This is a genomic window from Microbacterium sp. TWP3-1-2b2, assembly GCF_049896145.1.
Taxonomy (GTDB): domain Bacteria; phylum Actinomycetota; class Actinomycetes; order Actinomycetales; family Microbacteriaceae; genus Microbacterium.
Window position 1 is genome coordinate 2170144 of record NZ_JAFCTS010000001.1, and the last position, 115343, is coordinate 2285486.

General features: G+C 66.9%; 97 protein-coding genes. 34 read left to right on the forward strand and 63 right to left on the reverse strand.

Annotated elements, in window-relative coordinates; translation table 11 throughout:
* Positions 1-80: 80 nt before the first annotated feature.
* The 16 genes from ACP7AR_RS10765 to ACP7AR_RS10840 all read right to left on the reverse strand — a co-directional run bounded on the left by ACP7AR_RS10765 (position 81) and on the right by ACP7AR_RS10840 (position 27708).
* Positions 81-359 (reverse strand): WXG100 family type VII secretion target, encoded by a 279-nt coding sequence (locus ACP7AR_RS10765; RefSeq protein WP_426185538.1) that lies wholly within the window; start codon positions 357-359, stop codon positions 81-83.
* 76 nt (positions 360-435) lie between these two features.
* Positions 436-4998 carry an FtsK/SpoIIIE domain-containing protein gene (locus ACP7AR_RS10770; RefSeq protein WP_426185540.1) on the reverse strand — a complete coding sequence of 1521 codons (4563 nt, stop codon included), beginning with the start codon at positions 4996-4998 and terminating at the stop codon, positions 436-438.
* Positions 4999-5011: 13 nt separating this feature from the next.
* Positions 5012-6394, reverse strand: coding sequence for an RDD family protein (locus ACP7AR_RS10775; RefSeq protein ID WP_426185542.1), 1383 nt, complete (start codon positions 6392-6394; stop codon positions 5012-5014).
* Positions 6391-8043 carry a protein kinase domain-containing protein gene (locus ACP7AR_RS10780; RefSeq protein WP_426185544.1) on the reverse strand — a complete coding sequence of 551 codons (1653 nt, stop codon included), beginning with the start codon at positions 8041-8043 and terminating at the stop codon, positions 6391-6393. Before ACP7AR_RS10780 ends, ACP7AR_RS10775 begins: the two co-directional genes overlap by 4 nt.
* A complete protein-coding gene (locus ACP7AR_RS10785) occupies positions 8040-9437 on the reverse strand; it encodes an FHA domain-containing protein (RefSeq protein WP_426185546.1) in 1398 nt (465 codons plus the stop codon). The genes ACP7AR_RS10780 and ACP7AR_RS10785 overlap by 4 nt, the downstream gene beginning before the upstream one ends.
* Positions 9437-10252: a PP2C family protein-serine/threonine phosphatase gene (locus ACP7AR_RS10790; RefSeq protein ID WP_426185548.1), complete on the reverse strand. Its 816-nt coding sequence runs from the start codon at positions 10250-10252 to the stop codon at positions 9437-9439. The genes ACP7AR_RS10785 and ACP7AR_RS10790 overlap by 1 nt, the downstream gene beginning before the upstream one ends.
* Positions 10249-11553, reverse strand: coding sequence for an RDD family protein (locus ACP7AR_RS10795; RefSeq protein ID WP_426185550.1), 1305 nt, complete (start codon positions 11551-11553; stop codon positions 10249-10251). Before ACP7AR_RS10795 ends, ACP7AR_RS10790 begins: the two co-directional genes overlap by 4 nt.
* The gene (locus ACP7AR_RS10800) at positions 11550-13952 is read right to left on the reverse strand and encodes a transglutaminaseTgpA domain-containing protein (RefSeq protein ID WP_426185552.1); all 2403 of its coding nucleotides are present in this window, start codon (positions 13950-13952) and stop codon (positions 11550-11552) included. Before ACP7AR_RS10800 ends, ACP7AR_RS10795 begins: the two co-directional genes overlap by 4 nt.
* Positions 13949-15208, reverse strand: a complete 1260-nt coding sequence (locus ACP7AR_RS10805) for a DUF58 domain-containing protein (RefSeq protein ID WP_426185554.1) — start codon at positions 15206-15208, stop codon at positions 13949-13951. Before ACP7AR_RS10805 ends, ACP7AR_RS10800 begins: the two co-directional genes overlap by 4 nt.
* Positions 15208-16179, reverse strand: a complete 972-nt coding sequence (locus ACP7AR_RS10810) for an AAA family ATPase (protein WP_426185556.1) — start codon at positions 16177-16179, stop codon at positions 15208-15210. Before ACP7AR_RS10810 ends, ACP7AR_RS10805 begins: the two co-directional genes overlap by 1 nt.
* A gap of 41 nt (positions 16180-16220) precedes the next feature.
* Positions 16221-22328: an Ig-like domain-containing protein gene (locus ACP7AR_RS10815; protein WP_426185558.1), complete on the reverse strand. Its 6108-nt coding sequence runs from the start codon at positions 22326-22328 to the stop codon at positions 16221-16223.
* A gap of 118 nt (positions 22329-22446) precedes the next feature.
* Positions 22447-23016 (reverse strand): DNA-3-methyladenine glycosylase I, encoded by a 570-nt coding sequence (locus ACP7AR_RS10820; protein WP_426185560.1) that lies wholly within the window; start codon positions 23014-23016, stop codon positions 22447-22449.
* A gap of 46 nt (positions 23017-23062) precedes the next feature.
* Entirely contained in the window at positions 23063-25123 is a 2061-nt protein-coding gene (locus ACP7AR_RS10825; RefSeq protein ID WP_426185562.1) for an acyl-CoA dehydrogenase, read from the reverse strand.
* A 271-nt stretch (positions 25124-25394) separates the two neighbouring features.
* On the reverse strand, positions 25395-26216 hold the full coding sequence (locus ACP7AR_RS10830) for a MetQ/NlpA family ABC transporter substrate-binding protein (protein ID WP_426185564.1): 822 nt from the start codon (positions 26214-26216) through the stop codon (positions 25395-25397).
* Positions 26217-26263: 47 nt separating this feature from the next.
* Positions 26264-26935, reverse strand: a complete 672-nt coding sequence (locus ACP7AR_RS10835; RefSeq protein WP_426185567.1) for a methionine ABC transporter permease — start codon at positions 26933-26935, stop codon at positions 26264-26266.
* Positions 26935-27708, reverse strand: a complete 774-nt coding sequence (locus ACP7AR_RS10840) for a methionine ABC transporter ATP-binding protein (protein WP_426185569.1) — start codon at positions 27706-27708, stop codon at positions 26935-26937. The genes ACP7AR_RS10835 and ACP7AR_RS10840 overlap by 1 nt, the downstream gene beginning before the upstream one ends.
* Positions 27709-27782: 74 nt before the next feature.
* Between ACP7AR_RS10840 and ACP7AR_RS10845 the strand changes: the two genes are divergently transcribed.
* The gene (locus ACP7AR_RS10845) at positions 27783-28214 is read left to right on the forward strand and encodes an OsmC family protein (RefSeq protein WP_426185571.1); all 432 of its coding nucleotides are present in this window, start codon (positions 27783-27785) and stop codon (positions 28212-28214) included.
* 46 nt (positions 28215-28260) lie between these two features.
* Here ACP7AR_RS10845 and recQ read toward each other — a convergent pair whose 3' ends face one another.
* Complete coding sequence (gene recQ / locus ACP7AR_RS10850; RefSeq protein ID WP_426185573.1) at positions 28261-30312, reverse strand: DNA helicase RecQ; 2052 nt, start codon at positions 30310-30312, stop codon at positions 28261-28263.
* Positions 30313-30480: 168 nt separating this feature from the next.
* Between recQ and ACP7AR_RS10855 the strand changes: the two genes are divergently transcribed.
* Together ACP7AR_RS10855 and ACP7AR_RS10860 are read left to right on the forward strand one after the other, a co-directional pair.
* Positions 30481-30807, forward strand: a complete 327-nt coding sequence (locus ACP7AR_RS10855; protein ID WP_426185575.1) for a GNAT family N-acetyltransferase — start codon at positions 30481-30483, stop codon at positions 30805-30807.
* Entirely contained in the window at positions 30804-31733 is a 930-nt protein-coding gene (locus ACP7AR_RS10860; RefSeq protein WP_426185577.1) for a pirin family protein, read from the forward strand. Before ACP7AR_RS10855 ends, ACP7AR_RS10860 begins: the two co-directional genes overlap by 4 nt.
* Positions 31734-31877: 144 nt before the next feature.
* Here the strand turns inward: ACP7AR_RS10860 and ACP7AR_RS10865 are convergent, their stop codons facing one another.
* The 7 genes from ACP7AR_RS10865 to ACP7AR_RS10895 form a co-directional block, all read right to left on the reverse strand.
* Positions 31878-34817 (reverse strand): S8 family serine peptidase, encoded by a 2940-nt coding sequence (locus ACP7AR_RS10865; protein WP_426185579.1) that lies wholly within the window; start codon positions 34815-34817, stop codon positions 31878-31880.
* Between the two features lie 250 nt (positions 34818-35067).
* Positions 35068-36525, reverse strand: coding sequence for a cation acetate symporter (locus tag ACP7AR_RS10870; RefSeq protein WP_426185581.1), 1458 nt, complete (start codon positions 36523-36525; stop codon positions 35068-35070).
* Entirely contained in the window at positions 36522-36902 is a 381-nt protein-coding gene (locus ACP7AR_RS10875; protein WP_426185583.1) for a heavy metal transporter, read from the reverse strand. Before ACP7AR_RS10875 ends, ACP7AR_RS10870 begins: the two co-directional genes overlap by 4 nt.
* Complete coding sequence (locus ACP7AR_RS10880) at positions 36899-37615, reverse strand: LytR/AlgR family response regulator transcription factor (RefSeq protein WP_426185586.1); 717 nt, start codon at positions 37613-37615, stop codon at positions 36899-36901. The genes ACP7AR_RS10875 and ACP7AR_RS10880 overlap by 4 nt, the downstream gene beginning before the upstream one ends.
* A 14-nt stretch (positions 37616-37629) precedes the next feature.
* Positions 37630-38811 (reverse strand): sensor histidine kinase, encoded by a 1182-nt coding sequence (locus ACP7AR_RS10885; protein WP_426185588.1) that lies wholly within the window; start codon positions 38809-38811, stop codon positions 37630-37632.
* A 32-nt stretch (positions 38812-38843) separates the two neighbouring features.
* Positions 38844-39080, reverse strand: a complete 237-nt coding sequence (locus ACP7AR_RS10890; RefSeq protein ID WP_426185590.1) for a YbdD/YjiX family protein — start codon at positions 39078-39080, stop codon at positions 38844-38846.
* A gap of 13 nt (positions 39081-39093) precedes the next feature.
* Positions 39094-41394 carry a carbon starvation CstA family protein gene (locus ACP7AR_RS10895; protein WP_426185592.1) on the reverse strand — a complete coding sequence of 767 codons (2301 nt, stop codon included), beginning with the start codon at positions 41392-41394 and terminating at the stop codon, positions 39094-39096.
* A gap of 169 nt (positions 41395-41563) precedes the next feature.
* Here ACP7AR_RS10895 and ACP7AR_RS10900 point away from each other — a divergent pair, with 169 nt between their 5' ends.
* From ACP7AR_RS10900 to ACP7AR_RS10915, 4 genes are all read left to right on the forward strand, one after another.
* Positions 41564-42106, forward strand: coding sequence for an ECF transporter S component (locus tag ACP7AR_RS10900; protein ID WP_426185594.1), 543 nt, complete (start codon positions 41564-41566; stop codon positions 42104-42106).
* A 93-nt stretch (positions 42107-42199) separates the two neighbouring features.
* Entirely contained in the window at positions 42200-43921 is a 1722-nt protein-coding gene (locus ACP7AR_RS10905) for an ABC transporter ATP-binding protein (protein ID WP_426185596.1), read from the forward strand.
* On the forward strand, positions 43918-44736 hold the full coding sequence (locus ACP7AR_RS10910) for an energy-coupling factor transporter transmembrane component T family protein (protein WP_426185598.1): 819 nt from the start codon (positions 43918-43920) through the stop codon (positions 44734-44736). The genes ACP7AR_RS10905 and ACP7AR_RS10910 overlap by 4 nt, the downstream gene beginning before the upstream one ends.
* A gap of 10 nt (positions 44737-44746) precedes the next feature.
* Positions 44747-45622, forward strand: a complete 876-nt coding sequence (locus ACP7AR_RS10915; RefSeq protein WP_426185600.1) for a siderophore-interacting protein — start codon at positions 44747-44749, stop codon at positions 45620-45622.
* A 94-nt stretch (positions 45623-45716) separates the two neighbouring features.
* Here ACP7AR_RS10915 and ACP7AR_RS10920 read toward each other — a convergent pair whose 3' ends face one another.
* A complete protein-coding gene (locus tag ACP7AR_RS10920) occupies positions 45717-46880 on the reverse strand; it encodes an acyl-CoA dehydrogenase family protein (RefSeq protein WP_426185602.1) in 1164 nt (387 codons plus the stop codon).
* Positions 46881-47021: 141 nt separating this feature from the next.
* The gene (locus ACP7AR_RS10925) at positions 47022-47948 is read right to left on the reverse strand and encodes a M15 family metallopeptidase (protein ID WP_426185604.1); all 927 of its coding nucleotides are present in this window, start codon (positions 47946-47948) and stop codon (positions 47022-47024) included.
* A 108-nt stretch (positions 47949-48056) separates the two neighbouring features.
* Between ACP7AR_RS10925 and ACP7AR_RS10930 the strand changes: the two genes are divergently transcribed.
* The 3 genes from ACP7AR_RS10930 to ACP7AR_RS10940 all read left to right on the forward strand — a co-directional run bounded on the left by ACP7AR_RS10930 (position 48057) and on the right by ACP7AR_RS10940 (position 50784).
* Positions 48057-49076: a hydroxyacid dehydrogenase gene (locus tag ACP7AR_RS10930; RefSeq protein WP_426185606.1), complete on the forward strand. Its 1020-nt coding sequence runs from the start codon at positions 48057-48059 to the stop codon at positions 49074-49076.
* Between the two features lie 75 nt (positions 49077-49151).
* Entirely contained in the window at positions 49152-50192 is a 1041-nt protein-coding gene (locus tag ACP7AR_RS10935) for an Rv2578c family radical SAM protein (protein ID WP_426185608.1), read from the forward strand.
* 52 nt (positions 50193-50244) lie between these two features.
* Positions 50245-50784 carry a YaeQ family protein gene (locus tag ACP7AR_RS10940; RefSeq protein WP_426187720.1) on the forward strand — a complete coding sequence of 180 codons (540 nt, stop codon included), beginning with the start codon at positions 50245-50247 and terminating at the stop codon, positions 50782-50784.
* Between the two features lie 174 nt (positions 50785-50958).
* Here the strand turns inward: ACP7AR_RS10940 and ACP7AR_RS10945 are convergent, their stop codons facing one another.
* Positions 50959-53361 carry a DEAD/DEAH box helicase gene (locus ACP7AR_RS10945; RefSeq protein WP_426185610.1) on the reverse strand — a complete coding sequence of 801 codons (2403 nt, stop codon included), beginning with the start codon at positions 53359-53361 and terminating at the stop codon, positions 50959-50961.
* Positions 53362-53604: 243 nt separating this feature from the next.
* Here ACP7AR_RS10945 and ACP7AR_RS10950 point away from each other — a divergent pair, with 243 nt between their 5' ends.
* Positions 53605-54510: an aldose 1-epimerase family protein gene (locus ACP7AR_RS10950; protein ID WP_426185612.1), complete on the forward strand. Its 906-nt coding sequence runs from the start codon at positions 53605-53607 to the stop codon at positions 54508-54510.
* Here ACP7AR_RS10950 and ACP7AR_RS10955 read toward each other — a convergent pair.
* From ACP7AR_RS10955 to ACP7AR_RS10975, 5 genes are all read right to left on the reverse strand, one after another.
* Positions 54503-56647 (reverse strand): HelD family protein, encoded by a 2145-nt coding sequence (locus tag ACP7AR_RS10955; RefSeq protein ID WP_426185614.1) that lies wholly within the window; start codon positions 56645-56647, stop codon positions 54503-54505. The genes ACP7AR_RS10950 and ACP7AR_RS10955 overlap by 8 nt on opposite strands.
* Positions 56648-56727: 80 nt before the next feature.
* Entirely contained in the window at positions 56728-59907 is a 3180-nt protein-coding gene (locus ACP7AR_RS10960; protein WP_426185616.1) for an efflux RND transporter permease subunit, read from the reverse strand.
* 19 nt (positions 59908-59926) lie between these two features.
* Positions 59927-60517 (reverse strand): TetR/AcrR family transcriptional regulator, encoded by a 591-nt coding sequence (locus ACP7AR_RS10965; RefSeq protein WP_426185618.1) that lies wholly within the window; start codon positions 60515-60517, stop codon positions 59927-59929.
* A 114-nt stretch (positions 60518-60631) separates the two neighbouring features.
* A complete protein-coding gene (locus ACP7AR_RS10970; protein ID WP_426185620.1) occupies positions 60632-60991 on the reverse strand; it encodes a fluoride efflux transporter FluC in 360 nt (119 codons plus the stop codon).
* Entirely contained in the window at positions 60988-61356 is a 369-nt protein-coding gene (locus tag ACP7AR_RS10975; RefSeq protein ID WP_426185622.1) for a fluoride efflux transporter FluC, read from the reverse strand. The genes ACP7AR_RS10970 and ACP7AR_RS10975 overlap by 4 nt, the downstream gene beginning before the upstream one ends.
* Positions 61357-61447: 91 nt before the next feature.
* On the opposite strand from ACP7AR_RS10975, the gene ACP7AR_RS10980 reads away from it, so the two are divergent.
* On the forward strand, positions 61448-62989 hold the full coding sequence (locus tag ACP7AR_RS10980) for an FAD-dependent oxidoreductase (protein ID WP_426185624.1): 1542 nt from the start codon (positions 61448-61450) through the stop codon (positions 62987-62989).
* On the opposite strand, the gene ACP7AR_RS10985 is transcribed toward ACP7AR_RS10980, so the two are convergent.
* The 3 genes from ACP7AR_RS10985 to ACP7AR_RS10995 all read right to left on the reverse strand — a co-directional run bounded on the left by ACP7AR_RS10985 (position 62980) and on the right by ACP7AR_RS10995 (position 65166).
* On the reverse strand, positions 62980-63786 hold the full coding sequence (locus tag ACP7AR_RS10985) for a nitroreductase family protein (protein WP_426185626.1): 807 nt from the start codon (positions 63784-63786) through the stop codon (positions 62980-62982). The two genes, ACP7AR_RS10980 and ACP7AR_RS10985, sit on opposite strands and share 10 nt — an antisense overlap.
* A 4-nt stretch (positions 63787-63790) precedes the next feature.
* On the reverse strand, positions 63791-64177 hold the full coding sequence (locus ACP7AR_RS10990) for a hypothetical protein (protein ID WP_426185628.1): 387 nt from the start codon (positions 64175-64177) through the stop codon (positions 63791-63793).
* 167 nt (positions 64178-64344) lie between these two features.
* Complete coding sequence (locus ACP7AR_RS10995) at positions 64345-65166, reverse strand: MerR family transcriptional regulator (protein WP_426185630.1); 822 nt, start codon at positions 65164-65166, stop codon at positions 64345-64347.
* A 110-nt stretch (positions 65167-65276) separates the two neighbouring features.
* Between ACP7AR_RS10995 and ACP7AR_RS11000 the strand changes: the two genes are divergently transcribed.
* Positions 65277-66116, forward strand: a complete 840-nt coding sequence (locus ACP7AR_RS11000) for a DUF4097 family beta strand repeat-containing protein (protein WP_426185632.1) — start codon at positions 65277-65279, stop codon at positions 66114-66116.
* Positions 66113-66748, forward strand: a complete 636-nt coding sequence (locus ACP7AR_RS11005; RefSeq protein ID WP_426185634.1) for a PadR family transcriptional regulator — start codon at positions 66113-66115, stop codon at positions 66746-66748. Before ACP7AR_RS11000 ends, ACP7AR_RS11005 begins: the two co-directional genes overlap by 4 nt.
* Before the next feature lie 125 nt (positions 66749-66873).
* On the opposite strand, the gene ACP7AR_RS11010 is transcribed toward ACP7AR_RS11005, so the two are convergent.
* Complete coding sequence (locus ACP7AR_RS11010) at positions 66874-67416, reverse strand: universal stress protein (protein ID WP_426185636.1); 543 nt, start codon at positions 67414-67416, stop codon at positions 66874-66876.
* Positions 67417-67565: 149 nt separating this feature from the next.
* On the opposite strand from ACP7AR_RS11010, the gene ACP7AR_RS11015 reads away from it, so the two are divergent.
* A complete protein-coding gene (locus ACP7AR_RS11015) occupies positions 67566-67751 on the forward strand; it encodes a DUF3073 domain-containing protein (protein WP_188438153.1) in 186 nt (61 codons plus the stop codon).
* A gap of 79 nt (positions 67752-67830) precedes the next feature.
* On the opposite strand, the gene ACP7AR_RS11020 is transcribed toward ACP7AR_RS11015, so the two are convergent.
* The 3 genes from ACP7AR_RS11020 to purM are packed head-to-tail and all read right to left on the reverse strand — an operon-like array spanning position 67831 to position 71726.
* Positions 67831-69147: an MFS transporter gene (locus tag ACP7AR_RS11020; RefSeq protein WP_426185638.1), complete on the reverse strand. Its 1317-nt coding sequence runs from the start codon at positions 69145-69147 to the stop codon at positions 67831-67833.
* The gene (gene purF / locus ACP7AR_RS11025; protein ID WP_426185640.1) at positions 69144-70601 is read right to left on the reverse strand and encodes an amidophosphoribosyltransferase; all 1458 of its coding nucleotides are present in this window, start codon (positions 70599-70601) and stop codon (positions 69144-69146) included. The genes ACP7AR_RS11020 and purF overlap by 4 nt, the downstream gene beginning before the upstream one ends.
* 6 nt (positions 70602-70607) lie before the next feature.
* Positions 70608-71726: a phosphoribosylformylglycinamidine cyclo-ligase gene (gene purM / locus ACP7AR_RS11030; protein ID WP_426185642.1), complete on the reverse strand. Its 1119-nt coding sequence runs from the start codon at positions 71724-71726 to the stop codon at positions 70608-70610.
* Positions 71727-71863: 137 nt separating this feature from the next.
* Here purM and ACP7AR_RS11035 point away from each other — a divergent pair, with 137 nt between their 5' ends.
* From ACP7AR_RS11035 to dctP, 5 genes are all read left to right on the forward strand, one after another.
* Positions 71864-74536: a PQQ-binding-like beta-propeller repeat protein gene (locus tag ACP7AR_RS11035; protein ID WP_426185644.1), complete on the forward strand. Its 2673-nt coding sequence runs from the start codon at positions 71864-71866 to the stop codon at positions 74534-74536.
* Between the two features lie 158 nt (positions 74537-74694).
* Positions 74695-75285, forward strand: coding sequence for a TRAP transporter small permease (locus ACP7AR_RS11040; protein WP_426185646.1), 591 nt, complete (start codon positions 74695-74697; stop codon positions 75283-75285).
* A 3-nt stretch (positions 75286-75288) separates the two neighbouring features.
* Positions 75289-76566 (forward strand): TRAP transporter large permease, encoded by a 1278-nt coding sequence (locus ACP7AR_RS11045; RefSeq protein ID WP_426185648.1) that lies wholly within the window; start codon positions 75289-75291, stop codon positions 76564-76566.
* Between the two features lie 25 nt (positions 76567-76591).
* The gene (locus ACP7AR_RS11050; protein ID WP_426185650.1) at positions 76592-77044 is read left to right on the forward strand and encodes a type II 3-dehydroquinate dehydratase; all 453 of its coding nucleotides are present in this window, start codon (positions 76592-76594) and stop codon (positions 77042-77044) included.
* Positions 77045-77152: 108 nt separating this feature from the next.
* Complete coding sequence (gene dctP, locus ACP7AR_RS11055; protein WP_426185652.1) at positions 77153-78190, forward strand: TRAP transporter substrate-binding protein DctP; 1038 nt, start codon at positions 77153-77155, stop codon at positions 78188-78190.
* A 109-nt stretch (positions 78191-78299) separates the two neighbouring features.
* Here the strand turns inward: dctP and ACP7AR_RS11060 are convergent, their stop codons facing one another.
* The 3 genes from ACP7AR_RS11060 to ACP7AR_RS11070 all read right to left on the reverse strand — a co-directional run bounded on the left by ACP7AR_RS11060 (position 78300) and on the right by ACP7AR_RS11070 (position 80829).
* Positions 78300-78980 (reverse strand): IclR family transcriptional regulator, encoded by a 681-nt coding sequence (locus ACP7AR_RS11060; RefSeq protein WP_426185654.1) that lies wholly within the window; start codon positions 78978-78980, stop codon positions 78300-78302.
* Positions 78981-78986: 6 nt separating this feature from the next.
* Complete coding sequence (locus ACP7AR_RS11065; RefSeq protein WP_426185656.1) at positions 78987-79733, reverse strand: IclR family transcriptional regulator; 747 nt, start codon at positions 79731-79733, stop codon at positions 78987-78989.
* Between the two features lie 115 nt (positions 79734-79848).
* Positions 79849-80829 carry a ThuA domain-containing protein gene (locus ACP7AR_RS11070; protein ID WP_426185658.1) on the reverse strand — a complete coding sequence of 327 codons (981 nt, stop codon included), beginning with the start codon at positions 80827-80829 and terminating at the stop codon, positions 79849-79851.
* Between the two features lie 135 nt (positions 80830-80964).
* Between ACP7AR_RS11070 and ACP7AR_RS11075 the strand changes: the two genes are divergently transcribed.
* Positions 80965-81570, forward strand: a complete 606-nt coding sequence (locus tag ACP7AR_RS11075; protein ID WP_426185660.1) for a zinc-binding alcohol dehydrogenase — start codon at positions 80965-80967, stop codon at positions 81568-81570.
* 3 nt (positions 81571-81573) lie between these two features.
* Here the strand turns inward: ACP7AR_RS11075 and ACP7AR_RS11080 are convergent, their stop codons facing one another.
* The 3 genes from ACP7AR_RS11080 to ACP7AR_RS11090 are packed head-to-tail and all read right to left on the reverse strand — an operon-like array spanning position 81574 to position 83162.
* Positions 81574-81888: a potassium transporter Trk gene (locus ACP7AR_RS11080; protein ID WP_426185662.1), complete on the reverse strand. Its 315-nt coding sequence runs from the start codon at positions 81886-81888 to the stop codon at positions 81574-81576.
* Between the two features lie 47 nt (positions 81889-81935).
* Positions 81936-82766 (reverse strand): siderophore-interacting protein, encoded by an 831-nt coding sequence (locus tag ACP7AR_RS11085; protein WP_426185664.1) that lies wholly within the window; start codon positions 82764-82766, stop codon positions 81936-81938.
* A 27-nt stretch (positions 82767-82793) separates the two neighbouring features.
* Positions 82794-83162 (reverse strand): sterol carrier family protein, encoded by a 369-nt coding sequence (locus ACP7AR_RS11090; RefSeq protein ID WP_426185666.1) that lies wholly within the window; start codon positions 83160-83162, stop codon positions 82794-82796.
* Between the two features lie 170 nt (positions 83163-83332).
* Between ACP7AR_RS11090 and ACP7AR_RS11095 the strand changes: the two genes are divergently transcribed.
* Together ACP7AR_RS11095 and purD are read left to right on the forward strand one after the other, a co-directional pair.
* Positions 83333-84010, forward strand: a complete 678-nt coding sequence (locus tag ACP7AR_RS11095; protein WP_426185668.1) for an NUDIX hydrolase — start codon at positions 83333-83335, stop codon at positions 84008-84010.
* Between the two features lie 31 nt (positions 84011-84041).
* Positions 84042-85319, forward strand: a complete 1278-nt coding sequence (purD, locus tag ACP7AR_RS11100) for a phosphoribosylamine--glycine ligase (protein WP_426185670.1) — start codon at positions 84042-84044, stop codon at positions 85317-85319.
* A gap of 7 nt (positions 85320-85326) precedes the next feature.
* Here the strand turns inward: purD and ACP7AR_RS11105 are convergent, their stop codons facing one another.
* From ACP7AR_RS11105 to ACP7AR_RS11115, 3 genes are all read right to left on the reverse strand, one after another.
* Positions 85327-86505 carry an ROK family transcriptional regulator gene (locus ACP7AR_RS11105; protein WP_426185672.1) on the reverse strand — a complete coding sequence of 393 codons (1179 nt, stop codon included), beginning with the start codon at positions 86503-86505 and terminating at the stop codon, positions 85327-85329.
* 101 nt (positions 86506-86606) lie between these two features.
* Entirely contained in the window at positions 86607-87668 is a 1062-nt protein-coding gene (locus ACP7AR_RS11110) for an ABC transporter permease (protein WP_426185674.1), read from the reverse strand.
* Positions 87665-89149 carry a sugar ABC transporter ATP-binding protein gene (locus ACP7AR_RS11115; RefSeq protein ID WP_426187722.1) on the reverse strand — a complete coding sequence of 495 codons (1485 nt, stop codon included), beginning with the start codon at positions 89147-89149 and terminating at the stop codon, positions 87665-87667. Before ACP7AR_RS11115 ends, ACP7AR_RS11110 begins: the two co-directional genes overlap by 4 nt.
* A gap of 304 nt (positions 89150-89453) precedes the next feature.
* On the opposite strand from ACP7AR_RS11115, the gene ACP7AR_RS11120 reads away from it, so the two are divergent.
* The 3 genes from ACP7AR_RS11120 to ACP7AR_RS11130 are packed head-to-tail and all read left to right on the forward strand — an operon-like array spanning position 89454 to position 92773.
* Positions 89454-90506, forward strand: coding sequence for a substrate-binding domain-containing protein (locus ACP7AR_RS11120; RefSeq protein WP_426185676.1), 1053 nt, complete (start codon positions 89454-89456; stop codon positions 90504-90506).
* A 59-nt stretch (positions 90507-90565) separates the two neighbouring features.
* Positions 90566-91729 carry a Gfo/Idh/MocA family protein gene (locus ACP7AR_RS11125; RefSeq protein ID WP_426185678.1) on the forward strand — a complete coding sequence of 388 codons (1164 nt, stop codon included), beginning with the start codon at positions 90566-90568 and terminating at the stop codon, positions 91727-91729.
* A gap of 39 nt (positions 91730-91768) precedes the next feature.
* The gene (locus ACP7AR_RS11130; RefSeq protein WP_426187724.1) at positions 91769-92773 is read left to right on the forward strand and encodes a sugar phosphate isomerase/epimerase family protein; all 1005 of its coding nucleotides are present in this window, start codon (positions 91769-91771) and stop codon (positions 92771-92773) included.
* 43 nt (positions 92774-92816) lie between these two features.
* On the opposite strand, the gene ACP7AR_RS11135 is transcribed toward ACP7AR_RS11130, so the two are convergent.
* Together ACP7AR_RS11135 and ACP7AR_RS11140 are read right to left on the reverse strand one after the other, a co-directional pair.
* Positions 92817-93347: a GNAT family N-acetyltransferase gene (locus tag ACP7AR_RS11135; RefSeq protein WP_426185680.1), complete on the reverse strand. Its 531-nt coding sequence runs from the start codon at positions 93345-93347 to the stop codon at positions 92817-92819.
* 53 nt (positions 93348-93400) lie between these two features.
* A complete protein-coding gene (locus tag ACP7AR_RS11140) occupies positions 93401-94828 on the reverse strand; it encodes a DHA2 family efflux MFS transporter permease subunit (RefSeq protein ID WP_426187726.1) in 1428 nt (475 codons plus the stop codon).
* A gap of 132 nt (positions 94829-94960) precedes the next feature.
* Between ACP7AR_RS11140 and ACP7AR_RS11145 the strand changes: the two genes are divergently transcribed.
* Both ACP7AR_RS11145 and ACP7AR_RS11150 read left to right on the forward strand, forming a co-directional pair.
* Positions 94961-95821, forward strand: a complete 861-nt coding sequence (locus ACP7AR_RS11145; RefSeq protein ID WP_426185682.1) for a phosphoribosylaminoimidazolesuccinocarboxamide synthase — start codon at positions 94961-94963, stop codon at positions 95819-95821.
* A gap of 144 nt (positions 95822-95965) precedes the next feature.
* Positions 95966-97306 (forward strand): uracil-xanthine permease family protein, encoded by a 1341-nt coding sequence (locus tag ACP7AR_RS11150; RefSeq protein WP_426185684.1) that lies wholly within the window; start codon positions 95966-95968, stop codon positions 97304-97306.
* A gap of 156 nt (positions 97307-97462) precedes the next feature.
* Here the strand turns inward: ACP7AR_RS11150 and ACP7AR_RS11155 are convergent, their stop codons facing one another.
* Genes ACP7AR_RS11155 through ACP7AR_RS11175 form a run of 5 tightly spaced genes read right to left on the reverse strand, consistent with a single transcriptional unit; the run spans position 97463 to position 103643 of the window.
* Positions 97463-99175: an acetyl/propionyl/methylcrotonyl-CoA carboxylase subunit alpha gene (locus tag ACP7AR_RS11155; RefSeq protein ID WP_426185686.1), complete on the reverse strand. Its 1713-nt coding sequence runs from the start codon at positions 99173-99175 to the stop codon at positions 97463-97465.
* Positions 99172-100791 (reverse strand): carboxyltransferase domain-containing protein, encoded by a 1620-nt coding sequence (locus ACP7AR_RS11160; RefSeq protein WP_426185688.1) that lies wholly within the window; start codon positions 100789-100791, stop codon positions 99172-99174. The genes ACP7AR_RS11155 and ACP7AR_RS11160 overlap by 4 nt, the downstream gene beginning before the upstream one ends.
* Positions 100791-101591: a putative hydro-lyase gene (locus ACP7AR_RS11165; RefSeq protein ID WP_426185690.1), complete on the reverse strand. Its 801-nt coding sequence runs from the start codon at positions 101589-101591 to the stop codon at positions 100791-100793. Before ACP7AR_RS11165 ends, ACP7AR_RS11160 begins: the two co-directional genes overlap by 1 nt.
* A gap of 1 nt (position 101592) precedes the next feature.
* Positions 101593-102357, reverse strand: a complete 765-nt coding sequence (locus tag ACP7AR_RS11170; protein ID WP_426187728.1) for a LamB/YcsF family protein — start codon at positions 102355-102357, stop codon at positions 101593-101595.
* 2 nt (positions 102358-102359) lie between these two features.
* Entirely contained in the window at positions 102360-103643 is a 1284-nt protein-coding gene (locus tag ACP7AR_RS11175; RefSeq protein WP_426185692.1) for an NRAMP family divalent metal transporter, read from the reverse strand.
* Between the two features lie 128 nt (positions 103644-103771).
* On the opposite strand from ACP7AR_RS11175, the gene ACP7AR_RS11180 reads away from it, so the two are divergent.
* Both ACP7AR_RS11180 and ACP7AR_RS11185 read left to right on the forward strand, forming a co-directional pair.
* On the forward strand, positions 103772-104410 hold the full coding sequence (locus tag ACP7AR_RS11180; protein ID WP_426185694.1) for a GntR family transcriptional regulator: 639 nt from the start codon (positions 103772-103774) through the stop codon (positions 104408-104410).
* Between the two features lie 38 nt (positions 104411-104448).
* Positions 104449-105300, forward strand: a complete 852-nt coding sequence (locus ACP7AR_RS11185) for a VOC family protein (protein WP_426185696.1) — start codon at positions 104449-104451, stop codon at positions 105298-105300.
* Positions 105301-105315: 15 nt separating this feature from the next.
* On the opposite strand, the gene ACP7AR_RS11190 is transcribed toward ACP7AR_RS11185, so the two are convergent.
* Entirely contained in the window at positions 105316-105795 is a 480-nt protein-coding gene (locus tag ACP7AR_RS11190; RefSeq protein ID WP_426185698.1) for a hypothetical protein, read from the reverse strand.
* A 180-nt stretch (positions 105796-105975) separates the two neighbouring features.
* Here ACP7AR_RS11190 and ACP7AR_RS11195 point away from each other — a divergent pair, with 180 nt between their 5' ends.
* From ACP7AR_RS11195 to ACP7AR_RS11205, 3 genes are read left to right on the forward strand one after another with little or no spacing between them, the layout of a single operon-like run.
* Complete coding sequence (locus tag ACP7AR_RS11195; protein ID WP_426185700.1) at positions 105976-106644, forward strand: Pr6Pr family membrane protein; 669 nt, start codon at positions 105976-105978, stop codon at positions 106642-106644.
* Positions 106641-106775 (forward strand): hypothetical protein, encoded by a 135-nt coding sequence (locus tag ACP7AR_RS11200; RefSeq protein ID WP_426185701.1) that lies wholly within the window; start codon positions 106641-106643, stop codon positions 106773-106775. Before ACP7AR_RS11195 ends, ACP7AR_RS11200 begins: the two co-directional genes overlap by 4 nt.
* A complete protein-coding gene (locus ACP7AR_RS11205; RefSeq protein WP_426187730.1) occupies positions 106772-106978 on the forward strand; it encodes a DUF805 domain-containing protein in 207 nt (68 codons plus the stop codon). The genes ACP7AR_RS11200 and ACP7AR_RS11205 overlap by 4 nt, the downstream gene beginning before the upstream one ends.
* A gap of 48 nt (positions 106979-107026) precedes the next feature.
* Here the strand turns inward: ACP7AR_RS11205 and ACP7AR_RS11210 are convergent, their stop codons facing one another.
* The 6 genes from ACP7AR_RS11210 to ACP7AR_RS11235 form a co-directional block, all read right to left on the reverse strand.
* Positions 107027-108049: an alpha/beta fold hydrolase gene (locus ACP7AR_RS11210; protein WP_426185703.1), complete on the reverse strand. Its 1023-nt coding sequence runs from the start codon at positions 108047-108049 to the stop codon at positions 107027-107029.
* A gap of 38 nt (positions 108050-108087) precedes the next feature.
* Positions 108088-109083, reverse strand: a complete 996-nt coding sequence (locus tag ACP7AR_RS11215) for a LacI family DNA-binding transcriptional regulator (RefSeq protein WP_426185705.1) — start codon at positions 109081-109083, stop codon at positions 108088-108090.
* A 23-nt stretch (positions 109084-109106) separates the two neighbouring features.
* Positions 109107-110537 carry a GH1 family beta-glucosidase gene (locus ACP7AR_RS11220; RefSeq protein WP_426185707.1) on the reverse strand — a complete coding sequence of 477 codons (1431 nt, stop codon included), beginning with the start codon at positions 110535-110537 and terminating at the stop codon, positions 109107-109109.
* Positions 110538-110542: 5 nt separating this feature from the next.
* A complete protein-coding gene (locus ACP7AR_RS11225) occupies positions 110543-111430 on the reverse strand; it encodes a carbohydrate ABC transporter permease (protein WP_426185709.1) in 888 nt (295 codons plus the stop codon).
* Positions 111427-112470, reverse strand: a complete 1044-nt coding sequence (locus tag ACP7AR_RS11230) for a carbohydrate ABC transporter permease (protein WP_426185711.1) — start codon at positions 112468-112470, stop codon at positions 111427-111429. The genes ACP7AR_RS11225 and ACP7AR_RS11230 overlap by 4 nt, the downstream gene beginning before the upstream one ends.
* 97 nt (positions 112471-112567) lie before the next feature.
* Positions 112568-113878 (reverse strand): ABC transporter substrate-binding protein, encoded by a 1311-nt coding sequence (locus tag ACP7AR_RS11235; RefSeq protein WP_426185713.1) that lies wholly within the window; start codon positions 113876-113878, stop codon positions 112568-112570.
* Between the two features lie 171 nt (positions 113879-114049).
* Here ACP7AR_RS11235 and ACP7AR_RS11240 point away from each other — a divergent pair, with 171 nt between their 5' ends.
* A complete protein-coding gene (locus ACP7AR_RS11240; RefSeq protein ID WP_426185715.1) occupies positions 114050-114583 on the forward strand; it encodes an adenine phosphoribosyltransferase in 534 nt (177 codons plus the stop codon).
* Positions 114584-114590: 7 nt separating this feature from the next.
* On the opposite strand, the gene ACP7AR_RS11245 is transcribed toward ACP7AR_RS11240, so the two are convergent.
* Positions 114591-115277: a MerR family transcriptional regulator gene (locus tag ACP7AR_RS11245; RefSeq protein ID WP_426185717.1), complete on the reverse strand. Its 687-nt coding sequence runs from the start codon at positions 115275-115277 to the stop codon at positions 114591-114593.
* Between the last annotated feature and the right edge of the window lie 66 nt (positions 115278-115343).

Consider the following 115343-nt stretch of genomic DNA (forward strand, 5'->3'; position numbering starts at 1 on the left):
GTCCCCCCCCTCCCCCACACCGCGCGTGGGGGGGGGGTCTCGGTGGGGCCCCCCCCCCCCCGGCCCTTCGCTGCGGACACTCAGAGCTGGTCGGTGTCGCGGATCTTGTCAGCCATCTGGTCGAGCGCGGTGGCCATGTCGTTCACGGCCTCGGCAGCGTCGTCCAGCGAGCTCGTGAGGTCGGTGTACGCCGAAGAGTACTGCTCCGAGGCGTTCTCGGTCTTGAATCCGTCCTGAACCAGGTCATCGATGATGCCCTGGAGCTCCTTCAGCGTGTCAGTGACGGTCTGGCGTCCGTCGCGAAGACGCTGAGCAGCGCCCTCCATCTCGCTGTATGTTGCACCAAAGTCATGTGCCATGAGAACTGCCTCCCGCGTTCGTCTTCCGGCCCGTATGGCCTTCTTCAGGCCCCTGCGGCCTCGTGAACGAGACTAGTCAACGATTCCTCTCCCGCAAACGGGGAGCGGTACCCATGGCACCGCTGCCCATCGCCGGATTTTCCGGAACGAGCGGCATCTGCATCGTGGTCATCCGACCCGCCTGCACGAAGATGCCGCGCCCGACGGGGAAGTCCGAGCGCTTGACGCGACCGAACGCCGTCTTGAAGATCGACTCTCCGTCGTAGGTGTCCGGTTTGAGGACGATGCCCTGACGACCGGTCTTCCACTCACCGAGCACGCCGATGCTCCCGCTGGCGCGACTGATCTCGGCCTCACCTATCAGCATGTGGTCGCTGTTGTTCATCGCCTGCAGCAGCGTGCGCATCGGCCGGTCAGCCGGCCCGTCCGCGAGGTGCGGCATGTCTTCGATGACGATCAGGATGCGACCGTCGGACGTGTCGCCGGCGGTCAGTTCCACCAGCTCCGTGGCAAGCTCCTTCTCATCCTCGGGCTTGATCGCGCTGCGCACCCACGGTCGGAAGTCCTTGAGCTGCGAGCGCCGACTGCCGAAGTGGTACATGCGCACGTCGGGATCGAATCGTTCCATCGCCACCACCAGCGCCTTGAGCGCATTGGTCCGGCCCGACGCCGGAGGACCGGAGATCACGAACGAGCCGATCGGTTCGAAACCTCGCGGAGCGAGCGTGTCATCGGCCACACCGAACACGGGCAGACCGTCGACGGTCGCGGGCATGTCGGTGACAGGAACAGTGGTGGGAAGCGCCCCGATCTCGGGAAGGTCGCGCACACCCTCGGACCTCAGTTGAGCGGCCAGCGCACTGAGCGCCCTGGTCTGCTCCACGACGTTCGTCGTGCCGCCCAGCACCGCGATCTGCGTCTCGTGACCGTCGATGATCGCGCGTCCTGGCGCGGACTGCTCATCGAGGATGTCTCTCGGCGCGTTCAGCAGCATGTACTGGCTCGGGTCGCCGAGGCGCAGCACGACTCGACGCGAGATGTTCGACGCGACAGCACTGGGAACCGCGTTTCCGCGATCCGCCGTGATCACCGTATGCACGCCGAGCGTTCGGCCCTCGCCGAGAATGCGCATGAAGGTGCGATAGAACGGGGCGCGCCCCGGCGCGTACTCCCAGTCCTTCTTGAACTCGGGGAAGTTGTCCAACAGCAGCAGGATTCGCGGCATGTTCGGATCCGCGATCTCCCGATACTCCTGGACGGTCGCAGCGCTGGCCGCGGAGAATGCGGCCGAGCGACGATCCATCTCACGATCGAGCGTGCGGAACAGCCGCTGGATGCGCTCCGCGTCAGCCCCATCAACGACAGAGCCCACGTGCGGCAGATCAGCCAGGGGCCCGAGTGCGCCGGAGGCGAAATCGAGGCAGTACACCTGAACGCGCCCGCGATCGGGCTGCATGCCCGCCGAGGTCGCGATGGTCTTCAGCACTGTCGACTTGCCCGAGCCCGACGTGCCGTACACGACCAGAGAGCCGTCGCGATCAGGGACGAACACCGCCGGCTCCTGCTGTTGCTTCTCCGGCACGTCCATCAACGCGATCGGGATGCGGGTGTCACCGTCGTTCGGCAGATCCTTCAGATCGACGACCGCCGCCAGGTCGTCCAGCCAGGGGCGACGAGGTTGGGGCAGAGATGCCGCGACACTGGCTCTGATGAGTGTCGACACGATGCGCTTCTGGTCGTTCGGGCCGAGGTCTTCGTCGTGGGTCTCCGCCTCGGCCGGCCGCTCCGGCTCCCATTCAGCCGTCGACCCGAATCGCAGCTCACTCACGCGCACGTCAGCCGCCGCACCGTCGTCTTCGCTCGTCCAGCCTCCCGCATAGGCGGACTGGAACGGCACCAGCCGGCCCGGCCCGGTCTTCGCGATCGCGCGGCCGGGGATCGCAGCGGAGAACGTCGCGGCGATCGGGTCGTCGACCACGTCGCGCGAATCGGCTTCGTCGGCCATGCGGAGAGCGATCCGCAGGTTGGTGTTCGCGCGCAGATTGTCCTTGATGACACCGGCGGGGCGCTGAGTCGCCATGATGAGGTGGATGCCGAGGGAGCGACCACGCTGTGCGATGTCGACGACCCCGTCGACGAACTCTGGCATCTCCGATGCCAGCGCAGCGAACTCATCGATCACGAGCACGAGCGCCGGAGGGCACTCCGGATCCTGGCGCTTCTCGAGCTCGAGAAGGTCCTTCGCCTTCTTGCGGTTCAGCAGATGCTCACGGTGCTGCAGCTCAGCACGAAGGCTGGTCAGCGCACGACGCACGAGATGCGGACTGAGGTCGGTGACGAGTCCGACGCAGTGCGGAAGTTCGACGCAGTCCGCGAAGGCGGAACCGCCCTTGTAGTCGACGAACAGGAAAGTGACGCGGTCGGGGCTGTGCGCCGCGGCCATGCCGAGCACCCACGCCTGGAGGAACTCGGACTTTCCTGCACCGGTGGTTCCACCGACGAGGGCGTGAGGGCCGTGCGTGCGCAGGTCGAGCGCCATCGCATCACTCGCACCCTGCCCGATGATGGCGCGCAGAGTGCCGGATTTCTTGAGCCTGGGCCTCGGCGTCGGCGACCTGTCGACGATGGTGTTGTTCTGGCGCCACCGCTCGATCACGACCTGTGGGTCCTCCGCGATCGCCGGGTCCACCAGCTGCAGGAACATCACAGCGCCCGGGATGTCGGAGGCATCATGCACTGCAGTGCTGGCATCCAGCACCGGCGACATGCGCCGCGCCAGCATGTGCATGTACGCGTTCGACACACCTTCGATCTGCACGTGCTCGAAGTTGTCGCCGGTGCGCACCAGCCCGACCTTGGCGTCCTCGAGACCGGCCGTGACGTCGATGTAGCTGCGGCAGACCGCGGGGAGCGATTCGACCGTCGGGGAGACGAACACCGCGTGGACACCGTGATCGGCGCCGCGGTCGAGCACGTCGGTGAGGCGTCCTCGATCGACAGGGGCATCGCTGCTGACGAACACGATGACCGAGACCGGAGACGTGTTCTTGTGATCGGTCGCCGCTCGCGCGACATCGGTGCCGTAGAGCAGAGGATTCCAGTCGTCCTTGAACGGGCCGCGGGGCTCGCCGCCGCCCGCGACGCCCGTCGCCGCGCGCTGCACGTATTCCTCGAGGGTGCTCAGCAGCGCGGCGCCGGTCGGTGCGGAGTCGGCGAGTGCGACATCCCGGAACGGGCTCTTCTCGCTCGACGTGTGCGGCATCCATTTGAGCCAATCGAGCTCGGCGGTCCACGCCGAATCCGAGAACGCGACGGCGACGACGTCGTTCGGCGCGTGCAACCCGAACAGCTGAACGGCGATGCCACGCATCGCGTCGGCAGCGGTGGCCTGGGGGCCAGCGATGCCGACGGAACCCGCATCCGCGAGCAGCTCGAACACCGGAACGTCATCGACGAAGGAGTACCGCTCCTGAAGCCGCTCCACCCGCTCGATGAACTCGGGCAGGCCTTCCGGTGTGTCCATCTCGGCGATGGTGTTGCGCGCCGGCAATCGGCAGGTGCCGAGACGCAACCCGAGGAAGTTCCAATGCTCTGGCCGTCTGGTCCACAGCATCGGCCCCAGTCTCATGGCATGGTCGAAGACCTCGGCGACCGGTGGCGCCTCGGAATTGCGCGCCTGCTCCTCTTCCGGCTTGCCTCGGAAGAATTCCTCTTCGAGCTCCTCGTACTGCCGTTCGAAGAGCATGAATTCGTGGTTCGTGCTCTTCTTGGCCTGCACCGACTGGTTGATGATGTTGCCGAGCGCCATCAGCGGCGTCATCACGATCATGAGGAGTGAACGCGGGTTGCCGTTCATCGTGTAGAGCGCAGCGCCCATCAGGATCGGTGTGATCAGGATCGGCCACGGGAACATCTTCCCGATCTTCTCGGTCGGCAGTCGCGGGGGCTTGAACCCCGTTCCCGGGTAGCGCACCTCGACGCGGGGGCTGCGGTTGAACAGCAGACCTCCACCGCGCTCGATGATCGGCTCCTCGGATGCCGTGCCGTCGTACGATCGGGCCAGGCGCAGCACGAGCGTCGTCGCGCCGATGATGAACGGCTCGCCCTCTTCGAGGCGGACGCGCTGCACGGCGACGCCGTCGACGAGCACGCCGTTGGCAGAGTTGAGGTCGACGACCTCGATGTGCTGGCCGGCCTCGATCCGCGCGTGGCGCTTGGAGACCATCGGGTCGGCGAGGACGACGTCACTGCCGCTGTCGCGTCCGAGGACCACCTGGCCGGAGGAGATCGGGAACTCCTGACCGGCGAGCGGTCCTGCGACCGCGCGCAGCACACCCACGACCTCTCGCTGGCCGGTGGAGACGTAGTCCGGACCGTAGTTGAGGATGGAGGCCGCGAAGCCGGAACCGATCGCCGCCTCTCCGATCGGGATGTCAGGCTGCAGCGGGACGAGACGCTCGGCCGTCGGCGGAGCGACAGCCAGGGTGAGCACATCTCCGTCGGCGACAGGTACCGACCGGGTGGGGTCGGCTTCGGCGACGTGACGTGCCACGTCACCCGCAGTCGCCGTCGAATCCGTGGTGATCACGATGTCGACCGGATCCCCCGCCTGACGATGCAGGGTCAGCTTGAGTCTCATTCGTCTCCCTCAATCACGTTCGGATCACGACCGCGCTGCGGTCCCCGAGACGAATCGTGTCTGCTTCGACCGTCACAACAGGCACACCCGCTTCGACGACGTACTCGATTCCCGCCCGCGCCAGCCCAGATCCGTTGGTCGAACCGCAGTCCGTGATCTCCAGTCCGCCGTCGACCGGGCGCACGAGCAGGTGGGTCTTCGAAAGCGACTTGCTCTCGTCGTCGAGCGGCACAGCGCGGGCGCCCGGATGCAGGGTCGCATCCGGGTTGCGTCCGAACACGAGCGGCTCGGTCACCGGGATGCTCTCACCCGTGTCCAGGCGCAGGGCGAAGCCCACGACCGGGGCCGGCTGCGACGGAGCAGGCTGCGGTGAGGCGAGCTGCGGCGGGGCAGGCTGGGGCAGGACAGGCCGCGGCAGGGGGGCGGGTTCCGGTTCGGTCGTCAGCGCTCCTGATCCGACGCGAGCGTCGCCGCGCGACGGTTCGACGGGCCGTTCGTCGTCGGGTTGGCGATAACCCCCGAACACGGGCTTGCCGAGTTCCGTCGGTACGGGCAGTGACGGCGGCGTCATCCGTGGAAGGCCGATCTCGGGGCGCTCGTCCGAGGTGTGGGGCCGAGCGATGCCGATGACGCCCGCGCTGACCCGGCTCCCAGGACGGTACACGGGCTGCTGTGCAGGGTCGGTCGGCGTGGCCAGCGAGGGCAGCACCGACCGCTCCCGCGCCGGCTCGGCCTTCACGAGTTTGCGCGCCACCCGCAGGCGCTTCTGGTCATAGGGGTTCAGCCCGTGCTTCACGTCGATGAGCCAGACATGCGTGGCTTTGTCATGCAGTCCGCGCCCCCGGCGTTCGGGGTCGAACGTCGGCGACGACAGGAGGAGTACCGGTCCGAACAGCGGGATGATGTTCGACGCGCACAGCAGCAGGTAGCGCAGCAGCACCCAACCGATACCCGGGCGCTCCAGCGTGCGCACATTCACGGTGCGGATGCCGACGAACGACTTTCCGAGCGTGCGCCCGCCGCGCCCGTGCAGCACCAGCTGCAGCACGCTGATCACCAATGTCAGGAACACTGTGACGGCGGCCATGACCACCGCGAGCACGAAACCCGGATGGTTCATGAATCCGTACGGCGATATCGAACCGCCGGCGAGTTTGAGCATCAAGGGCACGGCGCCGAGCCCCAACGGAAGCTGGACGAGCACCCAAATCGCGACATCGCAGATCAGCGCGAGGGACCGGCGCCCGAAGGGGGCAGGAATCAGCCCGAGTGCCGCGGCGTACGCGGGATCCGGACGGCCGTTCTCATCGAGCCCCTCGATCGTCTCCTTCTCTTCGTCGATCTCCCAGATCGTGGCGTCGGGAGTCTCGCGCCGTCCGTCTATGCGGGCACTCACTCGACGCACCCCCGCACCGGTTCCGAGGCGCGCCCGTCACCACGGCGCAGCATCACGTCGATGCAGACCTGCCCGGATGCCGCGCCCTGGAACGTCACGGTCGTCTTCTGCGTGGTCTCGGTCGCACCCGGTCCTGAGAGATCGACCGTGTTCCACAGGTACAGATCGCCTTCCTCCTGCGACGGGCTGGTCCACGTGAAGGTGATGGCGGTGCCGTTGCGAGTGCCGGTGAGCTCTTCCACTGGCGGCACAGCGTCGGAGATCGGATCCTGCGGGTCGATCTCATCCTGAGTCGCGACCGGTTCGGGACCACCATCCCCGGCGGAGACCAGGTTGATGCCGATGATCGTGCCCGTGACGGCCATCGCGACGATCACGGCGAGCGAGACCCACAAGGCGATCCGGGAATTGCGCTTCGTCGAACCTGGAGCCGGGGGCTCGACGACCGGTTCGTCCTGCGCCTGAGGCGCGCCGGGCGCAGTCGGTGCTTCAGGGGAGACCGTGCGCGGCGGGCGCAGCAGGGTCCGATCGTCATCGACGGGAGCGGGTGCGGCCGCCGCCGAAGAGGCCGGACGCAGGACCGTCTCCTCCACAGAGCTGGGCTCGGCGGGCGCGCCCGGAACGAATCGTGGACCGGCTTGGGCTTCGGCGGCGGGTGCGGCAGTACCGAACGGGCGGGTCGTCGCGGAGGGTCGAGTGGCGCCGGCATCGGGATCGATGCTGACGATGTCGCGCACGCGCGTGAGGCCATCCGCCTCGTCCTCGAGGTCTTCGGCGATGGGATGGTCGTCGATGATGTCGATCGGTGTGACCGAGTGCGTCAGTTCGATCTGCACCTTCTGCAGTGCCCGCGCGAATGCGACCGCGCTCGGATAGCGCGCATCGGGATTCTTCGACATCGCGCGCTCGATCACGCGCAGCAGACTCGCGGGAGAGTCCGGTCGCGTCAGCGGCTGCAGCGGCGCACGCTCGATGCGCTCGATCAGATCGGCTCCGGAATTGCGCTCACCCGGGCGCTCGAACGGCGACCTCCCGGCGAGCAGGGTGTACAGCGTGGCGCCGAGCGCGAAGACGTCTGAGCGGGGACCGCTCTGAGGGGGATCGGCGAAGAACTCCGGTGGCGACCACGGGATCGACATACCTGCCGCTTCTGTCACGGCGCCCGTCGTCGATGCGATGCCGAAGTCGGTGAGGGCTGGTCGGTTGTATTCGGTGACCAGGATGTTCGCCGGCTTGATGTCACGGTGCAGCACACCGGCGCGGTGCGCGGTCTCGACCGCTCCTGCGACCTGGATCCCGACGCGCAATGCCTCGGCGACCGAGAACGGCTCCTTCCGTGCGCGGGCCTGCAGGTTGGGCCGCGGGCAGTACTCCATCACGAGGTAGGGACGCCCGTCGACCGCGACGCCGGCGTGATAGATCGTGACGATCGCCGGATGCGTCGACAGCATGGCCATCACGTTGGCCTCGTCGGTGAACTCCTGTGCTGCGCCGCTCGAGCTCCGCTCAGCGAGAAGCACCTTCACGGCGACCTTGCGCTTGGGCATCTGCTGCTCGTAGAGGAAGACGTCGGCGAAGCCGCCAGTACCCAACGGCTCGACGTACGTGAAGCCGGGAAGCTCCGGAGGTGGTGAAGGGGGCCTGCTCACGGAAGATCCTCGAACGTGACGGTCACTCCGTCACCGAGATCGACGACGTCGGCGGAGAGGACGAGCGTCTGCTCGCCCGGGTGCAGACGCATCGGGTCCGCGCCAGGGCGCAGCAGTGTCGATCCGTTCGTGGTGTGCAGGTCGACCACGACGACGGTGTCGCCCTCCGGACGGATCTCGAGGTGGCTGCGAGAGATGTCCTGCTGCGGGCTCTCGACCGCGACGAGGTGCGGCAGGTCGGCACCGCTGGCACGCGTCGACCGCGGCCGGCGGCCGATGATGACCGTGCGGTCGAGGGTGATGACCTGGCCCGTCGACACGCGCACGCGCCCTGCCGTTCCCGCAACCACCGGAAGCACCGCGGTCGGCGCGTCGGGTTCGGCGGTCGGGACCTTCTGACGAAGAGCACGAGCCTCGGCCGCCGAGATGGTGGCGCCATCGTGATCGCCGTCAGCGGCGCCGGGCGATGGTACGGCGCCGAATGGGGACGTGGGCGCCGGCGGAGCAGGCGAAGGCTGCACGATCGCGTTCGGCGACGCGACCGTCGCGCCGAAAAGCTGCTCGAATTCGTCGGCATCTGTCGCGTCCGTGATGTCCGATGGCACGAGCGTCGCCCCTTCGACCGCGTCGTCGACCGGATGGGGAATCTCGGCGATTTGCTCTGTCGCGGTCTCTGACGAATCCTGCGCAGTGGACTCCTGCGCGATCGAGTCCTCAGCCGGCACATCGGCAACGGCGACACCCGCGTCGGGGATCTCAGCGGGGGGCGACTCAGCGGAGATCGCCTCAGCGTCGGGCGACTCACGGACAGACTCGTCGCCGGACTCGTCGTCGGAATCCACGGTAGGCGTCACCACGGGGATCGCGACCGGGGAGGCCGCGGGCTCGTCGACAGACCCATCGGTGAGATCTTCGATCGGCGAAGCATCCGCCGCGGCGGGCGCCGTCACGTCAGAGGGCTCGACCTCGGCGCTGACGTTCGAGGCGCGCACGACGCCGCCGGTGATCGGAAGAGGCGCGACATCTTCGGCGTCGCCCGCGCTCACGACGATCCGGCTCGTGCTCTGGGCGAATCGCTCGCTCCACGTGGTGACGTTCGTGCCGGTGAAGCTCTCGCTCCCTTCGGGGCCCGTGAGTTGCACGGTGACGTCGCCGCGGACGGCGATCCTGGCATCCGGTCCCTCCAGGAACACTGCGGCGAAGGGCAGCATCGCGGCGAACGACCCTGAGGCATGTTCGGTGAGCGCATCGATCACCGCGGCGAGGTCGCTGCCCTCCCGCTGACGATCCCACAGGGACGCGATGAGTTCCTCAGGCGTGTCCGGCGAGAGCGCGACGAGCGCTCCCGGCGCCACCAGCACGTACCACTTTCCGGGTCGGTAGGTCGTCTGCATCAGCGAATCCCTCCTGCCGTGGCCTCGCGGGGCCGAGTGTTCTCATCGAAGTCGTCATCTGCCTGCATCTGCACGCCTGGTCGAGAAGCGACGAAGACCGCGTCGACGACCACGACCGTGATGTTGTCCCTGCCCCCGGCGCTGACCGCCTCGCCGACCAAGGTCGCAGCAGCCGTCTGCGGGTCGGACTCGACCGTCAGTATCTCCCGGATCTGCTCATCGGACACCTCTGAGGAGAGCCCGTCCGAGCAGATCAGGATGCGATCGCCGAGCTCTGCCGGGAACATCCAGAAGTCGGCATCGCCGGTGCTGCCTGCACCGATCGCACGGGTGATGATGTTGCGACGGTGATCGGACACCGCGTCGGCGACGCTGAGCTCGCCGGATTCGACGAGCTCCTGCACGACCGAATGATCGACGCTGATCTGCTCGAGCTCACCACGTGACAGACGATACGTGCGCGAATCGCCGATGTTGAAGCTCAGCCAGTAGCCGGTGCCGTCGACGTCGGCGAGGACGACGCCGCTGAGCGTCGTACCTGCACGGCCCGTGGCCATGACCGAGAGCGCGTCGACAGCCAGCCGGGAGCGGCTGAGCGCGTCGAGCACATCATCGAGCTCCAGACTCTGCCTCCCCGCGAAGCGGGCGAACTCCTCGACGACTGCGGCGCTCGCCCGCTCTCCGGCCTCGTGCCCGCCCATCCCGTCGGCGACGATGAAGATCGGGGAGGTGGCGAGCATCGCGTCCTCGTTCAACGTTCGACGCATCCCGGTATGCGTCGACGATCCTGCCGACACGATCAGCGGCGCTGTCATGCGTAACCTCCGATCGTGACGATGCGGTCACCGATCTCGATCGCGTCGCCGAGGCGGATGCGCATGACCTCGCCCGGTGTGCACGGGATGCGCTCACCGTCTCTGACGATCACGGTGCCGTTCGTGGAATGCCTGTCCTTGACCCAGCCGCCGGACGCTTCCGCCGCCGCCTCGAAGTGCGTCTTCGAAAGCGAGAGAGTCTCATCGCGTACGATCACCGCCACGGCGCCCTCCTCGGGTGCGGGGTTGCGCCCGAACAGGGTGCGCTGCGAGACGGTCACTCTGGTCCCGTCGTCCCAGGTGAACACGAGGCGGTGACCGGGGATGCTGATGCGCGTGTCCTCGGCATCGCCGAGGTCGTCGTCGATCACTTCGGACGGCGCCTGATCGGGCGCCTCCTGCACCGGTGCTGGCACGGAAGGCGCGGTGGGTGCTGCCGTGTTCCGCGCCGGCGGACCGTCCTGCGTGATGCCGGGTACGAAGGCGATCAACGATTCTTCGCCGGGGTTCGGTGCCGGCGGCTGCGCGATCGAGGGCTGCGCTGGCTGCTGAGGGACGGCCTGCGGGGCGAGCGGCGAGGGCTGCGGTGGCCGTGGTGCGGGAATCGTCTCGTCGACGGGCTGGCCGACCAGTGCGGCGTACGCGATCGACTCCGGTGTGGAGTAGCCAGGGGTGGGACTGATCGGCGTGAGCCCCGGTACCGGCGGCACTCCGGCCGGCGTCGCGTCCGGGATCTGGAGGGAACTCGGGGCTGGTGCCCCTCGTCCTGGCAGCGGCGGCACCGCATGCGGCGCGACGGGCCGCGGCGGGATGCTCATCGCCTGGGTGGCGGGCGCCGCGACCGAAGCGGCGCCGGTGCGAGCATCCAGCATCACTGAGCGCGCGACCTTGTCGTGCCAGCCCTGAAAGCGTCCTGAGCCATCGAACAGTGGGGTGAAGTATCCGACGACGATGGATGCTGCGAGTCCGAAGATGATATTGCGCAGCAGCGCCCGCCCGAATCCGAGCGAGGTCCCGTCGGCCTCCTGAACCAACCGCAGTCCCTGCGCGCGCATGCCGATGGAGCCCTTGCCCGTCTGCATGTATGTGTAGAAGACGAGCCAGCCGATCAGCACGAGCCAGATCACCGGAGCGCCGACGGCGAACACGCCCAGCATTCCGTCCGGACCGGCGAGTACCGCGAAGATGACGAGCAGAGTGGTGAGGACGATGCCGATCCCGGCCGCTATGGCGGCGTCGATGATGTATGCCACGGCACGCCGCGACGTCGGGGCGACCGTGCCGAACGCCAGTTGTGTCATGGGGTCTCACTCTCGGGTACGTCTGAAGTGCTGTTCTTGATGGTGCCAGGTTCTCGACGAACGCGCGCGGCCGCCGCGGTCTTGAGCCCCTGGAACCCCGTCGAAAGGGCGGAGCCGACCAGAAGCGAACGCAGGCTCAAGCGCGCCTTGGTGCGCTTCCAGAATCCGGCCTCGCTACCGAGGCCGACCACGATCTCATCGACTTCCTTCCAGAAGGCTTCGACATCTTCGGCGCTCGGATCGCGTGGGCCGAAGACCCCGGCATCCGCTCGATCGGCGAGCACGGTCACGGTCGGCACCGAGAGCGCATCGGCGACGAGTACTGCCTCTTCGCCGCGAGTCGCCCCTGTCGCGAGCGGTGCACCGTAGTCGACCGCGCGGTCGGTGAGCTCGTCCCACCCGCCGGCGATCCGATCGGCGGTCCGCTCCGCAGTGCGGCGTGACCGGCGCCTTGATGCCTTCCACGCACCGATGATGATGAACGGCGAGGCGAGCAGGGCGATGATGCCGAGCGATATGCCACCGATGGCGAGGATCGCGAGGATGATGCCGCCGATGTTGAGCGACTCATCCTCGGCCTCGCGGTCATCAGGCAGCGTCGGCGGAAGATCGACCGGCTCCTGCGGCGGAGGGGGCGGCTGCAGCACCTGCGGCTTGGGGTCGGCTCGCGGTTTGGTGTTCTGGTCGTTCGGAACCTGATCCTCGGGGGGAGTCGGGTCGAACGGAACCCAGCCGAAACCGTCGAAGTTGACCTCGACCCAGGCGTGGATGTTGTCGCCGTTCGCAGCGAAGGTCGCTTCGCCCGCCTGCTCCTCGTCGGGGTAGAAGCCCATCACCACGCGTGCCGGAATACCGAGTTCGCCGGCGAGCAGCGCCATGGTGACGGCGTACTGCTCGTCATCGCCGATCATCTGATCCCCGCCGATGAGGGTGGAGACGCGCTCCGAGGTGTGGCCGGATCGCGAGATGACCTCGCCCTCCAGGCCATGGCTGAAGAAGCCGTCCTCCGACAGGAACGACTCCAGCGCCTGCACCTGCTCGATGGGCGTCTCCGCGTCGGAGACGACCTCGCCGGCGAGGGCGGTGAACTCCTCCGGCACGTTGTCGTGCTTGGGCAGCCGTACGATTCCGAACTCCGCCTCGGCGAGCTGTTCGTCGCTGTACTCGGCGGGAAGCGTCGTCTGCACGGTGTAGCTGTCGCCCTTGCTGAGGCCGGGAGTGGCCACGGCGGTCGCTGAGCCGGTGCTGTAGAAGGTGCCGCGACGCAGCGCTTCGGCGTCATCACCTGAGAACTGGAACTCTGAGACGAATCCCGCCTGAGGCACCCACACGCCGGAGTATGCGTCGATGTCGACCTGCAGCGTCACCGGCACGCCCTCGACCTCGGGGGACATGTTCGAGCGGATAGGAGTGAACGCACTGGATGACCCTGGTCCGCCGTCGACGACGTTGATGACCTGTCCGTCGAACTCATCCATGGCGGCGAGACGGACTCGTGCCCCCTCGGGAAGTCCGCGCACGGTGAACAGCGTGCTGTCCACGTCGTCGCGCACGTGGCCGCGGAAGGACTGCAGAGCGCTGGGATAGTCGCGCACGTTGAAGGGCGGGATGATCGTGTCGCGCAGCACGTGCCGCACCTCGGTGGGGGCGGTGAACGCGCTGGTGGAGACTCCGACTCCTGCTGCGACGGCGAGCACGACCACACCGGAGAGCATCCGCCGCATCCGCATGTGGTTGGCGCGAGCGGGGTCGATCTCGCCCACCGACACGGCAGCGTTCTGCGGAGCCCAGATCTGGCGCACCGCCAGCCAGGAGATGCTCGCGAGGGCGAACACAGTGCCCTGGATGACGGGAGCTGCCGGCTCTGGCGTGCCGAGCGCGATGACGACCACGAGCAGCATTCCTGCGGGGATCAACGCCCAGGCAGGCTGCGCGAGACGCAGGGCGAGGGATCCCGTTATGACTGCAACGACCAGCATGAGCAGGAAAGGGACGAGGAAGAACCCGTCGGCGCCGGAGACCGGTGCGACGGTGGTCAGCAGCTGCTTCCATGATGTGACGACCCCGACCGCGAGCTGCCGCAGCGTGTCGAGTGAGGGGATGACACCGATGATCGCGGTGTGCGGCAGGGCGAAGGCACCGCCGAAGAGGAAGTACGCCACCACCGTGAGTCCGGCGATGATGAGGATCCCCCAGCGTCGCCACGCCGCGACCGCGGCGATCGCGAGGCCGAGGAGCGCGCCGCCGATGGCCGCACCGAGATAGCTGGGACCGGCGAAGGTCGGCCAGAAGCTCGCAGCCGAGACGCCGAGCAGTACGACGACGGCAGCGATGTCGAGGATCCAGCGGCGCATGGGAATGGTCGACGACGTGGCGAACGCCGATGCGGACGCGCTCATGCGAGGACCTTCTGGAGTGCGAGTGGAATCTGCTTCAGCGAACCGACGCTGACGACGTCGGCCTCACCGATGCGGCGGAGGGCGGGCGCCTCGGCCGTGCTGTCGGCGACGATGGCGATCACACGTGCGCCGAAGGGGAGGCGCGCGCAGGCCAGTCGAAGGTCTTCGTTGGGCACTTTGGTGCCGCACACGAGCACGACCACGCTCGCCAGCGGCATGGTCGCGGCGATCACACCGCTGAGTTCGGAGATGCCGCCGTCGCGCGGCTTGCTCGCTTCGACGGCGGCGAGCGAGTCGAGCAGCTGCTTGCCGGTGCCGGCCCGCAGTTCGCGGCCCTGCACGCGCACGTCGACGCGCTGCGAGTCGCGGATCGCCCGCAGACCGACGGAACCGGCCACCGAGATCCCGAGTTCGAAGTCCTCAGAGTTCGCGTAGTCGCCGGACGAACGAGACAGGCCGATCACGAAGTGCGAGCGCCGGGTCTCCTCGTACTGCCGCACCATCATCACGCCGGTGCGGGCCGTGGAGCGCCAGTGCACGTGACGCAGGTCGTCTCCGGGCTGGTACTCGTTGAGCGCATGGAAGGAGACGTCGTCCCGCGACAGATCGGCGGCAGGAAGCCCCTCGAGGTCGCGAAGGAACCCGAGCGACTGGCCGTCGAACAGCACCGTCTGCGGGTGGACGAAGAGATCGACTGGGTCGTCTCGCCGGTGTGCACGCTCGAACAGCCCGAACGGGTCGCCGCGGACCACGCTGACCGGCCCCACCTTGACGACACCGCGGCGCTGGGTGGGGATGGCGAACAGTTCCTCCGCCTTGTCGCCGGGTGCGAGACGCTGGATGCCGAATTCGCCGCGCCCGCCGCCGACGGGCAGCACGACACGGGAGGGCAGGATGGCGCGGCCGCCAGGGTTGGACAGCGTCAGCGCGCCGACTGCCCGTTCACCGACGACGACCCGCGTGCGCGCGAGGTCGAGGGTGACGTCGTACTCGGTGCGTCCGATGAGGAACAGCGCGCACAGCGCCAGAGTGAGCGCGACGATGACTGCGGTGAGGGTCAGCTCGCTCCATCCGAGGCTCGCACCGACGATCCAGAACACGATCGCCATGGCCATGAGCACCCAGGCCATCGGCCGGATGACGCTCGCGATCTTCTGCAGACGCGCTCCGATGCGCGCACCGATGACCGCCGCGATGTCGCGCCATCCGGCGTCACCGTCGGTCGCGGGTGGCGCGGTCAGCGTCTCTGCGGTCATCAAGCCGCCGTTCGCGCCTGCGGTGCAGCGACCGTCTCGAGAACTCGATTGAGGACGACATCCGCGGTGGTGCCGGCGAATTCGGCCTCGGCGTCGAGGAGCAGACGGTGCTGCCATGCCGGAGCGACGAGTGCCTTGATGTCATCGGGCAGAACATAATGACGGCCGTGGACCGCGGCCCACACCTTCGCCAGACGAATGATCGCGATCGCGCCACGGACCGACACACCGAGCCTGACGCCGGGGTCGTTGCGGCTGGCTTCGGCGAGTTCGGCGACGTAGCGCAGCACGGCCGGTTCGACGTGGGCGGTGGCTGCGAGATCGGCCATGTCGGCGACCGCACCGGTGGTGATCATCGCGGACAGGCTCGACGAAGGGTTGCGATCCGATGCCCCGGCGAGGATGCTCTCGGTCACCGCGAGATCGGGGTACCCGATGGACGTCTTGATGAGGAAGCGGTCGAGCTGCGCCTCAGGCAGCTTGTACGTTCCGGCCTGCTCGATGGGGTTCTGGGTCGCGATCACGAGGAAGGGGCGCCCAGCTTCGTGCGTGACGCCGTCGACCGTGACCTTCGACTCCTCCATGACCTCGAGCAACGCCGACTGTGTCTTCGGTGAGGCGCGGTTGATCTCGTCCGCGAGCACGATCGAGGAGAAGATCGGGCCCTTGTGGAACTCGAACTTGTGCGCCTGCTGGTCGTAGATCGTGACACCGGTGACGTCGGAGGGCAGCAGGTCAGGCGTGAACTGGATGCGTGAGCTCGTGCCCTGCACTGTCGCGGCCAGCGCTTTTGCGAGGCTCGTCTTTCCCGTGCCCGGTGCGTCTTCCAGGAGCACATGGCCCTCGGCCAGCATGGATGCCAGCACCAGGCTGACGATCTCACGCTTGCCCTGCACCGCCTTGTCGATGTTCTCGACCAGGCGGGCGAAGGTGCCCTGGAACCAGGCGGCCTGTTCGGGGGTCATGGTCATTTCAGTTCCTCTGTGTCTGCAATAAATTCGTCAAAGCCGGGCTACGGTCTAGCCCAGAAGTGCTTTTCGGTGTCAACCGCGCCGCCCCAGTTCACGATGTCGACCCAGACGTTCAGACCATCCTGCCCCTGGAAGCAGCCGATCTCCTTCGACCCCGAACCATCGAAGTTCACTGTGTATGTGTGGTCTCCGATGTGGCTGTAGTCATCCGAGTTGCACCACACCTGGGCCGAGCCGATGTCCATGTTCTGCCAGTTGACGACAAACTTCAGGCACGGCCCGTTGTTGCAATTCGCACCGAAACTTCCCTTGGTGACCCACACCTTCGGATCGGGCTTCTTGTCTGTCGTCGCAGAAGCGGACGCGACACTCGACCAACCTGCCTTGTTGTGCACCCGCACCTCGATCACCCACGTCTGCGAGTACTGGCCACCGACCGTCCTGTTGCCGTTGTTGCCGACGCTGTCCCAGCCGCTCCAGTTGCCGTTGTGGTCGCGGATGCGGATCTGCGTGGTGTCCAGCGCTGCGCCGTTGTTGCCGTTGTTGCTCCAGCTGAGCGTGATGTTGCCGCCGTTGTTCTGAGCGCCCGCGTTCGGCTGTGGGGGGATGCCGTACGGCGTCGCCGCGTTGGATGCCGCCGAGGCGACCCCTGTATAGCTGCCCGTACCGGTGTTGGACAGCGCGCGGATCTCGACCCGGTAGGCGGTGCCATTGTTGAGCCCGCCGATCGTGTTGTTGGTGAGCGCCTGCCAGCCGCTGCCGGTCAGCCGGTACTGGTAGCTGATCTCTGACTCTCTGGCACCGTTTCGCTGCTCCGAGGACAACCTGTACGTGTCCGCGATCGTGATCGATCTGTCATTGGCAGAGATCGACGGGGTGGATGGGGCATCCGGCCGGATCGCGCCGCGGCGCTCCGCCGAAGGTGGGCTCCACTGTCCCCACCCCGCCTTGTTCTCGGCGCGGACGATATAGGTGTAGCCGTTTTCTGACGTGTTGACGACCACTGCCTGGCTCGTCTGCCCCGCAGCGACCGGGATCGTCTGCACCGTCGATCCGCCCCTGAGCACCTGCAGCTGATAGCCGTCGATCGCATCGCCGTTGTTGTTCGGCGCGGCCCAGGTCACCTGCATCTGCGCCTGGTCCCCGACCGGCGCCAGCTCCGCCGTCGTCGGCGCTGCGGGCTGCAGCGGGGGGCCGGCCGGAACCTTCGCCAGCGACCAACCGCTCCACGATGAAGGGTCAGGGGCGCGGTTATGCGCCTGCACACGCACCTGGTACGAGGTGCCGTTCTCCAGCCCTTCCCAGGTCAGCGAGTTGCCGGTCACTCCAGCCTTCTCGGTGATGCCCGATGGCGGTGCCGGCGAGATCTGCAGCGTGTACGTCTCGACCGGCGATCCCGGCGTGGTCGGCGTGGTCCACGCGACCTCCAGCGCCTTGTCTCCGAAGACGAGAGACGGCGCGACCGGGGTGTCCGGGCGCGCGTCAGGGCGCGCGACCGCTGACGCGCCAGACGGCTCGGAATCGCCGACACGGTTGGTCGCGACGACCTGGAACGTGTATTCGACGTTGTTCGTCAGACCGTCCAACGTGCAGGTTGTCGAGGCGCACTGCTTGCTGTAGGCACTGCCAGACGTGCTCGAGACCGTGTAGTGCGTGATCTCGGCACCGTTGTTCGATGGAGCAGAGAACGACACCACGACCGTGCGGTCCTGCACGCTCGTCACCTGCGGGCTTCCCGGTGCCTCCGGTACTCCCTGCACGGTCACCACGATGCGGCCGTCGACGTGGCGATCGGCATCCTCCGTCGCATCCTCGATCGTGTAACGCACCACGAGCGTGCCGACGAACTCCTTGTCCGGTGTCACGCGCACCTCATTGCCGTCGACCGTGGCGCTCCCGCTGCCGGATTCCGGCGACGCGGAGACGACCTTCAGCGGGGTGTCGGGGAACGGGTTGAAGTCGTTCGCCAGAACAGGCACTGAGATGGTCTCGCCCTGGTTCGCCTCGTCGATCGTGTCGGTGTTGGCCGTGGCAGGAGAACGCGTCGATGCCGTGACGTTCACGACCACGGTTCCTTCGATCGGTTCGGTCTCACCGTCTGTGATCCTGACGGTCAGAGTCTGACTGGTGCCCTTCTTCACATTCGACGCCGCCTCGACGCTGAGCGTCGTACCGTTCTCGATGCGCGCAGTGAGGCCGTTCCCGGCATCGCCCTCGAGCGAGAAGTCGTGCTCGCCGACATCTTCCGGATCGGGATCGTCGGTCAAAGCCGCCAGATCGAGCGTCGTCGCTGCCTCGCCTGGCGCGACATTGAGTTCGGCCCGCGTGAACGTCGGCGGCTGGTTCTCCGGTGGCAGCACGGTGATCGGGATCGTCAGCGTCGCCTTGCGCCCCTCAGGATCATCGGGACCTGTGCCATCGGTGACTTCGAACGAGATGCCGTCCTCACCGTGGTAACCCGCCTTCGAGGTGTACACCAACGTGCTGGCGTCCTTGACGAGGTCGGCGCCATCGGCGTTCGATGCACTCACCTTCGCGTGTTCGGTCAGGATCACGGATCCGCCGCCGGCGACCATCACGTACTCGTCCAGGGGCAGCTCTTTGGTCTCGCCGCTGACGACCTCGACGGGCTTCGTCGAGGTGAGCGACGGCCGCAGATCCTTCACGGCAGGGACGAAGATGAACGCCGATGTCGACAGTTCGTCGCGGTCGGTGAGCGTGTAGCGGATCAGCTGCATCTCGTCGCCGACGCTCACACGCACCGAGCCGTCATCGAGCAGCGTGCCGCCAGCACCGACCTCGACATCCAGCGCCTCGGTCGTGCCGTCAGGGTCCTCGTCATTGGCGAGGATGTCCACATCACTGGTGAGCTCGCCGTCGATGAGGTCCGAAGGCAGCACGCGGTCATCGCGGGCGATCGGCGCGAGCAGTGGCACGTCTTCATCCACGGTGATCTGCAGGACCGCCTGAGAGGTCGCACCCCGCGCATCGCTGATCGTGTACTGAAGCGACGTCTCGACCGCGCGATCGGGTGCCTGCACGAGCACGCGATCCCCTGAGACGCGGGCTTCCAGCCCTGAGTCCTCGGGCATCACGAGGCCGTCCTTGACGAGCGCGATCTTGTCGCCCTCTGGATCGGAGTCGTTCAGCGTCACGGGTACGGCGATCTCGCGCCCTGGACGCACGACGACGGCATCCTTCACTGCATAGGGAGCCTGATTCATGGCCTCCGCAGGTGCGACGCCGACGCGGATGGTCGCTGTTCCCTCCTTGCCGAGACGGTCGCGCACCCGATACGAGAACGTGTCGACACCCGCCGATTCGGCGTAGGCCTCGTAGACGAAGTAGTTCTGCGCGACTTCGGTGATCCGGCCCTTGGTCGGATTGGAGGCGAGGCCGATCAGCTCGACGGAGTCGCCGTCGGCGTCGATGCCGTCCAGCGGCACGGCGATGTTCGCGACATTGCCGCTGAGCACACGTGTCGTGATGTCCTGCGGACGCGGAGCGGCGTTCTCGTCCTGCACGGGCACGATCTGGATCGTGATGTACCCGCCGACCTTGTTCCCCCGGGTGTCAGACACCTCGTAGGTGGCGTAGACGGTCTTCGCTTCGTCACCCGCCTTGAAGCGCACAGCATCCTGCGAGACGAAGATCTCGCCGTCCTCCGGGTCGACGAAAGGCTCGACCAGCTCCGGCTCGAGCGTCAGGGCATCGCCGATCGGACTGGTGTCGTTGTCGAGAACGGGGATGGTCACGACGTCGCCCACTCGCACCACTGCCTGATCTGGTGTGGTGACCGGCGGGAGGATCTTGTCCGGCGCAGGGATCGGGATGACGACCACCTCACCCTCGGCGGTCTTGGACCCGTTGGAGATGCGGTAGCTGATGGTCACCTGGTCATCGAGCGCACCCTGATCACCGATGCGCAACGACTCGTGATTCAGCACCGAGACCGAGATGCCGCTGCCTGGCTCCACTGTCACGGACTGGATCACGAGGATGCCGCCGGACGGATCGGTGTCGTTGTTCAGCACGCCGAGCAGCACCTCGCCACCGGTCGGCAGCAGGGCGACATCACGCACGGCGACCGGCGGCAGATCCTGTTCGCTCGCATCGGCCACGTCGATGCGGACGATGCCTGGTACGCCGTTCGGCCCCGCTGCCACCTCGTAGAGGACGTAGTAGACGCCGGGCGCCGGCGCGCTGAACGTGAAGGTCTTGTTCGGGTAGTCGGGCAGGATGGTCGCACCGGGCGTCTCGTCGCCGTTCACCCTGGTCAGTCGAAGCTGCTCCTGGCCTGAGCTCGAGTCGTTCGCGAGCGGTGAGACCGTCACCTGCTCGCCGACACGCGTCATCACGTGATCGGCGTTGGTCTTCGGCAGCGTCGAACCGGCAGGACGCACATCGAGCACGAGCGTGCCCGTCGCGATCTCGCCGAGGGCATCGGCGACCGAGATCTCCACTTCCTTGCGACCCTGCAGGCTCGCCGTTGCGCGATAGGTGATCTGGCCGTCAGTCGTGAACTCGACCTCGTCACCGGGCGCGGCGACGACCCCGCGCAGGTAGATGTCGTCGCCCTCAGGGTCGATCCAGTCCGGCAGGACGTTGTACGAGATCGTTCCGCCGGTCTCGATGGCCAGCGTCGTCGAGCGCTTGGGCTTGGGCGCAGTGTTCGTGTCCCAGTCCTTGACGGCGAGGTTCACGGTGGCAGTGTCCGTACCGCCGCGACCGTCGTCGACCTCGTACGTGAAGGATGCCGCGCCGGAGGCTTCTTCATCCACGGCGATCTGGAGCGACCCGCCGTCGTAGATCGGTTGCACCGTTCCGATCGAGGGCTGATTCTCGGCGATCGCGGCGACCAGCACGTCGCCGTCGGGGTCGTTGTCGTTGTCGAGCACGGGGAGCGCCGTGGTCTGACCTGGGCGCACGCCGAACTCGTCGTCCTCGGCGACCGGGGGCGTGTTCACGTTCGTCCGCACAGGAAGGGTGGTCTCCACCGTCTCCTGCGTGGTGTCCTCTTCGTTCTCGGTCTCACCCTCAGGCGGCGTCAGGTCGTCCCAGTTGTCGACCTGCTGGAGGCTCTCATCGGTGAGCCACGCCGCACCGCCGACCGTGTCGTTGAGGATGATGACGTCGCGGTTCACCCGGAAGGTCAGCGACGCCGACGACTCGGCACCCGGAACCTCCTCATTGATGTCGTCGCCTTCGCCGGGGCACTCACGGACGAATGTGCCCGTACCGGACCACGCGCCGTAGCGGCAGCCGAGCAGCGATACCGGAGCCGCCGGGGTGCCGTTGCCGCCCGCCTTCGTCACGACCGGCTCTCCGCCGTCGAGCGGTACGTCGATCAGTTGGGATGCCGTCGCCACAGCCACGGCATCCGTCGCCGTGGACGAGTACTGCAGAACGGCGCTGTCGGCCTCGGAGATCTCGGTGCGGAATCCGCCAGGGGTCATCACGGCGCTGTCGGCGGGCGACAGGACGACGGGTGTCACACCGACGGCCGTGATGGATGGAGCGATCGAAGAGTCCAGCTCGCCAAGGTCGGCGGACTGCGGGTCGAGGGCTTCACCCTCGTTGTCGACGGGGATGGTGATCACTTCGGCGCTCTCGCCGGAGACGGCGTACACCGTACCGTTCTGACCCACGGTGACATCGGAGTTCTTGCCCAGCTCGATGAGCGGGTCTGTCCCCTGCAGCTCGAAGCCCGCGATGCCCTTGACCGGCACGACCCAGAGGTCACCGGAGTCGGTGTCGAGGATCGCCGCGGTCTGCGCGCCGAGCGCCACCTTCGCCGAACCGGGGATGGTGGTGCTGTCGCCGAGCGAGACGCGGGCCGAGTCGACGGCGGTGAGCGTCGCATTGGTGCGATCGGTGACGAGCACGGTCGAGGCATCCTGCAGGATGTCGAAGCCCTCACCGGTCGTACGAAGACCCCCGTCGAGCAGAGTGGACTCGTTGTTGAAATGACCGACCATCAGCGCCGACGACTTCGTGATCCAGACGCCGCCGTCGTTCAGGTCGACCTTCGTGGTCGGATTGCCCTCATACGCGAAGGCGAGCGTTCCGATCGCGACGACCGCTGCCGTGACACCCGCAACCGATGCGGCTGTCTTCGGCTTCGCGCGCAACCATGACAGCGCCTTCATCGTCAGTACTCCCCCGGTTCACATCTGTGGTGGTCGTCTCGGCCGTACACGGCGAGACGCACCGGTACATACTAACCGCCGGACGTGGCACTCCCCACGGGCAGAAATGCCCATCTGATCAGGCGACCCGCCAACACCCCTCGACGTGATCGTCGACCATCCCGGTCGACTGCATCAGTGCGTACATGGTCGTCGCACCGACGAACCGGAACCCGCGCGCGCGGAGAGCCTTGCTCATCGCTGTCGATTCGGACGTCACCGCCGGCACATCATCAAAGGAACGAGGTCGGTTTCCGGAAGGCGGGGCGAACGACCACATCAGCTCGTCGAGCTCTCCCTCCGTCATCTCTGTCACGAGGCGTGCGTTGCCGATCGTGGCGAGGATCTTGGCACGGTTGCGGATGATCCCGGCATCCGCCATCAGGCGCTCGACGTCTTCTTCCTCGAAGGCGGCGACCTTCTCAGGATCGAACCCGGCGAAGACCTCCCGGAACCTGGGACGCTTGCGCAGGATGGTTATCCAGCTCAGTCCGGCCTGGAAACCCTCGAGCGCCATCTTCTCGAAGAGCGCGCGGTCGCCGTGCAGCGGCACTCCCCACTCCTCATCGTGGTACCTGGTGTACTCAGCATCCGTCCCTGTCCATGCGCAGCGAGCGCGTCCGTCGGCACCGGTGAGGAGGGATGTCATGCCCCCACGCTATCCGGCGGCTCGGACACTGCTCGCCGGGCTGAAGTCAGACCTTCTTGGCGGCCTTCTTGAGCGTCTTCTCGGAGATCGGTGCCTTGCCCGATGCCGCGAGGTCGGCGTAGTACGCGCGCGCCTCATCCTGACGCTGCTTCTCGGCGCCGCTGGCCAGGGGCGCGCGCACGTGCTCCGGCTCGTAGCCGAAGGCGTCGACCAGGTCGAGCGCGTGCGGGCGCAGCCGCCGGCAGAGCCGGTCGATGTAGCTCGACACGGCTGCCGCGCGCTGCGTCGAAAGGCGACCGTTGATGATGTGCCAGGCGAGGTGCTTCTCCACGAGCTGCAGGCCGAACAGGTCGCGCAGCCAGGTGAGCACCTGCTTCGTGCTCTCGTCGGGGATGCTGTTTACGGCATCCGTGAACGCCTCCCACTGCAGCAGCTCACCGTGTGCGCGTGCGGCCTCGATGAGGTCGGCCTGGTTCTCGTTGAAGAGCTTCTCGCCGAGCGCCTTGTCCTTGCCTGCAGGTCGCAGGCGTCCGGCGATGTCGGCGACCATCTGCTGCACCCGGTCGGCGAGCAGCTCGTGCTGCTGCTCGGCACGAAGGCCGTTCTCGACCGACCGCGCGGTCGAGCCGAAGTCGGCGATGTTCTGACCGAACCGCCGAAGGCCCGCGCCATGGAACACCTTGCCCGCGGTCTGTCCGACGGCGTACTTGGCGAGCGCCGCTGCATCCTTGTCCTTGAACTGCCCAGCGAAATCGGTCAGCAGTCGTTTGCCCACCAGCTGCAGCAGAACGTTGTTGTCGCCCTCGAATGTGACGTAGATGTCGAGGTCCTGGCGAAGCCCCACCAGGCGGTTCTCGAACATGTACCCGGCGCCGCCGCAGGCCTCGCGGGCCTCCTGCAGGGTGTCGAGGGCGTGCCACGTCGACAACGGCTTGAGCGCCGCAGCGAGGGTCTCGAGGTCTTCGCGGTCGTCCGGGGTGTCGGTGCGGCCGGAGAACACGCTGTCGAACTTCTGCAGGAACTCGTCGTGCGCGAAGATCTGCGCGTACGTGGTCGCCAGGCGCGGCAGCAGGCGGCGTTGGTGCTTGCCGTAGTCGAGCAGCACGACCTCCTGCCCGTCCGCTCCGTCGAACTGACGTCGCTGGGTGGCATACGTGATCGCGATGTACAGACCCAGGGCCGAGCCCCAGGATGCCGCGCCGTCGAGTGACACGCGACCCTGAACCAGGGTGCCGAGCATCGTGAAGAAGCGGCGGCCGGGGCTGTCGATCGGGCTCGTGTACGTGCCGTCAGCGGCGACGTCGCCGTACTTGTTCAGCAGGTTCGTGCGAGGGACGCGCACATGGTCGAAGGAGAGTCGACCGTTGTCGATGCCGTTCAGCCCACCCTTGAGCCCGTCGTCCTCGCGGCCGATCCCGGGCAGGTCGTTGCCGTCGTCACCGCGGAGGGGCACATAGAAGCAGTGCACGCCGTGGCTGACGCCGTTCGTGATCAGCTGCGCGAACACCGTCGCCGCTACGCCGTGCAGCGCCGCGTTGCCGAGGTACTCCTTCGTCGCGCCACGGAACGGCGTGTGGATCACGAACTCCTCGGTCTCCGGGTCGTACGTCGCTGTCGTGCCTGCGGCTGCCACGTCGGAGCCGTGCCCGATCTCGGTCATCGCGAACGCGCCGGGGATCGAGAGGTCCATGACACCAGGCAGCCACTTCCTGTGGTGCTCTTCGGTGCCGAGCTGCAGGATCGCCGAGCCGAACAGCCCCCATTGCACGCCCGCTTTGATCTGCAGGCTCGGATCGGCCACGACGAGTTCTTCGAACCCGGAGATGTTCGCGCCGTTGTTGTCCTCGCCACCGAACTCCTTCGGGAAGGCCCGGTGCACCGCCTTGTTCTCCACCAGCAGGTGCAGCTGGCTGAGCACGCGCTCGCGGTGCTCGTCCTTACCGAGTTCGTCCATACGCCAGAACGCGGGATCCTTGATCATCGCGCGCGCAGTGCGGCGAGTGTCGGCCCAGGTACCAAGCAGAAGGTCGTTCACCCGATCGACATCGATGCGAGGCCCATCGTCGTCTCGGGGTGTCGTTGCGGTGCGGACGGCGGCGTCGACCATGAGGGTTCCTCTCGGAGAGAAGTAGGGATGATTCAACCGTAGGAGTCCTCCAACTCGTCACCAAGCGATGTGTACGCAACCTCCAATGCACTCACGTCACGCGGTTCGGTCGAGTTGTCGCGAGGCCACAGCCGAGCCGTGGCGCGCACGATGGCGAAGCGGTCGCGGCGGCCGGCTTGCCCGGCAGCGCTTCAGACCATTCAAAGGAGGAAAGTGCCGGCTTCGATCGAACTTGGCCGACACTTTTCTCCTTTCATCTCGAGCGCTCAGGTCAGAACGCGACGTCGATCGTGCCGTTCGACTCGATCACCTCGCGCACCTCATCGCTGGAGAACGCGGCCTTGAGCGCCTCGGTCGCCTCGCTGTCGGCATCCTCTTCCCGCACCGCGACGTGCAGCGCGAACCGATCGTCCAACTCGGTGATGAGACCGTCGTCCTCGGGGTTGAGGCCGAGGGCTGCGATGTGCGACGGCCACTGGAAGACGAGGTCGGCCTCCTCGTACGCCGAGTTCAGAGACGCGATCGGCACCTCGAGGAACTCGACGTCCTTCGGATTCTCGACGATGTCGTCGAGAGTGGAGACGTAGGGGTCGACATCAGGGTCGAGCGAGATGACGTCTTCTGCATCGAGGAGCTTGAGCGCACGGGCGAGGTTCGACGAGTCATTCGGGACTGCGACCGTGGCGCCGTCCGGGAGGTCGGCGATGTCGTCGAGCGTCTTCGAGTAGAACGCGATCACGAAGTTGTACACCGGCTGCACCGCCACCAGGGCAGCGTCGTTCGCGGCGTTGAACTCCTGCATGTACGGCTCGTGCTGCGAGAAGTTCGCGTACGCGTCACCGTCGTTCACGATCGTGTTGGCCGTGATGTAGTCCGACACCTCGACGAGTTCGATCTCATAGCCGTCGTCGATCGCCTCACCGGCCGCCTCCACGACGTCCGTCATGGGCGCCGTGACGGCGGCGACCTTCAGGACGACGGGTTCGGATGCCGCGGCATCCGAACCTCCGGACGATTCACCCGACGCGCATCCGGCCAGCACCAGGGTGATTCCGATGCCGGCGGCGAGGATGCCGATACGTGCGGTTCTCATTGGGTCCTTCTTTCTTGGGGTGGGACGTTCAGACGCGGGTTCAGCGCTCAGCGATGATCGAGTCGCTCCGAGGCGCGGTGACCGACCGCTTGGATCACCAGCACACAGACGACGATGATCGCGATCGTGATGTACATGAGTGCGTCGTTGTACTCCTGGTAGCCGTAACGCATCGCGAAGTCGCCGATGCCGCCGCCGCCCACGACGCCGAGCACGGTCGAGTACGAGAGCAGGCTGATCGCAGCGGAGGTGAGGGCGTAGACGAGTCCCGAGCGCGCCTCAGGCAGCAGTGCACGGAACACGGACTGCGGAAGCGTGGCACCCATGGCCACGGCGACACGGGAGATGCCAGGCGGGATCTCGCGGAGGATCTGTTCGACCAGTCGGGCGTAGATGGCCACGGCGACGAAGCACAGCGGCAGCGTCGACGCCTGCGTGCCGAAGCTCGTCCCCACCACGGCGCGGGTGAACGGGATGAGGAAGACCACGAGCAGCAGGAACGGGAATGAGCGGACGATGTTGATATAGAGGTTCGCGACAGACCAGACCGGTCGATTCTCGGCGATGCCGCCACGCTGAGTGAGGAACACGATCATCCCCAGCGGGAGACCGATCAGCACGGCCGCCGCAAGGGAGACGAGCATCATGTATCCGGTCTCGGCGAGCGCCTCCGCGATGTCTTCGCCGTACTCGGCGAGCAGATCGGTGAGCCAGTTCATCACATCAGCTCCCGCTTGACCTGCTCGTGGTAGCTGGGCATCGCGCGCAGGTCGGTCTTCTTCACGGCGAAGAGCTCGCGCATGCGCCCCTTCTCGAGCAGCAGCGCCCGATCGCAGATCGCCTTCACGACGTCGAGGTCGTGCGAGATCACGACGATCGTGGTGCCGAACTTGTCACGGGCGTCCAGCAGCACACGGAGCACCTCGGCGGTGGTGCTCGCATCCAATGACGATGTCGGCTCGTCACAGAGAAGCAGGGGCGGGCGGGTGACCAGAGCCCGTGCGAGTCCGACGCGCTGCTTCTCTCCGCCGCTGAGTTCGGCCGGGTGATGGTCGGCCCGATGCGCGAGCCCGACGAAGTCGAGCATCTCGTCGACTGCCGCGCGCTCTTCGGCGCGTGTTCGCCTCATACCGCCACGACGGCTGATCTGCAGTCCGAGCGCGACGTTCTGACGCACGGTCCGGCCGCTGAGCAGGTGGATGCCCTGGAACACCACACCGATGTTCCGTCGCAGCATCCGCATTTCTCGGCGACTGCGCCCCGCCACCGTCATGCTGTCGACGCGCACCTCCCCCTCGTCCGCCGTGGTGAGTCCGTTGACGAGCTCGAGGAGGGTCGTCTTGCCCGCACCGCTCTCGCCGATGACGCCGAAGATCTCGCCGCGTTCGATGCCGAGGTCGATCCCGTCGAGCGCCGGCGGCTGATCAGAGCGGTCGCCGTAGCGCTTGCTGACGTCGCTGAACTCGACGATCGTCGTGCCCGTGTTTTCCATCGATGCGTGCCGCTCTCTTCGCTCGCGGCTTCATCGCCCGGAGTTGGTGTACTGAGTCCAACTATAGTTGAGGTATGAGCATGAGGTACCGGACACAGGCGATCAATCGCGACGGCGGGGACGGCTCCGCCGGGGTTCCCGACGGCTTGAGCGTGCGGGTCTCGTCGCCGCTGAATCCTGAGCGCGATCCTTCAGGGACGAATCCCGAGCAGTTGCTCGCCCTCGCCTGGGCGACATGTCTGAATGCGACGGCGCAGGCAGTCGTGGCGCGCCGCAGCCGCACCGCTGTGCGTGTCGAGGTGGAGTTGCACGATGCGTCGACCGGCGGTGGGTACGTGTTCCACGTCGACGCATATCTGTCAGTCGAGGAGGCATCAGCCGAGGAGACTCGACGGGTGCTCGACGCCGCGCACGCCCGCTGCCCTGTCTCGAAGCTCATCGGCGCCAGCGCGACGGTCGCCGTGCACACCGAGGCGTTCGCAGCAGAGCCAGCTGCGACTCGCTGACTGTCGCCCAGCCCGTCTCGTCTCGCTCCGCGCGTTCCCTCGGGCGTCAGTTGGCAGCGACCACCGCGAGGACGGCGTCGCCGTACGCCTCGCGCTTCTTCTCGCCGATGCCGGTGATGCCGTCGAGGTCGCCCACGGATGCCGGGCGGATCTCGGCAAGCGCACGCAGCGTCGCATCGCCGAACACGATGTACGCCGGCTTGCCGATCTCTCGCGCCGTCTCGGTGCGCCACACCCGCAGGGCCTCGAAGAGCGAGCGGTCGCCCTCGGCCACAGCATCCGACGCCGCAGACGCCTTGCGCGTGCGACTCGCACTGACCCTGCCCATGGTGTCCTTGCGCAGCGGCACCGGCGTCTCGCCGGTCAGTACGCCGGCCGCCACCTCGCCTGGGGCGAGCGTGCCGTAGTCGCCCTGGGCGACGAGGATGCCGCGTGCGAGCAGCTGCCGCACCACGCTGCGCCAGTCCTGATCGGACAGGTCGGCGCCGATGCCGTAGGTCGCGATGCCGTCGTGCTTCTGCTGGCGGATGCGGTCGTTCGAGGATCCCCGCAGGATGTCGATGAGGTGGCCGGCACCGAACGCCTGGTTGCGCTCGCGCTTGAGCCGCACGATCGTCGACAGCAGCTTCTGCGCCGGCACGAGTCCGTCGAACGTCTCCGGCTTCTCGAGGCACGTGTCGCAGTTGCCGCACGGCCCTGAATCCTGGCCGAAGTAGTTCAGCAGATTCTGCCGGCGGCACTCGACGGTCTCGCACAGGGCGAGCATCGCATCGAGATGCTGGCCCATCCGCATCTTGAAGGTGCGATCGCCTGGGCTCTGGTCGATCATGCGCCGCTGCTGCACGACGTCGCCGAGGCCGTACGCCATCCACGCCACCGCCTGCTCGCCGTCACGACCGGCGCGACCGGTCTCCTGGTAGTAGCCCTCGACGGACTTCGGCAGGTCGATGTGCGCGACGAAACGCACATCGGGCTTATCGATGCCCATGCCGAAGGCGATGGTTGCAACCATCACGACGCCGTCCTCGCGGAGGAACCGCGACTGGTTCGCGGCCCGGACCTCAGCAGGAAGACCCGCGTGATACGGCAGCGCGTCGAGTCCCTGGGCGGACAGATACGTCGCAGTCTGCTCGACCGACTTGCGGCTCAGGGCATAGACGATGCCGGCCGGCTGCCCTTCGCCCGCTGAGCCTATCGATGCGTCTGCGGACGACTGCATGGACCGGATGAACTGCACCAGCTGCTTGCGCGGGTCGACCTTCGGCACGATCCGGTATTGGATGTTCGGGCGATCGAAGCTCGCGACGAAGTGCTTCGCATCGTCGAGCCGCAGTCGCTCGGTGAGCTCCTTGTGCGTCGCGCGGGTCGCGGTGGCGGTGAGCGCCATGCGCGGCACCCCGGGGAACCTCTCGCCGAGGTCGCCGAGCGCGAGGTAGTCGGGGCGGAAGTCGTGACCCCACTGCGACACGCAGTGCGCCTCGTCGATCGCGATGACGCTGAGCACCCCGCGCTGCAGCAGCGCCGTCGTCTGCCTGTTCGACAGCCGCTCCGGTGCCACGTAGATGAGGTCGAGTTCACCGGCGACGTAGGCACGCTCCACTTCGGAGCGCTCGGATGAGGACTGCGTCGAGTTCAGGTATGCCGCGTTCACGCCGTTCGCACGGAGCGCGTCGACCTGATCATGCATGAGTGCGATCAGGGGGCTGATCACGAGTCCCGTGCCTTCTCGTACGAGCGCCGGCACCTGGTAGGTGACGCTCTTGCCCGCACCGGTGGGCATCAGGACGACCGCGTCTGCGCCGGTGATCACCTGGTCGACGATCGCTTCCTGGTCACCGCGGAACTCGTCATAGCCGAAGACGGTGTGCAGCGCCTCGCGCGCGGTCGCGTATCGCGCGGGTGTCGCCCGCTTCCGGGCCCCTGAGCCTGCCGAAGTGGCAGTCGCCACCGGAGTCGTCGGACCCTGACCCCAGTCGAGCGGCGGCTCGTAGCCGGCGCCCTTGGGCTCCCAGTCCATCTCCTCGGGCGGCGGGGAGTCTTCCCACGGCTCGTCAGGGTACGGCACATCCGCGTACGGATCGACGGGATACTGGGCCATCCCTCCAGCGTAACGAGGACCCGCGACGTCTGCGGCCGTACCCACGGACGATGGGAGTTTTTCGCACGTTCGCCGCAGGTCTCAGATGCGAAGATCCCCCGCCGACCCGATGCCGCGCCGGGCACCGCCCGACAGCGTAGGTTGGGAGGCGACGCGAAGGAGCAGCCAATGACCGACGACACCACTGTCACCCGCAACGACGACGCCTCTCGCTACGAGATCCGCGTCGGCGACACTCTCGCCGGATTCGCGAAGTTCAATCGGCGCCCGGGAGAGATCCTCTTCGTCCACACCGAGGTCGATCCGGCGTTCCAGGGCAAGGGCCTGGCGAGCATCCTCGCTGCAGAGGCGCTGGCGGATGCCACGGCATCCGGCGACACGATCGTGCCGTACTGCCCGTACATCGCCAAGTACCTGAAGACCCACGACGTCGACGGCGCGGAGATCCGCTGGCCGCAGCTTCCGACCGACCCGGCGGACGCCACAGGCGCATGATCGGTCAGCGCACGATCTCGCTCGAACCGCGAGAGGTGCCGCTCGGCGGAGTGCGCGGCATGAACGTGCTGCGCACATTGCCGAACCGCGACCTGCCGACGGTCGGAGCCTGGTGCTTCCTCGACCGCTTCGGACCAGGACCGGTCAGGATGCGCGTCGAGCCGCACCCCCACATCGGGCTGCAGACGGTCACCTGGCCGCTCGTCGGGGATATGCGCCACCGTGACTCGCTCGACAGCGACGTGACGCTGAAGCGCGGACAGCTGAACCTCATGACAGCCGGAAACGGCATCTCGCACTCCGAGTACTCGCTCGGCGAAGAGCCGATCCCGCTCGACGCGCTTCAGCTCTGGGTCGTGCTGCCGGAGTCCGCCAGGCATGGCGCGGGTGGGTTCGAGCAGCACACATCGCTTCCCACGGTGGCCCTGCCTGCAGCCTCGGGTTCCGATGCCGCGGCGACCGTCGTGCTCGGCGATTTCGCCGGCATCCGCTCGCCTGCGACAGTGCACACGCCGATCGTCGGGGCGGAGATCGCGCTGCAGCCAGGGAGCCGCGTCGCGCTGCCGCTCGATGAGGCATGGGAGTACGCGATCATCCTGGTCGAGGGCGACGTGGCGATCGACGATCGTCGGCTGGTTCGCGACGAGATGCTCTATCTCGGCGACTCACGCTCGCAGGTTTCCGTGTCGAGCACCGATGGCGCGCTGCTCTTCGTCCTCGGCGGAGAGCCGTTCGAGGAGGACCTGGTGATGTGGTGGAACTTCGCCGGCCGCACGCACGACGAGATCGCGAAGGCGCGCGCCGACTGGGAGACGCCGGATGCTGCCGCCGCACGCTTCGGTCATGTCGTGACCCACGGCGCAGAGCGGATCCCCGCTCCGGAGCTCCCGAACGTGACGTTGAAGCCGCGGCGACGGCAGATCTGACCGGACGCCCGGCACAGATGCAGGGCGATATCACGGATGCAGGGCGACACACCGTGGTTTCGCCCTGCATCCGTGCATCGGCCCTGCATCCGTGCGCAGGATGAGGCGCCCCGCACCTGAGCGCGCGGCGCCTCTCCAGTGGTGCTACTTCGTGTCGACCGAGACGATCGTCCGCACGTCCGAGTCGCCGTACTGCACGACACCGAGGTACTTCGTGTCGGCCGCGAGGCCACTCCAGCTGAGCTCGTAGCTCGTCGCCTGGCCCTGCGTCACCGGGAGCGGGTTCGGCGTCGCGGTGAGCGCGCCCTCTCCGCCCGGTGCCGCGTTGGCGTAGGTCATGTCCCACGTCATCGGCCCGGTCGTCGAGTACACGTTCGCGACGATCAGGTATGTGCCGGCCGTCGGGGTCGGGAGCGTCACCTGCTCGTCAGCCGACGCCGTCGCCGACTGCCACACCTGGTAGTAACGCAGATCATCAGGTGCGACCACGCGGTACACCGTCAGATCGAGGTCACTTCCCTCATCATCCGACGAGTCGAGATCGAACCTCGACAGCGTGGTGCCCTCCGGAACGTCGACGACCCACGAGACGTCCTTGTTCGCGTCTCCCGAGCTCTCGTCGCCCGAGTGCCCCTCGACGGGATGGGCGGGATCGGTGAGCAGCTGGAAAGGTGTGAGTCCGGCGAGGTTGAGCGACAGATCGCCGTCCAGCCCCGGTGTGATCTCGACGGAGGTGCTACCGTCCACACCGGTTCCGGTCACCTCGGCCGGAGCATCCGCCGTCACGGGGAAGATCGCGATCGGCGTGCGCACCGTGTTCTTCTCACTCGACCAGGTGAGCGATCCCGTCGCCCACTGCTCGACCGGAGCACTCTCGTTGTCGAAGGTGACGGTGTACGTCGCCGTCTCGCCTGCCGCGCCGAAGCTCAGCGTCGACGGTTCGACGGTCGCGCTCACCCCCGGCACATCGACGCTCGCGGTGAACGTGCCGGCCTCCGTCGAGGTCACCGTACGGGTGATCGTCTGCGCGCTGGCGAGGGTTCCGATCGAGATCGATGCGAGGTTGAGGTCGCTGCCGTCGATCGGCTCGACGCCGTCGAACTGCGCCAGCCCCTTGCCTTCGATGAAAGCCGCCCAATCCGCGACGTCGTTCAGATACAGCATCCCTGGTTCGAAGAAGCGCGTCGGATCGACCTGTCCCGCGCCCTGCGCGAACGGGTCGGTGCTCGGTGTTCCATCGGCGTTCACGGTGTCGTAGGCGGTGGTCATCATCGCCGACTTCACCTCGGCCGGCGTCGCGTTCGGACGCTCGCCGAGGTACAGCGCACCGAGACCGGCGATGTGCGGTGACGCCATCGAGGTGCCCGAGAGGATGCCGAAGGTCGGCGCGTCCTTGCTGCCGCTGTTCGTCGCGGCGAGGATCGCCACACCGGGAGCCGCGACATCCGGCTTCATCACGTCGCTGCCGTCGGCGTGCACCGGCCCGCGGCTGGAGAATCCGGCGATCTGAGGCACGGGAGTGACCTCGTCCGTCGTGTTCTCGCCGATCAGCGAGATCGACCGGTCGACGCCGCCCTGGACATAAGCCAGAACCGCTTCGCGATGCGCGGATGCGAGGTGCACCGTCGGGATCACGTGGAAGTCGTTGTCGAGCGAGTCGGCCTCGCCAGGAACGTTCACGAGCACCATTCCCGTGCCGCCCGCGTCCTTCACGACCTGCGACTTCTCCGCGCGCGCGTTGCTGCCGCGGTCGCAGACGACGATGTGCCCTGAGACCTTCGCGGGGTCGAGCGTGCCAGGTAGGCACAGACGAGGGTCGACCGCACCCGCGAGCGCCGCATCGGCGGCGTAGATCGACGGGCCCGTGACGGTCTCCCCGAATGGGACCGAGACGGATGCGCCGGCCCGGGCGAACCCATCGAAGACGACCGTGCCCTCCCAGGTCGGGATCGTGGATGCTGCGACCGAGGTGTACCAGGGAGATGCGTGGTCGGTGGTGACGGCATCGGGTCCGTCGTTGCCCGCACTGACAGCGACGAACACGCCCGCGGCAGCGGCGTTCAGGAACGCGACGTCGTCCGGCGCGAGCACTGTTGTGGCGGCACCACCGCCGATCGAGTAGTTGATCACGTCGACGCCATCGGCGACTGCCTGATCGATCGCGGAGATGAGGTCGCTGAGCGCGCAGATGTCATCGTCTGTGACCAGAGGGTCAGGGCCGACGTAGCAGGCCTTGTAGGCCGCGACCTTCGCCGCCGGTGCCACACCGGAGATCGTGCCGAGGCCGACACCCTCCACCGCGGCTTCGACCCCGAAGTCGCCTGCCGCCGTACTGGCGGTGTGCGAGCCATGGCCGTCTCCGTCACGCGGGGACAGGTAGTCGTACTGGAAGTCGAACCCGGCCGCAGTGGCGCCGGCGGCGAAATACTGTCCGCCGATCAGCTTGGTGGAGTAGTCGTGCTTGTCCCAGTCCTGGCCCTTCACGATCGCACCGCGGAACTGGCCGCCGTCGGACTTGTCGAAGTACACGTACGACCCGTCGCTGTACGCATCGGAGCCGCTCTGCTTCTGCTTCTTGAGCTTGCTGCCCGCGAACGACGGGTGCTCCGGCGCGATGCCGGTGTCGATCACACCGACGACGACACCTTCGCCCGCGTGCTCGACGCCGCCGGTCTCCTCCCAGACGCCTCCCGTGCCTTCGGCATCATCGCCCAGGCCGAGGAAGTCGGTGGAGGACTGCGCATCCGGGTGCCGGATCTCATCGGGGAACACCCCGAGCACGTCCTTCGAGGCGCGCAGTGCGTCGACCTGGTCACCCGTGAGGTCGGCGCTGAAGCCGTTGACCGTCACCTGATACGTGGCATCCGGGGTGATCCCACCCGCCTGCGCGAGCTTGCGCTGCTCGTTCTCCAGGTGCGCGATGTACTTCTGCGAGTCCGACGAGTGGGCGTCGAGCTGGTTGCCCGGCTTCGGCTTGGTGCCGCGCAGCCCCTTCGTGTCTCCTTCATACGTGGCGAGCGGATCGGCCTTCATCATGACGATGTAATGCCCTGGAGTGCCCTCCACTGGTGCGGGATGTGTCACCCCCTCGACGCTTGCGAAACTGGCGGTTGCCGAGGATCCGATGACGACTGCGGCCACTGTGACGGCCATCGCCAATCGGAAGGGTGATCGACCCATTTGTTCTCTCCGATGGTTGGTGAGCTGCGGCTGCACTGCCGCACAGTCGATCAACCTAGCGCGGCGTCGCGCACGGCACCAGACGTCGATGTGGTGAGCGATCTACGACCAATGGAGAGGTCGGGACAACGAGATGGAGACGTTTGGCGAACGCTCACGCACGCTCAGGCGTGTGCAGTCGGCCGAGATACCGCTCGGCCCGCAGCGGCGCTCCGCGGGTGTCCATGAATGAGACTCCGACCGTGACGGCGGTGGCGAGCGGGACCGTCCACGCTGCCGGATGCGCGAGGAACGGTGCTGCGGCGCCGATCCCCCCGACCGCCGTGTGCACCAGCAGCGACAGCGCGCAGGACGCCCCGCCCGTGATCATTCCGGCGACCGCGCCTCGGGCCGTGAGGCCCCGCCACCACACGCCGAGCAGGACGACCGGAGACAGCATGGATGCCGCGAAGACGAACACCATTCCGACGCTGGAGCCGAGACCCTCCGGCGCCGTCAGCAGCGCCACAACGAGAGGTACCGCGGTGCACAGCACTGCGGAAAGTCGGAACGATCGCACTGATCCCGAGAAGACGTCCTGGCTCACGACACCCGCCAACGACACCACGAGACCGGCGGAGGTCGCCAGGAACGCCGCGAATGCACCGGCGACGATCAGCGCGGTCAGCAGTTCGCCGAACAGCCCGGGAAACACCCTCGACGGCAGCACGAGAGCCACGGTGTCCGCCACCCCCGGTGCCGCGAGATCAGGAGCGACGATACGGGCGAGCAGCCCCATCCCGCTGGAGACGGCGTAGAACGCGCTCACCATCACGATCACCAGCACCGTCGTGTGTCTGGCGGAGACGCCGGTCGGACTCGTGTAGAACCTCACCAGCACGTGCGGCAGCCCCATCGTGCCCAGCAGCAGCGCCACCATGAGCGAAGCCGTCTCGTAGGCATCGAATCCCGCCGGCCCTGCGGATGCCGGGAAGATCGCGACCGGGTCGATCTCGTGCGGCCCGCCCGTCAGCGCGAACGCGATGCAGAACAGCGGTACCAGCAGCGCGAACAGCTTCAGCCAGTACTGGAACGCCTGTACGTAGGTGATCGCCCGCATGCCTCCGGCCGCGACGGACGCGGCGACCAGCACCGCGATGGCCGCCTCTCCTATCCACTGCGGCAGGCCCGCAACGACCGTCAGCGTGATGCCGGCGCCGTGCAGCTGGGGCACGATGTACAGCCAGCCGATCACCAGCACCGCGACGCTCGTCACCCGTCGTGCCTTGACCGATTCCAGTCGCGCCTCGATGAAATCGGGGATCGTGTACGCGCCGCTTCGCCGCAGCGGCGCCGCCACGAAGACGAGCACCAGCAGATAGCCCGCGGCGTAGCCGATCGGGAACCAGAAGCCGCGTGCGCCTTCCAGCAGAACGAGCCCGGACAGTCCGAGGAACGTCCCGGCCGAGAGGTACTCTCCGCTGATCGCGGAGGCGTTCCACACCGGGCGCACGGTGCGCGACGCCACGAAGAAGTCGCCTGTCGTGCGGGACACCCTCAACCCGTAGACGCCGATGAGCAGCGTCGCCACCACGACGAGCGCGATGCCGAGGAGGTCGAACACAGGATTCATCCGCGCTCCCTCAGCGCGCGATACGCCCGCTCGTTCCGTGCGGCACCGCGTGCGTACAGCAGAGCGAAGACGATGATGATCGGGTAGAACGCGAAAGCGTGCAGGATCCACGACAGCGGCAGCCCCGCGATCATGAGCCGATCGATCTCGGGGACGAGCGAGATCAGCAGCGTCAGCGCGGCCGCGACCACGACGAAACCGGCGACCGTACCGAGCGCGAGCCGCAGCTGACTTCTCCGCAGGGCGCGAGCGTACACGGCATCCGCCTCATCCGACGGGGCACCGGGCAGCGCGATCCCGCGGGTGTGTTCGGAGTCAGGTACGCGGCGGTCATCCGCGGTGACACGAACTCGACGGGGTGGGGGCTGCTCGGTCACCGCGACGCTCCGCGCACGAGTGCCTCGCGCACAGCGGGCAGCAGCCGCCTGCTCACCGGAAGCACCACTGATCCCACCGCCACCGAGGGATCTCCGCCGGACAGCCGCGCCTCCTCGATCGCCGCCACGGCCGCCAGATACGAGCGATGGACGCGGACGAATCCGGCATCCGCCCATCGTTGTTCCAATTCCGATATCGGGATGCGAACGAGTTGCCCCATGCCGTCCGCGGTGTGCAGTCGCGAGTAGTCGCCCTGCGCCTGCACCCATCGCACGTCGCTGCGGTGCACGAAGCGCACGCTGGAGCCGACTGTCACCGAGAGAACCTCGTCGTCCGAGGGCGCTGTCGTTCCGCCCAGTTCGAGAACACGATCCACGGCACGGCGCAGTCGGTCGACGCGGACCGGCTTGAGCAGGTAGTCCGCGGCGCGCACCTCGAATGCATCGACCGCGCGCGTGTCGTCGGCCGTCACGAACACGACGGCTGGCGGTTCGGCCAGCGAACCGAGCGAGCGCGCCAGGTCCATGCCAGACAGCCCCGGCATGTGGATGTCGAGGAACGCGATCGTCACGGCTCGCGCCGACAGCATCCGCAGAGCCTGTGCGCCGGAGCTCGCCGTGTGAATCTCGCCGATGCGGTCGTCTCGGCGCAGCAGATGCGCCAGCTCGTCCAGAGCGGGGTGCTCGTCGTCGGCGACGAGAACATCGATCATGGAATCCCTCCCGCTCAGTCCCGCCCCGGATCGTGCAGAGGCTGCGACTTCGGGATGCGCATCCGCACCAGCGTACCTTCGCCGGGATTCGTCTCCACGACCAGTCCGCCCTCGCGTCCGTACATCTGCCGGAGTCGCGTGTCGACGTTGCGCAGTCCGACGTGGGCACCGTCGTCCGCAGCCGTCAGCAGCGTGCGCAGCGTGTCAGGGTCCATCCCGACCCCGTCGTCCTCGACGGTGATCTCGGTGTGCGTGCCGTCATCGAGCGCTTCGATCCGGATCGTGCCACCGCCCTCGCCGGGCTCGAGTCCGTGTCGCACCGCGTTCTCGACGAGCGGCTGCACCGACAGGAACGGGATGACGGTCGCCAGAGCCTCAGGCGCGATCCTCAGCGTCACGTCCAGCCGGTCGCCGAAGCGCGCTCGCTCCAGCGTGAGGTAGGAGTGGATGCTTCGCAGCTCTTCCGCGAGCGTCGTGAACTCGCCCTGACGACGGAACGAGTACCGCGTGAAATCGGCGAACTCGAGCACGAGTTCTCTGGCGCGCTCCGGGTCGGCGTGGATGAATGATGCCACCGCCGTCAGCGCGTTGTAGATGAAGTGCGGTGAGATCTGGGCGCGGAGCGAACGCAGTTCGGCTTCGGCGAGCGCCGTGCGCGACGCATCCAATCCCCCCAACTCCACCTGGGCCGCGCACCAGTCCGCGACCTCACCGGTGGCACGCACGAGCGCGGCGCGCACGGGGGCCGCGAACGCCACGACCACGCCGGCCACCTGACCGTCGACGACAATCGGCGCGCCGACTGCCTCGAGCTCCTCGCCTTCCGGATGCGGGAACACCTGCCTGCGTCCGGAATCCTGCACCCGCTGGGCTATACGCAGCGCCGAGCCCTCCAGCGCATCAGCTGAACCGTCGATCGCGACCGCGCCGTCGGCGCCGACGATCGCGACGGCGGTGCCGCCGAGAAGCGTGCGGAAGTGCCTGGCAGCGCGGACGACGTCCGGCGAGCTCAGTCCAGCGCGCAAGTGCCGCGCCGCAAGGCTCGCCTGGTGCATCGCACCGTACGAGGCCTGCTCGGCCGCGCTGCCGAGATCGGCGTTGCCGCGTGCGAGGCGTCGCGCGAGCAGCAGCAGCAGCGTGAGCACGACGCCCGCGATCACGCCGAACGCGGCGGCGAGCACCACGGATCCGGTCATGGCATCAGCCTAGGACTGCCCGCAACTCACGCTCAGCAGCAGCGGGCACCGGGGTTGCGGTCCTGCTCGTCCATGCGATCACGCCAGAACTCGCGCTCGGTCATGGGCGTCACATCCGGATGCCGGCGCCCGTGATGCGCGAGATACGTCTCGTACGCGCTGTCGCCCATCAGGTTCCTCATGTACCAGCGGATGCCGCGGCCGGAGCGCGCGACGAACGCGGCGAGCGTGCGCAGCGGACCGGCTGCGGCATCCATCTGGTGTGTCATGACGTCAGCTCTTTCAACGGTGGGCCCGTGCGCGGAGCTCTTCGTTCACGATCGGCTCCCACTGCTTCTCGAGCTCGCGCTCGTCGGCTGTCGGCAGGAACCCGGCCGGGGCATACCGGCGCGAGACGACGGCCGCGTCCTCTGTGTTCTCCCCGCCGCCGTTGCGCAGCGCCTTGATCGCCACGATGACCGCCATGACCATCACGACGATCGCGAGGACGACGAAGATGATCGACAGCGTGCCCTGCACTGCGGTGTTGCGGATGACCGCGTCGACCGTCGCCGCGTCGCCGAGGCTCGCATCGCCCGATTCCTGCGCTGCACGGTACTTGAAGTGATTCGCCCAGTACCCGATCCCCGGCACTGGAGAGAAGATCTTGTACAACGAAGCACTGATGGTGATCACCGCGGTGAACGCCAGTGGCAATGCCACGATCCACAGCCACTTCACGTAGCTCTTGCCCCGCTTGGCGACGATCGCCAGCACCACGGCGAGCGCGATCGCGGCGAGCAGCTGGTTGGCGATGCCGAACAGCGGGAAGAACGTGTTGATGCCGCCGAGCGGATCGGTCACTCCGAGGATGAGGATGTACCCCCAGCCCGCGACCATGATGGCGGTCGTGATCCACACGCCAGGACGCCAGGACACGTCCCGGAATTTGGGCAGCCATGCGCCGATCGTGTCCTGGAGCATGAAGCGGGCGACGCGAGTGCCTGCGTCGACCGCGGTGAGGATGAACAGCGCCTCGAACATGATCGCGAAGTGGTACCAGAACGCCATGAGAGCCTGGCCGCCGAGCGCCTGCTGCATGATGTGCGCGAGACCGAGCGCGAGCGTCGGCGCGCCGCCTGTGCGCGAGACGATCGATTCCTCACCGACGTCCGCAGCAGTCTGGGTGAGCATCTCCGGTGTGAGGTTGACCCCCGTCAGGCCGAGGGAGTTCACGAAGGCGACAGCCCCCTCGACCGTGCCCTGCGTGAGGGCCGCCGGCGAGTTCATCGCGAAGTAGATGCCCTGATCGATCGAGATCGCTGCGACCAGCGCCATGATCGCGACGAACGACTCCATGAGCATGCCGCCGTAACCGATGAAGCGGGTCTGCCGCTCCTTCTCGATGAGCTTGGGCGTCGTGCCGGAGGCGATCAGCGCGTGGAACCCCGACAGCGCTCCGCAGGCGATCGTCACGAACAGGAACGGGAACAGTGCGCCGGAGAACACCGGCCCGAGGCCGTTCTCGCCGAAGACCGTGAGGGCAGGGACTGTGATCTCGGGGCGCACCAGAACGATGGCACCGGCGAGCATGACGATCACACCGATCTTCATGAAGGTCGACAGGTAGTCGCGCGGAGCGAGCAGCAGCCAGACCGGAAGGATCGCGGCGATGAAGCCGTAGATGATGATGCCCCACGCGATGGTCGTCGTGTCGAGGTGGAAGATCGCCTGACCCCACTCGGTGCCGGAGACCCAGCCGCCGCCGATGATCGCCGCCATCAGCAGCACGAAGCCGATGATCGAGACCTCGGTGACCTTGCCGGGGCGGAGGAACCGGAGGTAGACGCCCATGAAGAGCGCGATCGGGATGGTCATGCCGACCGAGAAGACGCCCCACGGGCTCTCGCCGAGCGCGTTCACCACGACGAGCGCGAGGATCGCGACGATGATGATCATGATGAGCAGAGCGGCGATGATCGCCGCCGTGCCGCCGATCTTTCCGAGCTCCTGACGCGCCATCTGGCCGATCGTGCGACCGCCGCGGCGCATCGAGAAGAAGAGCACGAGGTAGTCCTGGACTGCGCCCGCGAGCACGACCCCGACGATGATCCAGATCGTCCCTGGCAGGTAGCCCATCTGGGCTGCCAGCACCGGACCCACCAGCGGGCCGGCACCGGCGATCGCTGCGAAGTGGTGTCCGTACAGCACGCGACGGTCGGTGGGGACGTAGTCCTTGCCGTCCTGCTTGACCTCGGCGGGCGTCGCACGCCGGTCGTCAGGGCGCGTGATGTAGCGCTCGATGACCTTGGAGTAGAAGCGGTAGCCGATCAGGTAGGTGCAGACCGCGGCGAACACGAACCAGATCGCATTGACCGTCTCGCCCCTGACGATCGCGAGCATGGTCCAGGCGATGCCGCCGAGCAGCGCGATGGCCACCCAGAGGACGATCTTGGGCCACGACCAACGGCCGGCCTTGGCGTGCTGCTCGTCCGAGAGCGCCACCGGTGGAAGGTCGGGGTCCTGGATGAGCTCTGGCTCATCGGAGGCGAGGGCGCTGCTGCCTGCGGTGTTCGCAGGGCGGCGCGACGAAGGTGATGACATGGCTGCTCCTTGTGTGCGCGTCATTGCGTTTCCCCACGCTATGGGTGCAGCATCCGCCGTTCGGATCGTTTCCAGGCCGGATGCGACGAGCGGCGCAGTCGAGGCGACGAGCGGTGCCTGGTGCGGAGCCGCACGGCCGATGGCGCTTCGGCGCAAGTAGGCTGAGGACGTGGCGCGAACCCCTCTCCTGTCGACCAGAGTGCTGCTGGTGTGCGCGGCCATCGGCGTCGCGACCGGGATCGTCGGCGGGATCGCAGGGGTGCTGACGCCGTTCGTGCTGTTCACCGCGCCGTACGCGTACGGCCTGCTGCTCGGTGCCCATGTCCTCCCGGGGATCATCGCGCAGGAGGTTCTGCGACAGCCGCTCGTCGCCCTCATCACCCACGTGATCGCCGCGCTCGTCTCCAGCGCCTTCAACCCGGCCTGGGCACTGCGCTTCATCGGCACCGCCCTGCTGTTCGGCGCGATCCAGGAGGGCGTCGCCGCGCTCACCCGCTACCGGGCCTGGGGCGCGTGGCGCTTCTTCATCTCGGCGGCGGTGATCGGAGCGATCGTCGCGGTCGTCGTGTTCTTCGTCGCGCATCTGGGATCACTGCCGCCGTGGGCCCAGATCGCTTATCTCGCCCTGTCGCTGCTCGGCCCGATCGCCTGGACCGCGCTCGGTCTCGCGATCGGATCGGCCCTCAGCCGGGCGGGCGTCGCGCGTCGTTGAACCAGACGCATCTGGCACTGATCCGCCGATGGCGGATCAGGTAAGGCTCAGCTAAGTTGGTGGGGTACGTTCCACCGATCCCGGGGTTCCGCCGTGCGCTCATCCGCGCCCCTTCTCCGCGTGCGTGAGCTCACTCTCACCCACGCCGATGCCGTGCGCCCATCGCCGCGCGACGTGACCTTCGACATCGCACCGGGTGAGGTCGTCCTGCTGCTCGGCCCCTCCGGTTCAGGAAAGTCGACGCTCACGCTCGCGCTGAACGGACTGATCCCGCATGCCCTGCCCGCGACCATGACGGGCACCGTCGAAGCGGGCGGGATCGACACCGCGCATTCCGACACGGCCACGCTCAGCACCCACGTCGCCATGGTCTTCCAGGACCCCGACGCCCAGATCGTCACCGGCACCGTTTACGACGAGGTGGCCTTCGGCCCGGAGAACCTGCTGCTGCCGCTGGATGAGGTGCGCGAGCGCACGGAGGATGCGCTGCACCGCGTCGGCCTCTGGCAGCGTCGCGATGAGAACCCGGATCGCCTCTCCGGCGGCGGACGCCAGCGCCTGGCGATCGCGTGCGCCCTCGCCATGGGCTCGCCTCTGCTGGTGCTCGATGAGCCCACAGCCAACCTCGACCCGCAGGGCATCGACGACGTCTACGCCGCCCTCGGCGATGTCGTGGCCGCCGGTGACCGTTCGATCCTGCTCGTCGAGCACAACCTCGACGCCGCCATGCGTTTCGTGACGCGCACGATCGTGCTCGATCAGGCAGGTACTGTGGCGTTCGACGGCCCGGTCGACGAGATCCTTCGCGGACACACGGAAGAGCTCGTCGCCATGGGCGTGTGGCTGCCCGCCGCGACCCTGGCGGCGCGGATGCTGCGCGAACGCGGCATCCTGCAGAAAGAGGTGCCGCTCCCGCTGACGCCCGAGGAATTGGGCGCCGCACTGCCCGCCGGTGGCGCACACATGCAGGGAGAGATCACACCTGCAGGGCGAAACGCCGAGAAATCGCCCGACATCCGTGCATCGGCCCTGCATCCGTACGGGCAGGCAGACGCCCAGTCCCTCATCCGCGCCCGCGGCCTCACCGTCACGCGCGGGCGGCAGGAACTGCTGCACGGCATCGACCTCGACATCGAAGCCGGCAGTCTGACCGCCGTCATCGGAGCGAACGGGGCAGGGAAAACCACACTCATCCAGGCGCTGGCCGGTGTGTTCCCTCCGCCGAAGCGACAGGTCGACGTCGACGGGCTGGATCCCGCAACGGCGTCACCGCGCGACCTCACCGCCCGCATCGGCTTCGTGTTCCAGAACCCGGAGCACCAGTTCATCGCGCCGACGGTCTTCGATGAACTGGCGCACGGGCTGCGCCTGCGCCACGTGGGAGCAGCCGAGATCGAGCAGCGTGTGCGCGCGATGCTCGTCCGGTTCGGTTTGGAGCACAAGGCACAGGTGCACCCCTTCCTCCTCTCCGGCGGCGAGAAGCGACGGCTCTCGGTCGGCACCGCGCTCATCACCGGCCCTCGTGTACTCGCCCTCGACGAGCCGACCTTCGGCCAGGATCGCGCACGCGCCGCAGAGCTCCTCGCACTGCTCGAGACGCTGCGCCGGGACGGCACGACCATCGTGATCGTCACACATGACCTGCAGCTGGTCGCTGAGCGCGCGACGCACACCGTGGTGCTCGCAGACGGACGCGTGCACGCCGCAGGGCGCACCGAGGAGCTCTTCCGCGACGAACAGCTCTTCACCACCGCCGGGTTGCGGCTGCCCGCACTGCAGCGCGTGCTCGCACACGCCGGAGCGGTGTCGTCATGAGCACCGCTGTCGTCGACCCGTACGCAGCGATGGCGACGGCTTCACGCCGCGAGTTCCTGTACGCGCTGAACCCGCTGGCAAAGGTCGCCGCGGTCGCTCCTGCGATGATCATGCTGGTCTTCGTGCGCGATCTCGCAACACCCGCAGCCTTCCTCGCGCTCGCTTATGCCCTGATCCTGGTCGGCGCGCGACTGACATGGCGGCTCCTGCTGCTTCTGCTCGTCATCGTGCCGATCGCCGTGATCGTGATCGGCATCGGCTTCTCGCTGTGGGTGGATGCCTCACTCGTCGACGACACCGCCCATCTGCTTCAGATCGGCGGCTGGACACTCTTCAGCGGAGCGCTGGAGATCGGGTTCGCCACCTCGCTGCGACTGGGGGCGATCACCGCGCTGGCCCTTGTCGGCGGACTCACCACGACCGGACCCGACCTTGTCCGTGCGAGCATTCAGCAGCTGCGAGTGCCGTACCGCGTCGGCTACACGGCATTGGCCGCCTTCCGGTTCGTTCCGCGGTTCGGTCACGAGCTCAGCGTGATCCGCGCAGCGCATCGGGTGCGCGGACATCATGGCGGTCGCGGTCCGTTCGCACGCGTCGCCCGAGGGTGGGGCTACATCGTCCCGTTGCTGGCGGGAGCCATCCGGCACGCCGAACGCGTCGCCCTGGCGATGGATGCCCGCGCCTTCGGCGCACACCCCACCCGTACCGAGCGTCACCTCGTGCCGTTCCGCACGCGCGACGTCGTGTTCATCGTTCTGCTGCTCGCAGCATCCGCCGCGGTCTTCATCGCTCTCTCCCCCTGGCAACCTGCCTGAAAGGCATCCGATGGCATTCAGCAAGATGGTCAAGCCCGAGACGACCGAGCTCGTACACCTGGAGGTGCTGCGCACAGAGCGCCTCGCGCCGCACTGGATCCGCGTCACGCTCGGAGGCCGCGAGATCTCGAAATTCCGACCGATGGGCTACGACCAGTGGTTCCGTCTCTTCATCCCGGTGGGCGGCGAGGCCGGCCTGGAGCGCGTGCCGGCGAAGGCGCACAAGATGTTCGGGTATCTGAAGTTCCTGCGCATCCCCGACGGAGAGCGCCCCGTCATGCGCAATTACACGGTGCGTGCATATCGGCCGGCGGCCGGCGACCAGGGCGCCGAGATCGACGTGGACTTCGTGCTGCACGGCTCGGCCGCCGAGGGGACGGCAGGACCGGCGTCCCGCTGGGCGGAGACCTGCCGGCCGGGTGAGCACGTGCTGATCATCGACGAGGGACTCACGTTCAATCCGGAGCGCGGCACGGATCGCGTCGTGCTCGTGGGGGATGAGACGGCGCTGCCCGCCATGGCCTCGATCTGCGCATCACTGCCTTCCACCGCGACAGGCCGGGCGATCATCGAGGTGCCGTCTGCGGACGATGCGCTCGAGTTCGAGCATCCGTCCGGCATCTCGATCGAGTGGATCACCCGTACGCCCTCCTCGGCGCCAGGCACCCTCGCGCTGGCCGCGCTGCGCGACTCCGCTCTGCCATCCGAGCCCTTCCACGCCTATGCGGCCGGCGAACAGGCGCTCGCATCCGGTGTACGCAAGCGGCTGGTCGGCGAGCGCGGAATCGACAAGAACAGCGTGAGCTTCTGCGGCTATTGGAAGATCGGGGCGTCATCGCCTGCTTCGAAGACCGCGCGCGAAGCCGCAGCGGAGCCGGCGGTGTGAGCGCGGCGTGTCGCCGACGGCGTCTGAAGTCATCCGCGGCGAGACGACGAAACCGCCCGGCCCACTGCGGGGACGGACGGTTTCAGGTGTCGTGTCAGCGCTTACCGGCGATCTGACGCGACACGATGTCGCGCATGATCTCGTTCGTGCCGCCGTAGATGCGGTGCACGCGGGCGTCGAGGAACGCGCGCGCGATGGGGTACTCGGTGATGTAGCCGTAGCCGCCGTGCAACTGCACGCAGGTGTCGAGGATCTCCCACTCGCGCTCAGTCGTCCAGAACTTGACCTTGGCGGCCTCCTCCCCCGTGAGCTTCTTGTCCTTGTAGGCGAGAAGGGCCCGGTCGAGGTACGCCCACATCACGTCGACGGTGGTCGCGACATCCGCCAGCTTGAAGCGGGTGTTCTGGAAGTCGATGATCCGCTCGCCGAACGCCTCGCGGTCCTTCGTGTACGCGACGGTCCACTTGAACGCGGCCTGCGATGCGGAAGCCGCGGCGATGCCGATCGACAGGCGCTCGAGCGGCAGGTTCATCATGAGTTGAAGGAAGCCCTGGCCCTCCTGGCCGCTGATGAGGTTCTCCTCCGGCACGAAGACGTCGCTGAACGAGAGCTCGGCGGTGTCGTGTCCGTGCGAGCCCATCTTGTTCAGCTTCTTGCCGTGGTCGAAGCCCTCCATGCCGTTCTCGAGGATGAGGAGGCTGAAGGCATCCGGACGATTGCCTTCGCCCGTCTTGACGAACGTGACGACGATATCGGCGGTCTTGCCCGACGAGATGAAGGTCTTCGCGCCGTTGACGATGTAGCCGCCATCGACCTTCTTCGCGGTGGTCTTGATGCCACGGAGGTCGCTGCCGGCGCCCGGCTCGGTCATCGCGAGGGCGCCGAGCACCTCGCCCGTGGCCATCCGGGGCAGCCATTTCTCCTTCTGCGCCTGCATGCCCATGTGCACGAGGTAGGGGATGGCGAGGTCGTCCTGGATGCCGAAGGCCCCCGCGAGGGATCCCGCACCGGCGCCGATGACCTCTTCGTTCACGATCGTGCGGAAGCGGTAGTCCTGCAGCATGCCGGCGCCGCCGAACTCTTCCGGCACGGAGAGCCCGATGATGCCCGCCTCACCTGCGGCGAGCATGGTCTCGCGGTCGATCTCCCCGGCGGCATCCCACCTCTCGATGCTCTCGTTACTGACGTGGCGCTTGACGAAGTCCTTCACCAGGTCGCGGAATGCCTCGTGGTCTTCTTCGTAGATGTCGCGTTCCATGCCGTCCTCCCGAACGTGTCAGTGCGTCGTTGCTCCCGCGAGTCTATGGCGCGCAGCGGATGCCGTGACAGCCAGTTGTGAGAATGCATCCCACGAGACGTGGGACTGCGTACCGCGTTTGTGGGATGCCACAGAACTCGCTCAGTGCGCGTAGTCGGGGGCCGCGGGCAGTGCGAAGAACTCCTCGAGCGTCTGGTAGCCGCCCTCGTGATAGGCGGCGGCGAGCTGCGGCCCGACGAAGCGCAGGTGCCACGGCTCCGGCATGTATCCGGTCGTGTCGCTGGCGCCGCTCTCGTATCTGACGACGAATCCGAACTCCCATGCGTGCTCCTGGACCCAGGCCGCCTGCGCGGAGCTGCCGAAGGCATCGATGCCACCGCACGCGCCGTCGCACGCGACGACATCCACGGCCAAACCCGTCTGATGCTCGCTGAATCCTGCGCGCGCCGAGCCCTGATCCGCACCGGCGACGCCCTCGGACGCCACGAAGCCGGAATACGTCGAGACCTGCAGGTCATAGGAACGGTAGCCGTTGTTGACGCCGAGCGATCCCGAGCCCGATGCTTCGGCAGCTCGCGCGAGCGCGCTCAGACCATCCCGCGCATCCGTGCGCAGCCGATCGGATGGCGTCGTGGCCGCGAGATCGACCGCGGAGAGCGACGACGGTTCGAAATCGAACGGCTCGAGGGGTCGAGCCTTGTTCACGACCAGCCAGGTTCGGCCAGGGTCACTCAACGAGATGCACGGAGCATTTCCGGCCACGACCGCGTCGCGAAAGGCCACTCCTCCACCGAATGCGGCGATCGCGGCCTCATCGTCACCTGCCGCGAGCGCATCTGCGACGACGGCGTCAGCACACGGGTCGGCCGCGACGACACCGCCGACATCGACACCAGGCAACTGCGCAGCGACGACCGGCATCGGAGGGAGCTCGGGTCCGTCCGCAGCGGGAACATCCGAGATCGCCCACAGCATGCCGAGGGCCGTCACCGCCAGCCCTACGGGCAGCGCGACGGTCAGCACACGCGACGGGCGCGACGCGTGCCGTGGATGGTGGGCGTCGCTCATATCTCCATTCTGCCGTCATCTGCGACGTTCGCCAGCCGGTCGTCGTCTCGGCGACGGCGACTTCCGTTGGTTGATACCGTGTGATCGTGACGTCCGAAGGCGGCAACGATGCCCGCTGGAGACGTGGAGAACGTCAAGAGGGAGCCGATCATTCGCCCGTCCGCGGTACTCATGATGAACCCGACGTCCCTCGTCGACGAGATCTTCACACCTTCGATGCTCGACGAGCTGCGCAGCCTCGTCGACATCGACGCGTCGGCGGTGGTGACCCAGCTCGACGGCGCGGCTCACGTGCTGCAGGAAACCGAGCTCGTGATCGGCGGCTGGGGCGCTCCGCGACTCGCCCCACAAGACGCTCCCCGACTTCGCGGACTCATCTATCTCGGCGGCGTCGCGGCGACCTGTCTCGACCAGCCGACAGCGTGGGCGGAACAAGGACTCCTCGCAGCGAGCGCCCGGTCCATCAATGCGATCCCCGTGGCCGAGTACGCTCTGGCGATGATCCTGCTCGACGGCAAGGATTCGTTCGCCGCGGCGCGGGGATACCGCGACCGGCCAGACGAGCCCACCGCAGCTCGGGCCGCGATCATCGGCAACCATCGCCGCACGATCGGGATCGTCGGCCTCTCGCAGGTCGCACGCCTGCTCATCGCGCGTCTGCGCACCTTCGACTTCGACATCGTCGCGTTCAGCCCTGAGCTGACACCGGAGCTCGCCGCAGAAATGGGAGTACGCAATGCCACGCTCGCCGAGGTGATGGCACAGAGCGACATCGTCTCGCTGCACCAGCCGCTGATACCGGCCACCGTGGGACAGATCGACGAGCGGATGCTGTCGAGCATGCGCGACGGAGCGACCCTGCTGAACACCGCACGCGGAGCGGTCGTCGATCAGGATGCTCTCGTCAAGGAGCTGCGCACGGGTCGCATCCGCGCGATCCTCGACGTCACGGATCCGGAGCCGCTGCCGCATGACCATGCGCTGTGGTCGCTGCCGAACGTGGTGCTCACTCCGCACATCGCCGGCTCTCTGGGGAACGAATTGCACCGGATGGGCCAGAACGCGCTCGAAGAAGTGCGCCGGTTCGTGGCCGGCGAGCCGTTCCGATTCCCCGAGCCGATCGGATGACGCGCGGCCAGGGTCGATAGAACGCTTATTCGAATCAGGCTTGACTTAACGTCGCGTATTTGTTCGAATGACTGCATGCGATGGCAGGGACAGACGATCGACGACGCGGATGACGCGGCACTGCCGGGCATGGAGAACCGCACGGGAATCGTCCGCTCTGTGACGACCCCCGAGTTCGCGGGGATGACGTTCCACGAAGTGCTGGCGCGCTCAGCGCTGAATCACGTTCCCGCCGGATCGCGGATGCCGTTCAGCTGGACGATCAACCCGTACCGCGGATGCAGCCACGCCTGCGTCTACTGCTTCGCCCGCGGCACGCACGAATATCTCGACCTCGACGGCGGCGGGGACTTCGATTCGCAGATCGTCGTGAAGACGAACGTGGCCGAAGTGCTCGCGAAAGAACTGCGCAAGGGCAGCTGGCAGCACGAGAGCGTCGCGCTGGGCACGAACACCGATCCGTACCAGCGTGCGGAGGGACGCTACAAGTTGATGCCCGGCATCATCCGCACCCTCGCAGAATCCGGCACGCCGTTCTCGATCCTCACCAAAGGAACGCTGATCCGCCGCGACATCCCATTGCTGGTGGATGCTGCCACGCACGTGCCGATCGACATACAGATGTCGATCGCGATGTACGACGACACTCTCCAGCATTCGATCGAGCCTGGAACGCCGAGCACGCAGGCTCGCCTGGACACCGTCCGTGCACTGACGGATGCCGGATTCCGCGTCGGAGTCTTCCTGATGCCGATCCTTCCGCACCTCACCGACTCGATCGCCGCCATCGATCACGCACTGCAGCGCATCGAGGAATCCGGCGCCGACCACGTCATCTACGGCGCTCTGCACCTTCGCGCGGGCGTCAAACCCTGGTTCATGCAGTGGCTGGAGCGCGAGCATCCAGAGCTCATGTCGTCGTACCGAGGGCTCTACCCCGGTGCCGCTTCCGAAGCACCGAAGCCCTACCGGCAGTGGCTCGCGAAGCGGACACGTCCACTCATCCGTACGCACGGGCTCGACGCACGCTCTGACGATGACCTCCCACCACGACGATTCGCGCGACGTCCTGCCGTCGCCACGATCGCACCTCCCCCGCCGCCCATGCTGTTCTGAGGGCGAGCCGGCGCGACGAGGACGGTCTCTCCGACGCGTAGGCTCGATGACTATGGCAATCGGCGCGATGATCCACACCTTCACGGTGCAGCTGGCAGACATGGATCGCGGCGTCTACGACGAACTCACGCTTCGTGTCGCGCGGCATCCGTCTGAGACGGATGCCTACATGCTTACCCGCACGCTCGCCTACTGCCTCGAGTACGCCGAGGGCATCACATTCGGCGCCGGCATCTCATCGACAGAGGAGCCTGCGGTGCTCGTGCGCGATCTGACCGGCAAGATCACGGTGTGGATCGAGGTCGGGGCGCCAGACGCCGAACGGCTCCATTACGGGAGCAAGCTGGCCGATCGGATTGTCGTCTACACGCACAGAGACCCAGCCAAGGTCATCGCACCGTGGGCGGGCAAGCGCATCCACAACGCTGAGGCCATCCAGGTGTTCAGCTTCGACCCTGGCTTCATCGACGATGCCGCCGCAGTGCTCGAACGACGCAACACCATGACGCTGACCGTCACCGAACAGCAGCTTTACCTCGATCTGAACGGCACCAGCCTCAGCTCCGCTGTGCTGGCACACTCGGCCGCATAACTCCGGAGCTTTTCGCCGACCCGCGATTTCGCGGGGGCAACGGCGACCTCCGGCAGAGGATCTCCGGAGTCATGCGAGCGACGCGATTCGCAACTCCTCTCCGACGATGCAGAAGGGCCCCGGAGTGTTCTCCGGGGCCCTCTGCCTCAAGGTTCTGAGGAACTGCGAACGCTGTTACGCGGTGATCTCGTCGTTGCTGGGCATGCGCCCGGTGATCTCCTCGATGATGTCGTCACCGATCCGAGCATTCTCGAACGGCGCATCGATCTCGGCACGACCCAACAGCTCTGTCATGCGACGCTGACGCTGGCGCGTGATGAGCGTGACCACGCGGCCCGCACGACCTGCACGCCCGGTGCGACCCGAGCGGTGCATGTAGGTCTTGTACTCGTCCGGCGCATCCGCCTGGATCACCAGGTCGATGTCATCGACGTGGATGCCGCGAGCGGCGACGTCGGTGGCGACCAGAACCGACACGCGACCCGAGGTCATGCGCTCGAGGTTGCGCGTCCGCTTCGCCTGGTTGAGGTCACCGTGCAGCGCAGCCGCCGGGATACCGGCGTCGTCGAACTGCTCAGCCAGCGTCTCGGCGTACGCACGGGTGCGGGCGAACACGAGAGTCTTGCCTGCACGGTCGACCATCGAGGTGAGGATCTCGGCCTTGTCGCGGTGCTCGATCACGAGCACGCGGTGATCGATCGTGCCCGAGTCCTGGTCTTCGCCGGAGACTTCGTAGACCGCAGGATCCACGAGGAACTCGTCGACGAGGGCAGCGACCTCGCGGTCGAGCGTCGCCGAGAACAGCAGCTTCTGGCTGCCTTCCCGTGTGTGGCGGAGGATGCGCTGCACCGGCTCGACGAAACCGAGCTCGCACATGTGGTCGGCCTCATCGAGCACCGCGATGCGGCAGTCGGAGAGGTCGAGCTTGCGCTGCTTGATCAGGTCCTCGATCCGGCCTGGCGTGCCGATCACGATGTCGACACCCTTCATCAGCGCGCCGACCTGGCGCCCCTGCGGGACACCACCGTAGATCTGCGTGGTGAACAGGCCGACGCTGCGGGCGATCGGCTGGATGGTGCGGTCGATCTGCAGCGCGAGCTCACGTGTCGGTGCGAGGATGATCGCACGCGGCGAACGTCCGTACTCACGACGCTTGCCTGCCTGCGACTTCAACACGCGCTCGACGAGCGGTGCGCCGAAGGCGATGGTCTTGCCGGAGCCGGTGCGGCCACGTCCGAGCACGTCACGACCTTCGAGGATCGACGGGATCGTCGCGGCCTGGATGGCGAACGGGGAAGAAGCACCGAGGTCCTTCAGCACCTCGACGATGTTCGAGCCGATGCCGAGATCGGCGAACGTCACGCCCTCGACCTCTGGCGCCGCCACAGTCTTCGCCTCGAGCCGCTCGTGCACGACGTCTTCAGTCTTCTCGAACGGTGTTGCGGACGTCTTGTTCCAGTCGTCCCGGCTCGCACGCGGCTCGCTGCGACGGTCGTCACGGCGAGGGCCTCGATCGTCCCGACGGGCGTCATCGCGGCGGGGGCGGTCGCCCTGGTACCGCGATCCGGTCGTCGAACCCGCCGAAGCGTCCCGACGCGGGCGTTCGCTGTTGACCCGAGGACGATCCTCGTAACGCGGACGGCCATCCTGCGATGCGCGGTCATCGCGACGCGGGCGGTCGTCGTTGGAGCGGGGACGCTCTGCGGCTCGGTCGTTGTTGTAGCGAGGACGCTCTGCGCCGCGCTCAGTCGGACGATCGTTGTTGTACCGAGGGCGCTCCGTGCCGCGGTCGTTGTTGAACCGCGGACGATCACCCTGGTAACGCGAACCTGTCGACGCACCGGCATCGCGACGCGGTCGGTCGTCCTGGCGCGCGCGGTCGTCGCGACGCGGACGGTCGTCGTTGTAGCGAGGACGATCGGCGCCTCGGTCGCTGTCGTAACGCGGACGGTCATTGCCGCGCTCGGTCGGACGATCGCTGTTGTACCGAGGGCGCTCCGTGCCGCGGTCGTTGTTGAACCGCGGACGGTCGCCCTGGTAACGCGAACCTGTCGACGCACCGGCATCGCGACGCGGACGGTCATCCTGGCGCGCGCGGTCATCGCGACGCGGACGGTCGCTGTCATACCGAGGACGCTCGGCGCCGCGGTCGCTGTTGAACCGCGGGCGATCGTCGTTGAAACGACGTCCATCGGTGCGGGGACGCTCGCTCTGGTGATGCGGTGTCTCACGTCGTCCGGACTCGGCGCGATTGCGGATGCCGCGTGCCTCATCCCGCCCAGCGCGCTCCTGGTCGCTCCAGCGACGCTTCGGCGCGCCTGTCTCAGCTTCAGCGGGGCGGTGTCCGCGGTGGCTCGGGCTCTTGCTGCCGGGGCGGCGGTCGAAGCCGCGGTCCGACGTCGAGGCGGACCGGGGTGACGAGGAGCGGCTCGACGAGGGGCGCTGTGCGCCGGCATCCGAACGTCCGCCCTCAGGCCGGCCCGCGTGACGGTCGTGGAACGAGGTCTTGTTCGCGCCGTAACGCGGCTCGAAGTTGCGGGCGGGCCTGCCGCCCTGGGGCTTCTTGTTCTTGGGCATGGGTGTGTCCTTCTGGGTTCTGTGCACGTAACAGCACCGCGCTGCGCGCGCGGGGAAACCCGGACATCCGTCGGCCGGGGGCCATTCATGTGATGGTTCATGCGCGTTGATCAACGCTCACCATCGGCCCCTGGGCTCACACTTCCAACAAAAAACGCCCGCGCCATGCGCGGCTGCCCGAAGCCGACTACTCCAGTTTAGCCGACGCGTCTGGGAAAGCCCTCTGGCGACGGCCCTCGTACTATGAGCACTGTGACTTCGCAATCCCCCACCGGCATCCAGATCCATCTTCAGCGCGGTGCCATAACGGCGCAGATCGCCCAGGTCGGCGCGTCGCTCCGCGGCCTCTCGGTCGGCGGCGTCGACCTCATCTCCCGCTACCCCGAGAACATCCCGACGCCGTCGTGCTCCGGTGTGGTGCTCGCGCCGTGGCCGAATCGCGTGCGTGACGGCGCCTGGAACGACGACGGCGCGACGCAGCAGCTCTCGATCAGCGAACCGAAACTGCACAATGCCAGCCATGGACTGCTGCGCTTCACCGCCTACGAGATCGAGCAGACGGATGCTTCCGCCACTCTGCGCGCGACCATCCACCCGCAGACCGGCTTCCCGTACGAGATCGAGACGGCGGTCATCTACGCCCTGACCGCCGCCGGCATCCAGGTCACGCACACGCTGACCAACCGATCGGATGCCGCTGCACCCGCCGCCCTCGGAACCCACCCGTTCGTCACGATCGGCGACGTCGATCCGCACGAGCTGGTCCTCACCGTTCCGGCCCTGACGCAGTTCGACACCGACGAGCGGATGCTGCCTACCGGCACCTCTCCTGCGCCCGCAGCAGTGCGCGAAGGAGTCCGACTCGGCGACATCACGCTCGACACCGGCTTCACCGACCTCGACCGCGATGAGGACGGCTCCGTGCGCCACACCCTCACCGCTCCCGACGGCCGACGCGTGACGCTGTGGCAGGGCGAGGGCTTCGACTACGTGCAGGTGTACACCACCACGAACTACCCGGGTCAGCCGCTCGCGGTCGCGATCGAACCCATGACCGCCCCTGCCGACGCGCTCAACAGCGGGCTCGGCATCCGCCGCCTCGCCCCAGGCGAGACGTGGAGCCTCACCTGGGGCATCGAACTCAGCTGACCCGCTGCACGACGTGCAGCTGTCCGAGCTCCTGGGTGCAACGTGTGAGCGCGACATAGAGCCCGTTCCAGCCACGAGGTTCGGCAGCGATGCCGGACGCATCCACGAGCAGTGTGGCGTCCCATTCCAGGCCCTTGGCGTCGGTGGCCGAGAGCACCGTTTCACCTGGCAGCGCGGCTCTGAGGGCAGCGAGGCGCTCTTGAGGCGCGACGATGCCGACGGTTCCGCCTGTCCAACGCGCTGACAGCTCCTCGACGAGGCGTGCCGCCTCCGCTGCGATGTCGCGCTCCTCCACCTCACGTTCCCACGGCTCGATTCCCGACGCCCGGACTGCACGAGGCGGCTCGTTCTCGCTCCCCGCATTGCGCAGAACAGGCGACGTGAGCGCCATCACTTCCCGGGGAGTGCGATAGCAGATCGTCAATCGAGCCTCGGTCCATCTGTCGCCGAACGCCGCTTCGACCGCCTGCCCCCAGGTCGTGTGCCGATGCGGCGCCTCAGCCTGATCGATGTCGCCGACAGCAGTGATCGACCGAGAAGGGCAACGACGCATCACCATCTGCCACTGCATCTCCGACAGCTCCTGCGCCTCATCGATGACGACGTGGCCGTACACCCAGTCACGCCTGGCGGCGGCGCGATCGGCGAGGAACCCGCCCTGCTCGCCGCCGGACAGAGGATCGCCCAGCAGGTCGGCGAGCGCATCGATGAGCGGGATCTCGCTGCTCGCCCATCCGACCGGTTCCCGAAGGATCGACGCGCGTTCGACGTCAGTGAGCTCCGGAACCCACCGACGCAGCAACGCGTCGTCGCCGAGCAGCCGACGAAGCTCAGCCGTCGCATCCAGGCTCGGCCACCACTGCGCGAGCACGGCAGCCACTGCGGGGTCGACCGCGATCCGATCACGCAGCCGCTCGATGTCCTCCTCTGAGAGCACTCCGTCGATGTCGGCACCGATGGCGCCGGTGGCTGACGCCCGGTCATCGGAGCGCTCCAACGCGGCATCGACACCGGCAAGGATGTCCTCCAGACCGTCCTCCATCTGCGCCAGCACCTCTTCGATGCGTTCGACAACGGCATCCGTGAGCAGGTCGTGGACCTGTTCGAAAAAGACTGCGCGAGCTGCATGGTACGAGCGCCCGGAAGTCGCGGAGGCGAGTGCGTTCTCGATCCTGTGCGCATCGAGGGCGTACTTTTCGCCCTCCCACACCAGTCGGAGATCTTTCGGACTCGGAACCAGCGACGCGGTGTACTGAGACATCGCCCGCTGCCAGAGGGCACGGCCCTTGATCTCGGCGACCGCCCTCGACTCCTCTCGCTCCACAGCGATACCCGGCACCAACGTGTCGCAGGTCGCTGACACGATCGCCGTTTCGCCGAGGGCGGGCAGCACTTGCGCGATGTAATCCAGAAAACGCATCGACGGACCGAGCACGAGTACGCCCTGGGCAGCGAGCCGGGAATGCGTGAAGAGGAGGTAGGCCACTCGATGAAGCGCCACCACCGTCTTTCCTGTTCCTGGACCTCCCTGCACCACGAGCGGCCCGTGGGCGCCCGCGCGGATCACGTCGTCCTGCTCACGCTGCAGGGTGGCCGCGGCCGCACTCATCCGGCCGGTTCGGCGTTCTCCGAGCGCGGCGAGCAGCGCACCCTCACCGACGAGATCGCTCGCGGTCGAACCATCGAGAGGCTCGTCGTCTACGCCCAGCACTGTGCGTTCGCTGGTGCGGATGTGCCGCCGCCTGGCCTGTCCCTGGGGGTCGACCGCTGTCGCGGTGTAGAAGGCACGCGCGGCCGGCGCGCGCCAGTCGATCACCAGCGGTTCGTCCTCCTCAGGGTCTGCACCGGGAATTCCGACCCGGCCCAGATGCCTCACCGAATTGTCGAGCGCGTCGAGCCGGCCGAAGATCAACCCCTGCTCGGCGTGCGTCAGTTCCGAGCGCCGCTGCGCCATCATGCGCATTCTCGCGTGATGCACGGCATCCGTCGCAGGAATCGCGAGGTCGGCATCCAGCTGCCTGAGCAGCTCATCACGGCGCGTGAACGCCTCATCGAGTGTGGTCTGTTCCTGTTCTACTGCTGTCTCGTTCGCGATCTCGTCCTGGTCGGGCAGGGTGGTTAGGTCGTTCAGGGACACTGACACTCTCTCTGCGCACTGGGTCTGAGGTCAGCGCACTCGTCGCTGAACACCGTCGGGTCGCGAAGTATTCCCGCGGTTCAGCCGTGCTGCCCGCGCAGTTCACGGCGAGTCAGCGGATGCTGTGAACCATCGACCTCAGAACCATCCGGCTCAGAGCCATCAGGTCCGGATTCATCCGGCCGGGGCGTTCGGGGATCGGCATCCGGCCCGGCCTTGCGCGCACGGCGACGTTCCTTCGCGCCTTCGACGAGGTTGTAGAGCGTCGGGAGCACGATCAGCGTGAGCACGGTGGACGAGACCAGACCGCCGATCACGACGATCGCAAGCGGCTGCGAGATGAACCCGCCGTGACCGGTGATTCCCAGCGCCATCGGCGTGAGGGCGAAGATCGTCGCGAGAGCGGTCATCAGGATCGGGCGCAGACGCTTCTCGCCACCCGCCATGACAGCGTCGCGCGTCGACAGGCCCTTCTCCCGATACTGGTTCACGAGGTCGACGAGCACGATCGCGTTCGTCACCACGATTCCGATCAGCATCAGCACGCCGATGAGGGACGCGACACCGAGCGGCACGCCGGTCACGATCTGCAGCAGGATCGCTCCGGTCGCCGCGAACGGCACCGAGACCAGCAGCAGCAGCGGCTGGCGCAGCGACTTGAAGGTCGCGACCATCACGACGTAGACGATGAGGATCGCCGCGAGCATCGCGAGTCCCAGCTGCGAGAACGAGTCCGCCTGCTGCGAGGCGACACCGCCGACCTCAGCGCTGGCACCATCAGGCAGGTCGACCGCTTCAAGGGCTGCCGTGACCGACGCCGTCGCCGTCGCGAGGTTGTCAGAAGCCGGTGGCACCGTGATCGTCGCGGTACGGCGACCCTGCTCTGTGGTGATCGAGGTCGGACCCTCTCGCTGCTCGACGAGCGCGATGTCCTGCAGCGTGATGATCCCGCGCGGGCTGGGAATGGCCAGCGCACGCAGCTCGTCGATCGTCGCAGGGGGCTCGGTCGCGGCGATGTACACCGTGAGTGCCGTGTCATCGAGTTCAACGGAGCCGACCTGCTGCGGGCGCATGGTGCTCGAGACGAGCGAGCCGACCGCGACCTCGGAGAGCCCGATGTCGGCTGCCGCCTGACGATCGACGACCACGGCGATGTACGGCAACGACGCCGCGAGGTTGTCAGTGACCGCGCCGATGCCTTCGCGACCTTCGAGCTCAGCGGTGACGGCGTCCGTCGCCTCGGCCAGCGCATCCGCGCTCGGCGCCGCGACGTTCACCTCGATGTCGCTCGAGCCGAGTCCTGCCGAGGCGTTGACGCTGATGTCCCCGACATCCTCCAAGCCGTCGACAGCATCCAGGACGTCGGCACGAAGCTGCTCCTGATCGGCATCGGATGACGTCATGATCGAGTACGTCACCCCGGCGCCGCCGGAGAACGCGTCCATGAGCGACGAGCCGCTCGAGCCGATCGAGACCTGCACGTTCTCGATCCCGTCGATGCCTTCCAGCGCATCCTCCACGACGGCTGCCGCGGCATCCTTCGTCTCCAGGCTCGCCGTCGGACCGAGGTCCTGCGTGACGGTCATCGTGTTCTGGCCGGAGTCGCTGAGGAAGTTGATCTTCATCAGCGGAGCGGCTGCGAGGGTGCCGCCGAGCACCACGACAGCGAGGATCACCGTGATCGCCGAGTGCTTCAGGGTCCATCCGAGGATCGGGCGGTACAACTTCTGCAGAGGCGTCGGAGGGGCGTCCTGATGTTCGGGGTCGATGACCTCGCCGTTCTCGTCACGCAGCTCCTTGCCAGGGCGGAGGAACCAGTACGCCAGCACCGGCACGATCGTCAGCGCCACGAGAAGGGACGCGACCATCGCGATGGTCACCGTCATCGCGAACGGCCGGAACAGCTCCCCGACCATGTCGCCGACGAACACGATCGGCAGGAACACCGCGACGGTGGTGATCGTGGATGCGGTGATGGCGGAGGCGACCTCGCGCACGGCGAGGCGGATCGCGTCGCCCTTGTCAGCATCTCCCACGTAGTGACGTTTGATGTTCTCGATCACGACGATGGAGTCGTCGACCACGCGGCCGATCGCGATCGTGAGCGCGCCGAGTGTGAGGATGTTCAGCGAGTAACCGAACGCCTGCAGGCCGACGAAGGTGATCAGCACGCTGGTCGGGATCGAGATCGCCGTGACCAGCGTCGAGCGGATCGACAGCAAGAACACGAGGATGACGATCACTGCGAACACGAGGCCGAGCAGGCCCTCCGTGGCGAGCGTCTCGATCGACTGCACGATGAAGGGCGCCTGGTCGAAGACGACCGTGAACGTCGCGTCCGGGAAGGCCTCCTGCAGCTCGTCGAGCTCGGCGAGCACACCCTCGGAAACCTCGACAGTGTTCGCCGAGGGCAGCTTGGTGATCGAGATCGAGAGCGCATCCTCGCCGTTCACGCGGGACAGCGAGGAGACCGGATCGGACTCCAGCGCCACCGTGGCGACGTCGGCGATCGTGGCCGTCGTCCCCACCAGCGGCAGGGCTGCGATGTCCTCGACCGAGGTGATCTTCGCCCCGGTCTGCACCGTCAGGGTCTGACCGTCCTGGGTGATGTCGCCGCCGGGGAAGAGGGTGCCGTTCTGCTGCAGCGCGTCGCGGATGGCCTGGCTGCTCACACCTTCTGCGGCGAGGCTCGCGTCGTCTGGCGTGATCGTGATGCGCTGGCCGATGCCGCCGATGATCTGCGCGGCATTGACACCCTCGACGTCTTCGAGATCGGGGATCGCCACATTCTCGAGATCGGCCTGGGCAGTCTCGGCGTCGTCGAACCCGGTCACGGCGACCTGGATCACCGGGAAATCGTCGATCGACACCGACAGCACCTGCGGCTCGACATCCTCCGGCAACTGAGACGAGATGCGGGTGATCGCCTGCTGCATCTTCTGCTCTGCGGTCGCGAGGTTCTCGCCGTACGCGAACGTCGCCTGGATGATCGAGGAGTTCGTCGAGCTCGTCGCGCTGGTGGATTCCAGTCCTGGAACACCCTGGATCGCCGTCTCGATCGGTGTCGAGACGTCATTCTCGACGACCTCGGGCGATGCCCCTGGGTACGACGTCATCACGATGAGCGACGGCAGTTCGAGCGAGGGGATGAGCTCCTGCTTGAGATTCGTCAGCGCCAGACCGCCGAACACGGCGGCCACGATCGTGATGAGAGCGATCAGCGCGCGGTTGCGCAGGCTGAGGATGGCGAGTTTCGACACGATGATCTCTCGGTTGTCTTTATGCGGTGGACGGCGGTGAAGAGGATGCTGGCGCTTCGGCGGTTCCGAGGATGCCTGCGAGCGCGCTCTCGATGAGGTGCTGATCGAGCGGCCGCTCGTGGATCTGCGCGTGCCAGAGTACGCCGTCGATGAAAACGACTGCCGCCCTGGCACTGGCCGAGCCGTGAACGGGAGCGAGGATTCCGACGAGCTCATCCGTCCAGTGCCGCGCGAGCTCGCGCAGCCTCGGATCGTGCACAGCCGCGGTGACGACGGCGCGATCGGCTTGGACGGCCGTGGCGTCAGCGAGTGCCGCGTGGATCAGTTCGGCGAGCAGTGCGGGGGTGGCGCCACTCTCATCGATGACCTCGCGGATGGCTCCCATCCGCTCGGCGACGTCGGCAGCGAGATGCTGGAGGGCGGCGTCGCGGAGGTCGTCGAGCGTGGCGAAGTACTGAGTCGTCGCGCCGAGTGGGACATCGGCGCGGGCGGCGACCATGCGATGCGTGATCGCGTCGACACCGACCTCGGTGATGAGCTCGGCAGCCGCCGTGACGATCGCGAGACGGCGCGACTGCGGGTCGCGCCTGCGGCGGACTGCTTCAGCCACGGCTCTCCCCTCTGGACTGCTGTACATGTACTTTTGTACATTCTCGCATTTGTGAAGATGCTGAGCGCCGAAGCCCGGCTGCAGGACGGCTCACTCGCGGTGTCGACGCGGAGGTCAGAATGCCGCGCCGGAGGCGAGGCCGGCGAGCGCCGCGAGGACCGATGCGGCGAACGTACCGCACAGGTGCAGCACGGATCGCCGTCGCTCGGAGTCCTGCCACAGTGCGATGGTGTCGAGCATCGCCGTGCTGAAGGTGGTGTAGCCGCCGAGCATCCCCGCTCCCACGATGAACAAGGCATCCGGCAGCGCCGCGGTGACGATCCCGAGAGCGAACGATCCGGTGATGTTCACGATGACGATGCCCCACGGGAACCTGCGGTCGGCCCATCGACTCACGCCGACGTCGACGGCGTATCGGAGTGCGGCGCCGATGCCGCCCGCCACGGATGCGAGCAGGAAGATCAACGGCGTCATGGTGCTTCTCGCCGCCTGCCGACCCGCATCCCCAGGATCGCCGCTGCGATACCGAGCGCCAGAGTGAGGACCGGATAGAGGACGGCGAGCAAGGGGGTGGCCGTCCAGAGCTGCACCGTGCCGACGGCGAAGGCGCTGTAGGTGGTGAAGCCGCCGAGGATGCCGGTGCCGAGGAAGACGCGCATGTCGGAGCTGCCAGGCAGACGTGCGGCGAGCACCCCGAGCAGCAGCGCTCCCGCGACATTGACCGCGAGGGTCGAGAGAGGAAAGCCCCCTGCATCCGGCACCAAGAGTGCGACAGCGAGCCTCGCGGCGGTGCCGAGCGTTCCGCCGAGCGCGACGAGGAGCAGCCGGCGGAGAGTCACGCGGCCACTCTAGCCGTGCCGCCACATGACAGTGCACCCCGTGATTGTCAAGGCTGTATGAGCTGCGCCGCGCGCGGCGTTGACTGGCGCCATGATGCCACTGTGGAAGCTCGACAAGACCGCGCCCCTCGGCTCCCCCTTCGTCCCAGGTGCACGACACGACGTGGTCGTCGTCGGCGCAGGACTCACCGGACTCTCGACTGCCGTGATGCTCGTTCGCAAGGGACTCGACGTCGCAGTGGTCGATGCCGGCGAAGTCGGCGAACTCGCGACCGGCGCGAACACCGGCAAGCTCTCCTTGCTCCAGGGACAGACGCTGGCCAAGATCCGTCGCAATCATCCGACCTCGCTCGTGAGGGCATATGTCGACGCCAATCGTGCGGGCATGCAGTGGCTGACGGATTTCGCTGACAGTGCCGGCGTCGCGTACACCAGACGCACGGACCATACGTACGCGCAGAGCCCGAGCGGTCTCGACGCGGTGCGGGCGCAGCACTTCGCCGCACGTGAGGCTGGACTCGCGACCCGGATACTGCCGCCGGCCGACCTGCCGACGACGCCGTTCCCTGTCGTGGGCGCCGTCGCGCTCGATGACCAGGTGACGATAGACCCGATGCGGGTCGCGCTGGCTCTCGCCGAAGAGCTGCTCGCGAACGGCGGAACCCTGCACACCGGCATCCGCGCCACCGGGGCGCATGCGCTGCCTCAGCCACGCGTCGATACGGCTTCCGGCACGCTGTTCGCGGAGCACGTCGTGCTCGCGACAGGAACGCCCATCATCGATCGCGGGCTCTACTTCTCGAAGACACGTGGGCTCAGGTCGTACTGCGTCTCCTTCCGCATATCAGGCGATGCACCGGAGGGGACTTTCATTTCCGTCGATGACCCGACGCGTTCCATCCGTCCTGTCACCGAGGCGGACGGGCCCGGCGGAACCGCGCAGCTCGTCGTCGGAGGAAACGGGCATCCGGTCGGACGCTCGGACGGCGAGACCGCGGCGATCGATGATCTCGTCGCCTGGACCAGACAGTACTTCCCGGATGCCGAAGAGACCCACCGGTGGTCCGCGCAGGATTACGAGTCGCACAACCTCATCCCGTTCGTCGGCGCGATGCCGCGCGGACTCGGCCGCATCCGCTTCGCCACCGGCTACGCCAAGTGGGGACTCTCGAACGCTCCGGCAGCGGCGCTGCGCCTCACCGCTGAGATCGTCGGCACCGAGCGGCACGATCGACCGCGGTGGATGAGCTTGATCGGCACGCGGCTGACCATGCCTGCCGACATCGGGCGAGGAGCGGTCGAGGGCGGCAAGGTCGCTGCCGCCGCCGTGTCCGGATGGTCGCGCGCCGAGTCCCGATCCGTGCCGGTTCCTCGTCCGGCCGAGGGCGAGGGCGTGGTGGCCAACCACGCCGCGCGTCCGGTCGCCGTATCGACGGTCGGCGGCGTCACCCGTGCCGTCTCCGCGGTGTGCACGCATCTGGGAGGCGTGCTCGACTGGAACGACGCGGAGTGCTCGTGGGACTGCCCGTTGCACGCCTCCCGCTTCGCGCCCGACGGCACGCGTATCGAGGGTCCCGCGCTTCGCGATCTGCCGAGCCTCCCCCGCTCCGACGGGAGCGACCCTCAGCCCTGATCGACCGCGCCGTCCCAGCCCTGCTGCGGTGACTCGCAGTTCTCGCGATAGACGTACTGCGACGGGAGCTTGCGCTGACTGCTCGACCAATCGATCGCCGGGCGCCGCTGGTCCGGCGGCAGGTAGCCGAGCCGGTACACGGCCATCAACTCCAGGTCATCAGGAACACGCAGAAGCCGGACGATCTCGTCCCAGCGGCCAGGAACCTCCATCGGGAACGAGATGAACTGGATGCCCATGCCGAGTTCGACTGTGGTGAGCCAGACGTTCTCCATCGCCGCGCCCATGCTGAAGACCGAATAGAACGAAGACAGCTGTCCGGGGCGGTACTCGCTGCGATCGAGCATCACACCCAGCAGCAGCGGAGATCCGGCTACGAGCTTCCGGTTGTCGGCGCCCAGCGTCTTCGGCACACCGAACGCGTTCATGAGGGTCTGCCCTCGTTTCGTGAACACCTGACCTGTGAAGGGCCGAAGCGCGGCGGGAAGCCGATCGAACAGCATCCCGCTGCGCGTCGAGTCCATCTCGGCCTGACTGAAGCGGAAGTACGGCTTGTACCTTTCGAAGAAGGTGCCGTTCGACATCGCCTCCGTCATGCTCTCACCGGAGATGCGCGCGATCTCATCGATCGTGTCGCGGCTCTCGATGACGACGAATCGCCAGGGCTGGCTGTTCAACTGCGATGGTGCGCGGCCCGCCGCCTCAAGGAGCAGTCGCTGATGCTCCTCGGAGACGGGGTCGGGCAGGAATGCACCGTTCGTGGTCTTGCGGCGGCGAATGGCGTCGAGCAGTTCCATACGATCACTTCCGGTCGGCGGGTCGGAGCGCGATGAGGCTCGCGGCGAAGAACGGGGCAGCAGCGAGAGCGATGAGCGGATGCCGACGACTGTGCGTCGGCACGTAGGCGATGGCGGCGAGCGGCACCACGGCCGGCGCGAGCGCCGATGTCGCCCGCCGAGTCGCGTGGTGGGGCCCACGCCACCACCGCGAGCTGAGCGCAGCGGCGACTGCAGCGCACGTCGTGATGTAGAGCGCGTGATGCAGCCAGCGGAAACCGCTGGTGTCGACGAGTCGCAATGCGACAGTCACGCCCAGTGCGCAGTTGGCCGCGTAGCTCAGCGCAGCGGCCTGGAACAGTGGGGACGCGTTCGCGCGCTCGGGGTTCGGGGCTGTTCCGCGGCGGCGCATGCATCGACCCTACGCCCGCCCTCCCCGCATACGACGGGTAGCCCAGGGCAGTGTCGCGCAGCATCCGTTCCGGGCCGCGTCCTGTTCGAGAGGAGAAAGCACGAACGGGAGGAGAGAACACGGACGAGTCTCCTCCCGAACGTGTGATCTCCTCCCGAACGCGTTGACTAGAGGTTCGCCTCGGCGTAGATGCGGAGCGCATCGCGGACGAATTCCGCTCCGCGCGTGCCGCCATCGGCCGTCGCGTAGTTGGCGCCGAACCGCGGGTCTGCGACATACATCTCACCGAGTCCGATCACGTAGCCCTTGATGTCGGCACCCTGGGCGGATGCCGGGGTGCCGGGCACGCCGGTCAGCCACTCGACGTGGCGCTCAGCGATCGCCTGCGCCTCGTCGGATGCCGGATCGACACCGCTCTCCGCGGCCGCGACCCAGTCACGACCGAGGTCGGCAACGAGCTGCTGCCATTCGGCGCGCTCGGACTCCGAAAGCCCCCGCCACCAGCGGTCGCCGTCGGCGTAGGCCTTCTTGCCCCACCGGTCCTCGACCTCCTCCTTGTACTGGGTGTGGTCGAAGCCGTCGAACATGTTCTCCGCCATGAGAGATCCTCCTTCTTTCAATGTGTTGATGGTGTTCTCGACCGACACGATCTGCCGTGCCAGCCTGTTCTGCTCCTCGCGCAGGTATGCGAGGTGCGTCTCGAGAGCGGTCGCGTCGGCCACCGCGCCCGCCGAAGTGTCGATCGCTTCTGCGATCTGCGGCAGTCCGAGTCCGAGCTCGCGCAGCAGCAGGATTCTCTGCAGCCGCACGAGCGCCGTCTGGTCGTAGTGCCGATAGCCGTTGTGCGCGATGCGCGTCGGCTTGAGCAGGTCGATGTCGTCGTAGTGGCGCAGCGTTCTGCTCGTGGTGCCGACGCGACGTGCGATCTCCTGGATCGACCAGTCACGTGTGTCCACGGCATCCTCCTCTCGTGTTGATATGACCACCATAAAAGTTGACGTTGCGTCAATGTCAAACAGTTTTCTTGACAAACTCGCGATATATCGTGTTAGTGTCTTGACACGCGATATATCGCGACTAATCAACCTCAGGAGAGAACATGACCGAGAAGTGGCTCATCGCCCCCGGCGAGGAACGCGTCATCGACATCGCCCAGGCGACCCGACTCAAGGTCGGCCTCGTCGGCGGACAGGTCGACGTCATCGCCCACGACGAACCCGGCATCCGCATCGAGGTGCACGGCGTCACGACCAAAGACCTGCGGATCGAATCCGACGGCAACGAGATCGAGATCGACCATGCGCAGCTGGGCTGGGACAACTTCCTCGAGGTGTTCCGCAACTTCGGCCCCGGCGGCCCCCGTGCCGAGGTCAGCGTGGCAGTTCCCCGCCGCATCGCACTCACGCTCGGCGTGGTCAGCGCAGGCGCCCTCATCTCGGGCCTCACCAACGACGCCCGGCTGAACACCGTGTCCGGCGACCTCATCGTCGACACGCACACGGGCGATCTGACCGTGAACTCGGTCTCCGGTGACGTGCAGGTGCGCGGTCTCACCGGCTCGGCCAACGCGAACAGCGTGTCCGGCGACGTCGCGATCACCGGTTCGGTGCGCAAGGCGACGGTCGACACCGTCTCCGGCGCGATCCTGGTGGATGCCGCTGGCGCTGTGAACACCATCAACCTGAACACCGTCGCCGGCAACAGCACGATCCGTCTCGAGGAGACGCTGCCAGCGAACTACGTGGCGCGCTCGATGAGCGGTCGCATGCTGATCGACGGCATCGACCGTGGGAACACCGGCCCGACCAACTACACGGGCTCGACCGGTGAGCTCGCCGGCTCGTTCGTCGATGTGCGCACCAACTCGGTCTCCGGCGACATCACCGTGCTGCGCCAGCCGCTGCTGACCGTCGCCGACGATGAGGAGTGGGACTCATGACCCCCGCCGTCTTCTCGCACGGCGACCTGCGTCTGTACCTGCTCTCCCTGCTGGATGAGGCTCCGCAGCACGGCTACGGAATCATCCAGGCGCTCACTGACCGCACCGGCGGCACCTACACCCCGAGTGCTGGCACGATCTACCCCCGACTCGCGAAGCTCGAAGAGGAGGGACTGGTCTCCAAGACCGTCGACGGTCGCACCACGATCTACTCGATCACGGATGCCGGTCGCGCCGAGCTGGCAGGTCGCGAGGGCGACCTCGCCGGCATCGAGTCCGATCTCGCCGACTCCGTGCGACTGATCGCGAACGAGGTGCGCCAGAGCGTGCAGGACGCCATGAAGAGCCTGCGTGCCGACCTGGCCGCTGCGGCCAACGATGAGCGGACGGCCGCCAAGAGTCGCCCTCGTTCGACGGCGTCCCCGATGCCCGATGAGCGGGTGGCGAGCCGCGAAGCGCTGCATCGCGCAGATGCGTCGATCAACGCGTTCCGCGCGCGGGTGCGCACCGATCTTCGCACTCACGTGGCGCGAGGCGGCGCGCTGCCGACCTCAGTCGTCACCGACCTGGAGGCCTCGCTGGATGCCGCGGCCCGCGCCATCACGCAGGCACTGACCCCACCCACCCACTGATCTCCCCGCCGAGACCCCGCCGTATTGTCGAGACCCCGTCGTATTCACGTCGATTCGACGGGGTCTCGGTAAGAAGACGGGGTCTCGGCGAAAAATACCGCGAAGGAGTAGGGAGAGGGCGCCGGCTACTCGGTCCAGATCTCGGCCTGGTCGTCCGGCACCGACTCCTCGAGCGGCACGACGAGAACCGAACGGTGCTGCCGGTGAGCGAGGCGCGCGGCGACCGATCCCGTGAAGAACTCGCGGATCGACTCGCCGAGACCGCGCTTGCGCGTGCCGACCACGATCAGCTGTGCGTCGAGCTTGTTCGCAAGCTGCTTGATCGCGAGCGCCGGGTCGCCGACGAGCTGGCGTGCGGTCCAGGTGAGCGCTTTGCCTTCGAGTTCGGCAGCCGCAGCAGCCTGGACCTCTTCGAACTCGGCAGCTCCGGCCTCGATATTGAGATCGATCGGCGCCGAGTGCACGTAGCCATCGGGATCTTCGTAAGTGACGAACCGAGTGACGTCCACATGGGCGACAACGAGGGGCGAACCGAGGAGGTTCGCATATCGCGCAGCCTCCTGCAGTACGCGGACGGCCTGACCAGGCTGCATGCCGACGATCACGGCCTTCTGCAGCGCGGCGTTCTGGGCCGTTTCGTCGGACGGGGAGGAGCTTGCATCTGTCATGTGGATCGTTCCCTTCACCTGCCGGCGAGAGCCAGTGCACCTGGCCCTCGTGCTATCCTGAATGCTACTCTTACCGGCCGCACGCCGGTGTCGTGAATGCCTCGGGCACCTGATTGTCCGACAGCTTAAATCGTTAGGGGGTCTCGCGCATGGGCCGTGGCCGTCAAAAGGCGAAGCACACCAAGATCGCTCGCGAACTAAAGTCCTTCAGTCCTTCCGTGAACTACTCCGCGCTCGAGCGGGAGCTTGCTCATCCGACGGATGAAGACGCCTACGTGGACAAGTGGGCGGACGACTACGCGGACGAAGACGAAGACGAACTAGAAAAGGCCTGACCGCCTGATCTGACAACCCCCGTACACAGTGCGGGGGTTTCGTCGTGCCTCGACATCGCCGTGTCGGACGCCGAGAATCTCACCAGCGACCGTGCCTGCGCTCCCACTCGGCCTCGATCGTCTGCCGTCGACCGGCGATCACACCGAACGGGATGGCGATCACGAGGACCGCGCCGATCACCAGCAGCGGCACCAACCAGTCGCCCGTCTGATCGTGCACGATACCGAGCAGGATGGGGAACGCAGCCGCACCGATGTAACCGGCGCTCTGCACGAAGCTGCTGAGGGCTACTGCTGTCTCGGGTGTGCGTGCACGGACGCTGATCAGCACCAGTGCCAGGGGGAACAGCACGCCGACGACGCCGAACAGCGCGACCCAGAGCCCCACGAGGGCGGTCGACGGCAGCAGGATGAGCCCCGCGAGGCCCACGATGCCGCACGCGACGGCGACGATGAACAGCGGTCTGGTCGCCTGGAACCTCACGACCAGCAGCGGGACGAGCAGTGACGCCGGCAGCCCCATGAAGGCGAACAGCGAGAGCAGCAGTCCTGCCACGGATGCGGAGACCCCGACCCGATCGACGAGGATCGTCGGCAGCCAGGCGAAGGAGACGTAGGCCATCGTCGACGACGTCCCGAAGACGACCGCGATCGACCAGGCCAGTGGCAGGCGGACCAGCCGTGCGAACACCCTGGAGTTCGCCGGCGCGACCGCGATCGGTCCTGTGACCAGAGTCACCGGTTCTGATGCCTCGGCGTCAGAACGTGCCGCGTCGCGAACCGGACGATCGTCTCGCGCAGTAGGGACGGGCACACCGTCGGTGCGCCCGCGCAGCAGCATGAGCACCCACGGGATGCTGCCGGCGAGCGCGAACACGCCCCACATGGCCAAGGACACTCGCCACCCGGCAGCATCCGCCACCGGCACCGCCACCAGTGGCGGGATGAACGTCGACAGCGCCATCGCCGTCGTGTACAGCGTCATCATCAATCCGAGGCGGTCGGGGAAGTGCTTCTTGACCAGCGGCGGAAGCAGGATGTTCCCCATCCCCACACCCGCGAAGATCAATGCTGTGGACAGCAGCAGCGTGACGGCATCCACCGAGAACCCGCGCAGCACGAGGCCGGCGGCGATCGCGATCAGCGCGATCACCGTCACCCGCTCCAGACCCAATCGGCGTTCGAAGAGCGGGGTCAGCAGTCCGAAGATCGCGAAGCACACCGGCGGCGCGGTGCCGATCAGACCGACGACCGCAGAGGAGAGCGGGAAGTCCGCAGCGACATGATCGAAGAGTGGTGACAGAGACGCTACGGCGGAGCGCAACGAGAAGGCGCACAGCAGGATGCCGAGCACCGCGAGCGCCCGACCCTGCCAGAGCGGGCGCGACTTCGTCACGACGACTGTGAGCTCTCGACCCAGGCGAGGTACTCCTCGGTGACAGTACCGGTGACGTAGCGGCCATCGAAGCAGCTCATGTCGAGATCGGTGACCTCTGAGCCCTCGATGATCGCCGCTTTGAGGTCTTCGACCTCCTGGTACACCAGGTGATCGGCGCCGAGCTCAGCGGCGATCTCCGGAATGGTGCGGTCGTGGGCGATCAGCTCGTGCTTGGAGGGCATGTTGATGCCGTACACGTGCGGGTACCGCACCGGTGGTGCAGCAGAGGCGAACGTGACGGAGAGCGCTCCGGCATCCCGCGCCATCTGGATGATCTGCTTGCTCGTCGTTCCCCGCACGATCGAGTCGTCGATCAGCAGCACGTTCTTGCCTTTGAACTCGGTGGACATCGCGTTGAGCTTCTGACGCACGCTCTTCTTGCGAACCGCCTGCCCCGGCATGATGAAGGTGCGACCGACGTAGCGGTTCTTGTAGAAGCCTTCGCGGTACTCGATACCGAGCTTGCGGGCGACCTCCATCGCCGACGGACGAGCGGAGTCGGGGATCGGCATGACCACATCGATCTTCTCGCGCGGCACATGCTTGGCGATCGTGTCAGCGAGGCGCTCCCCCATCCGCAGACGCGACTCGTACACGGCGATGCCGTTCATCGTCGAGTCGGGGCGTGCGAGATACACGTACTCGAATGCGCATGGTGCGAGCGTGGGGTTCTCCGCGCACTGCCGGCTGAACAACTCACCCTGGTCGGTGATGAAGACCGCCTCGCCCGGTGCGACCTCGCGGACGACCTCGTAGTCGCCGTTCTCGAGCACCAGGGATTCGCTGGTGACGACCCATTCGTCATGCTCCGCACCGTCGCGGCGCCCGAGGATCAGCGGACGGATGCCGAAAGGATCGCGGAATGCGAGCAGCCCGTAGCCCGAGATCACGGCGATGACGGCGTACGCCCCCTCGATCCGCGCGTGCGTGCGTCCGACGGCCTCGAAGATCCGCTCGGGGTCGAGGTCGACGTCGCTGGTCGTCGCCTGCAGTTCGCCCGCCAGAACGTTCAGCAGCAGCTCGGTGTCGCTCGACGAGTTCAGATGACGGCGGTCGCGCTTGGCCATGTCGGCGGTGAGCTCACGCGTGTTGGTGAGGTTGCCGTTGTGGATGAGGACGATGCCGTACGGCGCGTTCACATAGAACGGCTGCGCCTCCTCCTCGCTGGATGCGGTGCCCTTGGTCGCGTAGCGAACATGGCCGAGGCCGACGTTGCCGAGAAGGGACCGCATGTCGCGGGTGCGGAATGCCTCACGAACCATGCCTTCGGCCTTGATCGTGTGCATGACGCCGTTGGGCTCTGCCGTCGAGATGCCGGTGGCATCCTGCCCGCGGTGCTGCAGCAGGAGAAGCGCATCGTAGATGTCCTGATTGACCGGGCCGCCAGCGACCACTCCGACGATTCCGCACATGGGGTATTACTCTGCTCCATCCGCGTATGCGCCGACGAGACGCACCGCACCACCATCGACGCCCTTGGCGCCTTCTTCGAATTCTCCGGACGGGCGAGCACCCGTCCCGACCGTCGCGACCTGCCAGGCGTCGATGCCCTCTGCGGCGAGCGCAGCGATCGCGGCGTCCTTCTGACGCTGATCGATCACGGCGAGGAAGCCGATGCCGAGGTTCCAGGTTCCCTCAGCGGATTCCAGGCTGGATCCGGCGATGTCGCTGAGCACGCGGAACACCGGGCTGGGTGACCAGGTCGCGCGATCGATCTCCGCCCAACTGCCCACCGGGAGCACACGGGCGAGGTTCGCGGCGATGCCGCCTCCGGTGACGTGGCTGAGCGAGTGCACGCTGCCGTCTGCCAGCGTCTCGATCAGGCGCAGCAGCGGGAGCGTGTAGAGACGTGTCGGTTCGAGCAGCGCCTCACCCCAGGTGGTGCCGAGATCGGCGGCGTTGTCGCCGTAGCCGATGCCGGCGCCGGTGACGATGTGACGCACGAGGGAGTAGCCGTTCGAGTGCAGACCGCTGGACGCCAGTGCCAGTACGACGTCGCCGTCCTCGACGCGCTCGGCACCGAGCACCGCGTCGGCCTCGACGATGCCGGTGGCCGCCCCGGCGACGTCATAGTCACGGGGTCCGAGCAGCCCGGGGTGCTCTGCGGTCTCGCCGCCGACCAGAGCGGTGCCGGTGGCTGTGCAGGCATCCGCGATGCCGCGGACGATGTCTGCGATGCGCTCGGGGACGACCTTGCCGCACGCGATGTAGTCCGTCATGAACAGGGGCTTCGCCCCGACCACGACGATGTCGTCGACGACCATGCCGACGAGGTCCTGGCCGATCGTGTCGTGCTTGTCGATCGCCTGCGCGATCGCGACCTTCGTACCGACGCCGTCGGTGCTGGTCGCGAGCAGCGGCTTGGTGTAGCCGAGCAGAGCTGTGGCATCGAAGAGACCGGCGAAGCCGCCGACGCCGCCGAGCACTTCAGGTCCGTGCGTCGCGCGCACGGACGACTTCATCAGCTCGACCGCACGATCACCTGCTGCGGTGTCGACGCCGGCTTCGGAATAGGGATTGGTGGGGGAGGCAGCCACCCCACAAGACTACCGGTGCCTGAGCCCTCGGATCTCCGCGGTCAGTCTCACCTGATGGGTCGACGGTTGGCGGATCGTCTGCCGGTGGATAGCTTCCGAAGCGTCCATGGGAACAATGACGACCAAGGAGCCCACCGATGCCCAGACAGCTCACGACCCGATTGGGGGTGGCGGGGGTCGCAGCGGCAGTGATGCTCTCCATCGCCATCAGCCCCGTCTACGCAGTCGACGAACCAGTCGACGACCTGACCGCCACCGAGCCGACGCAGGAGGACATGCCGACCGTCGGGGGCAACCTCGGCAATCAGCACTATTCCGCGCTCGACCAGATCACCAAGAGCAACCTCGATCAGCTCGCGCCCGCGTGGCGCACGCACGTCTCGGCAGCAGCACCCGCCTCCGATCACACCGGGCAGCAGACGACGCCGATCGTGGTCGACGGGATGATCTATCTCGACACACCGAGCGGCGGAGTGGCCGCCTTCGACGGGGCCACGGGAGAGGCGGCCTGGAAGTGGGAGAACCACGAATACGGCATGTCCAGCACGAGGCGCGGTGTCTCGGCCGGTGATGGGCGCGTCTACACGCTCGCCGGCGACAACCGCGTCGTGGCACTGGACCAGAAGACCGGCGAGGAGGTGTGGGCGGTTCAGCCGACCGGCCCCGACGGCGAGAATGTGGGACGCGTCGCCAAGGTCGCGACGGTCTACTCGGACGGTCTCGTCTACGTGCATGCCGCCGACGGCGACCGCGGCGCCGTCGTCGCGCTCGACGCCGACGACGGCAGTTACGTCTGGCACTTCTTCGGCGGACCGAACCGCGGCGAGGAGTTCACTGACGTCAACGGAAACACGTTCGATGCCTCAGAGACCTGGGGGCCGGTGCACGAGGACGGCACCGACTGCGCGATCGAAGGCGGCGCCACGTCGTGGGTGCACGGCGCCGTCGACCCTGACCTCGGCATGTACTACATGACCTTCGGCAATCCGCGAAGCTGCAACACCTCGCAGGACGGCTCAGGTCGCCCCGGTGACAACGTCTTCTCCGACACGCTCGTCGCGGTCGATGCGGCCACCGGCGAGTACAAATGGCACTACCAGTCGATCCACCACGACATCTGGGACATGGACAACGTGCATGCACCGAACCTCGCGGACATCGAGATCGGGGGCGAAGAGCGACAGGTCATCTTCTACGGCAGCAAGTCGGGGCACATGTTCATCCTGGATCGCACGAACGGCCAGCCGGTGCTGCCGGCGAACGAGAAGCCGGTGATCACGGATGACCGGCAGGCGAACTCCGACACGCAGCCGTTCCCCTCTGAGCGTCTGCTGCCCGAGTGCGTGGTCTGGGAGAAGCTCGGAACCGACAACGTCCCCGGCGACCCGTGGCGAGGCGTGCCCAACTACAACGGGTATCAGCCGGATGAGAACGGCGAACTCGTCTTCAATCCGGACAGCTACGTCGCCGCGGATCAGGAGCACCTCACCTACCCCGAGGGACATGTCGGGCACCGCGAAGGCTGCATGTACGACCCGCAATGGGACCTCCCGATCCTCTCCACCACCAGCCAGAACGGCGGCGGCGACTGGTCGAACAACGCCTACAGCCACAGCACCAACCTCGTGTACTTCCCGTACGGCACGAACAACGTGGCGCACTGGAACGGTGCTGCGGCGAACGGGCAGCGCGCGATCGGGCAGTACCAGACCGGTGGCATCGTCGCGTACGACGCATCCACCGGCAAGGTCGAGTGGCTGCAGCACCTCGGCACGGACATGTCGCACGGCCAGGGCCCGCTTGCGACGGCATCCGATCTCGTGTTCGTCGGCCAGATCGATGGACGCCTGCTCGCGATGGATGCCAAGACCGGTGAGGTCGAATGGGACTTCCAGACCGGCAACGGCATCGGCTCTGCACCGGTCACCTACGAGATCGACGGTGAGCAGTATGTCGCGGTCTTCGCTGCCGGGACCACGAACCCGTACGGCGCATCGGTGACCAAGGGCGATTCGCTCTGGGCGTTCAAGCTCGGAGGCGACTACGTCACCGAGTCGGGCAGCCAGGAGGGTCCGCTGACCGCTCCGCTCTCGATCCGACGGCCGGTGAACGGCGGCGCAGTCGAAGGCAGCACCGTGGGAAACACCGTGCTGCTGGCACGCGCGGATCGCACATCCGACACGGCCGCAGCCGCCGACAGCACCAACCAGGCAGCCATGCAGCCCACGCATCTGCGTGTGCCGGTCGGAACCAGTGTGACGTTCCTCAACCCCGGGGCCGAGACGTTCGGCGCTCATCCGAACGAACTCGAGCACTGCGCCACGCAGTTCTTCGAGGGTGAGTTCAATGCGCGTCTGCAGCCCGGCGAGAGCTACGCGCACACGTTCGAGAAGGCCGGCGAGTACTTCTTCAACGACTGCACCGATCCGCGTCCCACCGGAAAGATCGAGGTCTACGCCGAATCCGAGGACATCCCAGGGGCGCTGTCAGTCCCATCCGGAAAGCTCGATCTCCGCGTGGAAGACGGACTGTTCACGAACGCGGACGGCACGATCACCGCGCATCTCGATCTGCCGAAGGGGTACGCGCAGGAGGGCGACGTCCTTCTGGAGACATCCCTCGGGCTGCAGCCCATCACGGCGTCGAAGGTGACGGGCAACCGCAGCCACATCGTCGTCAAGTTCGACAAGGCCGATCTCGACAACAACGTGCCGGAGGGCGCGACCGACCTGACCGTCATCACGTATGCGATGCATGACGGCGTGCAGAAAGAGGTGAGATCGACGGTGAGCGTTACCGTGACCAAGTAGCCCACACGCACCGAAGGGCACCGCGTCGCCTCAGGGCGGCGCGGTGCCCTCGTCTGTGCGGACCCGTCCCATTCGCCGGGACTGAGCTTGGCGCCATACGGCGCCGAGGCGAGAGTTGCCACAGCGGTCAGGGCACCGCGACGACAGAGAGGTCAACCATGCGAGAAGAAGACAAGGATCCTGAAGAGTCGATCTTCGGGCATACCGAGACCGTCTTCACCACTCCCGAGCTGAACGCGGGGGTGCCGAAGGAATCACGTTTCATCCGCGCACTCTCCCATGCCGAGATGATCGTGTCCGTCGCGCTCTTCGCCGGCATCTTCCTGGGTGTCATGTACCAGGTGATCGGTCGCTACTTTCCCGCCGTCAACTGGGTCGGCGCGGGCGAACTCGCCCTGTTGTCGATGATCGCCATGACGTTCCTGATGATGGGCTACCTCACCGGACGCAACGGTCACATCGTGATCGAGGTCTTCGACGGGATACTGCGCGGCAGGAAGCTGTTCGTCGCGCTGCGCGTGGTCGCCGCAGCGATCATGGTGATCACGAGCATCGCGCTGGTCTACGACGCGTACGTCAAGATCGCGCTCGAATGGGGTCGCGCGAGCGCTGCCATCGGCCTGCCACTGGGCGTCCTGTACATCTTCGCCTTCGTGGGCGGTCTCTCGACCGGCATCCACTCGGCCTGGAAGATCCCTCACGCGAACCGCCCGGAGCGACAGCTCGAGATCTCCGAAATGGAGGGCTGACCCATGGATCTCTGGTTCTTCGTCCTGCTCCTCGTCGTCCTGCTGCTGCTGCGCGTGCCGGTCGCCTTCGCGATGATCGCGCCGAGCATGCTCTACTTCTACAGCCACAACCTCTCCGCCGGATACGCGACGACCGCGATGGTCAACGGCATCAACAGCTTCCCGCTGCTCGCCGTGCCGCTGTTCATCTTCGTGGGCACTCTCGCCAACCATCTCGGCATCGCCACTCGGCTGTACGACTTCGCGAAGGCGCTGCTGCCTCGCCTTCCCGGCAACCTCGCCTACGTCAATCTGACGACGGCTGTCGGATTCTCCTGGATCAGCGGGTCGGCTCTCGCCGATGCCGCCTCCACGAGCAAGGTGCAGATCCCGCAGATGCTCAAGGCGAACTACCCCTACGGGTTCTCCGCCGGCCTCACCTCGGCAGGTTCACTGCTCAGCACCGTGATGCCTCCGAGCATCCCCGCCGTCCTGTTCGCAGCGACGGCCTCCATCTCGACGGGAGCCCTGTTCGCGGGGTCGGTGCTTCCGGCGGCTCTCATGGCGGTCGGCCTGGCGGTGTACATCTTCGTGTGGGTGCGCATGCACCCCGAGATCGCAGGGAGCCGTGCATTCAGCGGTGCGATGCTGCGTCGTGCGACCGTCCGCGTGCTCGGACCGATGGCGATCCCGGTGATCATCCTCGGCGGAATCTTCAGCGGCTGGTTCACCCCGACCGAGAGTGCGGGGATCGCGGCGGCAGTGGTGATCGTGCTCGGCATGATCTATCGGACTATCAGCTGGCGCAAGCTCTGGCAGGCGACGAAGGAGACCGTGCTGATGTCCGGTGGCATCCTCCTGATCCTCGGCGCCTCGAACCTGCTCGGTCAGGTCCTCGCCCGTGAACAGGTCTCCCGCACTCTCGGCGAGGCGCTCACGATGATCACCGACAACCCCGTGATCTTCCTGCTGCTGCTGAACGTGCTGCTGATCCTGCTGGGCATCTTCCTCGAAGCCACCCCCGTGATCCTCGTGCTGGTGCCGATCCTGCTGCCGATCAGCGCCACCTATGGGATCGATCCGGTGCATCTCGGCGTGATCATGATCATCAACCTGATGATCGGCTCTCTGACCCCGCCGGTCGGTGCCGTGCTGTTCGTGGTCGGATCCGTCACTCGACGGCCCATGGGAGAGCTATTCCGCGGAGTGCTGCCGTTCCTCATCCCCCTCGGAGTGGTGCTCCTGCTGCTCACCCTCTTCCCCGCGATCGTCACGATCGTCCCCTCACTGCTCGGCCTCTGACCGCAACACCCTGAAAGGACCACTCGTGACCAGGAAGCTCTACCTGCTCAACGGCCCGAACCTCGACATGCTCGGGCAGCGAGAGCCCGAACTGTATGGAACGACCACGCTGAAGGACATCGAGGCGCAGAGCGCGCGCATCGCCGACGAGGTCGGCTTCGAGTTGGAGTTCGCGCAGTCGAACGCCGAGCACGAGATCATCGGATGGCTGCATGACGCGCACTACGACGGCGCTGCCGTCGTGATCAACCCCGCGGGGCTCAGCTTCCAGTCGGTGCCGGTTCTCGACGCGCTGCGCATCCTCAGCATCCCGATCGTGGAGATCCATCTGACGAACATCCATGCCCGCGACGAGGCGCATCGCCACTCGATCATGTCGACGGTGGCGACCACGGTGATCGCCGGAGCCGGCGCCTTCGGCTACGAGTTGGCCATCCGCGCCGCGGATCGCCTCGCCGCCGACCGCGCCACCGCATAGCCGTCCCATTCGGCGAGAACCCGGTTGGTGAACCGTCGTCTCGCGACGAGAGTCATGAACACAGCAGACCACTGCGCAACGACGCGCACGACAAGAGGAGAGTCACTCATGGTCACACCCAGGACAATGCGTCGCAGCATCGTCACCACTTCCGCACTCGCCGCGACCGCCCTCATCGTCGCCGGCTGCAGCGGTGGTGGTCCGGCAGGCCCATCGGAAAGCGGCGAGGTGACACTCACGGTGTCGCTGACGCAGAACGAGCAGACCCCCAACTACTACTGCGGCGTCGAACTGCTCAAGGAGCGACTCGAAGATGCGGACATCGGCTTCAGCGTCGATCTGTTCCCGTCCAGCCAGCTCGGCCCGCACGCCGATCGCTTCCCGATGGTGCAGTCGGGCGACATCGACATCGACCTCCTCGGCGGGTCAGAACTCGCCCCGAGCTTCGCACCGATCGAGGCGGTGGATGCCGCGTACGCGTTCGACGACGTCGATCACGCGTTCAGCTGGATGGATGACGGCTCCGATGATCTGTTCACCGCGTTCCACGACGCGACCGGTGTGAAGATCGTCGACGGCTGGCTGTTCGGAAACCGCACGTTCACGACCAAGGACGTCGAGGTCCGCAGCCCGGACGATCTCGCGGGCGTGCCGATCCGCTTCCCGAACTCACCAGGCTTCCTCGCCAACGCCGAGGCCCTCGGAGTCGACAACCCCGTCTCCGTCGCGGTCGAGGAGGTCTACACGGCGCTTCAGCAGGGCATCGCGGTGGGACAGGAGAACCCGATCGTCGCCACCCACTCGTCGAGCTATGACGAAGTGCTCAACGTCGCCATGCTGAACGATCACAACGTCGGCATCCAATTCGTCGTCGTCAGCGACAAGACATACGAGAAGCTCAACGACGAGCAGGCGGAACTGCTGGACAAGACGATCCACGAGATCCGCAGCGAGAACCGCACCTGCGTCGAGGACGAGACGGAAGAGATCGTCCAGGGATACCGCGACAACCCGGAGTTCACGGTGATCGAGAAGGAGGACATCGACATCGACGCCTTCGTCGAGAAGGCGGAGGCCTACTTCTCCGACCACTACACCGGCGAGACGCTGGAGGCGTACCAGAGCATCCGCGACTCAGCGAAGTGATCTGACACGACCCCCTGGCGGGGCGGGCGCGAAAGCGCTCGCCCCGCCTTCGCGTAGGGCTGGTCTCCACGGATGGACGCTCGACCCCTGCGGGAGGACGCTCCGGTGCTCAGGCAGCGGCGAGTCGGTTGCTGATCGCGGCCGCAGCGCTGCGCACGAACGGCGCGACTTCGACCGGATCCAGCTCATCGATCGTGCCGCTCACCGAGACCGCAGCGACGGTGACGCCGCGCTCATGCACGGGGCTGGCGACGCACACGTGGTCACCGTGGAAGACCTCGTATGTCGTCACCACATCGGCGGCAGGGCTGCCCGATTCCTGCCGCTGATCGAAGGCCGTGAACGCCGCGCCGAGCGCAGTGGTCGCACGAGAGAGCCGTTCGCCGATATGAGCGGCGGGGAAGAGCGGGTTGCGGCCACGCGCGTTCGCGATCACCACAGCGTCATCGCCATCTGCGATCGCCAACTGCACGTTGTGCCCGATGGCGTCACGCAGACCGGTCATCGTGCTGACGGCGACGCGACGCAGGCGGCGGGGGCGCTCGACGCTCTGCCCGAGTTCGAACAGGCGCAGACCCAGGTACAGGTGCCCTTCGAGACGATCGAGGTAGCCCTCGGCGACGAGGTCGGCGGCGATGCGGGAGACGGTCGACTTCGGGAGGTTCGCTCGGCGAGCCAGTTCCGTGACGCCGAGCCCTTCACCGGCTTCTCCGACCTCGCCGAACGCGTCGAGGATCGCGGTCATCCGATCGAGAACGCTGACGGTCTCCGTCCACGATGCAGTGCGCATGCGGGCTCAGGCGGCGGTCAGGCGGCGGGCCAGAGAGACTCCGGCCGCACGGACGAGTGGAGCGATGTTGTCCGGCAGCATGCTGCCGGTGGGACCGGCCACCGAGATCGCGCCGACGACGCTGCGGTCGGAACCGATGATGGGGCTGGCGACTGCCAGCACGCCGCGGTAGGACGCTCCGGCATCCGTCGCGAGCATCGAAGTGCGCACCGTCGTGAGCTCCTCCCGAAAACGCGCGATCTCGTCCTCGATGAGCGGCGCACTGACCCTGTCGATCACGTGCTGGTCCTCGCAGAACGCGAGGAAGGCTTTGCCGCTCGCTGTCGTGAGCGCGGGCGAGCGCATCCCGGCCCAGGTCGGAAGCATGGGCAGGCGCCCGGGAGCTGCTGCGAGCGAGACCATCTCGGTGCCCTGCTGGACCCAGAGGCCGACCCGCTCGCCCGTACGCTGCGCGAGCTGACTCATCACCGGAGCGGCGGCGGAGACCAGGCGACGTGGCATCGTGGCGCGAGCGCCGAGTTCGAAGAGCCGGAGGCCGAGGGCGATGCCGTCACCATCGCGCGTGAGATAGCGCTGCGAGACGAGCTCGCTCACAAGACGAGCGGCGGTCGACTTCGGGATGCCTGTCGACAGCGCGATGTCGGTGACCGACATGGCCGACCCCTCGCGCTTGACCGCATCCAGGATCGACAGGATGCGGGCGAGTACGGTCGCCGGGCCGGCAGACGCCTGAGGTGAGGAAAGACGCGACATCGGGACCCTTCGAATGGGACGGTTTCATCGGTCCGCCCGAGACCGAAGCTAGTGGGTGCGTGCAGGAAGCGCAACGAGCCCGAACGTGTCTCAGCACGTTCGGGCTCTCCAGCGCTCAGACGCTGCAGAAGGGCTTGATGCCCATCGCGCTCTCCAGTCCCTCCATGACGTGGTTCTGGAAGAGGTCGTCGTTCTCGGTCTCTGCCTCGGTCCAGTCCTCGACCGCATGACCGAGCGTCGTCACCCACGCGCGGCCGCCGTCGTAGTACTGGCACCAGCTGACAGGGTGGTTCTCGCCATGCCCGGGATGCCCGTTGGCCCGACCGTTGAGACTCGTCTTCTTGTCGACTTCGAGCAGCACGTTGACGTAGCTCGGGTACGGGTGAAGGTTGTACCACTCGTCGGTGAACGCCCACGTCTCCGGCATGAACTCGGTCGACACGTCCTTCTTGTTCACGACCTCGACTGTGCCGGGGCGGTTGGGGGCGTGGTCGTAGAAGTTCGTGCCCCCGAGGAGCCCTTCGTACCACTCCCAGTGGTACTCCGTGCCGAATGCATTGTGGATGCCGACGAATCCACCGCCGCCGCGCACGTACTGCATGAGCGCGGTCTGGGCCGAATCGTCGAGGCTGTCACGCGTCGGGCTGAGGAAGACCACCGCCTGGTACTTGTTGAGCCGGCTGAACGCGGCGAGATCCTCGGTGTAGTCGACCGCGATGCCGCGCTCTTCCGCCCAGGCCTTCAGGTTCGCCTGCGCGACGTTGTCGGCATTGAGTGGCGGGTTGAGTCCCGGTGCGAGCGGCGTGCCGAGGTGCGCGTGACGCGGCCCACCGGTGCGGCTCCAGATGAGGATCCTCTTCTCCTCGCCCTCCTCCCAGCCGTTGCCCCAATCGTGGTAACACGCGGCGGCGGTGCCGCGGCATACGCCGTAGTCCTTCACCTCGTCGAGGTAGATCTGGTCGGCGGTGGCCGGCTTGCCGTTGCCATTGCCGTTGCCGTTTCCGGCCGCGACCATGGGCGCACTTGCAGCGAACAGGCCGGCGCCGAGTACCGCGGCGGCCACGAGCGCAATGCTGGAACGCAGTATGGACTTCACGTGATCTCCTTTGAACGTGCGTGTGCCGCTACAGGTCGGCTCAAGGCTGAACATAGGGATGGGCCGGCATGGCGGCAACGCGTGTTCCATCCAGTAAGTCGGACAGGTGCGTCACGTTCTCCCTAGGATGGGGCCATGGCCGACAAGCCGCAGTGGTTGATCCGAGAGGATGCCGGGATGCCGGCGCTGGTCGCGCTCGCCCTGCGACAGATGCTCGGCATCCGCGAACCAGAGGGACTGCCGAGCCTGCGCGACCTGAAGGTACGGGCACCGGATCAGGCGGACGCCAGCGCCGACCTCGAACGGCAGTGGCGCGACTACTGGGACATGGCAGTGGAGCCGCGCGCTCATCCCGCCGAAGGTCCGCTGGAGCTGATCGACGGCTTCGACACTCTGGTGGCGCTGCCTGCCACCGGTGCCGAAGCGCTGCGCGCCGCGATCACTCCGCTCGCGGCTCCCGCACTGCAGTACGCCCGTGAGGCCCACAACCGGTATCTCGACACGATGAAGACGGCCACCGGAGGCGGCGCGTATCGCGCGTATGCGAGCGCGATCGCCGAGTTCGAACGGGAGATCGGTCGCCGCGCTCACTCATTCGAGCTGAACGTTCAGGTGCTGCCGTTCTCGCAGCGCGGCATCTGGTGGATCGGCGCGCTCACGGTCGCCGTCACCGATGGGCTCAGGCGAGATGTGGTGGCGTTCGACGCCGCCATCCGCCCGATCATCGCCGAGTTGGCGTAGCCGTCAGTCGACCTCGATGATCGTCTCGCGGTCGACGCGCACGACCCGGTCGTGGCGGCGGGCGACACGTTCCAGCAGGATCGCGGCCACTCCACCGAGCGCGAGCCCGATCGGCACGGTCCACAGCAGTGCGAATCCGAACACCTGGCTCGGCGGGTAGACGACGTCGAGTGCCTGAGAGGGCTCGTAGCCTCCGACCATCGTCAGGATGCCGGCGGCTATGACGCCGAGCACGACGCCGATGCCCATGAAGACGCCGTAGCGGGGAACGCGCCTGACGGTCGCCTCGACGGTCTCGTGAGAATCGGTGGAGGACATGCATCCATTCTCCCACTGTTCACCGTCAAGCGGACCCCCAGCTGCGGTCACACCTGTCCGACGGCCTCGCGCTTCTCGGCCTGGAACGCGTCTTCGCGGCGACCGTAGGCCCAGTACGCCGACAGCGACAGCTGCGTGCGGTCGAGTCCGCGTTCATCGGTCAGGAACGGGCGCAGCTGCTTCATCGCACCGCGCTCGCCGTGTGCGAAGACCTGCACGCGGCCCGCCCGCCAGTCGAGAGCGCGCGCGGCGTCGATGAGTTCAGTGGTCGTCCCGGCATCCCGATCGCCGCGGTGCAGCCAGCGCACCTCGATCCCCTCTGGGGCGATGAGATCGAGGTGCTCGGACTCGTCCTGCACCTCCAGCAGCACAGTGCCGACAGCATCCGCCGGCATCGCTTCGAGCGCCGCGGAGATCGCGGGGATCGCCGACTCGTCGCCCAGCAGCAGATGCCAGTCCGCCGACGCGTCCGGCGCATAGCCGCCGCCGATACCACCGAGCACCACGGGATCGCCCGGCTTCGCATTCGCCGCCCATGGACCTGCAACGCCCTCGTCGCCGTGCGTCACGAAGTCGATCCAGATCTGCCCTGCCCCCAGGTCGAAACGGCGGATCGAATACGTGCGCACGGACGGCAGCAGTTCGACGGGCAGCTGCTCCCGCAGTTCAGCCATGTCGTACGGCGGCGTCAGCTGCGCCTCGGCCGGCGCGAAGTGCATCTTGGTATAGGCATCGGTGAAGCCGTTGTCCTCGACGGCCACGATTCCGGGACCACCCGCGATGATGCGCACGAGGTGCGGCGTCAGCCGGATGGAATCGATGACCTCCAGGACGATCTGGGGACGGGGGCGCCGCTGGGGGCGTTCGGTGGTCGTCATGCTGCTCCTTGTGCTCGTGTGCGGGCCCTACGGTCGCAGAGGCATCAGATCCGACAGGTCGGCGCGCGTGCCGGATGCCTGCACCCGGCCTTCGGCGACCACCCCGGCCCACGATGCGGACCCCGTCGCGAGGTCGATCCAGGTCGCGGCATCCATCTCGATGACGTTCGGTGGCGTGCCACGCGTGTGCCGCGGACCCTGCACGACCTGCACTGCGCCGAACGGGGGAACCCGCACCTCGACGCTGTTGCCCGGTGCCTTCTCGTCGAGCAGCTGCAGCAGGTAGCGCACGGCCGTGGCGAGGTCGGCTCTGGCGGGCTTCGCCTCCGCCGTGCGGGCGGCGCGCACAGCATCCAGCGCGGCGCGCCCTTCACTCATATCGATCTTTCTGGCCACGCGATCAGCCTACGTCGGTGTGCGAGCCGCGCCCCGCCCTCAGCTGCACGACGGAAGAAGAGTTTCCGGGGTTCCGGCGCGCTCCGGTCCCGGAGACTCTTCTTCTGTGCGCCTGACCTGACCTGACCTGAACGCGGCCATGCGCATCGAGCGCCGCGTAGGCTCGAACGGTGACCGACAGCACGCATCCGGAGGGCGCCCGCGCCCAGTTGCTCGCCGCTGCGCAGTCGAACAGGTGGGGCATCCTGCCGCGGCTGGCCGATCCGGACGCCGCTCGTGAGTCCGCCGTTCTGATCCTGTTCGGGGTGCTCGACAGCACGCCTGCCCCGATCGCCGACGCTGCCGTCGCGAAGGATCTCGACGTGCTGCTGCAGCGACGAGCACCGACCCTCTCTTCGCATCCCGGGCAGGTGTCGTTCCCCGGCGGCGGACGCGATTCGGCCGATGCCGACTTCATCGCCACGGCGCTGCGCGAAGCCGAGGAGGAGACCGGCCTGGACCCGGAAGGCGTTGAGATCCTCGGCGTTCTTCCCGAGCTTCCGCTCGCCGCGAGCAACCATCTGGTGACGCCGGTGCTCAGCTGGTGGACGAAGCCGTCCAAGGTGGCCGCGGTCGATCACGCAGAGACCGTCGAAGTCTTCCGTGTGCCGGTGGCGCAGCTGTTGGATCCGGCCACCCGCTTCACGACCGTCATCACGAAAGACGGGTTCCGATTCAGCGGCCCCGCGTTCGACGTCGACGGCACGATCGTGTGGGGTTTCACCGCGATGGTGCTGGATCGCCTGTTCGACGTGTGCGGGTGGACCGTGCCGTGGGATGAGACAGACGAACGTCCGGTGACCGTCTGACGTCGCGCGAGCGGCTCGGTAGTCTGGACGGGTGAAGATCCTCGTCCTCGGTTCCGGTGCACGTGAGCACGCGATCATCCTCGCCCTCAAGGCGGAGGATGCGCGGCATGAGATCCTCGCCGCGCCCGGCAACGCGGGAATCGCGCAGGACGCGACGCTCGCCGGCGTCGACCAGCTCGACGGCGGCGCAGTCACCAACTTCGCGAACGAGAACGGGGTCGACCTCGTCGTCATCGGACCAGAGGCCCCGCTCGTCGCCGGCGTCGCGGATGCGCTGCGCGAACGCGGCATCCCCGTGTTCGGCCCCGGCAAAGCCGCCGCGCAGTTGGAGGGTTCGAAGGCTTTCGCGAAGCGCGTGATGGAGGCGGCATCCGTGCCGACAGGACGCGCCGTGCGCGCAGCATCCGTCGCCGACGTCGAGACGGCGTTCGACGATCTGGGCGCACCGTACGTCGTGAAGGCCGACGGACTCGCGGCAGGCAAGGGCGTCATCGTCACATCCGACCGCGCCGAAGCCCTCGCACATGCCGCTCACTACCTCCCCCAGGGGCCCGTGCTCATCGAGGAGTTCCTCTCCGGCCCCGAAGTGTCGCTGTTCTTCCTCTCCGACGGCGACACCGTGCGCGCGTTGAGCCCCGCACAGGACTTCAAGCGCGCCTACGACGGCGATGAAGGCCCGAACACAGGAGGCATGGGGGCGTACTCGCCTCTGCCGTGGCTCGATGAGCAGTTCGGCAGCGAGCAGGCGTTCGTCTCGCTCGTGACGGATCAGGTCGCCCTGCCCGTCGTCCGCCAGTTGGATGCCGAGGGCACCCCGTTCATCGGTCTGCTGTACGCGGGACTCATCCTCACCGACAAGGGCATCAAGGTGATCGAGTTCAACGCGCGCTTCGGCGACCCCGAGACGCAGGTCGTGCTTCCGCGCCTCGTGACCCCGCTGTCCGAGCTGCTGTTCGCCGCGGCATCCGGCACCCTGGAAGACCAACCGGAACCGGTGTTCTCGGACGACGTCGCGATCACGGTCGTGCTCGCGAGCGAGGGCTACCCCGAGGCGCCGCAGACCGGCCGCCAGATCTCCGGGCTTTCGGATGCTGCGCGCGTCGACGGCGTGCGGATCGTGCATGCGGCGACGGCGGGGCCGGATGCACCAGGCGGAGACCTCATCGCCACCGGCGGACGCGTGCTGAACGTCGTGTCCGTGGGAAGCGACTTCTCCGCCGCGCGTGCACAGGCCTATGACGCGATGAACCGGATCGGCCTGGACGGCGCGCACTTCCGCAAGGACATCGCGGCCCGCGTCGCGGAGTAGGCGGCGCTCAGTCGGCGAGGCTGAAGCTCTGGGGAAGGATCTCCGGGCTCAGCGCGTGCTCGACCGCCAGCAGGCTCGCCCCGCGAACCGCGGCTTCTCCCGCCGTGACGGACTGCACGATCGCGAGATGCTCGGTCGCCAGCGGCATGGAGTGCGTGTAGACGACTTCACGCACTCCGGCGATCAGGTGCTCGCCCACGCGCGCCATCGCGCCGCCGATCGCGATCACCGACGGGTTGAGCAGGCTCACGGATGCCGTGAGAACCTCGCCCAGGTCGCGCCCGGCCTGACGCACGGCCTGGATCGCTTCGAGGTTGCCGGACTTGACCAGTTCGACGACGTCATTGCCGTCTGCGGCCGGGATCCCCCGCTGGCTGAGTGACCGCGCGATCGCGGGGCCGGACGCAAGAGCCTCGAGGCATCCGGTGTTGCCGCAGTGACACGGCACGTCCGCTCCCCTTGCGACGCGCACATGCCCGAAGTCGCCGGCGATGCCCTGGGCGCCGCGGAGCAGCCTCCCGTCCGAGATGATTCCGGCGCCGATCCCGGTGGCGACCTTGACGAAGATCATGTGGTCCGTCAGCGGCCATGCGGCCGCCCGCTCACCGAGCGCCGAGATGTTCACGTCGTTGTCGACGAGCACGGGAACCTGCAGATGCTGCTGCACCCATCCCGGTACGTCGAATCCGTCCCAACCCGGCATGATCGGCGGCTTCGCCGGACGACCGGTGGCGTGCTCGACAGGTCCTGGGACGCCGACGCCCACCGCCGCGATGCGCTCATGGGTGAGCCCGGTCTCAGCAATCAGCTCGTTCGCCGCTTCCACGAGCCATGACAGCACGGCCTCCGGTCCGAGCGCCACCGCAAGCCTTCCGGTGCGTTCGGCGAGGATGGTGCCGGCAAGATCGGTCACCGCGACCGTCGTGTGCGACGCTCCGATGTCCACGGCGATGACCACCTTGGCCGTGGGGTTCAGAGCGAACTGCGAGGGTGGTCGCCCACCCGTCGAGGCGGCGTCTGCGACCGGGGCGATCAGCCCCTTGCGCATGAGTTCGTCCACCCGAGCGGCCACGGTCGATCGGGCAAGACCAGAGGTCTTCGCCAGCTCCGCGCGGGTGCGAGGTTCACCGTCGCGCAGCAACTGGAAGAGTTGGCCGACACCGCCGGCGTTGAGATTGCTAGCCATTCTTACCCTGTACTTCTCGTGAACGGCCCGGTGCATCGCAAGGACGACACCGCATCCACGCCCTGGAGGCCATCTTTTCGGCGCTTCCGCGTCTGTCGATTCTACGCGTCGGGTACCGCCTTGACCTGTGCCAGACGACTGCGGGGGACGCGTCCGACGGCGAAACGCTGCTGCAGCAGAACGGCGACGACGATGATGATGCCCTTGGCCACAGCCTGTGCCGACGAGGTGAGGTTGTTCTGCACGAACACGTTCGACAACGTCGCGAAGATCAGCACACCGAACACCGTGCCGGTGATCGTGCCGCGTCCGCCGACGAGGAGGGTGCCGCCGACGACGACGGCGGCGATGGCATCCAGCTCGTACAGGTTGCCGTGCGTCGAGGTGCCGGCCGTGGTGCGGCCCATGAGCATGACGGCGGCGATGCCGGCGGTCAGGCCGACGAGCGCGTACAGCCACATCGTGTGCCGCTTCACCTTGATGCCGGCGAGACGTGCGGCCTCCGGGTTACCGCCGATCGCCACAGTGCGCCGCCCGAACGTCGTGCGGTTGAGCAGGAACCACCCGGCGGCCGCGACGACGGCGAAGATCCAGATGAGGATGTCGACGCCGAGCAGGTCGACGTTCATCGCGCGGACGAAGTCGCGGTCGGAGATCACCAGGGTGCGGTTGTTGGCGAGGATCTCGGCGAGGCCTCGTGCACCGACCATCATCGCGAGCGTCGCCATGAAGGCCGCGACCTTGCCGTACGCGATCACGACTCCGTTGATGAGTCCGGCGCCGACGCCGACGAGCAGCGCCACGATGACGACCACGATCCAGTGGCTGGAACTCGCGATGTCCTGGATCGCAGCCAGCGAACCGACCACCGACGCCAGAGCGAGCACTGCGCCCACCGAGAGGTCGATGCCGCCGGCGATGATGACGAAGGTCATTCCGACGCTGATCACCCCGATGATCGATGCCTGGCGCAGGATCACGAGCGCGTTGTCGAAGTTCAGGAAGTTCGACGAGGTCACCGCGCCGACGATGATGATCACCAGCAGCGCCAGAACAAGACCGAGGTTGCGTCCGACGGAACCGGAGAGCAGCCGACGCAACGTCGACGTGGTCTCAGTCGGGCTCTGGCCCGGCGAGGTGGTGGGTGTGGTCTGCACGCTCACGCGGCGACTCCTTTCATGACGAGGTCGAGCACGCCGTGCTCATCGATCTCAGATGCGGGAACGGTGGTGAGGACGTGTCCGTCGCCGATGACGAGGACCGAGTCCGAGAGACCGAGGACTTCCTCGATCTCGCTCGAGATGACGACGATCGCGTGCCCGGATGACGCGAGTCGGCGGATCAACGCATAGATCTCGGAGCGCGCTCCGATGTCGACGCCTCGGGTCGGCTCGTCCAGCAGCAGCACGGAGCTGCCGTGCACGAGCCAGCGCGCGAGCAGGATCTTCTGCTGATTTCCGCCGGACAGGGTCGCCGCCGGACGATCAGGATCCGCAGGCCGCAGCTCGAGGGCTGCGATCTGGTCCCTGGCGGTGCGGCGCTCGTTGCGCTCGTCCAGCAGCGGGCCCTTGGCGAACCGCGTGAAGGACGACAGGGTGACGTTCTTGAAGATCGGCTCTCCGAGCACCAGCCCCTGCGACTTGCGCTCCTCCGGGCTCAGCCCGACGCCGGCGGCGACCGAGGCGGAGACGGATCCGCGCGGAAGCTGCTTCCCGCCGACCCTGACGGTTCCTGTCGATGCCCGCCTTGCCCCGTAGATCGTCTCGATGATCTCGCTGCGCCCCGAACCGACCAGGCCCGCGAGGCCGATGATCTCGCCGGCGCGCACCGAGAACGACACGTCCTCGAACACCCCGTCGAGCCCCAGATCTTCGACCTCGAGCAGAACCGGCGCATCGGCGGCGATGGGCTCCGCCTGCGGGAAGACGTTCTGCACCGCGCGACCTGTCATGTGCTTGATCAGCTCGGCGGTGGTCGTGTCGGCCACGGCCAGGTTGCTCGCCACGGTCGAACCGTCCTTGAGTACCGTGATGCGATCGCCGATCTCACGGATCTCCTCGAGACGGTGGGTGATGTACACCACCGCGATGCCCTGCGAAGTCAGCTCCCGCACCACCGCGAACAGATTGCGCACCTCTTCGGAGTCGAGCACCGCTGAGGGCTCGTCCATGATGATGAGCTTCGTGTCGTGCGACAGGGCGCGGGTCATGCTGACGATCTGCTTCTCGGCGGCACTGAGCGAGCCGACGTCCGCGTGCGGCGACATCGAGCCGTGCCCGAGCCGCTCGAGGAGCCTGCGCGTCTGCTGAATGAGCTGACCGCGGCGGGTGACGCCGAACCTGTCGAACTCATGCCCGAGGAAGACGTTCTCTGCGACGGTGAGGCCGTCGACGACGTCGAGTTCCTGATACATCGTCGAGATGCCGAGCGTGATCGCTGCCTGCGGGTTCGCGATCTCGACCTGCTCACCCATCCAGCGGATCTGGCCCGCGTCAGGCGTGTGCACACCGGCGAGCGTCTTGATCAGTGTCGATTTGCCCGCGCCGTTCTGGCCGAGCAGGCAGTGCACTTCGCCCGGTCGCACCTCGAGGTCGACCCCGCGCAACGCGCGCACTCCGACGAAGCTCTTCTCGACACCGCGCATCTCCAGTAATGCCGGAGTCTGGTCATCTTTGATCACGCAATGAACATAACATGCTCGAATCGCGAACGCGATAGGCGATCTTTCGATCGCTCCGCCCGCGGCGGTATACCAAAGCCACCACATCGCCCCGCAATTACGGGGTTTGCAAGCGGGCGCCGACTTTTGACCCAGTTACGGCAAAAGCTGGCTAAACGACGGCATGTTCTGCTAGCTTGACCTTGTCAGTGCCCGGTGCGCACCGAATCGGTCCCGATCGACAGCGCCGCACCGCACGCATCTGCATCACATTTCAAGGAGGAAAGACATGCACAGCATGCGCACACGCGGGCTTCGCCCGCTGATGGCAGGAGCGGCAGCACTGTTCGCCGTCACCCTGCTGGCCGGTTGCACCAGCGATGGTGCCGAGGGCGAAGGGGAGACCGGGAACCAGGGCACCACGAGCGAGGAGAACACGGCTTCGGGCGACACGGTCGTCATCGGCTGGTCAGGCCCGGAGGCCGATCACGGATGGCTCGGCGCGATCAACACGGGCGCCATCAACGCCGCCGAAGGCTTCGACGACGTCGAACTGCGTCAGGCAGAGGGAACCAACGACGCCAACCAGCAGATCGCGGCAGTCGAGCAGTTCATCAACGAAGGCGTCGACGCGATCGTGCTCCTTCCCACCGACGGCGCCGCGCTGACCCAGGTCGCGCAGAAGGCGATGGATGCCGGCATCCCCGTCATCAACGTCGACCGCGAATTCTCCGACACGTCGGCCTCGCGTCTCACGATCCTCGGCGACAACTACGGCATGGGTGTCAGCGCCGGTATGTACATCTGCGAGCAGCTCGACGGCCAGAGCGATGCCGTCGTCGCGGAGATCGCCGGAATCGACTCCCTGCCACTGACCCAGGACCGTTCGCAGGGCTTCAAGGACGCTCTCGAAACCTGCGACCTTGAGGTCGGCGCCCGAGTCGCTGCGGACTTCACCGTCGCCGGCGGCGAGAGCGCGGCATCCCAGCTCCTCTCGGCGAACCCGCAGATCGACGCGATCTGGAACCACGATGACGACCAGGGCATCGGCGTCCTCGCGGCCATCGATGCGGCCGGTCGCGACGAGTTCTTCCTCGTCGGCGGTGCCGGAAGCGTCAACATGATGGACAACATCAAGGCGGACGACACCGTCGTCAAGGCCACCGTCATCTACCCGTCGACGCAGGCCGCCGACGGAATCGCGATGGCACGTCTGATCGCGCAGGACAAGACGATGAGCGATCTGATCACGCCGAGCGTGCCGTACCGCATCGTGCTGGACGCGCCCGTAGTGACCAAGGACAACGTCGACGAGTTCATCAAACTCGCCTTCGAGTCCTGATCACCACCGCGGGGCGGGCGCCACGGCGCTCGCCCCGCACTGTTTCCCCGGGAGTAGATATGACAAATGAGCTGCGAGTGGCCATGATCGGCCACGGATTCATGGGAGCCGCACACTCCGTCGGCTGGCGCCAGGCGCCGGCAGCGTTCGACCTTCCCCTCTCCCCTCGGATGGCGGTGCTCGTCGGACGCGATGCCGACAAGACGGCCTCCGCGGCACGCAAGTGGGGTTGGGACGAGACGTCCACCGACTGGGGAGCTGTCATCGCTCGTGACGACATCGACGTGATCGACATCGTCACGCCTGGGGAATCGCACGCCGAGATCGCGATCGCCGCGTTGGCTGCCGGCAAGCACGTGCTGTGCGAGAAGCCGTTGGCCAACACGGTGGAAGAAGCCGAGGCGATGGAGCAGGCCGCGCAGGCTGCTGCGGCTGACGGCATCCACGCCATGGTGGGCTTCACCTACCGCCGGGTGCCGGCCGTGACGCTCATGCGCGACATGATCGCGGCCGGACGCGTCGGCACGGTGCGGCAGATCCGCGCGAGCTACCGTCAGGACTGGCTCGCCGATCCTGAGTCGCCGATGACCTGGCGACTCGACAAGGACCGCGCGGGTTCCGGTTCGCTGGGCGACATCGGCGCGCACATCATCGACATGGCGCAGTTCGTCACCGGGCAGACGCTGACCCAGGTCTCGGCTGTGCTGGAGACACTGGTCGACGAACGTCCCCTGCTGGGCGAATCCGTCGGCCTCAGCGGTACAGCGAGCACGGAGCGCGGGAAGGTCACGGTAGACGACGTCGCTCTGTTCACCGGACGGCTCGAGTCGGGAACCCTCGCGACGTTCGAGGCGACCCGATTCGCGACCGGACGCAAGAACGCGCTCGACATCGAGATCTCGGGCGACGCGGGAGCGCTGCACTGGAACCTCGAGGACATGAATGTGCTCGATTTCTACGACGCCACGCAGCCCGCAGGAGAGCAGGGCTTCACCCGCATCCTGGTCACCGAGCCGGAGCATCCTTATCTTGCCGGATGGTGGCCGACCGGGCATATGCTCGGCTACGAGCACGGGTTCTCGCATCAGGCGAAGGACTTCGTCGAGGCGATCGCGAGCGGCAACACCCCGCACCCGACGTTCGCCGAAGGGCTGCACGTGCAGCGGGTGCTGGATGCCGTCGAGCGCAGTTCATCGAACGGCTCGGCGTGGACCGGCGTCTGAACACGACCACGATACGAATCTCATGAGAAGAGGACGATGATGTCACGACCTGTCACCCTGTTCACCGGCCAGTGGGCCGACCTGCCGTTCGAAGAGGTCGCACGGCTCGCCGGCGAGTGGGGCTATGACGGCCTCGAGATCGCCTGTTGGGGCGATCACCTCGACCCATGGCGCTGGGATGACGACGAGTACGTCCAGGGGCGACTCGACATCCTCGAGCGCAACGGCCTGAAGGTGTGGACGATCTCGAACCACCTCAAGGGCCAGGTGGTGTGCGACGATCCGATCGATCAGCGTCACCGCAACATCGTCTCGGATCACGTCTGGGGAGACGGCGACCCTGAGGGCGTGCGCCAGCGCGCCGCCGAGGAGATGAAGAACACCGCACGTCTGGCCGCCAAGCTCGGCGTGAAGACGGTCACGGGCTTCACCGGCTCGTCGATCTGGAAGTACGTCGCGATGTTCCCGCCGGCCACCGACGAGATGGTCGAAGCGGGATACCAGGACTTCGCCGACCGCTGGAACCCGATCCTCGATGTGTTCGACGAGGTCGGCGTCCGCTTCGCGCACGAGGTGCACCCGTCCGAGATCGCGTACGACTATTGGACCACCAAGCGCGCGCTCGAGGCGATCGGGCATCGCGAGGCGTTCGGGCTCAACTGGGACCCCTCGCACATGGTGTGGCAGGACATCGATCCGGTCGCGTTCCTGTGGGACTTCCAGGATCGGATCTACCACGTGCACTGCAAGGACACGAAGAAGCGTCTCGGCAACGGCCGCAACGGCCGCCTGTCCTCGCACCTGCCATGGGCCGACCCGCGTCGCGGTTGGGATTTCATCTCGACGGGTCATGGTGACGTTCCCTGGGAGGACGCGTTCCGGATGATGAACGCGATCGGCTACACAGGACCGCTCTCTGTCGAGTGGGAAGACGCCGGGATGGACCGACTGGTCGGCGCTCCGGAGGCGCTGGAGTTCGTGCGCAAGCTGTCGACGTACAAGCCGTCGGATGCCGCGTTCGACAGTGCTTTCTCCACGAGATGAGGGTGATCGGGGCCCGCTGACGCCGGCTGCTGGATCGCGCGGACTACAGCGCGATCCAGTAGCGGCGCAGCTGGGGGTGGCCCTCGCTCGACGCGTCGATGACGTCCTGCAGCTCACCGCCGGCGCCCTCGATCGTGCGGAATGAGCCGGGGTTGTCGTCGTCGCACGTCAACATGACGCGGTCGAGGCCCTGCTTCCGCGCCGTGTCGAGCACGAGCCCGAGCGCTTCCTTCGCAATGCCTTCGCGGCGGCGCGATGGGCGCACTGCGTAACCGATGTGTCCGCCGAACTGCCGCAGGTGCTCGTTCAGTTCACGGCGCAACGCGATGAACCCGACGACCTCACCGGCATCCGTTACCCAGAGGAAGTCGCACGCGACGTGACCTTCGGGAAGTTCGGCGTCGGGGTCGGCGTATCGCTCCGCTTTCTCGACCGACGCCTCGCACGCGGCACGGTCGGGCGTCATTCCGAGCTCATACCCGCCGCCGTCGATGTGCACGCCGCCGAACTCGGTGACGGTGTCCGCCCAGGAATCGAAGAGTGCGGTCGTGGGGCGGGTGAGCTCGATTTTCATCGGACCACCTCATCATGAGGGCATCCGTGCGCGCAAACCGACGCGCCAGCCGGCTACTTCGTGCGTGCCTGCAGATGCTTCGGGCGGCGCAGCACGAGGACTGCGGCGACGCCCAGCAGGATGACGGCTGCCGGCAGCAGCATCGTCTGCGCCATCGCATCCGCGAAGGGACCGGCGACGGCATCCGGCATCTTGCCGCCACCGAATCCGCCGGTGGCGTCCGATGCGCCAGGCAGGTTCGCCTCGAGACGGTTCTGCATGAATGCGGCGATCGCTGCTGAGCCGAGCACCGATCCCACCGTGCGCATCGTGTTGTAGATGCCGGATCCGGCCCCGGCCTGACGAGACGGCAGGTCCCGGGTGGCAGTCGTGGCGAGAGGGCCCCACATACCCGCGTTGCCGAACCCGAGGATCGCCGAGGGGACCAGCAGCCATCCGATCGGGATCTCGGTGTTCATCATCATGGCGAACAGGAACAGCGAGATCGACACCAGCAGCAAGCCGGGCACCAGCATCAGGCGCGGGTCGATCCGGTCGAGCAGCTTTCCCGCGAACGGGGAGACGATGCCGGCCGCGAGCGCCATGGGGATCAGCAGCAGCGCCGACTCGGTAGGCGTCAGGCCGCGGGCGAGCTGAAGGAAGAACATCAGCGGCAGACCCTGAGCCGTCACGGTGAATCCGACGATCGCGATCGTGATGTTCGACCAGGCGAAGTTGCGGTCGCGGAACAGCTCGAGCGGAACGAGCGGTTCGTTCTTCGTCCGGGATTGGTACCAGAGGAAGAGCGCCAGCACGACGACACCGGTGATGATCAGGCTCAGCACCGAGATCGGTCCCCAGATCGTGCCCCAGTCGTACGCCTCTGCCTCCTGCAGCCCGAAGACGATGAGGAAGAGCGCGATCGCGCTGAGGAAGACGCCGGGTACGTCGAACCGGTGCTTGTGCGTCTGCAGCTTCGGCACGAAGATGCACGCCAGGACGAACCCGACGACGCCGACCGGCAGATTGATGAAGAAGATCCACTCCCAGCCGAGCCCGTCGACCAGGAATCCGCCCGCGAGCGGGCCGACGAGCATGGCGACGCCGGATGCTGCGCCCCACAGCCCCATCGCAGCGCCCCTGCGCTCCGGCGGGAAGGTCCGGGTGATGACGGCCATCGTCTGAGGCGTGAGCAGCGCAGCACCCAGCCCCTGAACCGCGCGCGCCCAGATCAGGCCGTCGAGGGTCGTCGACAGGCCGCACCACAGCGAGGCCAGCGTGAACACCGCGAGGCCGATGAGGTAGATGTTCTTCGGGCCGAATCGATCACCGAGCCTCCCCGTGATCAGCAGCGGAACGGCGTACGCGAGCAGGTAGGCGCTCGTGACCCATACGACGCGGTCGAGGTTGTTCGACGTCGGGTCGAGCGCTTCCTTGATCGCCGGGTTCGCGACGCCGACGATGGTCGTGTCGACGAGGATCATGAAGAACCCGATGACCATCGCCCACAGAGCCGGCCACGGGCTGCGCGGGCGATGCCCAGTGGCGTAGGTGCCGGTGGAGGGCCCGGAGGATGCCGAGGAGTCAGTCACCCGGCAACGCTACACCCGGACGCCGACAGGGATAATGGGCAGATGAGCGATGCACTGAACATCCCCGGCTGGCGTCACCTCTATTCCGGAAAGGTCCGCGACCTCTACGCATCTCAGGACCCCGCTGACACCCGCATCCTGGTCGTCGCAAGCGACCGGGTCAGTGCCTTCGACTTCGTGCTCTCCCCCGGCATCCCCGAGAAGGGCGCCCTGCTGACGAAGCTCAGCCGCTGGTGGTTCGCGCAGCTCGACTTCCCGAATCACCTCGTCGAGGGTGAGATCCCGGATGCTGTCGCAGACCGCGCCATGCTCGCGCAGTCATTGGAGATGCTGCCGATCGAGTGCGTCGTGCGCGGATACATCACGGGCACCGGCTGGGCCGAGTACCAGCAGAGCGGAACGGTGTGCGGCATCTCGCTGCCCGCCGGACTGGAGAACGGCGACCGCCTTCCCGAGCCGTTGTTCACCCCGGCGTACAAGGCGCCCATGGGCGAGCACGACGAGAACATCACATTCGATCGCGTCGTCGAGCTGGTGGGCGCAGATCGCGCGGGCGAGCTGCGCGATGCCTCGCTCGCGATCTACGCCACGGCCGCGGCCGTCGCCGAGCAGCACGGGCTGATCCTCGCCGACACGAAGTTCGAGTTCGGAACGGATGCCGACGGCACCCTGCGTCTGGCCGACGAGGTACTCACGAGCGACTCGTCACGTTACTGGGATGCAGCGACGTGGGAGTCCGGCACCACCCCGGCCGAGCGGATGGCGAGCTTCGACAAGCAGATCGTCCGCGACTGGCTGGCATCCAACTGGGACAAGCAGGGCGAACCGCCGGCGCTGCCGGAGGAGATCGTGTCTCGCACCGCTGATCGGTACCGCGAACTCATCGAGCGCCTGACCGCATAGGGCGGGGTCGCCGACTCACCGCCGTCGACACTTCGGCGCCGACTCAGCAGACAGCGTCGCGCACAGCGCGCGCCCACGAGTCGATAGTGTTTCTCGAGCATCCCGACCCTGTTTTCCGACCCACCCTGATTCCGAGGAGCCCCCATGCCCGTGTGGAAGATCCATGGCAACGGCCACACCGTCGCCCCCGGCCAGGTCGTCCGACCCGAAGAGCGCCTCAACTGGCCCGCCACCTTCGCAATCGGTGCACAGCACGTCATCGCGATGTTCGGCGCGACCTTCCTGGTGCCGATCATCACCGGCTTCCCGGTGTCGACGACCCTGCTGTTCTCGGGTCTCGGCACCCTGCTCTTCCTGCTGCTCACGCGCAATCGCCTGCCCAGCTACCTGGGTTCGTCGTTCGCCTTCCTCGCGCCGATCACCGCACTCAACGGCGGCAACGCCCTCGAGACGCCGGAGCAGATCGCCCAGGCGCTGGTCGGCGTCCTCGTGGTCGGTGTGCTGCTCGCCGGCATCGGCTTCCTGGTGCAGGCCGTCGGCAGCGGCTGGATCGACAAGCTCATGCCGCCGGTCGTCGCCGGCTCCATCGTCGCGCTGATCGGCTTCAATCTGGCCCCAGCCGCATGGAACAACTTCACGCTGCAGCCCGAGCTCGCCTCTGTGACGCTGATCGCCGTCGTGCTGTTCAGTGTGCTGTTCCGCGGATTCCTCGGACGCATCTCGATCTTCCTCGGCGTGATCGTCGGCTACATCGTCGCTGCTTTCACCGGACAGGTCGACTTCTCGCCGATCGCGGATGCCGCGTGGATCGGCCTGCCCGAATTCCACCTCGCCGCCGTCACGGATCCCGGAGCATGGACGATCGTCCCGATGTTCCTGCCCGTCGTGCTGGTGCTCATCGCCGAGAACGTCGGACACGTGCGCGGCGTGGCGACCATGACGAACGACCCGTCGATCAACAAGCACACCGGACGTGCCCTGCTGGCCGACGGTCTCGCCACCACGCTCGCCGGCGGCTTCGGCGGCTCGGCGACCACGACGTACGGCGAGAACATCGGCGTCATGGCCGCGACCCGCGTCTACTCCACGGCCGCGTACTGGGTGGCCGGCTTCGCCGCGATCCTGCTCGCTTTCTCACCGAAGATCGGCGTCATCTTCAACACCATCCCACCAGGAGTGCTCGGCGGAGTGACCACCGCCCTCTACGGCCTCATCGGCGTCATCGGCATCAAGATCTGGGTCGACAACCGCGTGGACTTCTCCCGCCCCGTCAATCAGTACACCGTCGCGATCTCGTTCGTCATCGCAGTCGGCGGCTTCGCGATGCAGTGGGGCGCGTTCCAGCTCGGCGCCATCGTGATCGGCACGGTCGCGGCCCTGCTGGTGTACCACGTCGGCAACGCGATCGCCCGTGCCCGCAAGACCGGTGCGGATGACGGCGGCCCCATCCCCGCCGTCGGCCCGCTCGGTGGCGACCCGGAGTAAGTGCCGTTGGCTGTCCCGATTCACGGACGTTGTCCCGATCTGCTGACTAATTCGCCAGAAGCCTCAGCGAATCGGGACGGCATCCGAGGATCGGGACACCCACGCCACGTTCTCCGCCGAGTGAGCGGCAGAACAGCAGTGCGGATGCCGCGGGCCTCAGCCGACCCGCGCGATCGCGGCGCCCGCAGCTATCGAGTCACCCACGGATGCCGCCTGCACCAGAGCCCCGGAACGATGCGCAGTGACCTGGGTCTCCATCTTCATCGCGTCGAGCACGGCGACGGCATCCCCTTCGGCGACCGCGGCCCCGTCATCCACAAGCCATCGCACCAGCGTGCCGGGGGCAGGCGCCCGCAGCTCGGCGGGATCGGCGGATGCCGGAGCCTCCGCGTGCGCAGTCGCGCCAGCGAACCCGCGCAGCAGCGCCGCCGGAACCCCGAGCACCACGCGGCGTCCGTCGATCTCGACCGGGAAGCGCTGCAAACCGGCGTCGTCGAGGGGCGCGGGCCGCAGCTGCGGCTCCAGCCGTGGCAGCAGCGTGCTCTCGATCCACTGCGTGTGAACGGCGAAGGTGTCGGTCTGGAAGGCCTCTTCCTCGATTGCCAGACGATCGAAACCGATGACTGTCGCTGGGCCTTCCACTGACAGCTCGCGCAGCGCGCGGCGCGCGCGCAGCAGCGCAGCATCTCGTGAATCGGCGTGCACGATGAGCTTCGCGATCATCGAGTCGAACGCCGGTTGGACGACATCCCCTGTCTCGGTCCCGCTGTCCCACCGCACGCCAGGACCACCGGGGACCCGCAGCGATTCGACCGCTCCAGGGCTGGGCAGGAACCCGCGGCCGGGGTCTTCCGCATTGATCCGGAACTCGAATGCGTGCCCGCGCGGCTGCGGCGTCGAGCTGATCGACGCCCCCTCCCCGAACGCGATCCGGAACTGCTCGGACACCAGGTCGACCCCGGTGACCTCCTCAGTGACCGGATGCTCGACCTGCAGCCGCGTGTTCACCTCGAGGAACGAGATCGTGCCGTCGGCGGCGAGCAGGAATTCGACGGTTCCCGCTCCGCGATAGGAGACCTCGGCGCAGATCCGGCGAGCGGCGTCGTGGATCTCGGAACGCTGCTCTGCCGTCAGACCCGGCGCCGGAGCCTCTTCGATCAGTTTCTGATTGCGGCGCTGCATCGAGCAGTCGCGGTCGCCGACGACTACGATCTCACCACGGCCATCGCCGAGCACCTGCACTTCGATGTGTCGCGGGCTCTCCAGGAACCGCTCCACGAAGCACTCGCCTCGACCGAACGCCACGACGGCCTCGCGGGTGGCGGCGTCGAACGCCTCTGCCACGTCTGAGAGATCGCGCACGACCTTCAGTCCTCGACCTCCACCACCGAAGGCCGCCTTGATCGCGATCGGCAGTCCATGCTCCTCGGCGAATGCGACAGCCTCGGCCGGTCCGGCGAGAGGTTGATCCGTGCCAGCTGCGAGCGGCGCGTTCACCTTCTGCGCGATTCGTCGTGCGGTCATCTTGTCGCCGAGCGCGTCGATGCTCTCCGGTGACGGCCCGATCCAGACCAGACCGGCGCCCTCGACCGCGCGGGCGAATTCCGCGCTCTCCGAGAGGAATCCGTATCCGGGGTGCACGGCATCCGCCCCGCTGTCGGCGGCAGCTCGCAGCACTGCGGAGATCGACAGGTATGTGTCCGCGGCTGTCGCCGCACCCAGTCCGAACGCCTCATCGGCCAGACGCACGTGCAGTGCATCGGCATCCTGATCGGCGTACACGGCGACCGAGGCGTACCCGGCCTCAGCGCATGCGCGGATCACACGCACCGCGATCTCGCCGCGGTTGGCGATCAGCACCTTCTTCATGACAGTCCTTCTTCGATACGGGCGTTACGGAAACGAATGCGCGCTCCTGGCGGCAGCTGGGCGGCGAGGTCCAGGCAGCGGTCGGTGAGCGCGCCGATGATCGGGTAGCCGCCGGTGAGCGGATGATCCGGCAGAAACAGCACGGGCTGACCGTCCGGCGGCACCTGGATCGCACCGGTCACGGCGCCCTCGCTGGGCAGTTCGCCGTGGACTGCGCGTTCCAACGGCACATCGCCCTGCAGCCGTATGCCGACCCGGTCAGACCGCGGCGTCACCAGCCACTCCTGCCTGGTGAGCGCGTCCAGTGCCGCGTCGGTGAACCAGTCGTCGCGCGGGCCGAGGGTTATGTCGAGTTCGACGAGGTCGCCGGATGCCGGCAGTTCACGCCGGGTGGCTACGGGGTCGACCGAATGCCGTGCGGCATCTCCTACCCCGATGATCGCGCCAGCGACGAGCGGATCAGGCCCGAGACCCGCGAGTGTATCGCTGGATCGGCTGCCGAGTGCGGATGCTGCGTCCAATCCTCCACGGACCCCGATCACGTAGCGCAGGCCGCGTGTCGGGTGGCCAAGGGTGAGTTCGTCGCCGTCGGCCGTGGCGAACGGGGCGCCGTGCGGGATGCTGCGGCTGATGCCCGAAGCATCCGTCAGGGTGAGCTCCCCGATCCCGCCGGTGACGGCCGCGACGCCGTCTCCGTGGAACCTCAGCACCGCGCCACCGACGCTTTCGAGCACGGCGGCATCCGGCTCATTGCCCACCGCGCGATTGGCGTCGCGCAGCGCAGTGCGGTCGGCGGCCCCGGATGCCGAGACGCCGAGTGCCGCATGCCCCGGCCTCCCGGCATCCTGCACCAGCAGTTGCATCGACGACTTGACGACCTCGACGCTGCCGCGTGCGGGAAAAACCGGATGATCTGGCGTGGCTTCGGCGTGGCGAGCGGCGACACTCCGACGACTCGCCAGGTCGTCTCTGTTTTCCCCCGCAGGGGACTGGGGCAGTGTCAAAGACTCCCGCCCTGCACGCTCGAACTTCACCAGCGCCCCCGGCGACAGCAGCGCCGGCGGGTCGCGGTCGATGTCCCACATCGCGGCGTCCGTGTGTCCGATCAGCTGCCAGCCGCCAGGGCTCTCTCGGGGGTACACCCCGGTGAACTGTCCTGCCAGCGCGACGGATCCGGCGGGCACGCGCGTGCGCGGCGATGATCTGCGCGGTACGTCGAACAGCGGATCCCCGCTCACCACGTATCCGAAGCCCGGCGCGAACCCTGAGAACGCGACCTGCCAGTCGGCCGCGAGGTGCCGGTTCACGAGTTCTTCCGCCGAAACGCCGAGCAGCCCCGCAGCATCGGAAAGATCCTCGCCGTCGTAGTGCACGGGCACGGTGACCTCTCGGGTGTGCGGCACGTGCTCGGCGTCCACCCGCGTGGTCGAGAGCAGCGCGGCCAGAGCGGCGGCCGATGTGCGCAGCGGATCGAACCGCACCAGCACCGTGCGGGCACCGGGGATGCGCTCGACGACGCCGGGCGCATCGTCCCAGGCGAGATTGAGCCGCATGGCTTCGTCGAGGTCGGCCGCCTCGACGAGCAGGGTGCGATCGGATGCCGTGAGGATGCGCATCAGACGATGTACTCCGCATCCGGTACGTCGGTGATGAACATGTAGCCCGGCGCATGCGTGACTGCGAAGGGCGGCTTCGACGCCATGATCGCCGCCTGCGGGGTGACGCCACAGGCCCAGAAAACCGGGATCTCACCGTCGCGCACCTCGGGCGCATCGCCGAAGTCGGGCCGGGTCAGGTCAGCGATGCCGAGTGATGCCGGGTCGCCGATGTGCACCGGAGCGCCGTGTACAGCCGGCGTCCGCCCCGAGATCTGCACGGCGTCCGCCACCCGCCCGGCGGGGATCGGCCGCATCGACACGACCATCTCACCGCGCAGCCGCCCGGCCGGTGTGCAGTCGATGTTCGTGCGGTACATCGGCACGTTGCGGCCGAGTTCCTGGTGGCGGATCGGGATGCCGGCATCCACAAGCCCCGTCTCGAACGTGAAGCTGCATCCGATCAGGAAGGCGACGAGATCCGGATGCTCGTCCCACGCATCCGTCGCATCCGTCACTTCGGAAGTCAGCTCGCCGTCGCGCCAGATCCGGTAACGGCCGATGTCGGTGCGAATGTCGCTGCCGGACGCCAGCACGGATTCCACCTGTCCCTGCTCGATCACCTCGAGCACCGGGCACGGCTTCGGATTGCGCTGCGCGTAGAGCAGTGTCTCGAATACCCAGTCCGCCGGCACAGCGATGAGGTTCGCCTGCGTGAGCCCCGCCGCGATGCCGCTCGTCGGCGTCGCGAGTCCTGCGCGGTACGACGCACGCGCCGCCCGCGCAGCGGCCAGCTGGTCGGAGGTCGCGAGAACAACCATCTCAGACCCCGGCGAACGGCGCGATCGTGACGCCCGCTGCCTGCAGCATCCGCTTGGTCTCCGCCGCCATCGCGATGGAACCAGGGCTGTCGCCGTGCACGCAGATCGACTGTGCCTCGACGCGCACGTCGGTGCCGTCGATCGCCCGGATCACACCATCGGACGCGAGCCGCACCATGCGCTCGGCGACAGCGGCAGGATCGTGCAGCACGGCGCCTTCCTGGGTGCGCGAGACGAGCTGCCCGTCGGGCTGATACGCCCGGTCGGCGAAGGCCTCCGCCGCGACGGCGAGACCGGCCTTCGACGCGACATCCAGCACGACCCCGCCGGCGAGGCCGAGCAACACCAGACCCGGATCGATCGCCTTGATGGCGGCCACCACGTCGGCTGACTGCCGCTCATCGCGAGCGATCGTGTTGTAGAGCGCACCGTGCGGCTTGACGTACGAGACCTTGCCGCCGACAGCCGAGGCGAGGCCCATGAGCGCGCCGAGCTGATATTCCACATGCGCCTGCAGCGTCGGGGAATCGATCTCGACATTCGTGCGACCGAAGTTCTCATAGTCGCGGTAGCCGGGGTGCGCGCCGATCACGACACCGGCGCGCACCGCGGCCTCGAGGGTCCCGCGGATGCCTTCGGGGCTGCCCGCGTGAAATCCGCACGACACGTTCGCGCTCGTGACGATCTCGAGCATTGCCACATCGTCGCTGACGATGCGGTCGGGAACGTTCTCGCCCAGGTCGGAGTTCAGGTCGATGGTCGGCATTGTCACGCTCCGGTTCCGAGGAAGGCGAAGATGGGACCGACCGAGACGATGCCCATGTACCAGGTGAGCAACGTCACCAGAGTGCCGGCGATGAGCAGTACCAGCGGGTACTTCTTCGTGCCGAGCAGGTCGCGGCGGAACCATCCGATGTACATGAACACCGTAAGGCCGATCGGCAGGATGAGTCCGTTGAAGCCGCCGACGAACACCAGGATCGCCGCAGGAGCCGTCCCGATCGACAGGTACACGATCAGCGAGACGACGATGAACGCGACCGTCGCGATCTGCAGCGACCAGCCGCCGAGGAACCGCTTGTGGAACGACGACAGGAAGGTCGCCGAAGTGTACGCGGCGCCGATCACTGAGCTGAGGGCTGCGGCCCAGAAGATCGCCCCGAAGATGCGCAGGCCCGCGTCACCCAGCACCGAGCCGAAGGCCTGACCTGCGGGGTTGGCCGCCTGGCTGGACAGGTCGAGCGCGACCCCGGATGCGACGACGCCGAGGATCGCGAGGAACAGCACGTAGCGCATGACGCCGGTGATGAGGATGCCGTTGGCCGCTGCCCGCATGACCGGGCCCGCGTACTGCGGACCGGTCTGGCCGGAGTCGAGATAGCGGTGCGCGCCGGAATAGGTGATGTATCCGCCGACCGTGCCGCCGACGATGGTGGTGATGGTGGCGAAGTTCAGCTCATCCGGAACGATCGTCTGGCGCAGTGCTTCGCCGATCGGCGGCTGGGCGATGATCGCGACGACGACCGTCATGGCGATCATGCCGATGCCGAGGATGACCAGGACGATGTCCATCACCTTGCCGGCCTTCTTGATGAGGAAGATCACGATCGCCAGGGCGGCGGTGAGCAGTCCGCCGATCTTGGGATCGATGCCCAGGAGGGCGTTCAGGCCCAGCCCGCCGCCGGCGATGTTGCCGATGTTGAAGGCGAGACCGCCGATCACGACGAGGATCGCGATCACATGTCCGGAGAACGGGATGGCCGAGTTCGCGAGTTCGCCGGCGCGCTTGCCGGACGACGTGATCATGCGCCAGACGTTGAGCTGGACGGCGATGTCGATCAGCACAGAGACGAGGATGGCGAACGCGAACGCCGCTCCCATCGATGCGGTGAAGGTCGCGGTCTGCGTGATGAAGCCGGGGCCGATGGCCGAGGTGGCCATCAGGAAGATCGCGCCGATGACCGCACTGCGGCCCACGCGCTTCTTCACTGCGGCGAGTTTGGCGTCGGTCTCGGGATCGGTCTGGGCGTCAGTCGGGGACTGCTCGGACATGAAGGGGGTTCCCATCGTCTTTGGCGGGTGTCGGGTGACACCGAGTGTAGAACGTATTGGGCTTGATTGTTCAACAATCATGTTTCCGGGATGCTACACGCGAGGTCTCATCCGCTTAACATGAAGGCGTGAACCATCAGGGAGCACTGGCCGACGTGCTGCGCCAGACCATCATCGACGGTGACTTCGCGCCGGGGGCTCGCCTCTCGGAGGCTGCACTGGCCGAACGGTTCGAGGTCTCACGCAACACGCTGCGGGAGGCGTTCCGCGTGCTGGCCGAGCAGGGGCTCATCGAGCACATCCCCCACCGCGGCGTCTCAGTTGCGGCCCCCTCGATCGCCGACGTCGTCGACATCTACCGTGCGCGCCGCGTGATCGAGTGCTCCGCACTGCGTCAGTCAGAGCCCGAGCACCCGGCGGTGCAGTTGATGCGCGCCGCCCTCGCCGAGGCCGAGCAGCATCTCCCGAACGAGGAGTGGCACAGGGTCGGCAGTGCGAACATGGCCTTCCATGATGCGGTCGTCGCCCTCGCCGACAGTCCGAGGCTCGCCCGCACGTATCGTGACGTCGCGGCCGAGCTTCGCCTGGTATTCCTCGAGATCGATGATCCTCGAGCGCTGCACGAGCCCTTCGTGCGCAAGAACCGCGTCGTGCTCAAGACCCTCCTGGAAGAGGGTCCGCACGCTGCGGCCGACGCACTGGAGAGTTACCTCATCTCATCGGAGCGCACCGTGCTCGGCGCGTTCACACGCATGGGCCGCGCGTAGCGCGGAATACATTCCGACCGTCGCTGGTTTGCATTGACATGAATGGAAAACTTGCCGCGGCAACTTCGATGGGTGCGGTCACGCTGCTCGTCGCCGACCTCGACGCGATGACGGCGTTCTACCGCGATGTCGTCACGCTGCAAGTGCAGGATGCCGCGGGCGACACAGTGATGCTCGGTCGGGCCGGCACGCCGCTCGTGATCCTGCGGCACGAGCCGACGCTACGGCTCGCCAGCGCCGGCTCGGCCGGACTGTTCCACACGGCGATCGTGTTCGAGTCACAGGCTGCGCTCGCCAGCGCCCTGTTCTCGGTGGCTCAGCGTGCCCCACAGACATTCACCGGCAGCGCCGATCACCTGGTGAGCCAGGCGTTCTATCTCACCGACCCCGAAGGCAACGGCATCGAGCTGTACTGGGACCGCGACCGCTCGGACTGGTCGTGGACGCACGGACAGATCGAGATGGCGACCCTCTACCTCGACCCGAACGCGTTCCTGCAGGAGCACCTTGTGGAGGGCACGACGAACACCGCGTCCGCCAGGATCGGTCACGTGCACCTCTCGGTCGGCGACGTCGCCACCGCCCGCGAGTTCTACGTGAACCGATTGGGCTTCGACAGCACGGCATCCCTCGGCGAACAGGCGTTGTTCGTCAGCGCCGGCGGGTACCACCACCACATGGCGATGAACGTGTGGAATTCGCGAGGCGCTGGTCCGCGGATGCCCGCGCTGGGCCTCGGTCAGGTCGACCTATTGCTCCCGGACGCCGACTCGCTCGGTGCCTTGAACGAGCGCCTCACGCACTTCGGAACCGCGGTGCGCGACGACGGCAGGACTGTGACATTCCAGGATCCGTGGAACAACACGCTGAAAGCCGAACTCGCCGCCTGACGTCGTGCCCGGCGTTCAATCTCCAGCACTTCGCGGCAGGATGTCTCGGTCGGGTCTGACCGAGACCGTGTCGATGCGCGGGTCATTCGTGAGCCGTCTGAAGAGAGGAAGCTCGGCGGCAACGATCAGTGAGTCCGGATAGAGCCGGCCACCCCATGCCAGACGCCCAGCCGCGTCCCATGCGAACTCGGGCACCCTTCGGTGGGGTTGCACGTCGTCCGGTCCGAGATCGGCTGCGAAGTAGTCCTCACCGAACAGCCGGGTCGACGGCGCATCGCTCGGTGTCTCGCCGTACCCCACCCATCGCAGACCCCGGAGTTCGATGTCGCCGATCGCATCGCTGAGTGCGGCTGCCGTAACGCGGTCCAACTCGCCCATGCACGACACGAGGTGCCGAACCGACGGCTGATCGCCGATGATGCGGTCGGCGGCCTCGAACCAATCCAACGATGCCGCGTGCGCTTCGACGTCGACGTACTGCGACCATCGCACCACGTCCCGATCCTCGTCGAGAGACGGATCTCTGAAAGGGAGATACACCCGCAGCATGGGCAGTCGCCGGTGCGATTGCGGGATGAAATCCCTCGCAAACCGAGCCCGGTCCGACTCTGCGAATCCCCCAGCTTCGGCGCTCATGCCGAAAGCGTACCCAATCGGCCTTCTAGGCTGTCGGTCGTGACGTCTCCTGCGATCCTGCCCCTGAGCTCGTCCGTCATGGCGATAGGACGTGTCGCAAGCGGGATGATCGTGATGGCAGTCCTTGTCTACGCATACGTTCTTCGCTTCTCTGTCGGAGACGGGAATCTGTTCGACTACTTCGGATACTTCACGAACCAGACGAGTCTGATCACCTGCATCCTTCTGGTGACGACCGGGGTGCTGGTCCTGACCCGACGGCGCGTCCCGCTCGCGCTGACGACGCTGCGAGGAATTGCGACCTCGTATCTCCTCGTCGTCGCCGTGATCTACAACCTGCTCGTGCCGGGAACCGGTTCGGCACCACCATGGGTGAGTGCGATTCTTCACGTCTTCTTCCCGCTGCTGGTCGCCCTCGACTGGTTACTGGTCGGGGATCGTCCTCGTCTGAGGTGGCGACGACTCTGGTTGCTGTTGCCGTACCCGGCCGTGTGGCTGGGTGCTGTTCTTGTGCGCGGCGCGACCGACGGCTGGGTGCCCTACGGGTTTCTTCTCCCCGAGCGTGGAATCGCGTCGCTTCTCGCCCATATCGTCGCCCTGCTCGCTGCAGTCCTCACCGCCGGTGCACTCGCCTGGATGGCAAGCAGAGGGCGCGGGATGTTCTTGCGCTCCGGCGATCAGAGGCCGGTCACTAGCATGGGCCTGTGACGCATACAGATGAAGCCGCTCTGCAGACTGCGTCCACAGGGCGAGCATCGTTGCCGCAGGCCATGGACCGATTCGTGAGCGGCGCGTTCCGCCTTCGAGGACGTGCGAACCGCAGCGAGTACTGGTGGTGAATGTTCGTCAATGTCGCAGTGCTTGCGATTGCACAACTCCTCGCTCCTGCGCTGATCGAGGGTCGGACGTCCGTCGCCTTCACGACTCGAACTTGTCGGGCTGGTGGGTGCTGCTTGCGGTCGTCCCGCCCGGCGCATTCATCTTGCTCCTGCTCGCTGCACGGAGATCGCGGCCCGAGGGCGCGCGTTTCGATAGGACATGATCTTGGTCGGTGGGCTCGCGGCGTCGATCGGTGCCCCCGGCCCCTGTCTCATTCCCCGAATTCGGCGACGACGGCGTGTGGCAACGCCAGGTTGACGAGACTCACAACGAACTTCCCGGGCTCTTCATGCATGCATAGATGCGCGGAGTTCTCGAACCAGACAACGTCCTTCGATGGTGCGACAACCCTTTCGATCCAGCGCTCGACAGGAGCCGTCGGGGTCGTCCAATCATGGCGCCCGAGGAACTGCAGCATCGGCACATCGAACACGATCTGGTCTCGAGCATCGAAGCCAAGCAAGTCAGGAAGAACCTGCGGGATGGTCACTTGTTGCCCCGCGCCGATCAGCGCCAACTCGTCGTCCGTGTAATACGGCGACAGCTCTTGCGACTCCATGAAGTAGGCGGAGTCGGATCGATACGCGGATAGTCCCCCGTAGTACTGCGCCCATTTCCTGCAGGTCACGATTCGCTCAAGGGTCAATGGCTGCATTCCGGGATACTCGCCGAGTGCCCGAACTTCCGCGAGTGCTTCCTCGTTCTGATCCGCAGTCGCGCTCCGTACCGCATGCCTGAAGCTCTCCCCCTCATTCTCGGGACCACAGATCACCTGACCGACACCGATGTAACCCCAGAGCAGGTCGGGTCGTCGCTCGGCCAATGTGACGCCGATGATGGTTCCCCAGCTGTGGCCGAGAACGCCCACTTTCGTCACGCCGAGCTCACCCTGGAGCCAGACGATCAATTCCTCAAGGTCAGCGACGTATCTGTCGAGGCTCAGGTCAATTTCGTCGTTCATGTTTGCTGCAGACTTACCGCTGGCGCGCTGGTCGTAGTTGACAACGGTGAAATAATCCTCGACTGCTCGCTGCCAGATCCACGACGACGGCAGCGAAGGAAGCGCCGGTCCGCCATGGCAGACGACGAGTACCGGGTTGGTCGCGTTCCGACCTCGAATGGAGACGAACTGCTCAACACCGCCGAGCTCGACGAACGTCGTGCGATCGATCGCTTCGGGATTGGGGATGCGGCACAGATCCGCTACGACCGCTCGGCCAGACTCGTCACTCATGCCGGTCAGTCTAGAAGGACGACCCAATCCCTCGCGGACTACGCAGACCCGCGCACGACGAGCTCCGTCGGAAGGATCGTCGTCTGCGCGGGTTCGCCCCCTGAGAGGCGCGACAGCAGCACCGCGGCCATGGTCTCGCCCTGCAGATACATCGGCTGCCGCATGGTCGTCAGCGGCGGGTCGGTCGACAGCGCAACCGCGGAGTCGTCGAAGCCCAGCAGAGCGACGTCCTCCGGTACCCGCAGCCCGACCGAGCGCATGGCCGTCAGCGCACCGCGCGCCATGAGGTCGCTGGCGACGAAGATCGCGTCCGGCGTGCCGGTCGCGAGGATGCGCCGTACAGCGTCGGCACCGCTCGTCTCGCTGTAATCACCCTCTTCCTCCGCGAAAGGGGAGAGCTCGGCATCCGAAAGCGCATCGCGGAAGCCCTGCACGCGATCGACCGAGGCGAGCATGCTCAGCGGGCCCGAGATCGTCGCGATCCGGGTGCGTCCACTGTCGATGAGATGCTGCGTCGCTGTGCGAGCCGCAGCGACGTTGTCGACGTCGACCACGTAGTCGCTCGCGTGCTGGCGCAGCGGGCGGCCGCCCCAGACGACCGGCACGGCATCCGCGATGCGATCGATGAATGCGTCACTGGTGTGATGCGAGACGATCAGAGCACCGTCGACTCCCCCGTTGCGCACGAAGCTCGTCATCTTGTCGCCGGGGTCATCGCTGGCGATCAGCAGGTTGAGCAGGTAGTCGGAGCCACCGAGCGCGCCGGTGATGCCTGCGACGATCGAGGCGAAGAAGGGATCCCCGAAGAAACGCGTGGTGTCTTCAGGGACGATCAGGGCGATCGCGTGCGTCTGCTTCGAGGCCAGTGAACGGGCTGCCCGATTCGGCACGTAGTTGAGTTCGGCGATCGCCGCCTGCACCGCGACGAGCGCTTCGGGGCTGACGGCTGTCGACCCGTTGACCACCCGCGACACCGTGGACCGTGACACTCCGGCGGTGGCCGCCACCTCTTCGATCGTCGCGCGTGACGGCACAGCTCTCCTTCCGGCCGACGCGGTCAGAGGGCGCGCGCGGCGATGATGCGAGCGTACTCCCGGCCGCTGTCCTTGAGGCTCCGCTCCTGAGTGTCGTAGTCGACCCGGACGATGCCGAACCGCTTGTCGTAGCCCCACGCCCACTCGAAGTTGTCGAACATCGACCAGTAGAAGTACCCGCGCACGTCCACTCCGGCATCCGCCGCGTCCAGCACTGCACCGAGGTGCAGACGAAGGAACTCGGAGCGATCCGCGTCGTGCACACGCGTCTCGCCGTCTTCCACGACCACGACGTCGTCGTACGCCGCGCCGTTCTCGGTCATGTACAGCACGGTTCCTGCCGGCTCTGCGTACTCGGTCCAGACGCGCTGCAGCAGACGGGCCAGCCCTTCCGGCTGCACTTCCCAGTTCTGCGCCGTGCGCGGTAGTCCGCGCTCGACGGAATGGATGCCCTCGTTCGACGGATACGGGCTGCGCGTCGCCCTTTCGGTCGTCGGTCCGCCAGACACGGGACGTACAGCTGGAGCCCGACCCGAAAGGAAGTCGCCGTGGTAGTAGTTGACGCCCTGGGTGTCGATCTTCTGCGAGATCGACTTCAGATCGCCATCGTGGATCGCCGCCTCGAACTGGGCGACGGCATCCGGATCGACGCCGCGAATGTCTTCGACGATGTCTGCGGGGTAAGAGCCGAGGTAGATCGGGTCGAGGAACCACCTGTTGAACTGTCCATCCACTCGTCGCACAGCGTCAGCGTCGGCTGGCCTGTCAGGATCGGCGGGGTCGGCGACGGTGTGGTTCAGCGTGATGCCGAGGTCCAGCGAAGCATCACGCGAGCGCAGCTCCTGCACGGTGCGGCCATGAGCGAGCAGCAGGTGATGCGAGGCGAGCAGTCCCTCGGCGACACTCGTGTGCCCCGGTGCGTGCTCACCGCCGGTGTAGGACAGGAACGACGAGCACCACGGCTCGTTCAACGTCGTCCACACGTTCACCCGATCCCCGAGAGCGTCGTGCATGGTGCCGGCGTACTCGAGAAAGCGGTCGACGGTGTCGCGGTTCGTCCAACCGCCCTTCTCCTGAAGCGCCTGCGGCATATCCCAGTGGTAGAGCGTCAGCCAGGGCAGGATGTCGGCGCCGAGCAGCTCGTCGACGAGTCGACTGTAGAAGTCGACGCCCGCCTGGTTCACCGCACCGCCGTCGGGACGCACCCGCGACCATGAGGTCGAGAAGCGGTAGGTCTGCAGCCCGAGCTCGGTCATGAGCGCGACGTCCTCGGCATAGCGGTGATAGTGGTCGCACGCGACATCGCCGTTGTCGCCGCCGACGACCGCGCCTGGGACACGCGTGAACGCATCCCAGATCGAGTCCGTACGACCGTCGATGTGCGCCGCACCCTCGATCTGGTAGGCCGCGGTTGCCGCTCCGAACAGGAAGTTCTCGGGGAAGGGGCGCGTCATAGGGGTCATCCTTTCACCGCGCCGGCCATGATTCCACTGACGAGCTGCTTGCCTGCGACCGCGAAGAGGATCAGCAGGGGCAACGTCGCAAGGATGGCACCGGTCAGCACGATCGAGTAGTCGACGTAGTACCCGGACTGCAGCTGGCTGAGCGCCGTCTGCAGGGTGGGGTTCTGGGGGGAGAGCACGATCAACGGCCACAGGTAGTCCGTCCACGCGGTCATGAAGGTGAACAGACCGAGGATCGCCATGGCCGGTCGGGCCGCGGGGATGCCGACGGTGAGGAACGTGCGGAACTGATTGGCGCCGTCCATCCGCGCCGCCTCGATGAGCTCATCCGGGATGACGTCGACCAGGTACTGACGCATGAAGAACACGCCGAACGCCGTGACGAGCGTCGGGATGATCACCGCCCCTATGGATCCCGTCCAGCCGAGTTCGCGCATCACCATGAACAACGGGATGATGCCGAGCTGGGTCGGGATCGCCATCGTGGCGATGACGAAGATCATGAGCCCCTCGCGGCCTTTGAAGCGCAACTTCGCGAACGCATAGCCCGCGAGGGTCGAGAAGGTCACGACCGAGAGCGTGATGATCGTCGACACGAGAAGCGAGTTTCCGAGTGCGAGCCAGAACGGGATGGCGTCGAAGACCTTCGCCGCGTTCGCGAAGAAGTTTCCACCGGGGATCATGGGCAGCGTCTCACCGCGAGTCGAGTTCGTACCGCTCGCGACGACGAGAGACCACCACAGCGGATAGATGCTGCCGATGATGAACGCGGCGAGCAGACCGTACGTCATGAACCCGGGACGACTGCCGATTCCGGCGTTGCCGCCGCTGCTTCGACGCCTGCGGATCTTCTCGGGCACGCTGAGTGCCTGGGTGGCGGTCATCGCGTCTTCTCCTGTGTGATGCGGGCGCGGCGGCGCGCAGCGCGATTGGCCTTGGGCGCGGAACCGGTGGCGATCCGCCGGGAGAGCAGGAAGTTGATCACGCCGATTCCGACGATGAGCAGGAACAGGAGGATGGCGACCGCGGATGCTTCGCCGAGGTTCCGACGGAAGAATGCGAGTTCCCACAAGAAGAGCACGGTGGTCTGGAACTGCCGGTCGCTGCCGCCGATACCGCCGGCGGTCGACACATCGAACAGGCGCGGCTCTGCGAAGATCTGCAGGCCTCCGATCGTCGCGGTGATGATCACGAAGATCAGTGTCGGGCGGATCGTGGGGATCGTGATCGAGAAGAAGCGACGAGCGGGTCCTGCGCCGTCGATCGCTGCGGATTCGTACAGGTCACGCGGAACCGCCTGCATCGCGGCGAGGAGGATCAGAGCGTTGTAACCGGTCCAGCGGAAGTTCACCATGACGGCGATCGCGATGTGCGAGAGGAACGTGTTGTGCTTCCACTCCTGATCGACGATTCCGATCAGATTCAGCAGGTTGTTGGCGAGTCCGTCGGCCTCGTTGAAGATGCTGGAGAAGATGATGGCGACGGCGACCGGAGTGACGACGAACGGGATGAGCACACTCATCCGCCAGATGGTCGGCGCGCGGAGCCCCCGGTCGAGCAGGTAGGCGACCAGCAGAGCGACGGACAGCTGCGGGATCGCCGAGAGCAGGAAGATGCTCAGGGTGTTGAAGATCGAGTTCCAGAACATCGAGTCGCCGAGGATCTCGACGAAGTTGCCGAATCCGACGAAGTCGCCTTCGCCCTTCAGCAGATCCCATTCGTGCACTGCCACGTACACCGTGTAGACCAACGGGAAGAGCCCGACGAGTCCGAACAGCAGGAAGAACGGCGCGACGTACGCGTAGGGGGAGGCATTCTGATCGAACCGCGAGAGGCGGTGGCGCCAGGAGGGCCTCGGCACGTCATCCGTGTGTTTCGGGGATGCCGTGTCTCGGCGCTCCTTCGGCGGAGCGGTGAGAGTCATCTGTTCATTCCTGTCTGACGCAGTGGTGACTCGACAGGCCCAGAGACCGGGTGGCGGTCCCTGAGCCTGTCGAAGGGGTGTGCCTTTCGAGCGAGCGTCAGCCGACGAGCTCGTTCAGCAGCTTGAGCGCCTGCTCCCACGCACCCTTGGTGTCGGTCTCGCCGCGGTCGAGGCTGCTCAGCGCCGGACCGAAGACGTTCTCCTGGATGACCGAGTCGTCTGCCCCCTTGAACTGGGCGACGACACCCTTCGCACGCTCGGCGAGGATGGCACCAGTGGGCGCGTCGTTGAAGAACTCGTTCGGCGTCGCGGCTGCGGCGAGCTCTTCCTGCGCCTCGATCGTCGACGGGAAGTTGCCCGCAGCCTCAGATTGCTTCACCTGCTGCTCCGGCTGCGTCAGCCAGTCGGCGAGAGCGGCTGCTGCTTCCTTGTGCTCGGAGCTCTCCGGCACGGAGAGGAACGCGCCACCCCAGTTGGCCGCACCTCCGGGGAAGACATCGGCGAAGTCCCAGCCCGTGGAAGCGTCGCCGCCGCCTGCTTCGACCTGACCCTGAATGGTTCCCAGCATCCAGCCGGGGCAGACGAACGTCGCGAAGGTGCCGTCGACGAACGACTTGCCGCCGTTCCAGTCCCACGCCGCCTGCGCAGCCGACTGGCCGCCCTCGGTCGCCGCGCCCAGCAGTTCGAAGCGCTCCTTGAGCTCGGCGTTGCCGTCGACGTTCAGCTCGCCGTCGGCGGTGTAGTAGCCCTCGTCGAGCTGGTTGACCATCGAGTTCCAGACGAATCCGGAGTGGTCGTACCAGGCCTTTCCGGTCTTCTCGGTGTAGTCGGCACCGACGGTGAAGTAGTTCTCCCAGTCGCCGTCGAGCAGCTCGGCGACGGACTCGCGGTCGCTGGGCAGGCCTGCTGCCTCGAAAGCTGCACCGTTGTAGCAGATGCCGCTCGGGCCGATGTCGGTGCCGTAGCCGATCACCCGGCCTTCGGCGTCGGTGCCCTGAGCGTACTTCCAGTCGACCCAGTCGCCCTTGCGGTCCTCGATGCCGTAGTCGCGCAGGTCCACGAACGTGTCGGAGACCTCCATGATCGCGCCGAGCCAACCCTCTTCGACGGCGACGATGTCGCTGAGGCCCGACCCTGCAGCGATCTTGGTGAAGGCATCGGTGCGAGCGTTTCCGCCGGTGTCGATGTTGGTCGCCTCGATCGTGACGTTCGGGTTCTCCTCTTCGTACTGCTTGTAGAGGTCTTCGTATCCGAAGGTGCCGAATGTCGTCACGGTCAGCGTGACGTCCCCCTCGGCGTCGCCGCCGGAGGTGTCGCCGGCGCCGGTTGAACAGCCGGCGAGGGCGAGAGCGGAGACGGATGCGACGGCGACTGTCGTCAGGATCCGTCCGTGTGCGCGTGTGTTCACAGGTCACTCCTTTGTGGTCGTGCGGTGGTGTTGGTGCAGGTGAGTGTTCGCGTGCGTACCGGGCGTGCACCCCTGTGGGAGCGCTCCCACGAACGTGAATGCCACTGTATGGGAGCGCTCCCACGAATGTCAAGTGAGACCTGAGCGGTGACGCTGAAGTAGCCTTGGCCAGTGCCCTCCGCCGAACTCTCCCCTGCTCTCACCCGCGCCGCATCGCTGATCCGCAGCATTCCGGACTACCCCGAACCCGGCATCCTGTTCCGCGACATCACGCCGCTACTGGCGGACGCCGAGGCACTGCGCACGACCACGGAGGCGATCATCGAGCCCTTCGCGGGGCAGTTCGATGTCATCGCCGGCATCGAAGCGCGTGGATTCCTCATCGCCAGCGCAGCCGCGATCGCGGCAGGCGTCGGCCTGATCCCGATCCGCAAAGCAGGAAAGCTTCCTCGCCCCGCGGCATCCGTCGACTACGCCCTCGAATACGGCACCGCGACGATCGAGATGCACGACGACCTGCCGGCAGGCTCACGCGTCCTTTTGATCGACGACGTCCTCGCGACGGGTGGCACGCTCGCGGCCGGTCGTCAGCTGATCGAGCAGCTCGGTTCGCACGTCGCCGGCATCTCGGTGCTTTTCGAGATCGACGGCCTCGGCGGACGCGATCTCATCGGCGATCTGCACACCGTCTTCCACTCGGCCTGACGCGGCGTCACGTTGCAGGCACGCCGGACGCGGGCGGAGGTTTCGCGAGGTCGGCCGGCGCGACGCCACGGTCGATCGCGGAGCGGATGGCTGCCGCTGCATGCGCGAGGCTGCTCACCGCGACGAGTTGCCGAGCGCGAGCGTTGATGGCGAGCAGCATCCTCCTGGCGACCTCATCAGGCGACCCGTCCGGCCGGAGGGCGGCGACGTTCTGATTGGCGAGCGGCTCGAGCGCGTCGGCGTATGCCATGAGCTCATCGACGTCGTAGTCGAGACCGACGGCAGAAGCCTGCGCCAGGGCGTGCGCGAGGCCCTGCTCGGCCGCGCCAGGATACCCGCGCCAGTCGCGACGGCGCATGAGCTCGTGCGTGCGCTCGCGGTACACCTCATAGTCGGGATCGGAGGCGACGCCGTCGGCGGTTCCGAGCGCGAACGCCTGGCAGGCATTCATCACATCGAGCGTCGACACCCCATCGGAGTCGATCAAGTCGGTGAGCGATCTGATCGCCGCGGTCGAGGCACCGAACGAGTCGCGCAGCACGACGATCAGCCGTGCCCGATCGACGTGACGCTGCTCGTACACCGCCGTAGTGCGATTGCGCAATCGCCCAGCGGGCATGATCCCCACCCGGATCCAGTGCTTGAGCGTCGTCGTGCTGACTCCGCTCTGACCTGCGAGCTCGTTGAGCTTCATGCGTTCCTCCCCCTCGAGGCCGACGATTGGAGAGTGGCGAGCCTTGCGACTCTCCACGATGCGACT

Excerpts from the sequence above, each read along its gene's own strand:
- ACP7AR_RS10765 (WP_426185538.1), bottom strand. The coding sequence starts at position 359 with ATGGCACATGACTTTGGTGCAACATACAGCGAGATGGAGGGCGCTGCT.
- ACP7AR_RS10770 (WP_426185540.1), bottom strand. The coding sequence starts at position 4,998 with ATGAGACTCAAGCTGACCCTGCATCGTCAGGCGGGGGATCCGGTCGAC.
- ACP7AR_RS10785 (WP_426185546.1), bottom strand. The coding sequence starts at position 9,437 with ATGCAGACGACCTACCGACCCGGAAAGTGGTACGTGCTGGTGGCGCCG.
- ACP7AR_RS10790 (WP_426185548.1), bottom strand. The coding sequence starts at position 10,252 with ATGACAGCGCCGCTGATCGTGTCGGCAGGATCGTCGACGCATACCGGG.
- ACP7AR_RS10795 (WP_426185550.1), bottom strand. The coding sequence starts at position 11,553 with ATGACACAACTGGCGTTCGGCACGGTCGCCCCGACGTCGCGGCGTGCC.
- ACP7AR_RS10800 (WP_426185552.1), bottom strand. The coding sequence starts at position 13,952 with ATGAGCGCGTCCGCATCGGCGTTCGCCACGTCGTCGACCATTCCCATG.
- ACP7AR_RS10805 (WP_426185554.1), bottom strand. The coding sequence starts at position 15,208 with ATGACCGCAGAGACGCTGACCGCGCCACCCGCGACCGACGGTGACGCC.
- ACP7AR_RS10810 (WP_426185556.1), bottom strand. The coding sequence starts at position 16,179 with ATGACCATGACCCCCGAACAGGCCGCCTGGTTCCAGGGCACCTTCGCC.
- ACP7AR_RS10815 (WP_426185558.1), bottom strand. The coding sequence starts at position 22,328 with ATGAAGGCGCTGTCATGGTTGCGCGCGAAGCCGAAGACAGCCGCATCG.
- ACP7AR_RS10820 (WP_426185560.1), bottom strand. The coding sequence starts at position 23,016 with ATGACATCCCTCCTCACCGGTGCCGACGGACGCGCTCGCTGCGCATGG.
- ACP7AR_RS10825 (WP_426185562.1), bottom strand. The coding sequence starts at position 25,123 with ATGGTCGACGCCGCCGTCCGCACCGCAACGACACCCCGAGACGACGAT.
- ACP7AR_RS10830 (WP_426185564.1), bottom strand. The coding sequence starts at position 26,216 with ATGAGAACCGCACGTATCGGCATCCTCGCCGCCGGCATCGGAATCACC.
- ACP7AR_RS10835 (WP_426185567.1), bottom strand. The coding sequence starts at position 26,935 with ATGAACTGGCTCACCGATCTGCTCGCCGAGTACGGCGAAGACATCGCG.
- ACP7AR_RS10840 (WP_426185569.1), bottom strand. The coding sequence starts at position 27,708 with ATGGAAAACACGGGCACGACGATCGTCGAGTTCAGCGACGTCAGCAAG.
- ACP7AR_RS10845 (WP_426185571.1), top strand. The coding sequence starts at position 27,783 with ATGAGCATGAGGTACCGGACACAGGCGATCAATCGCGACGGCGGGGAC.
- recQ (WP_426185573.1), bottom strand. The coding sequence starts at position 30,312 with ATGGCCCAGTATCCCGTCGATCCGTACGCGGATGTGCCGTACCCTGAC.
- ACP7AR_RS10855 (WP_426185575.1), top strand. The coding sequence starts at position 30,481 with ATGACCGACGACACCACTGTCACCCGCAACGACGACGCCTCTCGCTAC.
- ACP7AR_RS10860 (WP_426185577.1), top strand. The coding sequence starts at position 30,804 with ATGATCGGTCAGCGCACGATCTCGCTCGAACCGCGAGAGGTGCCGCTC.
- ACP7AR_RS10870 (WP_426185581.1), bottom strand. The coding sequence starts at position 36,525 with ATGAATCCTGTGTTCGACCTCCTCGGCATCGCGCTCGTCGTGGTGGCG.
- ACP7AR_RS10880 (WP_426185586.1), bottom strand. The coding sequence starts at position 37,615 with ATGATCGATGTTCTCGTCGCCGACGACGAGCACCCCGCTCTGGACGAG.
- ACP7AR_RS10885 (WP_426185588.1), bottom strand. The coding sequence starts at position 38,811 with ATGACCGGATCCGTGGTGCTCGCCGCCGCGTTCGGCGTGATCGCGGGC.
- ACP7AR_RS10890 (WP_426185590.1), bottom strand. The coding sequence starts at position 39,080 with ATGACACACCAGATGGATGCCGCAGCCGGTCCGCTGCGCACGCTCGCC.
- ACP7AR_RS10895 (WP_426185592.1), bottom strand. The coding sequence starts at position 41,394 with ATGTCATCACCTTCGTCGCGCCGCCCTGCGAACACCGCAGGCAGCAGC.
- ACP7AR_RS10910 (WP_426185598.1), top strand. The coding sequence starts at position 43,918 with ATGAGCACCGCTGTCGTCGACCCGTACGCAGCGATGGCGACGGCTTCA.
- ACP7AR_RS10915 (WP_426185600.1), top strand. The coding sequence starts at position 44,747 with ATGGCATTCAGCAAGATGGTCAAGCCCGAGACGACCGAGCTCGTACAC.
- ACP7AR_RS10920 (WP_426185602.1), bottom strand. The coding sequence starts at position 46,880 with ATGGAACGCGACATCTACGAAGAAGACCACGAGGCATTCCGCGACCTG.
- ACP7AR_RS10925 (WP_426185604.1), bottom strand. The coding sequence starts at position 47,948 with ATGAGCGACGCCCACCATCCACGGCACGCGTCGCGCCCGTCGCGTGTG.
- ACP7AR_RS10930 (WP_426185606.1), top strand. The coding sequence starts at position 48,057 with ATGCCCGCTGGAGACGTGGAGAACGTCAAGAGGGAGCCGATCATTCGC.
- ACP7AR_RS10935 (WP_426185608.1), top strand. The coding sequence starts at position 49,152 with ATGCGATGGCAGGGACAGACGATCGACGACGCGGATGACGCGGCACTG.
- ACP7AR_RS10940 (WP_426187720.1), top strand. The coding sequence starts at position 50,245 with ATGGCAATCGGCGCGATGATCCACACCTTCACGGTGCAGCTGGCAGAC.
- ACP7AR_RS10945 (WP_426185610.1), bottom strand. The coding sequence starts at position 53,361 with ATGCCCAAGAACAAGAAGCCCCAGGGCGGCAGGCCCGCCCGCAACTTC.
- ACP7AR_RS10950 (WP_426185612.1), top strand. The coding sequence starts at position 53,605 with ATGAGCACTGTGACTTCGCAATCCCCCACCGGCATCCAGATCCATCTT.
- ACP7AR_RS10970 (WP_426185620.1), bottom strand. The coding sequence starts at position 60,991 with ATGACGCCGTTGATCTTCCTGCTCGCATCCGTGGCGGGCGGCATCGGC.
- ACP7AR_RS10980 (WP_426185624.1), top strand. The coding sequence starts at position 61,448 with ATGATGCCACTGTGGAAGCTCGACAAGACCGCGCCCCTCGGCTCCCCC.
- ACP7AR_RS10985 (WP_426185626.1), bottom strand. The coding sequence starts at position 63,786 with ATGGAACTGCTCGACGCCATTCGCCGCCGCAAGACCACGAACGGTGCA.
- ACP7AR_RS10990 (WP_426185628.1), bottom strand. The coding sequence starts at position 64,177 with ATGCGCCGCCGCGGAACAGCCCCGAACCCCGAGCGCGCGAACGCGTCC.
- ACP7AR_RS10995 (WP_426185630.1), bottom strand. The coding sequence starts at position 65,166 with ATGGTGGTCATATCAACACGAGAGGAGGATGCCGTGGACACACGTGAC.
- ACP7AR_RS11000 (WP_426185632.1), top strand. The coding sequence starts at position 65,277 with ATGACCGAGAAGTGGCTCATCGCCCCCGGCGAGGAACGCGTCATCGAC.
- ACP7AR_RS11005 (WP_426185634.1), top strand. The coding sequence starts at position 66,113 with ATGACCCCCGCCGTCTTCTCGCACGGCGACCTGCGTCTGTACCTGCTC.
- ACP7AR_RS11010 (WP_426185636.1), bottom strand. The coding sequence starts at position 67,416 with ATGACAGATGCAAGCTCCTCCCCGTCCGACGAAACGGCCCAGAACGCC.
- ACP7AR_RS11015 (WP_188438153.1), top strand. The coding sequence starts at position 67,566 with ATGGGCCGTGGCCGTCAAAAGGCGAAGCACACCAAGATCGCTCGCGAA.
- purF (WP_426185640.1), bottom strand. The coding sequence starts at position 70,601 with ATGTGCGGAATCGTCGGAGTGGTCGCTGGCGGCCCGGTCAATCAGGAC.
- ACP7AR_RS11035 (WP_426185644.1), top strand. The coding sequence starts at position 71,864 with ATGCCCAGACAGCTCACGACCCGATTGGGGGTGGCGGGGGTCGCAGCG.
- ACP7AR_RS11040 (WP_426185646.1), top strand. The coding sequence starts at position 74,695 with ATGCGAGAAGAAGACAAGGATCCTGAAGAGTCGATCTTCGGGCATACC.
- ACP7AR_RS11045 (WP_426185648.1), top strand. The coding sequence starts at position 75,289 with ATGGATCTCTGGTTCTTCGTCCTGCTCCTCGTCGTCCTGCTGCTGCTG.
- dctP (WP_426185652.1), top strand. The coding sequence starts at position 77,153 with ATGGTCACACCCAGGACAATGCGTCGCAGCATCGTCACCACTTCCGCA.
- ACP7AR_RS11060 (WP_426185654.1), bottom strand. The coding sequence starts at position 78,980 with ATGCGCACTGCATCGTGGACGGAGACCGTCAGCGTTCTCGATCGGATG.
- ACP7AR_RS11065 (WP_426185656.1), bottom strand. The coding sequence starts at position 79,733 with ATGTCGCGTCTTTCCTCACCTCAGGCGTCTGCCGGCCCGGCGACCGTA.
- ACP7AR_RS11075 (WP_426185660.1), top strand. The coding sequence starts at position 80,965 with ATGGCCGACAAGCCGCAGTGGTTGATCCGAGAGGATGCCGGGATGCCG.
- ACP7AR_RS11080 (WP_426185662.1), bottom strand. The coding sequence starts at position 81,888 with ATGTCCTCCACCGATTCTCACGAGACCGTCGAGGCGACCGTCAGGCGC.
- ACP7AR_RS11085 (WP_426185664.1), bottom strand. The coding sequence starts at position 82,766 with ATGACGACCACCGAACGCCCCCAGCGGCGCCCCCGTCCCCAGATCGTC.
- ACP7AR_RS11105 (WP_426185672.1), bottom strand. The coding sequence starts at position 86,505 with ATGGCTAGCAATCTCAACGCCGGCGGTGTCGGCCAACTCTTCCAGTTG.
- ACP7AR_RS11115 (WP_426187722.1), bottom strand. The coding sequence starts at position 89,149 with ATGCGCGGTGTCGAGAAGAGCTTCGTCGGAGTGCGCGCGTTGCGCGGG.
- ACP7AR_RS11120 (WP_426185676.1), top strand. The coding sequence starts at position 89,454 with ATGCACAGCATGCGCACACGCGGGCTTCGCCCGCTGATGGCAGGAGCG.
- ACP7AR_RS11125 (WP_426185678.1), top strand. The coding sequence starts at position 90,566 with ATGACAAATGAGCTGCGAGTGGCCATGATCGGCCACGGATTCATGGGA.
- ACP7AR_RS11130 (WP_426187724.1), top strand. The coding sequence starts at position 91,769 with ATGTCACGACCTGTCACCCTGTTCACCGGCCAGTGGGCCGACCTGCCG.
- ACP7AR_RS11135 (WP_426185680.1), bottom strand. The coding sequence starts at position 93,347 with ATGAAAATCGAGCTCACCCGCCCCACGACCGCACTCTTCGATTCCTGG.
- ACP7AR_RS11140 (WP_426187726.1), bottom strand. The coding sequence starts at position 94,828 with ATGGTCATCGGGTTCTTCATGATCCTCGTCGACACGACCATCGTCGGC.
- ACP7AR_RS11145 (WP_426185682.1), top strand. The coding sequence starts at position 94,961 with ATGAGCGATGCACTGAACATCCCCGGCTGGCGTCACCTCTATTCCGGA.
- ACP7AR_RS11150 (WP_426185684.1), top strand. The coding sequence starts at position 95,966 with ATGCCCGTGTGGAAGATCCATGGCAACGGCCACACCGTCGCCCCCGGC.
- ACP7AR_RS11155 (WP_426185686.1), bottom strand. The coding sequence starts at position 99,175 with ATGAAGAAGGTGCTGATCGCCAACCGCGGCGAGATCGCGGTGCGTGTG.
- ACP7AR_RS11160 (WP_426185688.1), bottom strand. The coding sequence starts at position 100,791 with ATGCGCATCCTCACGGCATCCGATCGCACCCTGCTCGTCGAGGCGGCC.
- ACP7AR_RS11165 (WP_426185690.1), bottom strand. The coding sequence starts at position 101,591 with ATGGTTGTTCTCGCGACCTCCGACCAGCTGGCCGCTGCGCGGGCGGCG.
- ACP7AR_RS11170 (WP_426187728.1), bottom strand. The coding sequence starts at position 102,357 with ATGCCGACCATCGACCTGAACTCCGACCTGGGCGAGAACGTTCCCGAC.
- ACP7AR_RS11175 (WP_426185692.1), bottom strand. The coding sequence starts at position 103,643 with ATGTCCGAGCAGTCCCCGACTGACGCCCAGACCGATCCCGAGACCGAC.
- ACP7AR_RS11185 (WP_426185696.1), top strand. The coding sequence starts at position 104,449 with ATGAATGGAAAACTTGCCGCGGCAACTTCGATGGGTGCGGTCACGCTG.
- ACP7AR_RS11210 (WP_426185703.1), bottom strand. The coding sequence starts at position 108,049 with ATGAGTGACGAGTCTGGCCGAGCGGTCGTAGCGGATCTGTGCCGCATC.
- ACP7AR_RS11220 (WP_426185707.1), bottom strand. The coding sequence starts at position 110,537 with ATGACGCGCCCCTTCCCCGAGAACTTCCTGTTCGGAGCGGCAACCGCG.
- ACP7AR_RS11225 (WP_426185709.1), bottom strand. The coding sequence starts at position 111,430 with ATGACCGCCACCCAGGCACTCAGCGTGCCCGAGAAGATCCGCAGGCGT.
- ACP7AR_RS11230 (WP_426185711.1), bottom strand. The coding sequence starts at position 112,470 with ATGACTCTCACCGCTCCGCCGAAGGAGCGCCGAGACACGGCATCCCCG.
- ACP7AR_RS11245 (WP_426185717.1), bottom strand. The coding sequence starts at position 115,277 with ATGAAGCTCAACGAGCTCGCAGGTCAGAGCGGAGTCAGCACGACGACG.